This window comes from Bacillus sp. PK3_68, from assembly GCF_003600835.1.
In the GTDB taxonomy this organism is placed as follows: domain Bacteria; phylum Bacillota; class Bacilli; order Bacillales; family Domibacillaceae; genus Pseudobacillus.
In genome coordinates this window covers 1-115,343 of sequence record NZ_NQYC01000002.1, presented here as the reverse complement: position 1 = coordinate 115,343, position 115,343 = coordinate 1, and the positions used below count along the sequence as shown (strand labels likewise).

General features: G+C 38.8%; 99 protein-coding genes, 1 tRNA gene and 11 pseudogenes. 27 read left to right on the top strand and 84 right to left on the bottom strand.

Translation table 11 applies throughout. From position 1 onward, the window contains the following. Positions 1–110 precede the first annotated feature (110 nt). The 6 genes from CJ483_RS22770 to CJ483_RS22745 all read left to right on the top strand — a co-directional run bounded on the left by CJ483_RS22770 (position 111) and on the right by CJ483_RS22745 (position 9,461). Positions 111–1,136 carry a ketopantoate reductase family protein gene (locus CJ483_RS22770; protein ID WP_120038409.1) on the top strand — a complete coding sequence of 342 codons (1,026 nt, stop codon included), beginning with the start codon at positions 111–113 and terminating at the stop codon, positions 1,134–1,136. A gap of 1,751 nt (positions 1,137–2,887) precedes the next feature. Beyond that, entirely contained in the window at positions 2,888–3,577 is a 690-nt protein-coding gene (locus CJ483_RS22765; protein WP_259455845.1) for a FadR/GntR family transcriptional regulator, read from the top strand. Positions 3,578–3,623: 46 nt separating this feature from the next. Then, positions 3,624–5,045 (top strand): APC family permease, encoded by a 1,422-nt coding sequence (locus CJ483_RS22760; RefSeq protein ID WP_120038407.1) that lies wholly within the window; start codon positions 3,624–3,626, stop codon positions 5,043–5,045. Continuing rightward, the gene (locus CJ483_RS22755) at positions 5,042–6,271 is read left to right on the top strand and encodes an amidohydrolase family protein (RefSeq protein WP_120038405.1); all 1,230 of its coding nucleotides are present in this window, start codon (positions 5,042–5,044) and stop codon (positions 6,269–6,271) included. Before CJ483_RS22760 ends, CJ483_RS22755 begins: the two co-directional genes overlap by 4 nt. Before the next feature lie 42 nt (positions 6,272–6,313). After that, positions 6,314–7,534, top strand: a complete 1,221-nt coding sequence (locus tag CJ483_RS22750) for an amidohydrolase (protein ID WP_120038403.1) — start codon at positions 6,314–6,316, stop codon at positions 7,532–7,534. A gap of 637 nt (positions 7,535–8,171) precedes the next feature. Then, a complete protein-coding gene (locus CJ483_RS22745) occupies positions 8,172–9,461 on the top strand; it encodes a purine/pyrimidine permease (protein ID WP_120038401.1) in 1,290 nt (429 codons plus the stop codon). Positions 9,462–9,522: 61 nt separating this feature from the next. Here the strand turns inward: CJ483_RS22745 and CJ483_RS22740 are convergent. Next, positions 9,523–9,681: pseudogene (locus CJ483_RS22740) on the bottom strand (IS3 family transposase); the annotation flags it as partial. Between the two features lie 156 nt (positions 9,682–9,837). Between CJ483_RS22740 and CJ483_RS25315 the strand changes: the two are divergent. Continuing rightward, positions 9,838–10,011 (top strand): GrpB family protein, encoded by a 174-nt coding sequence (locus CJ483_RS25315; RefSeq protein ID WP_259455844.1) that lies wholly within the window; start codon positions 9,838–9,840, stop codon positions 10,009–10,011. A gap of 420 nt (positions 10,012–10,431) precedes the next feature. On the opposite strand, the gene xerS is transcribed toward CJ483_RS25315, so the two are convergent. The 5 genes from xerS to CJ483_RS22710 form a co-directional block, all read right to left on the bottom strand. Continuing rightward, entirely contained in the window at positions 10,432–11,547 is a 1,116-nt protein-coding gene (gene xerS, locus CJ483_RS22730; RefSeq protein ID WP_120038397.1) for a tyrosine recombinase XerS, read from the bottom strand. Between the two features lie 97 nt (positions 11,548–11,644). Then, positions 11,645–12,049, bottom strand: coding sequence for a type VII toxin-antitoxin system HepT family RNase toxin (gene hepT, locus CJ483_RS22725; protein WP_120038395.1), 405 nt, complete (start codon positions 12,047–12,049; stop codon positions 11,645–11,647). After that, positions 12,039–12,449, bottom strand: a complete 411-nt coding sequence (mntA, locus tag CJ483_RS22720; RefSeq protein WP_220702355.1) for a type VII toxin-antitoxin system MntA family adenylyltransferase antitoxin — start codon at positions 12,447–12,449, stop codon at positions 12,039–12,041. Before mntA ends, hepT begins: the two co-directional genes overlap by 11 nt. Positions 12,450–12,645: 196 nt before the next feature. Further along, entirely contained in the window at positions 12,646–12,882 is a 237-nt protein-coding gene (locus CJ483_RS22715; protein ID WP_120038391.1) for a hypothetical protein, read from the bottom strand. A 664-nt stretch (positions 12,883–13,546) separates the two neighbouring features. Next, entirely contained in the window at positions 13,547–14,374 is an 828-nt protein-coding gene (locus CJ483_RS22710; protein WP_120038390.1) for a TrmB family transcriptional regulator, read from the bottom strand. A 141-nt stretch (positions 14,375–14,515) separates the two neighbouring features. Between CJ483_RS22710 and CJ483_RS22705 the strand changes: the two genes are divergently transcribed. Continuing rightward, positions 14,516–15,145: a homoserine/threonine efflux transporter gene (locus CJ483_RS22705; RefSeq protein WP_120038388.1), complete on the top strand. Its 630-nt coding sequence runs from the start codon at positions 14,516–14,518 to the stop codon at positions 15,143–15,145. Between the two features lie 328 nt (positions 15,146–15,473). Here the strand turns inward: CJ483_RS22705 and CJ483_RS22700 are convergent, their stop codons facing one another. From CJ483_RS22700 to CJ483_RS22685, 3 genes are all read right to left on the bottom strand, one after another. Beyond that, positions 15,474–16,229: a TerC family protein gene (locus CJ483_RS22700; RefSeq protein ID WP_120038385.1), complete on the bottom strand. Its 756-nt coding sequence runs from the start codon at positions 16,227–16,229 to the stop codon at positions 15,474–15,476. Between the two features lie 1,083 nt (positions 16,230–17,312). Further along, the gene (locus tag CJ483_RS22690) at positions 17,313–18,167 is read right to left on the bottom strand and encodes an endonuclease (protein ID WP_259455864.1); all 855 of its coding nucleotides are present in this window, start codon (positions 18,165–18,167) and stop codon (positions 17,313–17,315) included. Positions 18,168–18,805: 638 nt separating this feature from the next. Further along, complete coding sequence (locus CJ483_RS22685; protein ID WP_120038381.1) at positions 18,806–19,783, bottom strand: S8 family peptidase; 978 nt, start codon at positions 19,781–19,783, stop codon at positions 18,806–18,808. Positions 19,784–20,037: 254 nt separating this feature from the next. On the opposite strand from CJ483_RS22685, the gene CJ483_RS25310 reads away from it, so the two are divergent. Further along, the gene (locus CJ483_RS25310; RefSeq protein ID WP_259455843.1) at positions 20,038–20,172 is read left to right on the top strand and encodes a hypothetical protein; all 135 of its coding nucleotides are present in this window, start codon (positions 20,038–20,040) and stop codon (positions 20,170–20,172) included. Between the two features lie 306 nt (positions 20,173–20,478). On the opposite strand, the gene CJ483_RS25565 is transcribed toward CJ483_RS25310, so the two are convergent. After that, positions 20,479–20,601 carry a hypothetical protein gene (locus CJ483_RS25565; RefSeq protein WP_340856551.1) on the bottom strand — a complete coding sequence of 41 codons (123 nt, stop codon included), beginning with the start codon at positions 20,599–20,601 and terminating at the stop codon, positions 20,479–20,481. A gap of 371 nt (positions 20,602–20,972) precedes the next feature. Between CJ483_RS25565 and CJ483_RS22670 the strand changes: the two genes are divergently transcribed. After that, positions 20,973–23,033 carry a methyl-accepting chemotaxis protein gene (locus tag CJ483_RS22670; protein ID WP_120038377.1) on the top strand — a complete coding sequence of 687 codons (2,061 nt, stop codon included), beginning with the start codon at positions 20,973–20,975 and terminating at the stop codon, positions 23,031–23,033. A gap of 171 nt (positions 23,034–23,204) precedes the next feature. On the opposite strand, the pseudogene CJ483_RS22665 reads toward CJ483_RS22670, so the two are convergent. Next, a pseudogene (locus CJ483_RS22665) lies at positions 23,205–23,345 on the bottom strand (transposase); the annotation flags it as partial. An 840-nt stretch (positions 23,346–24,185) separates the two neighbouring features. Between CJ483_RS22665 and CJ483_RS22660 the strand changes: the two are divergent. Together CJ483_RS22660 and CJ483_RS22655 are read left to right on the top strand one after the other, a co-directional pair. After that, the gene (locus CJ483_RS22660) at positions 24,186–24,398 is read left to right on the top strand and encodes a hypothetical protein (protein ID WP_142927253.1); all 213 of its coding nucleotides are present in this window, start codon (positions 24,186–24,188) and stop codon (positions 24,396–24,398) included. A 28-nt stretch (positions 24,399–24,426) separates the two neighbouring features. Beyond that, entirely contained in the window at positions 24,427–24,996 is a 570-nt protein-coding gene (locus tag CJ483_RS22655; RefSeq protein WP_120038372.1) for a DUF6036 family nucleotidyltransferase, read from the top strand. A gap of 851 nt (positions 24,997–25,847) precedes the next feature. On the opposite strand, the gene CJ483_RS22640 is transcribed toward CJ483_RS22655, so the two are convergent. The 3 genes from CJ483_RS22640 to CJ483_RS24705 all read right to left on the bottom strand — a co-directional run bounded on the left by CJ483_RS22640 (position 25,848) and on the right by CJ483_RS24705 (position 26,986). Next, positions 25,848–26,042: a hypothetical protein gene (locus CJ483_RS22640; RefSeq protein ID WP_142927252.1), complete on the bottom strand. Its 195-nt coding sequence runs from the start codon at positions 26,040–26,042 to the stop codon at positions 25,848–25,850. Positions 26,043–26,599: 557 nt separating this feature from the next. Beyond that, positions 26,600–26,743: a hypothetical protein gene (locus CJ483_RS24710; protein ID WP_182917189.1), complete on the bottom strand. Its 144-nt coding sequence runs from the start codon at positions 26,741–26,743 to the stop codon at positions 26,600–26,602. A 96-nt stretch (positions 26,744–26,839) separates the two neighbouring features. Then, positions 26,840–26,986 carry a hypothetical protein gene (locus CJ483_RS24705; RefSeq protein ID WP_176713647.1) on the bottom strand — a complete coding sequence of 49 codons (147 nt, stop codon included), beginning with the start codon at positions 26,984–26,986 and terminating at the stop codon, positions 26,840–26,842. A gap of 1,476 nt (positions 26,987–28,462) precedes the next feature. Here CJ483_RS24705 and CJ483_RS22635 point away from each other — a divergent pair. Next, positions 28,463–29,956: an amino acid permease gene (locus tag CJ483_RS22635; protein WP_120038366.1), complete on the top strand. Its 1,494-nt coding sequence runs from the start codon at positions 28,463–28,465 to the stop codon at positions 29,954–29,956. Positions 29,957–30,043: 87 nt separating this feature from the next. Here CJ483_RS22635 and CJ483_RS25300 read toward each other — a convergent pair whose 3' ends face one another. The 12 genes and pseudogenes from CJ483_RS25300 to CJ483_RS22590 all read right to left on the bottom strand — a co-directional run bounded on the left by CJ483_RS25300 (position 30,044) and on the right by CJ483_RS22590 (position 38,087). Beyond that, the gene (locus tag CJ483_RS25300) at positions 30,044–30,178 is read right to left on the bottom strand and encodes a hypothetical protein (protein WP_259455842.1); all 135 of its coding nucleotides are present in this window, start codon (positions 30,176–30,178) and stop codon (positions 30,044–30,046) included. Between the two features lie 140 nt (positions 30,179–30,318). After that, the gene (locus CJ483_RS22630) at positions 30,319–31,518 is read right to left on the bottom strand and encodes a hypothetical protein (RefSeq protein WP_142927251.1); all 1,200 of its coding nucleotides are present in this window, start codon (positions 31,516–31,518) and stop codon (positions 30,319–30,321) included. Continuing rightward, positions 31,505–32,212: an ATP-binding cassette domain-containing protein gene (locus CJ483_RS22625; protein WP_120038362.1), complete on the bottom strand. Its 708-nt coding sequence runs from the start codon at positions 32,210–32,212 to the stop codon at positions 31,505–31,507. The genes CJ483_RS22630 and CJ483_RS22625 overlap by 14 nt, the downstream gene beginning before the upstream one ends. Before the next feature lie 177 nt (positions 32,213–32,389). Further along, entirely contained in the window at positions 32,390–32,599 is a 210-nt protein-coding gene (locus CJ483_RS22620) for a helix-turn-helix transcriptional regulator (RefSeq protein WP_120038360.1), read from the bottom strand. Positions 32,600–32,601: 2 nt separating this feature from the next. Then, a complete protein-coding gene (locus CJ483_RS22615) occupies positions 32,602–32,967 on the bottom strand; it encodes a DUF3796 domain-containing protein (protein ID WP_120038358.1) in 366 nt (121 codons plus the stop codon). A gap of 474 nt (positions 32,968–33,441) precedes the next feature. Further along, the gene (locus CJ483_RS25890; protein ID WP_481747756.1) at positions 33,442–34,389 is read right to left on the bottom strand and encodes a methyl-accepting chemotaxis protein; all 948 of its coding nucleotides are present in this window, start codon (positions 34,387–34,389) and stop codon (positions 33,442–33,444) included. Continuing rightward, positions 34,381–35,280, bottom strand: a pseudogene (locus CJ483_RS25885) (HAMP domain-containing protein); the annotation flags it as partial. The pseudogene CJ483_RS25885 and the gene CJ483_RS25890, both read right to left, overlap by 9 nt. A gap of 185 nt (positions 35,281–35,465) precedes the next feature. Beyond that, positions 35,466–36,047 carry a helix-turn-helix domain-containing protein gene (locus CJ483_RS22605; RefSeq protein WP_120038355.1) on the bottom strand — a complete coding sequence of 194 codons (582 nt, stop codon included), beginning with the start codon at positions 36,045–36,047 and terminating at the stop codon, positions 35,466–35,468. Between the two features lie 300 nt (positions 36,048–36,347). Next, on the bottom strand, positions 36,348–36,968 hold the full coding sequence (locus CJ483_RS22600) for an alpha/beta fold hydrolase (RefSeq protein WP_259455841.1): 621 nt from the start codon (positions 36,966–36,968) through the stop codon (positions 36,348–36,350). Then, a complete protein-coding gene (locus CJ483_RS25295; protein WP_259455840.1) occupies positions 36,953–37,168 on the bottom strand; it encodes an alpha/beta fold hydrolase in 216 nt (71 codons plus the stop codon). Before CJ483_RS25295 ends, CJ483_RS22600 begins: the two co-directional genes overlap by 16 nt. After that, entirely contained in the window at positions 37,165–37,674 is a 510-nt protein-coding gene (locus tag CJ483_RS22595; protein ID WP_120038353.1) for an SRPBCC family protein, read from the bottom strand. The genes CJ483_RS25295 and CJ483_RS22595 overlap by 4 nt, the downstream gene beginning before the upstream one ends. Before the next feature lie 71 nt (positions 37,675–37,745). Further along, positions 37,746–38,087, bottom strand: a complete 342-nt coding sequence (locus CJ483_RS22590; protein WP_120038351.1) for an ArsR/SmtB family transcription factor — start codon at positions 38,085–38,087, stop codon at positions 37,746–37,748. Between the two features lie 160 nt (positions 38,088–38,247). Here CJ483_RS22590 and CJ483_RS22585 point away from each other — a divergent pair, with 160 nt between their 5' ends. After that, positions 38,248–38,484 carry a hypothetical protein gene (locus tag CJ483_RS22585; protein ID WP_120038350.1) on the top strand — a complete coding sequence of 79 codons (237 nt, stop codon included), beginning with the start codon at positions 38,248–38,250 and terminating at the stop codon, positions 38,482–38,484. Positions 38,485–38,722: 238 nt separating this feature from the next. On the opposite strand, the gene CJ483_RS22580 is transcribed toward CJ483_RS22585, so the two are convergent. Next, the gene (locus CJ483_RS22580; protein ID WP_120038348.1) at positions 38,723–39,715 is read right to left on the bottom strand and encodes a helix-turn-helix domain-containing protein; all 993 of its coding nucleotides are present in this window, start codon (positions 39,713–39,715) and stop codon (positions 38,723–38,725) included. A 405-nt stretch (positions 39,716–40,120) separates the two neighbouring features. Here CJ483_RS22580 and CJ483_RS22575 point away from each other — a divergent pair, with 405 nt between their 5' ends. Beyond that, complete coding sequence (locus CJ483_RS22575) at positions 40,121–41,257, top strand: tyrosine-type recombinase/integrase (protein WP_120038346.1); 1,137 nt, start codon at positions 40,121–40,123, stop codon at positions 41,255–41,257. Positions 41,258–41,889: 632 nt separating this feature from the next. On the opposite strand, the gene CJ483_RS22570 is transcribed toward CJ483_RS22575, so the two are convergent. The 8 genes from CJ483_RS22570 to CJ483_RS22535 all read right to left on the bottom strand — a co-directional run bounded on the left by CJ483_RS22570 (position 41,890) and on the right by CJ483_RS22535 (position 49,067). Then, complete coding sequence (locus tag CJ483_RS22570) at positions 41,890–43,074, bottom strand: CaiB/BaiF CoA transferase family protein (RefSeq protein WP_120038344.1); 1,185 nt, start codon at positions 43,072–43,074, stop codon at positions 41,890–41,892. Positions 43,075–43,094: 20 nt separating this feature from the next. After that, positions 43,095–43,916, bottom strand: a complete 822-nt coding sequence (locus tag CJ483_RS22565) for an enoyl-CoA hydratase/isomerase family protein (protein WP_120038343.1) — start codon at positions 43,914–43,916, stop codon at positions 43,095–43,097. Continuing rightward, positions 43,897–44,958 carry an acyl-CoA dehydrogenase family protein gene (locus CJ483_RS22560; RefSeq protein ID WP_120038340.1) on the bottom strand — a complete coding sequence of 354 codons (1,062 nt, stop codon included), beginning with the start codon at positions 44,956–44,958 and terminating at the stop codon, positions 43,897–43,899. The genes CJ483_RS22565 and CJ483_RS22560 overlap by 20 nt, the downstream gene beginning before the upstream one ends. After that, a complete protein-coding gene (locus CJ483_RS22555; protein ID WP_120038338.1) occupies positions 44,955–46,109 on the bottom strand; it encodes an acyl-CoA dehydrogenase family protein in 1,155 nt (384 codons plus the stop codon). The genes CJ483_RS22560 and CJ483_RS22555 overlap by 4 nt, the downstream gene beginning before the upstream one ends. Before the next feature lie 138 nt (positions 46,110–46,247). Continuing rightward, positions 46,248–46,478 (bottom strand): heterodisulfide reductase-related iron-sulfur binding cluster, encoded by a 231-nt coding sequence (locus CJ483_RS22550; protein WP_182917188.1) that lies wholly within the window; start codon positions 46,476–46,478, stop codon positions 46,248–46,250. A gap of 49 nt (positions 46,479–46,527) precedes the next feature. Next, positions 46,528–47,019, bottom strand: coding sequence for a hypothetical protein (locus CJ483_RS25290; RefSeq protein WP_259455839.1), 492 nt, complete (start codon positions 47,017–47,019; stop codon positions 46,528–46,530). Between the two features lie 404 nt (positions 47,020–47,423). Continuing rightward, positions 47,424–48,443: a 2,3-butanediol dehydrogenase gene (locus tag CJ483_RS22540; protein ID WP_120038334.1), complete on the bottom strand. Its 1,020-nt coding sequence runs from the start codon at positions 48,441–48,443 to the stop codon at positions 47,424–47,426. 18 nt (positions 48,444–48,461) lie between these two features. Beyond that, positions 48,462–49,067: a TetR/AcrR family transcriptional regulator gene (locus CJ483_RS22535; protein WP_120038333.1), complete on the bottom strand. Its 606-nt coding sequence runs from the start codon at positions 49,065–49,067 to the stop codon at positions 48,462–48,464. A gap of 38 nt (positions 49,068–49,105) precedes the next feature. Here CJ483_RS22535 and CJ483_RS24700 point away from each other — a divergent pair, with 38 nt between their 5' ends. The 3 genes and pseudogenes from CJ483_RS24700 (at position 49,106) to rsgA (ending at position 51,109) form a co-directional block, all read left to right on the top strand. Then, positions 49,106–49,261 carry a hypothetical protein gene (locus CJ483_RS24700; protein WP_182917187.1) on the top strand — a complete coding sequence of 52 codons (156 nt, stop codon included), beginning with the start codon at positions 49,106–49,108 and terminating at the stop codon, positions 49,259–49,261. 232 nt (positions 49,262–49,493) lie between these two features. Further along, positions 49,494–49,727: pseudogene (locus tag CJ483_RS22530) on the top strand (EamA family transporter); the annotation flags it as partial. A 407-nt stretch (positions 49,728–50,134) separates the two neighbouring features. After that, entirely contained in the window at positions 50,135–51,109 is a 975-nt protein-coding gene (rsgA, locus tag CJ483_RS22525; RefSeq protein ID WP_259455838.1) for a ribosome small subunit-dependent GTPase A, read from the top strand. Between the two features lie 846 nt (positions 51,110–51,955). Here rsgA and CJ483_RS22520 read toward each other — a convergent pair. From CJ483_RS22520 to cudC, 13 genes are all read right to left on the bottom strand, one after another. Further along, on the bottom strand, positions 51,956–53,662 hold the full coding sequence (locus CJ483_RS22520; RefSeq protein WP_182917186.1) for a methyl-accepting chemotaxis protein: 1,707 nt from the start codon (positions 53,660–53,662) through the stop codon (positions 51,956–51,958). 440 nt (positions 53,663–54,102) lie between these two features. Further along, positions 54,103–54,330, bottom strand: coding sequence for a sulfurtransferase-like selenium metabolism protein YedF (gene yedF, locus CJ483_RS22515; RefSeq protein ID WP_120038329.1), 228 nt, complete (start codon positions 54,328–54,330; stop codon positions 54,103–54,105). Next, a complete protein-coding gene (yedE, locus tag CJ483_RS22510) occupies positions 54,308–55,531 on the bottom strand; it encodes a selenium metabolism membrane protein YedE/FdhT (protein WP_120038327.1) in 1,224 nt (407 codons plus the stop codon). The genes yedF and yedE overlap by 23 nt, the downstream gene beginning before the upstream one ends. A 13-nt stretch (positions 55,532–55,544) precedes the next feature. Next, entirely contained in the window at positions 55,545–56,471 is a 927-nt protein-coding gene (locus tag CJ483_RS22505; RefSeq protein ID WP_120038325.1) for a selenium metabolism-associated LysR family transcriptional regulator, read from the bottom strand. Positions 56,472–56,481: 10 nt separating this feature from the next. Next, on the bottom strand, positions 56,482–57,660 hold the full coding sequence (locus CJ483_RS22500) for a cobalamin-independent methionine synthase II family protein (RefSeq protein WP_120038323.1): 1,179 nt from the start codon (positions 57,658–57,660) through the stop codon (positions 56,482–56,484). A gap of 12 nt (positions 57,661–57,672) precedes the next feature. Beyond that, entirely contained in the window at positions 57,673–58,386 is a 714-nt protein-coding gene (locus CJ483_RS22495) for a sulfurtransferase TusA family protein (RefSeq protein WP_120038321.1), read from the bottom strand. Positions 58,387–58,399: 13 nt separating this feature from the next. After that, a complete protein-coding gene (locus CJ483_RS22490) occupies positions 58,400–58,762 on the bottom strand; it encodes a DsrE family protein (protein WP_120038319.1) in 363 nt (120 codons plus the stop codon). Between the two features lie 394 nt (positions 58,763–59,156). Then, a complete protein-coding gene (locus CJ483_RS22485; RefSeq protein ID WP_120038317.1) occupies positions 59,157–59,402 on the bottom strand; it encodes a sulfurtransferase TusA family protein in 246 nt (81 codons plus the stop codon). Positions 59,403–59,553: 151 nt separating this feature from the next. After that, on the bottom strand, positions 59,554–60,411 hold the full coding sequence (locus CJ483_RS22480; protein ID WP_120038315.1) for a phosphate/phosphite/phosphonate ABC transporter substrate-binding protein: 858 nt from the start codon (positions 60,409–60,411) through the stop codon (positions 59,554–59,556). Between the two features lie 30 nt (positions 60,412–60,441). Further along, the gene (locus CJ483_RS22475) at positions 60,442–61,581 is read right to left on the bottom strand and encodes an acyl-CoA dehydrogenase family protein (RefSeq protein ID WP_120038313.1); all 1,140 of its coding nucleotides are present in this window, start codon (positions 61,579–61,581) and stop codon (positions 60,442–60,444) included. 47 nt (positions 61,582–61,628) lie between these two features. Next, the gene (locus CJ483_RS22470) at positions 61,629–62,912 is read right to left on the bottom strand and encodes a DUF455 domain-containing protein (protein WP_120038311.1); all 1,284 of its coding nucleotides are present in this window, start codon (positions 62,910–62,912) and stop codon (positions 61,629–61,631) included. A gap of 240 nt (positions 62,913–63,152) precedes the next feature. Further along, a complete protein-coding gene (locus tag CJ483_RS22465; protein ID WP_120038309.1) occupies positions 63,153–64,850 on the bottom strand; it encodes a high affinity choline transporter 1 in 1,698 nt (565 codons plus the stop codon). Positions 64,851–65,319: 469 nt separating this feature from the next. After that, positions 65,320–65,901 (bottom strand): choline uptake/conversion transcriptional regulator CudC, encoded by a 582-nt coding sequence (gene cudC / locus CJ483_RS22460; protein WP_120038307.1) that lies wholly within the window; start codon positions 65,899–65,901, stop codon positions 65,320–65,322. Between the two features lie 211 nt (positions 65,902–66,112). Between cudC and betB the strand changes: the two genes are divergently transcribed. Together betB and CJ483_RS22450 are read left to right on the top strand one after the other, a co-directional pair. Next, positions 66,113–67,606: a betaine-aldehyde dehydrogenase gene (gene betB / locus CJ483_RS22455; RefSeq protein ID WP_120038758.1), complete on the top strand. Its 1,494-nt coding sequence runs from the start codon at positions 66,113–66,115 to the stop codon at positions 67,604–67,606. Between the two features lie 88 nt (positions 67,607–67,694). Then, the gene (locus tag CJ483_RS22450) at positions 67,695–68,951 is read left to right on the top strand and encodes an iron-containing alcohol dehydrogenase (RefSeq protein ID WP_120038305.1); all 1,257 of its coding nucleotides are present in this window, start codon (positions 67,695–67,697) and stop codon (positions 68,949–68,951) included. Between the two features lie 255 nt (positions 68,952–69,206). On the opposite strand, the gene CJ483_RS24695 is transcribed toward CJ483_RS22450, so the two are convergent. Further along, positions 69,207–69,303: transfer RNA gene (locus CJ483_RS24695), tRNA-Sec, on the bottom strand. A 199-nt stretch (positions 69,304–69,502) separates the two neighbouring features. Between CJ483_RS24695 and selB the strand changes: the two genes are divergently transcribed. After that, entirely contained in the window at positions 69,503–71,416 is a 1,914-nt protein-coding gene (gene selB, locus CJ483_RS22445; protein ID WP_182917185.1) for a selenocysteine-specific translation elongation factor, read from the top strand. A 17-nt stretch (positions 71,417–71,433) separates the two neighbouring features. Here selB and selD read toward each other — a convergent pair whose 3' ends face one another. From selD to CJ483_RS22395, 10 genes and pseudogenes are all read right to left on the bottom strand, one after another. Beyond that, a complete protein-coding gene (gene selD / locus CJ483_RS22440; protein ID WP_120038301.1) occupies positions 71,434–72,483 on the bottom strand; it encodes a selenide, water dikinase SelD in 1,050 nt (349 codons plus the stop codon). 244 nt (positions 72,484–72,727) lie between these two features. Then, a complete protein-coding gene (locus CJ483_RS22435; protein WP_120038299.1) occupies positions 72,728–73,285 on the bottom strand; it encodes a DUF2179 domain-containing protein in 558 nt (185 codons plus the stop codon). 344 nt (positions 73,286–73,629) lie between these two features. Continuing rightward, positions 73,630–73,800 carry an ATP-binding cassette domain-containing protein gene (locus CJ483_RS22430; RefSeq protein ID WP_120038297.1) on the bottom strand — a complete coding sequence of 57 codons (171 nt, stop codon included), beginning with the start codon at positions 73,798–73,800 and terminating at the stop codon, positions 73,630–73,632. Between the two features lie 703 nt (positions 73,801–74,503). Continuing rightward, the gene (grdA, locus tag CJ483_RS22425) at positions 74,504–74,971 is read right to left on the bottom strand and encodes a glycine/sarcosine/betaine reductase complex selenoprotein A (protein ID WP_120038295.1); all 468 of its coding nucleotides are present in this window, start codon (positions 74,969–74,971) and stop codon (positions 74,504–74,506) included. A 27-nt stretch (positions 74,972–74,998) separates the two neighbouring features. Beyond that, positions 74,999–75,316, bottom strand: coding sequence for a thioredoxin family protein (locus tag CJ483_RS22420; protein WP_120038293.1), 318 nt, complete (start codon positions 75,314–75,316; stop codon positions 74,999–75,001). Next, complete coding sequence (grdC, locus tag CJ483_RS22415; RefSeq protein ID WP_120038291.1) at positions 75,313–76,767, bottom strand: glycine/sarcosine/betaine reductase complex component C subunit beta; 1,455 nt, start codon at positions 76,765–76,767, stop codon at positions 75,313–75,315. The genes CJ483_RS22420 and grdC overlap by 4 nt, the downstream gene beginning before the upstream one ends. Continuing rightward, positions 76,748–77,721, bottom strand: a pseudogene (trxB, locus tag CJ483_RS22410) (thioredoxin-disulfide reductase). The gene grdC and the pseudogene trxB overlap by 20 nt, the downstream one beginning before the upstream one ends. Before the next feature lie 11 nt (positions 77,722–77,732). Then, positions 77,733–78,191, bottom strand: coding sequence for a glycine/sarcosine/betaine reductase complex selenoprotein A (grdA, locus tag CJ483_RS22405; RefSeq protein ID WP_120038289.1), 459 nt, complete (start codon positions 78,189–78,191; stop codon positions 77,733–77,735). Positions 78,192–78,211: 20 nt separating this feature from the next. Further along, complete coding sequence (locus CJ483_RS22400; protein WP_120038287.1) at positions 78,212–79,528, bottom strand: glycine/betaine/sarcosine/D-proline family reductase selenoprotein B; 1,317 nt, start codon at positions 79,526–79,528, stop codon at positions 78,212–78,214. 17 nt (positions 79,529–79,545) lie between these two features. Continuing rightward, positions 79,546–80,840, bottom strand: a pseudogene (locus tag CJ483_RS22395) (glycine/sarcosine/betaine reductase component B subunit). Positions 80,841–81,106: 266 nt separating this feature from the next. Between CJ483_RS22395 and CJ483_RS22390 the strand changes: the two are divergent. After that, positions 81,107–82,647: pseudogene (locus CJ483_RS22390) on the top strand (glycine betaine uptake BCCT transporter). A gap of 2 nt (positions 82,648–82,649) precedes the next feature. On the opposite strand, the gene CJ483_RS22385 reads toward CJ483_RS22390, so the two are convergent. The 3 genes from CJ483_RS22385 to CJ483_RS22375 form a co-directional block, all read right to left on the bottom strand. Further along, positions 82,650–83,330 (bottom strand): TetR/AcrR family transcriptional regulator, encoded by a 681-nt coding sequence (locus tag CJ483_RS22385; protein ID WP_259455836.1) that lies wholly within the window; start codon positions 83,328–83,330, stop codon positions 82,650–82,652. A 454-nt stretch (positions 83,331–83,784) separates the two neighbouring features. Further along, on the bottom strand, positions 83,785–85,176 hold the full coding sequence (selA, locus tag CJ483_RS22380) for an L-seryl-tRNA(Sec) selenium transferase (RefSeq protein ID WP_120038285.1): 1,392 nt from the start codon (positions 85,174–85,176) through the stop codon (positions 83,785–83,787). A 976-nt stretch (positions 85,177–86,152) separates the two neighbouring features. Next, entirely contained in the window at positions 86,153–86,863 is a 711-nt protein-coding gene (locus CJ483_RS22375; protein ID WP_120038283.1) for a MerR family DNA-binding transcriptional regulator, read from the bottom strand. Between the two features lie 150 nt (positions 86,864–87,013). Here CJ483_RS22375 and CJ483_RS22370 point away from each other — a divergent pair, with 150 nt between their 5' ends. Both CJ483_RS22370 and CJ483_RS25560 read left to right on the top strand, forming a co-directional pair. Further along, positions 87,014–87,892, top strand: coding sequence for an alpha/beta fold hydrolase (locus CJ483_RS22370; protein WP_120038281.1), 879 nt, complete (start codon positions 87,014–87,016; stop codon positions 87,890–87,892). Between the two features lie 50 nt (positions 87,893–87,942). After that, positions 87,943–88,512 (top strand): annotated as a pseudogene (locus tag CJ483_RS25560) (transposase); the annotation flags it as partial. 353 nt (positions 88,513–88,865) lie between these two features. Here the strand turns inward: CJ483_RS25560 and CJ483_RS22360 are convergent. The 20 genes and pseudogenes from CJ483_RS22360 to CJ483_RS22270 form a co-directional block, all read right to left on the bottom strand. Further along, a complete protein-coding gene (locus tag CJ483_RS22360) occupies positions 88,866–89,234 on the bottom strand; it encodes a hypothetical protein (RefSeq protein ID WP_120038279.1) in 369 nt (122 codons plus the stop codon). A gap of 784 nt (positions 89,235–90,018) precedes the next feature. Continuing rightward, entirely contained in the window at positions 90,019–90,807 is a 789-nt protein-coding gene (locus CJ483_RS22355) for an enoyl-CoA hydratase/isomerase family protein (RefSeq protein ID WP_120038277.1), read from the bottom strand. A gap of 634 nt (positions 90,808–91,441) precedes the next feature. Further along, on the bottom strand, positions 91,442–92,440 hold the full coding sequence (locus CJ483_RS22350; RefSeq protein WP_120038275.1) for an NAD(P)H-dependent flavin oxidoreductase: 999 nt from the start codon (positions 92,438–92,440) through the stop codon (positions 91,442–91,444). A gap of 433 nt (positions 92,441–92,873) precedes the next feature. Next, positions 92,874–93,146: a hypothetical protein gene (locus CJ483_RS22345; protein WP_259455861.1), complete on the bottom strand. Its 273-nt coding sequence runs from the start codon at positions 93,144–93,146 to the stop codon at positions 92,874–92,876. An 89-nt stretch (positions 93,147–93,235) separates the two neighbouring features. Then, a complete protein-coding gene (locus CJ483_RS22340) occupies positions 93,236–94,408 on the bottom strand; it encodes a thiolase family protein (RefSeq protein WP_120038271.1) in 1,173 nt (390 codons plus the stop codon). 214 nt (positions 94,409–94,622) lie between these two features. Next, the gene (locus CJ483_RS22335) at positions 94,623–95,078 is read right to left on the bottom strand and encodes a PaaI family thioesterase (protein ID WP_120038269.1); all 456 of its coding nucleotides are present in this window, start codon (positions 95,076–95,078) and stop codon (positions 94,623–94,625) included. A 13-nt stretch (positions 95,079–95,091) separates the two neighbouring features. Then, positions 95,092–95,873, bottom strand: a pseudogene (locus CJ483_RS22330) (enoyl-CoA hydratase/isomerase family protein). An 18-nt stretch (positions 95,874–95,891) separates the two neighbouring features. Then, positions 95,892–96,293 (bottom strand): PaaI family thioesterase, encoded by a 402-nt coding sequence (locus CJ483_RS22325; protein WP_120038267.1) that lies wholly within the window; start codon positions 96,291–96,293, stop codon positions 95,892–95,894. Then, entirely contained in the window at positions 96,271–97,497 is a 1,227-nt protein-coding gene (locus tag CJ483_RS22320; RefSeq protein ID WP_120038264.1) for a thiolase family protein, read from the bottom strand. Before CJ483_RS22320 ends, CJ483_RS22325 begins: the two co-directional genes overlap by 23 nt. A 14-nt stretch (positions 97,498–97,511) precedes the next feature. Further along, entirely contained in the window at positions 97,512–98,660 is a 1,149-nt protein-coding gene (locus tag CJ483_RS22315) for an acyl-CoA dehydrogenase family protein (protein ID WP_120038262.1), read from the bottom strand. A 95-nt stretch (positions 98,661–98,755) separates the two neighbouring features. Further along, positions 98,756–99,733 (bottom strand): electron transfer flavoprotein subunit alpha/FixB family protein, encoded by a 978-nt coding sequence (locus CJ483_RS22310; RefSeq protein ID WP_120038260.1) that lies wholly within the window; start codon positions 99,731–99,733, stop codon positions 98,756–98,758. 28 nt (positions 99,734–99,761) lie between these two features. After that, positions 99,762–100,535 carry an electron transfer flavoprotein subunit beta/FixA family protein gene (locus tag CJ483_RS22305; protein ID WP_120038258.1) on the bottom strand — a complete coding sequence of 258 codons (774 nt, stop codon included), beginning with the start codon at positions 100,533–100,535 and terminating at the stop codon, positions 99,762–99,764. Next, the gene (locus tag CJ483_RS22300; RefSeq protein WP_120038256.1) at positions 100,532–101,425 is read right to left on the bottom strand and encodes a 3-hydroxyacyl-CoA dehydrogenase family protein; all 894 of its coding nucleotides are present in this window, start codon (positions 101,423–101,425) and stop codon (positions 100,532–100,534) included. The genes CJ483_RS22305 and CJ483_RS22300 overlap by 4 nt, the downstream gene beginning before the upstream one ends. Then, positions 101,406–103,040 carry a long-chain-fatty-acid--CoA ligase gene (locus tag CJ483_RS22295; protein ID WP_120038253.1) on the bottom strand — a complete coding sequence of 545 codons (1,635 nt, stop codon included), beginning with the start codon at positions 103,038–103,040 and terminating at the stop codon, positions 101,406–101,408. Before CJ483_RS22295 ends, CJ483_RS22300 begins: the two co-directional genes overlap by 20 nt. A gap of 43 nt (positions 103,041–103,083) precedes the next feature. Then, positions 103,084–104,358 (bottom strand): MFS transporter, encoded by a 1,275-nt coding sequence (locus CJ483_RS22290; protein ID WP_120038251.1) that lies wholly within the window; start codon positions 104,356–104,358, stop codon positions 103,084–103,086. A 38-nt stretch (positions 104,359–104,396) separates the two neighbouring features. Then, positions 104,397–105,545, bottom strand: coding sequence for an acyl-CoA dehydrogenase family protein (locus CJ483_RS22285; protein ID WP_120038249.1), 1,149 nt, complete (start codon positions 105,543–105,545; stop codon positions 104,397–104,399). Positions 105,546–105,793: 248 nt separating this feature from the next. After that, entirely contained in the window at positions 105,794–105,910 is a 117-nt protein-coding gene (locus tag CJ483_RS25880; protein ID WP_481747755.1) for a hypothetical protein, read from the bottom strand. Between the two features lie 114 nt (positions 105,911–106,024). Beyond that, positions 106,025–107,253, bottom strand: a pseudogene (locus CJ483_RS25265) (sigma-54 interaction domain-containing protein); the annotation flags it as partial. Positions 107,254–107,521: 268 nt separating this feature from the next. Then, positions 107,522–109,627, bottom strand: coding sequence for a (Fe-S)-binding protein (locus tag CJ483_RS22275; RefSeq protein WP_259455833.1), 2,106 nt, complete (start codon positions 109,625–109,627; stop codon positions 107,522–107,524). Between the two features lie 748 nt (positions 109,628–110,375). Then, on the bottom strand, positions 110,376–111,248 hold the full coding sequence (locus tag CJ483_RS22270) for a LysR family transcriptional regulator (RefSeq protein WP_120038245.1): 873 nt from the start codon (positions 111,246–111,248) through the stop codon (positions 110,376–110,378). 123 nt (positions 111,249–111,371) lie between these two features. On the opposite strand from CJ483_RS22270, the gene CJ483_RS22265 reads away from it, so the two are divergent. After that, a complete protein-coding gene (locus CJ483_RS22265; RefSeq protein WP_120038243.1) occupies positions 111,372–112,658 on the top strand; it encodes an NCS2 family permease in 1,287 nt (428 codons plus the stop codon). A gap of 47 nt (positions 112,659–112,705) precedes the next feature. Next, positions 112,706–113,227, top strand: a complete 522-nt coding sequence (gene hpt / locus CJ483_RS22260; protein WP_120038241.1) for a hypoxanthine phosphoribosyltransferase — start codon at positions 112,706–112,708, stop codon at positions 113,225–113,227. Between the two features lie 513 nt (positions 113,228–113,740). On the opposite strand, the pseudogene paiA reads toward hpt, so the two are convergent. Together paiA and CJ483_RS22250 are read right to left on the bottom strand one after the other, a co-directional pair. Then, positions 113,741–114,258: pseudogene (gene paiA / locus CJ483_RS22255) on the bottom strand (spermidine/spermine N(1)-acetyltransferase). Between the two features lie 25 nt (positions 114,259–114,283). Continuing rightward, on the bottom strand, positions 114,284–114,736 hold the full coding sequence (locus CJ483_RS22250) for a MarR family winged helix-turn-helix transcriptional regulator (protein ID WP_120038239.1): 453 nt from the start codon (positions 114,734–114,736) through the stop codon (positions 114,284–114,286). A gap of 115 nt (positions 114,737–114,851) precedes the next feature. Here CJ483_RS22250 and CJ483_RS22245 point away from each other — a divergent pair. Then, on the top strand, positions 114,852–115,343 hold a 492-nt coding region (locus CJ483_RS22245; protein ID WP_120038238.1), incomplete at its 3' end, for a YczE/YyaS/YitT family protein.

Sequence of the window (115,343 nt, the reverse complement as noted above, 5' to 3'; positions counted from 1 at the left end):
AAAGATAGGAATATTTCATGAGACTGATCAAACAGTAACAAAAGCAAATCAAAAAAGCTGATGATGAATCGATGTTTATAATGAGTATGAAAAGGTAGGGGGAAATTCGAATGAGAATTGCCGTATTAGGAGCAGGTTCTTTAGGAACCATCGCTGGTGCATATATTGCTGCCGGCGGACAAGATGTAGAGTTGATTGATGTCTATCAAGCACATGTTGACGCCTTAAATCAGACAGGGGCAAAAATAATCGGCACAACAGATTTTCAAGCAAAGGTGAAAGCTATTACCCCTGATGACATGTCAGGAACCTATGATTTAGTCTTGCTTTTAACAAAGCAATTATTTAACGATTCTGTACTAAAAAACTTGCTGCCATTTTTAGGTGAACAAAGTGTAGTCCTCTCCTTACAAAACGGCATACCTGAAGAAAAGGTGGCTTCCATTGTTGGCCGAGAACGAGTAATTGCTGGGTCTGTTGAATTCGGTGCGACGTTTATGGAGCCGGGGGTATCAAAACTTACAACAGAATTTACTCATTTTAAAGAGTATGCTTTCCAAATTGGAGAACTAAACGGTGAAACAACGGAAAGAATTCAGCAGATTAAATCCATTTTGGATCTTGTGGGGGGTACCCATATTTCTAATAACCTGGTTGGGACAAAATGGTCAAAATTATTGATTAACAATGCATTTAGCGGTTTATCAGCTGCACTAAACAAGGAGTTTGGAGGGGTACTTGATCATGAAGTCAGTATTGTAAGTGCTGCGCATATTGCTGATGAAACGATCAAAGTAGGACATGTAAACGGTGTGAAATTTGCTAAAATGAATACCTTTGATATTGCATCATTAGAAATAAAAAGCGAAAAAGATATTCCTGAGCGTGTCCAAACACTTCGAAAATTCATGGAATCTTCCAGACTGTTAAAAGCAAGCATGCTGCAGGATCTGGAAAAGAAACGTAAGACTGAAATTGATTATATAAATGGGGTCGTTCCGCGGCTGGCAGCAGACAAAGGAATTTTAACACCTTATAATGATATGGTTGTAAAATTAGTAAAACAAGCGGAAGAAACCCAATCAGTTTCGAATTTTGAAACAAACATTAAGTTTTTTGAAGAACTAAATAAATAGAAAATGTTTTTTATTAAGAGGGGTGTTGACCATCATAGGGCAACACCCCTTTTCCTTATTCTAACTTAGCTAATTGCTGTTGATAAGTGAAGACTATTAACAAACTGGGCGCTTTAATGGCCTAACGATCACAAAAATCATCAAACTTTTTCTAAAGATTACTAAGCGTGAGGGTATAGAGGTTATATGGAAGAGGGGCTAAAAATGAAGGGGTGTAGAAGTTTTTTCTGTTATTGAAATAATTATCCATCCCTATTCGATGTTAGGGTTGAGATCTTTTTGTACAGTTGAAGCTATTATTTTAGGAATAGAAGTGATGCATCTTATTAAAATTGAAACAGCCTGAAAAACAAAGGGAAGAAATTTAAATAAAAAAATCAACATTTTAATAATACAAATTATGTATAATTCAAATAGAAACAACATAAAAACCAAGCAGTTAGAACTAATTATTGTTTATGAATAATTAGCTCTACTATTAAACTGAAAAATACGTTTTTTGAAAAAACGTATTTCTCTTTTAAATTACCTGAAACAGTGATTCATCATCAATTCATTTTACTAACCCCTTTTTAAATGATCGGGAGAAAACTTATTAATCCCTACCTCCATTTTTTTTCATCTCGTTCATAAACTACTGGCTCTCTATCCGAAAGGTTCGTATAGAGGGAAATGACCTTAATAGAGCTATGGCCAAGTTGATCACGAAGCAGGACGAGATTCCCTCCATTGCGAGGTCATTCACTTGCGAAAGAATGGCGCAGCTTGTGGGGGGTAATACTTTTCCATAGGTGAAAGCCTCTGTATATTTCTTAAGATTCTTCTGTATTGCCCTCACGGTAATAGGCTGCGCTTTTCACTATTACTGATCATAAAGAGGATATTTGCCGCTTAGCGTTTAGTTATGTAAAAAAACAAGAAGATAGTTCAAGAATCGATAAAAAAGGCGCTGACGTCTCTGGAAGCCGTTCAAGAAATGAGTTCAATAAAAAGTTGGTTTGATAAAATTGTCGTTTGTACAGCGGTCAATTTTATAAGAAAGCAAAACAAATTAACACTTGCTGATTTGTAACACTTCTCTTTAAAAATTAGATATAAATTATGCTTCTTTGAATTTTTTATTCTTAAATGCATATCAATCCTAACCATTTTATTAATAACTAGAGCCTGTTGAGTTGAATAAAGAAAAAACTTGAGAAAAATTTTTGGAAATTATTTTATTGCAAGAAATATAGACTGTTTCAAGAAACTGTGCATATAGGGGCACAGGAACAATTAATTTTTACTGTTTAGTTTTAAATAGCACTCAGCGTTCATAGCAGATTTAATAACAACGCCTGTGGAATGGCCTTTGGTGTGTTGACTAGATCTTTAGCAATTTTTAACCAATATCAGCTTTCTTGATAACGCTCCCTGGGCTAACTCATAAGTAGGAAAAAGATTTTCTGTCGATGTCTGTCAATTCTTCAATGAAAGGGCGTGCTCATTATGTTCCTAGCATACTCAATATGGGTACATGTTCGCCGTTTGGTTTCTTTTTATAACGCTTTTTCCTAGTTGACGGAAACTAATCAATAAAAATTGGCATGACATTTGCAAATAAGAAACCGAAAAATCAAAAAATATTACCGATTTAGAAGAAAGAGGGGGGTGAAAAGTTAGAGTTTTTATATAGTTAGTATAATTTTTGAGGAAACTGGTCTGACTGGTCTGACCGGTCTGGACTCTATGATGAATTAAGGAGGATTTTTGTGGCAATTGTAAGTGAGACTGTACAAAAATTTATATGTGATTTTATCCATAAGAAAAACCTTCAGCCTGGAGAACAACTTCATTCCGAACGAGAGCTTGCCAAATTGTTAGAAGTAAGTAGGGCTTCTGTCAGAGAAGCCTTGCAGGCGTTATCTGAGAAAGGAATTATTGAAAAAAGAATAGGGAAGGGGGCTTTTGTAAAGAAGAATCCATTCATAGAAGATATAGAGATTCCAAAATCCTTCATGATGCCAATGGATATTAGCAACTCACTTGATTTACTGGAATTCCGTAAAGTAATAGAGGTTGAAATCGCCTATTTGGCTGCAAAAAGAATTCAGACGCATGAGATACACATTCTTGAAAAATCACTTGTTGACTTAGAAGTATGTATTAAAATGCAATCGTCTATTATTGTGCCTGACCTTGTATTTCACGGGACGTTAGCTCGCTCAATAAACAATGATGTAATTATCCAAGTCTATAACTCAATCTCTGAATTTTTCAAAAAAATCCGGATTGAAATGGCTGTCTATGATGATGTAGAAAATGCTCTTTATTATCACCAGCAAATTCTAAGAGCCATTAAAAAAGGAGAGGCGGAAAAGTGCTCTAAACTGATGAGGGAACATATTGAAGATGTTCAAAGAAGCTATCAAGAAATGTTAAAAGAGCTTGATCATAGATAGATTCTATTATTGAGTTAGGTAAATTATTAAGGGGGATAGATGGGATATGAACGGTGAACATACAGTTAATCATGGAAAGCTACAATCCAAAGAGGAATTTAAACGAGTTCTTGGACTTCCTTCGCTTATCTTTTACGGATTAGCTTTCTTAATTCCTACTACTATTTTTGATATGTATGGAATTGTTTCTAATATGACTCATGGGATGTTTTCTTTAACTCATGCTTTAACTGCATTAGCTATGATATTTACAGCATATAGTTATGGCCGCATGTCTTCTGCTTTTCCTACTTCTGGTTCTGCTTATACTTATGTTCAACGAGCAATGAATCCGTATATGGGATTTTTAACAGGATGGACTGTGATGATGGATTATCTTCTTGTTCCAATGTTATCTTATTCGTTTGCAGCAAACTACCTGGAGGCACTTTTTCCTAACATACCAAAATGGGTATGGATTGTTGGTCTTACCGTTTTGGTAACATCAGTTAGTTATATTGGGATTAATGTAACTGCATGGGTAAACAATACGATTGTTATTATTCAGCTTTCCATCGTGGTGATTGTTGTACTTTTTATATGTAAATATATTGCAAGCGGTGGAGGAGCGGGAACGTTTTTAAATTTAGATGCGTTTTTAAACCTTAACGAAATCTCTAAACCTGAAGCAGGTTGGAATGTAATTTTTACAGGGGCATCTATTCTTGTATTGTCCTATTTTGGTTTTGATGCCGTAACTACTGTTGCTGAAGAAGCAATTAATCCAAAAGTTAATGTTGCAAGAGCAGCTTTAATTATTTGTGCCGGGGTAGGAATCATGTTCGTTTCTGTTTCCTACTTAATGATGTTAGCCTGGCCAACGGGTTGGAGTGAATTCAAAGATGTTGAAACAGGGTCGCTTGAACTCTTTAAGAAAATAGGGTTAGGGGTACTGGCCGTGATTTATCCTTTCTTTACAGTAATAGGGGCTATAGCTGGACCATTAGCAGGGCAGACAGCTTGTTCGCGGATGCTATATAAAATGGGGAGAGACGGCGTGCTGCCAAAGAAGTTTTTTGGCTATATTAATCCAAAAACATTAACTCCGACTAATAACATTCTATTTATTGGAATTATCAGTTTAAGTGCATTGTTTCTCAATTTAACAACAGCTATTTCTCTAGTAAATTTTGGAGCACTTTTCGGATGTTTGTTTGTAAATCTCTCAGTTATCTTTTACTACTATTTTAAACAGAAAGAACGTAGGGGTGTAAACTTTATTCGACATCTCATATTTCCCTTTATTGGGGCATTAACGATATTTTTCTTTTTGTACAAATTAGATATCCATGCAAAGACTGCGGGCCTAATTTGGTTAGGCATTGGTTTAACTTATCTTATATTAAGCACTAACTTTTTTAAGAAGCTTCCCTCGGGATTAGACTATTACTCAAATCAACCTATTGAAAAGAGAGGAAAAGAAATATGAGCACAACTTATTGGTTAACAAATGTTCTGCTTGAAAGCAGCCTTCTCTACAAAAACAATGTTGTAGCAGAAACTAATACAGAGTCATGTCATATCCGCATTGACCAGGGGACAATAAAGGAAATTATTATAGCTACTAAACCATTAACTGGAGATTTACCAAAGCAGGATGCAAAGGGTTTGCTTATGCTTCCTTCATTTCAAGACATGCATATTCATTTAGATAAAACATATTATGGTGGTCCCTGGAAAGCTCCTACTCCATTTGTTAATATCTTTGGGCGAATAGAAGAGGAGAAGGAAATGCTTCCTCATTTGCTTCCTGTTACTAAGGAGAGAGCGGAAAAAATAATGGACCTTCTTTTACAAAACGGGACAACACATATACGTGCTCAATGCAATGTAGACCCCACTATTGGGCTGGAGAATTTTGAGGCTATCTCGCAAGCATTAGAATCTTATCGTGACAAGCTTACATATGAACTTGTTGCGTTTCCTCAGCACGGCTTGTTGCGCAGTAAATCAATCAACTTAGTAAGAGAAGCATTGCAAAGAGGAGCAACGCATGTTGGAGGAGTAGACCCTGCAACTGTGGATGAAGATATTGAGACATCCTTGAGAGCAATGTTTGAGCTTGCAATTGAAGCTGATGCCGGCATTGACCTTCATCTACATGACAAAGGACACTTGGGAACTTTTACAATGAAACGGCTAGCTGCGCTTACAGAGAAAACAGGCTGGCAAGGAAGAGTATCAATCGGCCATGCTTTCGGTCTTGGAGATGTCTCTTTAGAAGAGGCTGGGGAAACGGCTGAATTATTAGCCAAAGCGGGAATATCTATCGCTTCTACTGTTCCCATTGAGTACGATTTCTCTACACCTCCTATTCCTTTTCTTCACCAAAAAGGGGTAACCGTCTCGCTGGCAACGGATAGTATTACTGATCACTGGGACCCATTTGGTACAGGAGATATGCTTTACAAGGCAAGTTTAATGGCAGAACGCTTTTCCTGGATTGACGAGCAATCGTTGGCTAAGGCGCTTTCGTTTATTACTGGTGGAAAAACACCGCTTGATTCAAATGGAAAGCGTATATGGCCGCTAGTAGGTGATCAGGCCGATGCTGTTTTTGTCGAGGCAAGTTGTTCAGCTGAAGCGGTCGCAAGAAGAGTGAAGCGCCAAGCAACCATGTTTAAAGGAAAAATTGTTGCAGGAAGCTTATCTTAGTTCACACTAAATAGATATAAGAAAATGTGAGGGATGGGAATAATGAATAAAGCGTATTGGATACAGAATGTTTGTTTACAAGAAGGATATGAGTATGAAGGCGACAGGGCGATTGGAACTAAGAGTGCTTCTTATCATTTATTTATTGAAGAGGGGAAGATTGCGAAGATAATTTCTGCTGATATTCTGTTAGAATCTAGTTTGCCCATATATAATGCCAATCACTTACTAGCACTCCCTTCCTTTGTAGAGAAGCACTGCCATTTGGATAAAACATTTTTGGGAGAAACATGGAGGGCATGCACTCCGTCGGAAAATATAGTTGAGCGATTGGCCATTGAAAAAAAGATGCTGGCTAACATGTCTCTCACGACAGAAGAGCGTGCTGAAAATATGTTACAGCGCTTACTGGATGGAGGAGCCACCCACATACGCACACATGTAGACGTAGATCCAGAAGTGGGTTTAAAGAACTTGGAATCCGTTTTAAATGCACTTAATAGTTATTCTGACAAACTGTCGTATGAAATTGTTGCATTTCCTCAGCAAGGGCTGTTGCGTTCTAATTCTACGGCTATCATGAGAGAGGCATTGAAATTTGGGGCCAATCTGGTTGGTGGTGTAGATCCCGGAGGAATTGATAGAGATATTGAAGCCTCATTATATTCAATGGTAGAGCTTGCAGTTGAGTCGAATAGCGATATTGATTTACATTTACATGATTCAGATCACCTAGGAGCATTTACAATAAAACGCCTAATCTCACTTACGCAAGAAGCTGGATGGCAAGGGAGAGTAGCTATTAGTCATGCCTATTGCCTCGGAGAAATATCAAAAGAGGAAACCAATGAAATAGCAGATATGCTGGCGGAGGCTGGAATAACAATTATTACAAGTGTGCCAATAGACAGCAAGATGCCCCCAGTTGATCTATTGCTGACAAAAGGAGTGAATGTAGCTGCAGGATCAGATAATATTTATGATGCGTGGGCCCCATTTGGCAATGGAGACATTTTAGAACGAGCTAGCAGAATGGCGGAGCGTTTCGGTTGGATTGATGAGAAATCCCTTGCACAGACGCTGCATGTTATTACGGGCGGGAAGGCAGTGTTAAATAAACAGGAACAACGAGTATGGCCTTTAGAGGGGGAAGATGCCAATCTGGTACTTGTCGAAGCGAGTTGTTCAGCGGAAACGGTCGCAAGAAGGGCTAAACGTCACGCTGTGATATATAAAGGGAAGATTGTATCGGGTTCAATTTAATTCTTAAGTAGCAAATGAGAAAACTGGATTATGCAAGCATGAAGTTTCCAATAAAGACTCGTGATGGAGTCCTAAAACAAGTGATTGTTTCAGGACTCCATCTTTCCAGTTATAGGCTGTCTAAGCTTCGCTTTATTTGTTGTGGTTGCCTATCGTTCAATATTATGCCCATACTCTTTAACCTTCAAATACGATTCCCCACAGCCTGCCTAGCCATATGTAATTTATTGGCCAATATCCTTCCGTTACATTCTTGAATTCTCTTTTAGTAACTTTAGTAGCTTTAAACCTATAGTATCAACCATAATTATTAATTTCTGTAATCACGAAACTAGAAAGCAGAAAACCGTTACGGCAACTTCTTTTGCCTGTCATTATTATCTTTTATACTTGGATATATCCTCTTTCGCGGATATATTAGTTATGGCATAGAGAAGCAGAGAAAAAAATAATATACATATCAATGTTTAAAAGAAGGTTATAAGAATGGTATTACAGGGAACCTTTAAGCACAATGAATAGTTTGTAGAAAGTAAAGAATACATACCATACAAGGCAGCAAAATATCGAATTTATAATTATTTATAAAAAGGTTTTTTGTCTATAATGAATCGCTCAAAGTGAAGGGGAAAATAATATGAAGAAACAACGTTTTTATGGCAGCTTAAGTACATTTCAATGGTTCATTTTTCTATTAGCTAATTCTGTCGCGTTACCGATTGTCATTGGTGGCGTATTTCATTTATCTATTGAGGAAATTTCCTCCCTAATGCAACGAACCTTTTTCGTTGTAGGCATTAGTTCTTTTATACAAGGATGGCTCGGCCATCGGTATCCAATTGCTGACGGACCCGCAGGCTCATGGGTTAGTGTATTTGTCATTTTAGCAAGTGTTGCTACCGAGCAAGGACAAAACATGAGAGAAACCTTACAACTTTTAGAAGGAGGGCTAATTGTTGCAGGCCTTCTTCTCTTCATTCTCGGTGTAACCGGTTTAGTGAATCGGCTGCTATTTTTGTTTACTCCTTTAGTTACAGGTTCTTTTCTTTTGATATTAGCTCTTCAGCTAAGTGGTGTTTTTTTAAAAGGAATGATGGCTTTGCAAGGCGTGGCTCCCCACCCGAACTATGGAATAGCAGTAGTCTCATTCGGAGTATTCGCGCTTGTCATTTTGTTGTCCATTAAAGGAAAAGGGTGGATTAAGAGCTATGCTATGTTAATCGGGATATTACTGGGGTGGCTTTTAGCTGTCTTGCTTGGTGAGACAACTACTACTTTTTCCAAGTCAGCTTCCTTCATTAAAGTGCCAGAAATTTTTGCGTGGGGGAGTCCAAAACTAGATGCTGGAATGGTGACAACGTCTGTTTTGTTTACCTTTATTCTAGTGTCTAATACGGTTGCGGCTATTGCGGCTGCCAAACAAGTTCTTCCTGAATCAAAAGAGGCTGAAAAACAACTGATTAACCGTGGGAGTTGGGCAGGGGGACTTTCACATTTTATGTCTGCTCTTGTCTCTACAATTGGAGTAGTTCCATTACCTGTATCTGCAGGTTTTATTCAATTGACAGGACAACAAAGAATAAAGCCCTTCCTTATAGCAAGTTTATCTTTATCAGGCATAGCTCTCATACCGGCGGTCGTCAATTTTTTAGCTCTGCTTCCGAGTCCTGTTGCCAGTGCAGCGCTGTTAGCATCGTTTGTCCAAATGATAGGAATTGCCTTTCAGTCGATTCTGAAAGAAGAACTAGACCAGCGGCGGTTAACGATATTAGGAATCACTTTATTAATAAGCATTGGTTTAATGTTTCTTCCTGCTGGTATATTTGAAGATCTTCCCTCGGTTCTGCAATATATCGTTAGCAATGGCCTTCTTGTTGGCACTATAATTGTTATCCTTCTTGAACAACTATGGAAAACACCAGAATAATAAAGACAATGTATCGGAATAGGGACTGACCCCCATTTTTGAGACAGGGATCAAAACACCTTTAAGCAGCTAGTTGGTGATATTGTGTCGGGGATTGGTTGTTTAGTTTGGGTTGAATGCGGATATCCTGATAATAATGAATATACTCTTTGACGATGTGCTCTACGATGGCCGTCATAGTGTGGCTAAGATCGTCATGGTAGAATGTTTGTGACTTTATTTAGTAAGGCGTGAAACGATTCACTAAGTAATCGGGGATTGTATTGTGGGTAAAAGTTTATCAAAAACATCAATTGAAGAATTGTGAGAACTATTTCCGATTATACTAAAAGAACATAATCCAATATAAAAAGATTGGTATTTACAAAAAGAAAAATTGCTTAACAACATAATCGGTAATCAAAATATTGAACGAATAAATCACATAGGAAGTACTTCTGTTAACTGGTTATTAGCAAAGCCAACGATAGATATATTGCTTGAAATAACAGAAGACTGCGATTTGAAGTTTTTAGTAAGTGTGTTAGAGAAAAATGGAGTATATTGTTAAAAAGCAACCACAAAAGCCAGCACCTCATATGATGTTTATGAAAGGCTATACAATGAACATGACGGAGATGGATATACGGAAGCAAAACAGAGCTTGTTAACAAATACACTAAAATGGCAAAAACTGAATTTGAAAACAAGTATACTCCAATCTAATGAGCATTTTATTTCTAATCAAACTTTTTTATAAATATTGATTATGTTAAACATATTAAGAATCTGTTTTGATCAATCTTTTTATAAACCACCAACAACCATGTGTAAAATATAAATTTTACACATGGTTGTTTTTAAGTGTACGGAACTAGATAAGGCACTTTACAAAAAAATTAACGATAGTACTTTTCTTTCAATTAACAAAAACATCTCGCACACTAGAAAACATTTTTATTAAAATCTGTTTAGGTTGTAGGCAGAAAACTCATTGCTCATTTCCTCGATTTTTTTCTATTTCGTTCATAAACTGCTGGCTGTCTCTATCCGAAAGGTTTGTATAAAGGGAAGTGGTCTCAATAGAGTTATGCCCAAGCTGATCTCGAAGCAGGACGAGATTCCCTCCATTGCGAAGCCATTCGCTTGCGAAAGAATGGCGCAGCTTGTGGGGGCTTAATGCTTTTCCATAGGTGAAAGCCTCTGTATATTTTTTAAGATTCTTCTGTATTGCCCTCACCGTAATAGGCTGCGCTTTTCCCTTATACTTAGAGAGAAAAACATATATATCACTGTCCGTCGCTCCATACCGCTGTTTTCGTATGCTTAGATACGCTTGCAGGTCTGACATAGAAGAAGGGAGGACGTTCACTGAGTCGGCTTTTCCTCCTTTTCGGATCACATCTATCTGGTTTTTTGGTATATCGATATCCGAAAGGGTGAGACTCGCGATCTCGCTGACTCGGGCACCGCTGCCCAGCATTAAGGAGATCATCGCCACCTCCCGTTCCTTGTCTCTGATAAAAAGGGACTTTTGCCGTTTGGAAAGGGTATGTTCATATTCATTTTTCATAAAAAAGAGGAAGTTCTGTATTTCTTCGGTATTTAGGATTACGCTGTTGATACGCCGTGCTCTGTGATTGGCTGTTTCTTTATCTTTTGCCGTCGTAATTTTTGCCATCACATTCCGGTAAAAATAGCATTCTCCATCATCGTCTTCCGTTTCTTTTGTCAAATAGTTAAACAAAGATTTAAGGGCTTGTATATACCGCGTCACGCGAGCAGCAGAACGGGTCTTCCATACGCCTTGTCGTTCCTCTATTTTTTCTTCACTTAAATAATCAATGAAAAATTCTACCTCTTTTTTTCGAAGTTTTTCCAAAACCGTGTAGGGAATAGAGGCATTATCAGGCTCACTAGCAATGCCTTCTAATCGGAGCCATTCAAAAAACTTTTTATAATCGTAAAGATACTCCAGCAAAGTGGTAGAGGAGAGCCCAGCACGTTTTTTGGCCCGGACATATTCTTTTACATAATCAGGCATTTGTTTTAATTGTTCTTCTATCCGGATTTCGGCTTGCTGATATTCTCTTGATGAAGAAGGCATGATGATCACCGCCATAGTTTATTATTCAAAAACAATCAAGTGTACGCCAAACACAATTTTGGCGAACAGTTTACATAATTTTATTATTCGAAACTGATTAATATAAGAGAATGGTTTTCGTAAATTGCATGAAATCAACTAAATGGTTTTCAAGAATTTTTTGCAAGGTGTCCAGATTGATATCCCGATAACCATGAATCGCTATATTCCTAAATCCCACCATCGCTTTCATTTTGGAGGAGAGAGAGGAGGGAATAATCCCGTGATCTTCCAAGAGCGTGAAAGCATCCCGACTATTTTGCGGCAAGCCGAGCTTTTTATCGGCCACTATGTGCATGGCGAGATCGATACTGGCCTCGCACGCCCGCTGGAGGTTTAAAATAATCGAGTCCTGCTTGGTGCAGTTCTCTAGATTTTTAGGCGTATTGTTGTACTCTTCATGTATCCGCTTAATATAGCGTTCAATCATACTGGCTTTGTTCAAAACCACATCACTTTTCATAAACAGACCCACTTTCGCCTATATTTTTCAGGATGGGAGAACGTTCTTCGTTTAACTTGGCATACATTTTCAAGGTGTGTAGCTCCCAATAAGCTTTCTTCTGTTCGTCTGCGCAATAAATCGCCTTGCCCGTGGAAACTATTTGTGCTTTAAAAACTGTGCTCGCTTGGCCTAAATCAATCAAATCTACATCCCGATTAAGCTTTGCTGCCAGCTTTTGAGCAAGCAAAAAGAGTTCATATTGGTCGATTTTCTCTTCACTGCTGAGAAAGGCGACATCAATGTCGCTGTCCTGATGTGTAATGCCTTTGGCCGTTGAACCGAATAAATAGATTAAAACTGGAGATACGTCTTCATTTAGCGTTTCTACGATCATGCTCTCCATATTTTTATCCAATATTAAAAGACCTCCGTCAATTTTGTCCTAACAAATACTTGCTGCTATTTTATATGATTACCAAAGTAAGCTCTGGAATGGAATCTGGTCGGTTTGCTCTTAGTTATGGAGTCCGTAGAGATTCTATCACTGTTCATGATGCTCAACAAAACGAGTTAAGGGTTACCATCATCTTAGGAATTTTCATCAACATCCATGTTTAAAAGACAACTTTATGTGACGTGGCAGCTATCGATTCCTTTTTCTTTCGTTTACTCAAATATGTACGCGCCAACCAAACCCATCCATACATAAATACAGAGACGCTCAACCAATATAAAGGATTTGATGCTGTTAATACTCTGTCGTTTAATAGAAAAATAAAAAAAGCAGCACCGCCAACGAGATAAACACTTACCAACATTAATTTCATTAAGAACTTGCTGGACATTCTCATGAACCAAACCTCCTAAAATTGAAATGATAGCAGCTAATCATTCACGTTGTGATTGGTGATCAAGTTTAGTTTATCTACGTTTCACCATGGAATAAGTTTCATTATAATGGGAGGTTTGGTTCGTATTTTGCATTTTGATTTCATCAGGGATAGTTTACCACACCCTCGTCCCATTTTCTATTTAATTGTTCGTCAAATAAGAATTTGGCGAACAGTTTATAAAAGAGTGCCACCCCCTTTTCTCTTATTTGTATATAAAAAACAATTATAACGGTTGACACAAAAGTCTAATACAAAGATCATTTTATTTTCCTCAATCATAAGTTCAATAAGTCCAATGAAATGCTAATCACTTACTGTTACTTTGAAATAAAGTGTGATTCAAAATACCTCACAAGCCGGCACCTTGCAATAAATAAAAAGAATTTATTTTGAAAGATATGGATAAAAGTGGATTATTATCCAGCGGGCTTATTTCCATTTTTATTAAAATTTTGCTCATTTTCTACCTGTCTTGTATAACAAGTGTAATCGATTGTTGAAGATTAACGGTTGTTGGAACTGCTCGCTCCTATGAACTCTATCTAATACCTGTCAGTTTGAGAAAAAGCATTAATTGCTATGAAGCCTTATGTTGTATAAAGCAAATGATAATAGCGTAAATCTAGTCTACATAATGTTTTTTAAAATCCGGATGGATAGAAAATTTGCGGCGTAAATTGACGAGGTTTTTCCCAAAACTTTCTTCTAAAAGATCTTTATGTTTCTCCATAATTTCCATGAGATACAAATCGTGAATCATGAATTCTGTAATGGGCATGACTAAGCCTACATGCATCGTCCAGGCTGCCCGGCTATCTTTCTCCAGTGAGACAATACCTGCTACTACTTCTGAATCATCTCCACTAATAACTAGCCATCGTCCACCGTACTCTTCTGTAATTTCATGACCCATATAATGGTGGTAAACATTAGCAAAATCAGAGACGATTTCCCCATAAGCAATAACCGTTACATTAACTCCTCTTTTTGCTGCCTGTCTTAGTTCAGACTCCAATTCTTCAAATTCTTCTTTCCAAATTTCTAAGAGAATTCTTTTTTTGGCAGATACTATACAGGCTTTGACCTTATCGAGTATTTCATTGCGTCCCGTGATATTCCAGATGTTTTCACGGTCATTTGCAGAACGTTCAAACTCCGCTAGTGACTTTTCTGCCATTTCAAAATTCTCTTCTGCCTTCATTCGACGACTTTTAATTAGCTCCTTTGCAGGAACAGGTGTATATTGTGGTGTGTTTCCAGGACTAACCAGAATGTCTCCGCGCATGGTAAGACTGTCCAGAACTTCATAAATTCTTGAGCGTGGTACGCCAGAATTTTTTGCTACTGCATAGCCAGTTAATGGTGATTCTTCCAACAAAGTAAGATATGCTTTCCCTTCATACTCGGTAAAATTTAAATTTTTTAATATTTCTAAAATATTTTCTTTCATACGCCCTCCAACACAACCTTAGTCGCTACCTTTGTAACTGGTATTTTAGCAAAATCTGTTGATTTTTTCCATGAGTAGTTGATATACTTTCAGAAGTAGTTACTTAAGTAGTCACTATTAAGAGTGGGAGGGAGAAATAGTATGGATAGCTTACTAACGTACATATCAATTGCTGCAATGATGGTTATCATACCAGGAGCAGATACTATGCTCCTCGTGAAAAACACGCTTCGCTATGGACCAAAAGCTGGGCGTTATACGGTTCTCGGGATGGCAACAGGACTTTCTTTTTGGACGCTAATTGCTATTCTTGGATTATCTGTCGTCATTGCAAAATCTGTGATTCTCTTTAATACCATCAAATATTTAGGAGCTGCTTACTTAATTTATTTAGGTATTAAAAGTTTTTTTGCTAAGAGTGCATTCTCTTTAGAAGAAATTCAAGCTCAAGCCAATGCACCTATGGAGTTTTCAAATCGGCATAATAAAGAGTCCTTTATGCAAGCGTTACTTAGTAATATTCTTAATCCAAAGACTGTTTTAGTGTATATAACAATTATGCCGCAATTTATTAATTTGAACGAAAATGTAAACCAACAACTGATTGTATTAGCCTTAATCCTAACCCTACTCGCTGTATTATGGTTTTTGTTTCTTGTTTATCTAATTGATTACGCAAAAAAATGGTTAAACAACTCCAAATTCCAGAAAGCATTCCAAAAATCAACCGGCTTAATTTTAGTAGGTTTTGGCATAAAAACAGGAATTTAAATCAATTGACTAACACATAACTTGATTCTCTCTATTCAGAAAGTAAATAACTCAGGCATGGATTCAAGTAAATCCATGCCTGAGTTATTTAACAGTCATTTAAATGTGTATTGTACACCGGTTTATTAACTTATGATTCAACTCTGGAAGATTTTTTGATACCTTCATATTGATGATGTGTTTTTGCTCGATTATGTGAAGAAATATACAAGAGCTTTTACGAAAAATAAGTCGCTGGCTTCCGATGAACAGCTCCCCTCTACATCCCACCCAGATTACTATCGGAAGATCATGCCTAATAAATATCTTGTCTAAATAACTTTGAGATTTATCTTTTATTACTTGGTGCGAACCAACCGATCAGAGCGATACCGATTAATACTCCATAAAATATTAGAGTCCAAATGGTACTGTGAGGAAAATGGGGATCTAAGATACCAATATCCTCGTGGGCAAGTGTAATAACAGCAAGTTTCACACCGACCCAGGCAACAATTGCATAGGCTGTTGTTTCCAAGGCTGGACGTTTGGCAAGAAGTTTTACAAACCAGGTTGCTGCATACTTAATTAAGATAAGACCAGCAATACCTCCAAGAAGAACAACAATAAACTGTCCTCCATCCATGCCACCGAAATCACCAAGCGGTGAATCTGGAAGGCCAAGGGCAAGAGCAACTGCAGCTAGAATTGAATCAATGGCAAAAGCGAGGTCGGCCAAAGCAAGTTTTCCTACTGTGGGCCAGAAGCCTTTCCCAGAGGCTTCCTTTTTATCGTTCTTATGGATGTTCTCATTTTGTTTTCCGAACCGGGCTTGAATGATATGCTTTAAGCCTAGATAAAGAAGATAGGCTGCTCCTATTGCCTGTATCTGCCAGATGTTTGCGATAAAAGAAATCGCAAAAAGAGCAGCAAATCGGAAAGCGAAAGCCATAATGATTCCGTAATTTATCGCCTTTCTCTTCTGATTCTCGGGTAAATGCTTGGCTATAACGGCGAGTACAAGGGCATTGTCAGCCGATAACAATCCTTCTAACCCAATTAAAATTAACAACGCCCAAGCATATTCTAGCCAGAGGGACTCCATTCACCTCCCTCCTTTCTAAAATGGAAATTTTCTATAAAGGTCGTTAACAATAGAATTACCTAATTAGCCGCAAGTAATCCTAAAAAACAGGGCCTTAATTTTGGAGACAGCGGCTCGGTGGTGGACCAAACAAAAGCATGGATCTGCTAATCCATGCTTTTGTTTGGTATTTTTGCTCTTTAATGTGATGTTTACTTTTTAATAAACTCCTCAGACTTACGATATAGCAAATTTTTCAAGAGCCCAAACGTTAATAGGGTGAGTTGCTGGATGACTAAAGGATACCTGAGTTTGAATATTAGCCTATTAGTCGTTATCAATAACCGTGAGAAGATAACCTAGTGGACAATCTTATGTTGAGTGAGTTGTTTGTTTCTCTCCTTTTGTTTACTCAAGTAGGTACGGGCCAACCAAACCCATCCGTATACAAACAAAAAGATGCCTAATAAATAGAAAGGACTCGTTAATGTTATAATTTCTTTGCTTAGTAAAAGAATAAAAAAAGCAGAACCACCTACGAGATAAGAGCTCAACAGCATTAACTTGATCAGGAACTTGCCGGGAAATTTCACGAACCAAACCTCCTGTACTCTAGAATAATGATGCATTGGTTAATATATTCATGATGAAAGAACTTAGTTTTTATACGTTCTATAATCAAATAGGTTTCATCAATAAGAATGGATCGCTACTTCTGCTGAATATACACCCCTCTTCACATGAGCATTAGGGGGTACTAAGCCGGCTCCTCTGTAATCAGGAACCGGCTGTCGGTTGGTTTGTCAAATCCTCTTAAAATGTATCATTAAACGCTGGAAAAGGACCGTCTGCTATGGGTTTATTATTAGGAAAGAAATTCGAGAGCTCCTTTCTGGATTTTAGTTAAACTGGCTGTTCCCTGATGAAAATCTAGAAAGAAGGTACCTCTTCGTTTACGCGCATCCTTAAACTTGTTCATACACCTGCCTACAAGTTTTTCATTTCATATATTTGACCACACAGTTGCTGGTATTCCAATTTCAACCAATTAATTTGATAAACCTAGCATAAAATCTATTTTGTCAGCATATTGCGGGAAATCTATTAGGGGATTCCGGTTTTTTTGAATATCAAAAATCGCCTTGTTACGGTGTTTTCATAAATAGATACTTTATAATCACTGTGCCACTTCAGTAACAGTTCAACGTCTTTATTGCTGTATTGGCTGATTTCTCCAGGATATCTTAATAAAAAATACAACGTTGCTCTGGCAACTTCACCTTTGCCACTTTCAGGTTCAAATTTAGCCTTTTCGTATTTTCCGCATTGTGTTTTAATTACTTCGGTCTCCATTTTAGGAGAATAATCGACGAAATCATAATAAGGATGATTAGATCTTAAGGAATTGCATTCTTTTTCACAAGTAAAAAGATGGTGTAAATCTCCTTTCATTGGGTTACGCTTATCAAACCATGATTGCGGAACAACATGTTCGCAATTGTACATGTTTTCACTTTGAAGGGATGTCATTATTTCTTGTATATGATCATGATTAACCGAGTCACTTTTCAGCAGTTCATCATAAGCTTGTTCTCTTTTCCGATCTGATTCGTAATCTTCTTTCATGACTTGTTCAGGGTCCTTTTCTCTTCCTGAATATATGCTCTTCAAGTTCCCGTCAGCCTGAAGATCGACCAATGAATAAAGATAATTTCGGGTTTTGGAGTTATAAGGAAGCCGATTAGTATGTGTGGTGGCAACTAAATGATTCAATTGTTTAAATAATTCTTCTCTGTTCGCTTCATTAAAATGAATTTGATCGTAATAGTTTGAGATTATATGCTGATCCTTTTCCCAGTCATAATACTCTTTTTTACTTTCAAATCTCTTTTTATTATGCTCCAATTCTAGTAATGCAGCTGTTAAACCTATTTTTTTGTTTGAAGATACTTTTTTCATGCTATCCAATGTGCTTCCCCTTTCTTATTTCGTTTTATAATCACCAACATAACAACGCATTTAAAGAAGTAGAGGAAAATTAGATAATTTACAGATTTGTTACTTATGATGCAATTTTGTTACAAACAAAAGAACTTTATCCGGATTCGACATTTTTTATTGGTCTCCTTGCTGGATTTCAGGTATGATATAATCATAAAGTAGCATATAATAAAAAACCGCCGGTGCTGGAACACCAAGCGGTCCATACAATAGACGGTTCCCTGCTAGGGTGATCGCTATAAACTATTCACAACAAACTTAACTCACCCTTTATGCTGGCAGGCTCAAGGGTGGGTTATTTTTTATGGTCAAATGACAGCATTCCTATGATTAAGCCTGCAAAAGTACATGCAAACATTAACGCTTCAAAGACCGTCACGAGCACTCCCCCTCCTTTCTTCTGAGGACGTGCTAACCACCCTTGAGAATCCCTATTCTATTGTGTTTTATATTATATCATGTGCTAAGAAAATCTGGGTTTATATTCCACAAAAAATGCTCGGTCTTAATCCCGGTCTGTTATTTGTTCTCTTTAACTTAAGGGTTTATTCAAAAGAAACCCTCTGCCAACGTACTCCCCATTAAATGGAGTTGTTTTAGCTGGTAATGCCTTGATTATTTAAGAACATGGTTTTAACTTCTTGATCAAATACTTTTGCCAAATGGTCAAGGACTGTTAAATAGATCAGCCCATTTCCTTCAAGCCTTGGAGAGTTACCCAGTGGAACGGTTCTTTTAATTAATTGAGCATAGAGCTCAGGTTCTGAGAGCTTCCGTTCAAAGCTGTTGTTCGCCAGAGTTTTTATGAGAGCAAGAGCTCCAGAAACATGGGGTGCAGCCATGGAAGTCCCGCTTAAAGTGGCATATCTTCCATTTAAATACGTAGAAAGAATTTCTTCACCTGGGGCAACTAAATCGATTTCATTATGGGAATTGGTAAAATGGGAAGAGCGCCGCTCAAGATTAACCGCCCCTACACTAATCACTTCATTATAACAGCCTGGAAAAGCGAATTCATCAGTTGAGTCATCGCCGTCACCCTCATTCCCTGCTGCGCAAACCACGAGGACATCATTGGCAACAGCCCTTTTGATCGCTTCATAAAGTTCAGGAGTATCACTTGGGCCTCCTAGTGACATGGAGATAATATCCGCTTTTTGTTCTATAGCATAATTGATGCCCTTGATAATCCAATCATATTGTCCAGAGCCGTTTTTATTCAATACTTTTACAATGAGTAAACTTGCTTCAGGAGCGACTCCAACCACGCCACTCTCATTTTTCTGGGCGGCAATCGTTCCGGCAACATGAGTTCCATGCCCATTATAATCCTCGAATATATCAGGGTTGCTTCCGTCGTCATCCGTAAAGTTTCGCCCGCCTATAATCCGTTCCTGTAAATCGGGATGTGAAGTATCGCAGCCTGTATCCAAGACAGCCACCGTCATGCCTTTGCCCTTTGTTTCGCTCCAAATTTGAGGAGCTTGTATTAATTCCACGCCTTTTGGGACTTCTTTTACCTCTTCTGCCTGTTCAACCACCTGGTATGGAATTACCCGAACATAATGCTTCATTTTTTTCCCTCCTTAAGAGATTAAATTGAAGCTAATTCTAGGTGTTAACCACATTTTAACAGTTTTTTGTATTTTCTGATAGTTTCATTTGTAGGATCATTTAATAGGTTCTGAGTATAAAAGTGATCCCAAAGTTCGATTTTAGCTACTTAAAATCCGTTTTTTTATTTGCTCTTTTGGAGGAAAGCATCGGAAGTATTGAAGAGAATGAATTTGATCTCGCCCTTAATTTTAATAGTAAAGGTGGGTTTTTCATGAGAAAGTATATTCTTTCTTTTATGGAGAAGAACGAAGGATTTATTATTTTGACTTCTTCTATTTTAAGATTAGTTGGCTCTTATTCCAGCCCTGTGTACTTAGCCGTGTCCCTCTTGGCCGATTATAGCTAACGCTGCCCTCTTCCTTATTGGTGTAAATCTACCTCTTGATGGTGGATGTACAGCTTAAAATGATGAACCTGCCTGTTTCATAGCAGCAGACGTTCTCGCTTATGATCTGAGACAACTAAGGGTTCTATAGATTATGTAATCCCAGATAACTCCTCCACTGCCTGCCTGTTCCTTAATATTTGCTAGTCTCATTATTTATATATCGCTTTCCCTTAATCAATTCAACATTAAATTCGAAGTCTGGGTTTAGCTGAATTACTTTTTTGTTTTTATGGATTAAGTTCAGCGCACAATTGATCGTAATTTTCATAAGCCACGTCTCGAAATACTTTGGTTTTTCAATGTACCGATTTTCTTAAATAACTGATAGGCTGCCTCTTGAGCAATATCTAGTGCATCCTTTTTATTTTTTACATAGACATAAGCCATCCGGTAAATATCATCTTCGTACTGCTGAAAAGCATTAAGTAGGCTTTGTCATTCCCTTTTGCGCTTTCTTTACTAAACGTTCAAACTTCATCGCGATTCCTCCTTTCGTTTTGTCTTTACATTAATTAGACAAACGAGAAGATGATTTGGCTTAAATTTTTTTATGAATATGATGTAGTGCGTTTTGATTCGAGTATACGAGACAATTCTCGGTGACTGTTAAATTTATTTTGAATTTTTCGTCTTTCAAACCGCGGATAGATAGAGCTTAACAATTCATTTGATTACCCGATATACAAATAGTAATAAAGTCTGATTAATCATTAAAAAGCTTCCTAGATAGTAGGAGGAAAGTAAGGTGGTAAAGAGAAATGAAGAGAGATCAAAAGAGACTTCACCGAAGGAGTACAAGCATCTCAACCAAGCTGTCGCTTGTGCTGCTTGTTGCCATTGTCATCGTTTTTTCGATAACAGGGGCGATGAATTATTCTTATACGAAATCGCTGCTTGTAGGCAACATAGAAGAAAACCTATCCACAAAAAGCAATGCTCTTGCGGATCAAGTGGACAGCATGTTTGCAGAAAAACAGGCGATGGCCAGACAAATTGCAGCCAATCAAGAGATAACTGATTACTTAAAAACGGCTCATTCACGGAATGAGGCCAGAACAGATCCTCATTATGAAAGTGTCATGCAATCACTTAACAAAATAGTTAAAACGGATGATTCTATTGCTATGGTTTGGGTTGCCAGCAATCAAGGAAACTTTTTGATTGGCAACGATAATTTATTGCAGGATGAGAGCTTTGATATAAAAAGCCGTCCATGGTATGAACCCGCTTTAGCAGAAGACGATGTCTATTTTACCGAACCATATATGGATCAAGTGTTTGGTAAAGTAATTTTAAGTGTGATGACCCAAATTAAAGATGGTGATCAAACGCTTGGATTTGTCGCAATGGATCTGTTTTTAGACGATTTGCCACAGCTTATGCAATCATACAAACTTGGTAAGAACGGTTATTCATTTTTAATTTCTAGTGACGGAACTATTTTATATCATCCAGATGATAAATTAATCCTTGACCAAAAGCTTCCAGATCTGTCAGGAGATATCGGCAACATCGGCAAAAAAATGACTGTCGGTGAAAAAGGGCTTGAACTGGCAAAAGTGAATGACCAAACGGAATATATTGGCTATTCTCCGGTTCCAGCAACAGGTTGGTCAGTAGGAACATCACTTCCGCAAAAAGAAGCTTTGGCTGGTCTTAATAATTATATAAAAAACATCATTTTATTTTTTGGTATAGGCGGCCTGCTTCTTATTGTGATTGTGTACTTGCTTTCCAAGTACATGTTAAAATCAATCCCGCATATGACGAAGGTGATCAAACAGCTGGCTACTGGTAATTTGACACCAAGGCTGCGGCCGAGATCACAGGATGAACTTGGACAAGTGGCAACAGATATAAATACTATGATTGATTCATTCACAGAGACGATTAACCAGGTGAACGATTCTGTAGAACAATTGGCCGCCTCGTCGCAACAGTTAACCGCTATTTCTGATGAATCAGCAAAGTTCTCTAATGAAGTAGCCACGTCGACTCAAGAGATTGTTCGCGGCACCGAGCAGCAGATGGAAGGAGCCGAGCAGACATCTTCTTCGATGGAAGAAATGGCGAGCGGCGTACAAAAGGTGGCTGAATCGGCGACCAATGTTTCTGAACAAACGTCCACTTCAGCTAAAGAGGCAGTAGAAGGATACAATAACATTCAGCGCGCTATCGATCAAATGGAGCGGATTAAAAGCTCGGTCGGTGTTGTTTCCAGGGAAATCAAAAAACTAGAGGAACACTCAAAAGCAATCAATGAAATGGTATCCGGCATAACAAACATAGCTGAACAAACACAACTACTATCATTGAATGCGTCTATTGAGGCAGCAAGAGCTGGTGAACATGGCAAAGGATTTGCGGTTGTGGCAACGGAAGTTAAACAGCTTTCAGAAGAGTCACAGGAATTTTCATCACGTATTGCCGGGATTATCCGGGAAGTTCAAACTGTTACCATGAGTGCATCCAAATTGATGAACCAGGGAGTGTTGGACGTTGATAAAGGTTCTGCTATTCTTGACACGGCAGGAAGTGCATTTAAACAAATGACTAATTCCTTCCACTCCATCGCTGACCAGGTATCAGAGGTATCCGCTGCAACCGAAGAGATTTCTGCGGGTACAGAGGAAGTAACAGCAGCGATGAGTGATATATCAGAAGTAACCAAAGGTTCCTTTGAACACACAAAAGGAATCGCATCGGCTGCAGAAAAACAATTAACGTTTATGGACGAAATTTCCTCTTCAGCCAAAACATTAAGTGAAATGGCTGAAGAATTAAAAACCGCCTTAACAACGTTCAAAACAAACAAATAAATAAATGATTCGCTAAAGCAAAAGTGCGCAGAGAATAATATCTCTACATATTTCGGTTTGTCGACAAAAGGGGTTCGGAGTGGTCTCATTCCGAACCCTTTTTGATTTTTTATTGGTTTTACAGCCGTTTGAGAGAAGGATAGACCTCTCTGATTCTATTATTTAGACCATTTAGGGACCTTGCCAGGTCCAATTGGCCATTTTCTTGAGATTCATGGCAGCAAAATTATGCATCGCCTGCATCGACAATTTTTTAAGTCCCCTTAACATTGTCCAACGCATGCCATGCTTTTCTTTTGCATGTGAGAAAACACACTGGAATAAATTTAAAAATCGAAAAGTTAATTATGAACAATTTAGTGATAAAACTAAGCAATCATTAAATTTCATCTCTGAATATGCTTTAGGTAATGCTAACACCAACATAATTTTCTCTTTTAATATATTAATAACTAAGTAAATTCCATTGACTTCTAAACTATTTACTCCTGTAAATTTTAGTCCCTAATGAAAAAGTTGTATTAAGTTCCCCTTGGAGCCGATGAGCAAGTTTATAAAAGTCCTTTCCCTTTTCCGATGAGAGATTCCTTTACACACAGCTGTTCACTATGGTAGCATCGCAACCATAATTATATCTATCAGAAGCTCCCATCTTTCCCCATTAATATAGTTTCATTCGTCTCGTGCAGCTATATGATTTTCGAGACAACTATTTTGTTTTGAATCCTCTCCTCCCCTGAGTTGAACTATTGAAGTGCTTGATCGGAATTGGAAATTCATCTGTCCCTGAGAATCAAGGCAATAGTTCCTAATGCGAGAGTCAAGCAAAACGAACAGGTAAAGCCTGTAAAGAGTTACGGTTATTTTTTTCTTACTCTAAAACTAAAATCAAGGTAATACTAAAAAAGCTGAATCCCCTCCATCCATATTTACAAAAAGAAAGAAAGGGTAAAAGACTTATATAAGATAAATTGAAGATTACCTGTTTAGATAGTTGCTTAGAATCCCCTCGTTAAACAGGATCAGGATCGTAATGAATGACAGTGTTATTGTATAAAAGGAGGATATTTTCAAATTACTCATTACTAGGATCGTATGGTATGATAAATAAAGAGAATGCATATACTGTCTATAAAAAAGGGCGTATATGCATTGAAAAAATGGAAAAAAAACAAGGGTGATGCCAATATGATTACTGCAAATTTAAAGGATATCGAACAACAAGTCATTAGCAATTCTTTAAAGTTTCAGAAACAAATCGAGGCTTTTGAAAAGCGCATTGATAATAGTGGCTGGAATAAGGGCCGGCTTCGTCCAAAACATCCTACAGAGGCGAGAATATTGAGTAGATTTAAACAAAAGTAAACCTGTACTTTTGACGGAGGGTTAGTAGTTGAATATCAGACAAGCTCAAATAGAGATCAATAAGCTGAAAAGTGCCGGAAAGTATGAGGCCATGCTTAAAACTGCAGCTATATTAACTAAGCTTCTTGCTGAAAGAAATGTAAAACCCATTATTGTTGGAGGTCTTTCAGTTACGATCTATACTCAAAATGATTACACCACTAGGGATATTGATATGGTATCAGAAGGGTACGAAACGATAGCAAATATTCTTGGACAGCTGGATTTCAAAAAAGACGGTAGGCATTTTTATAATGATAATATAGAGATTGCTATAGAAATACCGGGCAGTTATTTAGAGGGTGATTACTCTAAGGTTAAAAAGATTTTCATTGATGATGAAAATTATGTTTACCTTATTTCCATTGAAGACATTATTTTGGATAGACTTCGGGCAGCCGTTCATTGGAAGTCTCTCGAAGATCGTGAGTGGGGCTTTAAGTTGTTAGCAAGCAACTTCGATTCTTTAGACAAACAATATCTTTTCGAACACTGTCAAACACAGAAAGAAGTAAATGAGTTAGATGATTGGTTCACATTTATTGCTGAACAGTCTTAATATATCCATTGAAAGGAAGAAAAACAGTCTGTAATCCCTGTTTTCTTCTTTTTCATTTCGGTATTATCTTCCATTTCAAGCATAAGAGTGTCATCATCCCTACGGAAAAAAGGGTTATGATGGCGGAAATCCGGACTAATGTACCTGCTTTATGCTTCACGTACTTCCCCCCATGCAACTAATTGCAAAAACGACACCGCCTTCACTTTTAGAGCACTTGAAATTAAAAGCCGCTCAGAGTTTTTAAATATATTCAACGCCGTAATTAATGATTACAGGAAACTTTTCTATTGTTGAGTGTATATAAAACGACTTAGTGAATAATCTCATGTTGAGGAAATTGTTTGTGCGAACTTTTTTGTTTACTCAAGTAAGTGCGAGCCAACCCAATCCATCCGTATACAAACAAAAGGATACCTAATAAATAGAAAGGGCTTGTTAACGTTATAATTCCTTTATTTAATATAAGAATAAAAAAAGTAGAACCGCTTACAAGATAAAAACCCAGTAACGTTAATTTAATTAAGAACTTGCTGTAAAACTTCACGAACCAAACCTCCTATAAAATGAAATAATAATTGATGATTTTTAAATTCATGATTATAGAACTTAGCTTTTATACGTTCCATAATTGAACAGGTTTCATTATAGTATAGGATTCGATTAACTTTTTTATAAGTGAATTTCTTGAATGGCCCACCATAGTTTATAACATCTCATAGTTAAAAATTCGTTAAATAAGAACTTGATGCAAAGTTAAACGAAGGAGAAAATCCTCTTCATCTTTCAGTTAGGGTTAAAAAAGATTTTCACCTTGTGAGTATCTAAAACATTATGAAGCTTCATTAGGATTATTGTTTGTTCATGCCTGCACGATAATCGTCTATGATTGCTTGTATCTCCGGATCTGCCGGAACATTTGTGGCATCGTAGAGAAATCCATGGGAGTCAACCAACGTCATTTTTCCGTCAACGACTTCAAAAGTCGAATCCAGGCGGCCCAAATAATGTTCTTGTTCTCCATCATTCTGAGTAATGGGCACCATCAATTCTCCGTTGAATTCGTATTCTGGCGTTTCGATTACCTTGTGTGTGTCTGCACCGATTGCCGCCGAAACTCCGGAAATCTGAGCCAACTTGTGGTCTTCTGGGTTTCCAGCATGCGAAAGGAGAACTCAATTAATTGTAAAACGAGAATGTGAATTTATGATTACTCTCTTATTAAAATCACCAAAAGATGGAGCATCCCCCTTCCTCAATCCACTTATTCATTCACTAGTCTGTCCCTTTAATGGAGTATATATTGAAGTTTGATAGTATCGAAAAGACCACCAAAAATAAAATTCTGTTCAAATGAATACAGGATTTTATTGCAAATCATCAATCTTTTATAAATTATCGGGCCCTGTTATAATGCAAATTAGGTAAATGGTTCTCATTATTAGCAAAGATTAAAATAGACAAACTCTAACTTATTGGTAAATAAAATAAAGACATAGATTAGGTAAATCCATGCCTGAGCTATTTAACAGTCATTTAAATGTGTATTGTATATAGTTTATTGACTCATAATTCAACTTTGGAAGCTTTTTCAATAGGAGTGCTAACGGATGATACTTACCAATTCATCAAACGTAATTTTGCCAGTTGCAAAATCGACGGTTATAGCGGCTGCTTTTTCGAAAATGTCTTTATACAGCGTCTCTCCAAACATCGTTTGAAATGGTTGTTGGATAGCACTGTCCAATAGCGCAGGCTCTTTGACCCCCTATCATTTCGCCGGGACTATATGTCTCGATCATATCCCGATTAATGCTAGCAGCAATGTCGTAAGTTAAATAGTTCACCGGTCTACCAAGTCCCTGAACGTCTTGTCATACAACCGTTTGATGACATTAAGTGCTTCCGGATCAATTTCCTTGACAAACTGAACTTCCTCTTCCTTATTTGCACTATTTCCGTGTTTAATTTGATCCTTCTCTTCTTTCATGATTTACCACTCCTTATCGTTAATATAGCAGAGGAACGTTAGAGGTTCAATTTCCTCCTAGTGTTTGGTGTATAAGATTAAGAAACATTTTATCGTAACGATTCGTAAATATTGTATTTTACACAACATTGAAATGTATCATCTCGATAGATTGACATCTAGATCAATTTCTTTAATCATAAGAGAGTTTTTTTGATGGAACCATTTTTTATTTGAATGCACCGATTGAATGAGCCAATCGCAAGTAAACTATTCGTAAGAAGTATCCGACAAGCGTCGCCCGACAAATCAATTCCATCATAGTGATTGGCAAAAATAACAGGGCCTCTAACCTTTTCCTCTTGCAACGGAGTAATCAAGCTTTTGCTGCTTTATCTGATAAAACATGAACAACTGATTCCGCTTCTTTTGATCCCCTATCCAACTAATAATTCTTTTGCCGTGTTCCTTTTTATGCTCAAATGACATTAATATTAAATGCCCTTTTCCAAATAAGCATTCATATTTTGAGAATAACTTCTTGAGGTTTGAGTGAATGTTCGAGGATACACTTTTTTATATTTATAGCTATTTAAGTGTATCGTTCCCTGATAAAATCAATAATTTCTCTTGTTTCCTTTTTTACAAATTCCCAGTCTGTTTCTCTATTTTTTACTGAAAAAGCATGAAAACAAATATCCATACACTAAAGTGAGAATATATGCAAGAAGCAAAAAACATTTGCTATGCATAGAAACTTTGCATTTTCAAATGCAACGCTACATATTATTATAGTTTTTGTGTTGAAACTTGTTGGAAAATTTTAATAAGTGAAATGAATGAGTTGAAAGTAGCAGAGTATCATAACGCTATTCCTGTTTCTCGCTTCTGCTTATAAAATTTGTGCGTTGTTATAGGGAGTTCTTGGCCAACGGTAGGGCCATCGGAGTTGTCGGTATGAGAGATCAGTTTGAATATTCCTGCCTCCATGGTAGTAGATGCCCTTATTTTTGAATCCGATTTCTTAGATGAAATGTCATCGTTTTCAGATAGAACTAGTTTGGCAATCTGTATTGCGTGGGCTAATTTAATTATAATTAAGCATATTTTTCACACTAGGATTCCTGTATTGGCTATCACCTTCATCCTTTATTTCTTTAGAAAAAGGATTCCCTTCTTCCTCTTCTGACTCCCGTATTATAGCGGTATTCAATTGAAGCCGGAAATGACATGGTGATCGCGGCAGAATTGGCCATCTGACCTGCAACGTACATTCACAATTATGGCCACACGTTGGACGAAGTAATAGAACCAATAGGAATGCTGAAATCAATTATAGTCTAAATTCTTAAGTTAGCCCATATAAAAAATGATTGATTATGTGCTGTTGGCGGCTTCTCTATTCATTTAATTCATCCTATCCCTTTTTTGAACGTGAAATAGTTTGAAATTGTTTTAACTAAAATCAATATTATCCAAAGAAAGGATCGATATGGTATGGGAGCACAAGAAAACAATATCTCCAATCATTATCCTCCTGAACAACAAGGAGAACAAAATTTAAAAAAAGGCTTGAAAGCTAGGCACTTAACAATGATTTCGATTGGAGGAGCAATTGGAACAGGATTGTTCCTTAGCAGTGGGGCAGCGATTAGTACAGCTGGTCCAGGTGGTGCGTTGCTTGCTTATATTTTAGTTGGTGCTATGATCTACTTTGTGATGACAAGTTTAGGAGAACTAGCGGCCTTTATGCCAACAAGTGGTGCGTTTAGTACCTATGGCACAAGGTTTGTTGACCCAGCTTTCGGATTTGCAATCGGTTGGACATACTGGTTTAACTGGGCGATGACGATTGCTGCTGAGTTATCTGCTTCTACGATGATTATGAAATTTTGGTTTCCGGACAGCCCATCATTGCTATGGAGCGGATCATTTTTAGCTCTTATTTTTCTATTAAACTATTTATCTGTTAAAGGGTATGGAGAAGGAGAATACTGGCTTTCCTTGATTAAAGTAAGTGCGATTGTTATTTTTATTGTTGTCGGTGTACTGATGATTTTCGGGATTATGGGAGGAGAAACAATAGGGTTCAAAAACTTTACTGTCGAGGATGCACCTTTCTCAGGTGGTCTTTTAGGGGTTTTTATTGTCTTTATTGCAGCAGGGTTTTCATTCCAAGGTACGGAAATTGTTGGTGTAGCTGCTGGTGAAAGTGAAGACCCAGCAAAAAATGTACCAAAAGCAATCAAAAGTGTATTCTGGAGAATCCTTCTTTTCTACATATTTGCGATTTTTGTTATCGGACTTATTATTCCATATACAAATCCAAATTTACAAAATGAAAGCGTTATGGTCAGCCCGTTTACTATGGTATTTGAAAAAGCTGGACTTGCCTTTGCCGCTTCATTGATGAATGCCGTTATTTTAGCAGCAGTGTTATCTGCAGGAAATTCAAGTCTGTATGCATCAACACGTATGTTATACTCTATGGCTAAAGAAGGGCAAGCTCCACAAATTTTTGCCAAGCTGAACAACCGCGGTGTGCCTGTTGCAGGGATGATTTTAACATGTGCGGTCGGAATGCTTGCCTTTTTAGCTTCTTTCTTCGGGGACGGGATCGTCTATATTTGGTTAATGAATGCAATTGGGATTACAGGATTTATCTTCTGGCTTGGTATTTCGATCAGCCACTATCGTTTTCGTAAAGCTTATATTGCCCAAGGTTATTCATTGGATGATTTGCCGTATCGAGCAAAATGGTATCCGATTGGACCGATTTTTGCGATTGCATGCGGGTTAATTGTGATTATCGCACAAAACTTCCAAGCTTTTATGGCGGATAAAATAGATTGGGGCAGTGTCGTGGCTGCTTACTTAGGTATCCCATTTTTCCTCTGCTTATGGTTTGGCTATAAATTCATTAAGAAAACAAAATTCGTTAAACTTGAAGAGGTTAAGATTGAATCTAATTATGAGAAAAAACATGATTAGACTATTTTTCTGAACTATCAATCGAACTGACAACATCCTATGTTGTCAGTTTTTTCATTTTCTTAGTTTGAGAGATATCCCCTTTTTTTACGATCCTTTCAATTTACTATACTTACTGGCATAGCCTTGGTACTTTTCACAAAAAGTACGATAGAAATATGGGATTTGATTGTTTATTCCCGCTTGATAGTCATATTTCTTATGCAGTAATGTCAACGTCACGTTTTTTCTCCTCCATTCTTTGTGGACGTACTCCCAATCCGGCAAAAAATATCCCTTTTCAATGTTTGACGGATTTGGAACATAGCGTTGTTCTCCTATCGAATTTTTTGATTTGTTTTTAGCCAAGACGTTTAGAACAATTAGTTTACTATAATCAGTAACAGTCCTATGCTACACAGTGCTAATAGGCCAACCCCCACTAAAAGCCCCTGATTTATCAGCGCCAACATGGTAAGCACTATTAATATACTTGGCATAATATATTTTCGAGGATGATGCCAGAGATCGCTTTCCACGTGCCAATCTTTTAAAGGAAAATACCATTCTAAAAGTACAACACCAATGCTGTTTATCACAATCAGACTCAAAGCTAAGAGACAATCTTCTGTTCCGAATGGTTGATTCAACATTTTTGAGATTAATAAGTAAATCATACTCGGAGTGCCATTCCATACCAGTAAAAGAAGGAAGTATGGCACAATAATTTTCCTTTTTTGATTTGGAAACGATCTTACTTTATCAAGTAACGTTCGGTTGCTTGAAAATAAAATCGACAGCGGTGTATTGATACTCAAAATTCCTAAACCTAGAAGATAGAAAGTGCCCATTTCCATATTCAAAAACATAAACGGCAAGAAAACAGCCAAGGCGATTATAAATACACTATTAATCAGATAATTCTTATGAAAAATGAAATATCTAAAAAGGTAGTTGATGAAATTTCCTCGTGCGAAGAAAGCCTGATGTTTACGAGAAACTGGTGATTGTAAGAAATCATAGGGATTACTTCTAAAATAAAAGATTCCAGCTATAGACAATGAAATGAATGAGGTAAGTAAGACCAAATCATTCCTGCTCAACCAAGCAAATGCACCACAAGCTATTAGGCTGAGCACCGCGAGTATTTGCGGTAATTTATACGGAAGTGCAAAAAATATCCCATAGATACAACAAAAGATACTGATGAGAAAGCTACAAAAGAGTACACGGGGCTTTGGTTCCATCACACTGGAAAAAAGAGAGAACAAAAGCAATGTTTTAGTGCCTAAAACATAAAGATAAGTAGAACATATCAAAGAACAAAGAAAATGATTCTTTATAAAGGGAAGCTGGAGTAAGCCGTTTAACTTCTCGTCATTTATGATTGATTTCATTGTTTGTCTTGCGATACCTATAGTAAACAAACCAATGCAAGCATAGAAGAAAAAGGGTTTAACAACGATATGAACATCTAAAACTGACATTAGTAAAAAAACGAAAAGGCTGGCTAAAAGGCTTTTAATTATAGAATGATAAGATTTCCCCATCAATTGTCGATTGAAAAGTTTAATAGTTTTCATCAATCTGCAACGCCTCTCGTATCAAATCGCTATTCACCTCAGCGCCTTCAAACGTTTGACTGATTTTCCCGTTTTCTAAGACCAAAACTTGATTGGCGGTCATTGTGATACTCTCCATGACGTGCGAAGAAAATAAAATTGAACCGTATTTTTGATAATCCTTAATGAGTTGATACAAAAATTCTGTACTATCAAAGTCCAGACCATTCACTGGTTCATCTAAAACTAGTAATGGGAGTCTCAAAGCGAATCCTGTAATCAGAAAAGCTTTTTTACGATTCCCGGTAGAAAGATCTTTTATCAAAGTATCTTGGTGGTTAGTGAAGCCGAATCCTCTTACTAATTCTGTTACATCAGGTACAGGCTTTTGATAGGAGTCAAATACATAATCAAAATATTCTCGAAAGGTAAAATACTCAAAAGAGTGGTCCTCATCAAAAACAATTGAACGATTCAATTTGAATTTCTTTGATTGAACATCTGCTTTTTCCCTGAGCCACAGAAAACTTTTCAAATGATAAGTGCCGAGAATGGAGGCAATCATTTTGATCAAAGTTGTTTTCCCAGCACCATTTCGCCCAATCAAACCAACGACTTGATTTTTATTTATTGTCAAATTCAAATTTCTGATGATGGGTTTACCGGTTTCATACCAAACCTCTAAATCTTTGATGGAGAGCAGTTCATCTGTCATAGTCTTCCCCTTATTTCTTATTTACTTTTTTAGCTGCGATGACAAATACTACACCAACCAACAAGTACAAAGCAGCCATCAAAAAATTAACTTTAACTAAACATACGATTGCACCGATGATCCAAATCAAACCAATCAATAATCTGAGTGTTGTCCTGTTCCCTCTTTTCATCTCCATTATTTTTCAAAGTCAAAATGGAACAAGTCGTCAATTGAAGCGTCCAATTCTCTTGCGATTCGAACGGCTAACTCCAAGGAGGGATTATATTTTGCATTCTCCAAACGCATAATTGTTTCTCTACGGACACCCACACGCTGCGCAAGTTCTTCTTGGGTTAAATCTTTTAAAAGACGATATTTTTTTATCTGTGTTGTAAAAGCTGTCATAATTACTCACCTGCATCATATTTGTAAGTCAAATATGCCCACAAATTCGTTCCCAAAGCAAAAGTCAAAGCTAAGATGATCAATTCAGCTCGATATAAAAGCGCATAATCAAGAGAGAGAAAACTTAATACCAAGCTGCTTAGAAATCCAAAACAGAAAGCAATGCGAAAAGCCTTCGTTCCCGCAATATTGCGATTTTCGATTAAACGTTCATCTTCCTCGGTGCCTAATTTATACCACCAGTAATATTGTAATCCTCCAAAAAATGCAAAGAATAGATACATGGCTGGGGGTCCGCTGGTCCCGAGAAATCCCAAAAACCCTAACAGCCCGATGAGCCAACTCTTGTTAGTTAATGTTCGCTTCATTAGTTACACCTCTTTTTAGTGATATATTTATCTCTTTATGAGATAAATATATCACTTCGATTAATAGTTGTAAATGAAAAAAACAGCCCCAGCGGACTGTCTTAATAAAAAACATATTTAGGCCTGTAATGGTAATCTTGTTGCAGTGATTAGCCTTAATAAGCGTTCTAATTGGGTCTCTATTCCGCAAAAGCGGCCGCCATATCCAATCAAACCTAAATCAAGTTACGTGCTGCTTGAAAATAATGTTTGATCAAGAATACCTAACTATCTAATATTTTATAGAATGTTGTCAGTTGTTTCATTTTCTTAGTTTACTTCCACTGCATAACTGACTCTCGTACTCGTAGAAAAAACACCTTCAAGTTCTTTTCAGGTATTCCATACCCATTTTCAACTCAAAGGTGTTTTTATTTGTCTCACTCTATGGAGTAAGTCCCATGAATCTTAAAGCTGTCTTTTCCGATTAATAGTTTAAACTTTAAATTGGGATATCACTTTCTGTAATTCTTCTGCCATGGAAGAGAGTGCTTTAGCGGATGAAGAGATCTCTTCCATCGATGCTAACTCTTCCTCTGTTGAGGCGGCTACCTCTTCGGATGTGGCCGCGTTCTCGCTGGCGATCGTTGCCAGATCTTGAGCCACAGTTGTTATATCCTGAACAGCGGCTTTGATTTGTTGTGAAACGGAAAACATTTCTCTCATTTCTGGTGTAATCTCTCTTGTGCTTTGTAGAATCTGCTTAAACTTCGTAATGGCTTCGTCTGATATCTCCACACCGGTCTGTACATTATTTGCGACCTCTTCCATTACCTTAACGGATTTCTCAGTATCTTTTTGAACACCTTTAAGAATATCTAAAATTTCACTCGCTGACTGTTGCGATTGCTCTGCCAGCTTCCGCACCTCATCTGCTACAACAGCGAATCCTTTGCCTTGCTCGCCAGCTCGGGCAGCTTCAATGGCTGCATTTAAAGCTAGAAGATTTGTTTGATCAGCAATACCTGTAATTACATCTAAAATGGAGCTAACTTCTTTAGAACGTTCATGCAAAGACTGGATAGTTCTATTGGATTCTGCGACAGACTGCTGAATGGAATACATCTGCTTGACCGTATCAGTGACGGCTCTTTCGCCATCTTCCGCTTGCTGGGTAGTATGAGTGGCGAGTCCTAATACTTTTTCGGATCGATCGGCAATTTCTCCCACTCCTAATGAAATCTTATCGATGGCTTCCACACTCTGATCAATTTGAGCCGTTTGCTTCTCTGCGCTGCCTGCTACTTCTTGAACAGATGCAGCCACCTGCTGTGAAGCCGCACTTGTCTGTTCAGAACTGGCTGTCAACTGCTCAGAGGAAGCAGCAACTTGCTCCGCATTATACTCTATTTTTTGAACCAGCTCTCTTAGCTTCTCTTGCATGGCATTGAATGCTTGAGCTAATTGGCCAATCTCATCATTGGATTGAATATCGACGCGAGTAGTTAAGTCTCCCTGGCTGACAGTGAGGGCTTGCTCTTTTAATTTAGACAACGGTTTTGTCAGGGAGCGTATAATCAAGAACACTACCACTGCTCCTATAAGCATGGCAAGAACAATCACAATCAGTGTTTTATAAAAGACTGGCATGGCTGACTCATCAATGACAGACTGCTCCACACTTCCCCCTAACTTCCATCCGGTTAATTCATTTGTCGTAAAGTTCATTAATTTTTCCTTGCCTTGAAACTCGTACTTAAACTGACCGCTTTCTTTGCTATAAACGGTTTTTAAAAAATCCTCAGTAGCCTCTTCCCCAGGATTGAGTACGGGGTGAGACAGAACTAGCTGATCTTTATCCATAAGGTAAGCATATCCGTTATTGCCTAATTTTACTTTTTGAACTAAATTCTGAAGGAACTTTATATTAATATCGACTGCTACAACACCTGATCCATCTTTTGTTGTTTGGGAGACGGTAACGATCATATCACCTGTTCCAGCATCTGGATAAGGTTTAGATATGACTGCCTTTCCCTGTTGCTCTTTTGCTTCTTTATACCACTCTCGTTGTCTTGGATCATAGGTAGAGGTATCATTAATAACCGGTTCTTGAATATATAAGCCTGTGTCTGTTCCAACATAAATACTTAAGGTTTCAGGGTGCAGTTTAGTATACTGCGTTAACAGCCGGCGAAGCTCAGGGCTACTTTCCCCTTTGTATAAAGAGGCATTTGCAAGCTCGGAAAATGTCTGTATGTCGTGTACTTTTGATTGAATGGCTTCGGTAATAGACGAGTTTAAAAGTTCCACACTTTGAGAGAAACCGTTCATCATTTCATCTTTAATGGCTTCTTTGGCTGTGGAGTAAGAGAGAGCTCCAATGATTAAGGCTGGAATAATTAATATCAAAGCAAATGAGAGCATTAACTTTTTTTGCATGTTGTTAAAGTATAAAAAAATTCGTTTCATCGTAATCATCCTGTTCATTAGTGTTCTTTGGACGAAATCTTATCTACTCAGTCATCTGTGCGGATTCTCTCATACCTGCGTGCAACACTGACTGAACTTCGGTTCAATATCTGGCCAATATCTTTATAGGTCATTCCTTTTTTGCGCATTTCCAAGAGCTGTTCATCTTCTGTAGTCGTCCATATTTGATACGAGCGTTTTTTAGTAAGTTTATATGTATGTTCTTTCATTCGCTCTTTCCCCACCCACTCTGGTTCAGAAGGTAAAGCATGAGGAGCTATATTACTGAACTGCACTTTGTCTTTATTTTGTTCGGCCCACTCCCAAAACGCTACAGGGTCGATAAAATAAAAAGTTCTAATTGATCTTGTTACTTTTTTGATATGCGACAGCTGATGGTTCTTTATCCAACATTTCACGGTGCGCCGGTTTACATGTAAGATTCTGGCCAACTCTCCCGTTGTGATAAATCCTGTCTGTAATTTGGTTGAAGATATACCAAGTCTTTTCATTTTTACTTCAAGAGCTGTAACAGAACGGTCCATATTTTTAGCAATTGTGGCTAATGTATAAGTGCCGATATGTTCTTTTAACTCTGTAACGTCTTCGGCAGTCCACCCTCTACTCAAGATTCCTCCTCCTCAATAAAACAGATTTTAATTTTTACCCTTTTCTTCTTATGTGACTATTTATCTATGCAAACCTTTACGAGTATAGGTCTTATTTAGCTAATTTGCAATAGTTCCTTCTTAATGCAGAATATTCCGGTATTAATCCAGCAATTATATTGTTAGATGATAATAAAGTTATTTAATTTTGATATAAAAATATAAGAGCCTTTCTACATTTTATTGTAGAAAGGCTCTTTAAAGTTGTTTAAGTCTTATTTAGCTAAAGCATCCTTTAGTTAAAATGAACACAAACCATATTTATGTCGATACTTCATTTGTATTTTGATCGTTATATTCCACTACTGCATTCGCCAGTACATCTGGAGCCATCATAACTGCCGAGTGGTCTTGCCCTGAAAGCACTTTATATTTAGCTAGAGGTAACAGTTCTGCAAGTGACTTGGCAGCTTCATGGAAGTACGGTTCACTATTTTCTCCAACTATGATTGTTGTTGGAACATTTACATCCCATCGGTTGGTTGGTAGAGGTTTTCCTGATTGAGTTTCTTCCATAATCATACCGTCATAGGCTAGGGTATGAGCCAGATTATCCATTTCCTTCCAAGAGGGATCAGCTTTCATATGGTCTAGATATTCCGCAGGTATTCCGAGAGCTTTACTCATGAAATATTCTATCGCATCACTGCGTCTGCCTTCCTCAATCAATTCATTCAGATTTTGAACATACTCTGCAGGTACACGTGGACGACTGTTATCAATAATAAAAGGTGGCTCATACAAAAATAGATTTGTGATTTTATCTCCTAGTTTTGTTGCAGCTTCAAGTGCTAATACTCCACCAGAAGAACTACCAAACAATAAGCTTTTACCTCCCGCTTCAACTATTAAAGCCTCAATGTCTTCTATCTCTCGTTCCACCGCATACTCAAAGGCATCGGTACTTTCCCCCTACCACGACGATCATAGTTATAAACAGTAAAATGTTTGGAAAGCTGTTCTGCTAGTTGGTCAGCATCTTTGTGATCAGCTGCGGCAGATGATACCAGAATTATCGCCTGACCATTTCCTAGTTTTTCATAAGCGATTTTTGTTCCATCTTTTGAAATTATTGTGTTCATAATTTCCCTCCGTATTTGGATTTCAAATGTTCTTCAAGACGTTCAAAGGCATCAGAAAAGCCTTTAATCATTCCCATTTCTTCAGCGTTATAAAGGTCTTCTATACTTCTGAAACGAGTAATAATTTTAAGTTTACAGCCTTCCTTTATCTCATCAAAAGTTACAGTCGTATACATATCACTTTTTTCTACCATACTCCAATTTTCGTCAGTAAATGAGTCGATGTAGACTAATCTAGTTGGTTCCAGCACCTCTTGATATACAGCTCTACAATATACCTCTTCTCCATTCCCATTATTAGGCCTTAGACTATAGCGCCAGACACCATTAGGTCTAACATCCATCTCGTATACGGTTGAGGTCCAGTTTTTAGGTCCCCACCAACGAGAGATATGTTCCGGTTTAGTCCACCCTTCCCACGCAAGCTCGAGAGGGATAGCTACGGTACGTTCAACTGTAAGTTCTCTGTTGACCTTATCTTTGTAGATTTTTGTTTTCCTTCTCATCTTAAATTCATCCTTGTTATTCAAATTCTTTCATTTCAAGCTCATAAATTAGCTTTCATATGCAACAGCTATTAAGGCGATTTATCCTCCTTTCTTTTAATGTCGAGCATATAGTCCTCAAAGTTATCTAGACGCTGTTCCCATAAGATACTAAATGAATCGAACCAAGCATCTAAATCCTGAAATGGTTGTGCTTCAAGGCTATATATTCGCAACTGTCCCTTCGTTCGAGAACGTACCAATCCAGCCTCCCCTAAGATACGTAAATGGCGAGATACCTGAGGTTGGCCAATATTTAGAGCCTGAACTATTTCACTTACAGAGTGCGGACTTTTTTTCAAAAGTTCTACAATGTTAAATCGATTCGGCTCTGATATTATCTGTAATGTTAATTGCATCGTTGTTGTATTCATATTATTAATATACACCTTAACATATATACATGTAAACATATATAATGTGTTTTTTACAAATTTATAATCATCTAATATTCCTCTTATTCCATCCAATGGGATACTGTCAGGTACATCCGATGTTGGCGATGTCAGCTGGATTGTCCCAACCGTTCAATGCTTGGTAGCATGTGAGCCAGTAGGCACCCCGCTTCACACCTGGCAGGTGGTTTCAACTGGAAAAACCTCCATTGCGCATAAAGGTATGCTTCATGCTGGTAAAGTCATGGCAGCAACAGCCATCGAAGTCCTTCATAACCCTGACATTCTTGAAAAAGCGAAGATAGAATTAATTGAGCAGCGAAATGGTGAAGAGTATGTATCACCCATCCCGCCTGAAGAGCAAAGAAACTACTAAACTTTGTTGACTCGATGCTCTTCTTCACTGCGCCCCTCCATTTGGAAGGGCGTTTTTTTATTAGTCTTGCTCTTATTTACATGATAAAATATTAGTAAAGATAAGTAGGTATTATTTTTACTATACATAAAATTATTATTGTTATTTTAAAAGGGAGTGCCAACTAAGCACTCCCTTTATTACTTGGATAACAGAGAAACATGACAAGACCACTTAAGACTTTCTTCTCCACCAAACATTACTCTTCCCAATTCCTTTCTGCAAGGATTCGCAATACAACCTCCTGCATGCTGATTCCTTCTTTTTCTCCTTCCTTTTTGATCTTTTCTTTCAAATTTTTCGGGAGCGAAATCGTGAGTGTCTCTATATCCGTCTCAATAAAAAGGTAACCCTCCTTATCGTAGAGAAGAGAACCTTTTGTGACATACCTGTCTAGGAAACGGAAAAGGTGCTCGGGCACTTCTTTCAGAACGGTCTTCTTTAAATGGATTTCCACATCATTCAATGTATCGTAATCAGCTGGGTCAAAATGAAGCAGCAGATTCGAAATTTCATACTGTTGGTAGACCATATCAAAAAACTCCATGGTTAACGGATGCTTAGCGGGCAAAATCATTTTTAAAAATCCCGGGCTCGTGTTCTGTTTTCCGTAATTCAGTTCATAGGAAGGTGCCAGCTCTTCTTTAAAAATTCCTTCCTCGTAAGATTTGACCTCATGAGTGTCTGGAAATAAAAATGCCCATCTGCCGCCTGTATCGAATACCAGCCGGGCTTCTCTTCCCGCTTTCGTCGAGAACTTCTGGAAGAAAGCGATGTTTCTCTCCTTATCATAATAGTGCCGTCTTTTTAAACGCTCGGATTGAAGATAAGCAGCATTTTCGCCTGCGAACTGCTCGAGATCTATCTGGTTAATATAAAAAATCTGCCGGCCACGGTATGTTCCTTGTACAGCTGGAATGGTTCCCTCCTTCACGAGCTTATGCAGCGTAGAGCGTGAAACGCCCAGGAATTTCGCAGCCTCTGTTGTGGTGAGACCTAATTTTTTCTCCTGTTTTCTTGCCAGTTCCTCTACTTGCTCTTTTGGGAATACTCGTGTGTTCAGCATTCTCCATTTATGGTCTGGAAGCGGGACTAATAGGCCTTTCTGGATATAGTTATAGATGGTAGCTTTCGACTTGTTGAGCATCTTTGCTGCTTCCTCGGTCGTATAATACTTTTTTTCTTCTGTCATTTTCTTCCCTCTTTCTTTGATGGATTGCTGTGCCTATCTCGTAAACTTACTCTTCTATGTATAGTTAGGTATCTCTATTTGAAGTTACTACTAATCTTTTTTAAAAACCATTCTTTTCAATTAGTTATTTTTCTTCCATTATTTTAATTATAATTTCTAATTTTGTTCATTTCAATTTATATAATTAAAAACAATAAAATAATTTGTCTTTTATAAAAATGATAATTATAAAAATATCAAAAGAACATAGATAACTGATATATAAACAAAGAGAATATTTTTTATATGTATCAGAATATGGCTTTCTTTTGAATCATTTATAAAACAGGATTATAATTATAGATAGATAAAAAACTTATATTTTAAAATAAAATAAATAAAAACGAAAAGAGGAAAAAGTACATAATGAAACCATTATCTATGCCTGAAAATAAATTGACTCTTTTCAAGAACTCTGAAGATATGGACTACTCTTTATTGCTTCAGATAAAGGAACAGTCTGAAAAACAGGGAGAAGCGCCTTTTTCCCAATTTGATGATAGGGATATGCTGGCTTACTTCCTGTATCAGCAAACAAACATCGACCAAAAGAAAAACAAGTCTGAGAGAACGATCAAGGAGTATCAGCGGGAACTTACTATGATGGTCGAACACATGCTTCGGTATGCAGATGAAATGGATCTTGATATTGAAAGAATCATTGAAGGGTCCTTGTTCAAAAGTTTAAGCAAGCGGCATTTAAGGAGGTATCAAGCGTGGGTAGTGGAGCGGAGCCCTCATGTTGTAGAAAAGGGTCCTTATTCCCCAGCAACCGTTGCCCGGAAAACCGTGATTTGGAAAAGCTTCTTCTCTTTCCTTCACCGGTCGGGATATATTAAAGAAGCCGTCCATGAGGGATTGCTCAGCGCCACAGTCCGAAAAGAAGACCGACCTAATCGAGACTTAGGGCCAAACGAGGTCGTCCAGCTGCTGGATTATTTTAAACGTGAAAATCACCCGGTTCTTTTTGGCCTTATGCATATTCTGGTCGCAACAGGTTTACGAAATGAGGAGTTATGTAAACTAAAAGTTTCTGATATAAAATATGACAGCTTATTCGGTGGTTATTATCTATCCGTGTGGGGGAAAGGCAACAAACACCGTTCTATTCCCCTGAAACCAAAAGTGGTGGAAAGCATTCGTCGTTACAGAGAAGCTAGACTCTTGGATACTCATTTTTCAGAGAACGATAATTCGCCTCTCTTCCCCACCAGTACCGGAAAGGCTTTCTCTCCCTCTTATCTCGCTCAATATTTAGGAAAGGCGATTGAACGGACGGATCTGCCCTTCCTGCAGAATCGGAGCTGTAGGATCACCGCTCATACATTCCGGCACAGTTTTGCCATTATATCGAGAAGAGCCGGTGCAGATATTTATAAAATTATGCGAAGCCTGGGTCATGAAAAAATCGAAACGACCATGATCTATCTGGAGAAAATATTCGAACGTGAGCAGCATGCTGTTCATGACTGGAAAGATGGAATTTTAGGAGACTATATATAATAGGAAGAAACTCGTCATAAAAAAAAGCAATTAAGGTATACGCGTTTTATAAGATCGTGGAAGAAGCAGTGGATTTAACCGGAAAGGATTCAAAAAAACAGCGCTATTTGGTCCGTCATACCTTTGTGATATTGATGTTAGAGAAGCTATGTCACTGATAGGTGTTAAAGATGACCTTATCAAACTTAGACAAAGTAAAGTTATTTTTTGCTTTTAGGATGCTGAGAGAAGGCTAATTTTGCATCGAAATTTAATTTCTCATAGAGAGAGATGCTATTCGATGCAAAATTGACCATTATATGAATGAGTGATCTTTTTGATTTTTAATGAGAATTATTGCTCCTGTTTGCTAGTTTTACTTAAATTTAATTTGAATTTTGCACAGTTTGATTTTTATATTTATTCTTCTAGCTAACCATTGTATAAAGAGCTAATAAAGGTTATTTAATTATGATATAAAAATATGAGAGCCTTGCTACATTTTATTATAGAAAGGCTCTTTAAAGTGGTTTATTTTATATCGGTTTAAATGCGTTTGCACTCAAAAAACAATAGTGAACCAAAGACGTCGAATAATTACTTTTAAAACTTTCATTTTCCATTGAGAGCACCTCTTTTCATACTAACTCTCTTCATATTACATTGTTTTTTGACAAAACTGAAAGTTCTTCTTTCCCTATTCGAAGAAGTTCTTCAAATACCTCCCGATTGTGTTGACCTAGCGTCGGCGGGCCAAGTTTTGTTTGAATATTTAACCCGCTATGCCGTAGCGGACTGGCCAGCAGCTTTACCTCTCCCGTAGCATGAGGAACTGTTTCAATTCCTCCTCTAGCGATTACTTGATCTTGCTCCAATGCCTGTTGAATATTATTAACACGTCCAACAGGAACTTTAGCTTTTGAAATAATTTCAACCCATTCACTTGATATCCTAGTCGCTAATGCTTCCTCAATAAGCTGAACTAATTCATCTTCATGTTGTTTTCGATCATTATTTGTTAAAAAGCGTTCATCACTGCCCCACTCTGGATGCTCCAAGGCGTGAGATAACTTTCGAAATAAGTGATCGTTCCCTGCACATATCATGATGGGAAAGTCAGCTGTTTGGAATAATTGATAGGGTGCTACATTATTATGCTGATTGCCTTTCCGCACAGAAATCATTCCAGTATTTAAATAAGCAGTCGCCACATTGGCCATACTCGATACTTGAACATCCAGCAAAGACATGTCGATATATTGGCCTTCTCCCGTTAGATCTCTTTGCCTTATTGCAGCTACTATGCCTAATGCCACATAAACCGAAGTAATAATATCCGCGATCGGAATCCCTACTTTTGTCGCTTCACCATTTGGGTCGCCCGTGACATCCATCAACCCACTCATCGCTTGTATGACTGGATCAAATCCGGGCAATAAACCTAGAGGGCCATTCTGCCCAAATCCTGTAACCGAACAAACAATGATACCCTTATTTCTTTCCTTTAAAACTTCATAATTCAGCCCGAGTTTTTCCATCGTTCCAGACTTAAAATTTTCAATGACGACGTCTGACTTTTCTAATAAATTTAGGAATAGTTTCTTTCCTTCTTCAGTTTTTAAATTAAGAGTAATAGACCTTTTATTACGATTGGCACTTAAGTAGTAAGTACTCTCTCCATTTTTAAAAGGTCCCCACTCTCTCAAACTGTCCGATCCGCCTGGCGGCTCCACACGTATGACGTCTGCCCCCATGTCTCCAAGTGTCATCGCTCCAACTGGGCCCGCATAAACTCTAGATAAATCAAGCACACGTATATCATGCAGGGGTTGTAACAATTTAACTCACCTCTTTTACTTTATTGACGTTTTATTTTTCCCGAAATTCGGTTTTCTTTTTCCATGACAGCCCGCACACCTTCTTTATGATCTTCCTCTTCCATGACAAGCGCCATTTTCGATGAAATATAATCAAGTGAAGAGCGTAATGACATTTCGCTATTTTGATAGACTGCACGCTTGATGAGCTGCGTTGCCAGTTGAGGGCCGCAGGCTAAACCTTTTGCGTAGTCTGCAACTGCTTGGTCAAGTTTCTCATCTGGTACAACAAATGTAACAAGTCCGCGTTCTTTTGCTGCTTCTGCTGTCAACACTTCCCCCGTCCACAACATATGCAATGCCATATCCCGGCCGACAAGTCGCGGCAAGAAATACGCTCCACCATCTCCAGGTACGATTCCTACTTTGATATAGCTTTCAGACAATCGGGCTGATTCCGAAGCAAAACGAATATCACACATTAGAGCCATGTCAAGTCCTGCTCCAAAGGCCGCTCCATGTACTTTCGCAATCACTGGTTTATCGATTTCTTCTAACAAAAGAGGAATTCGCTGTACTTTTTTCCATAGCGAGTTCTTACGATTGATTCCTTTTGAAATATTATCTTGATCCGACTTGTAGAATCCATTACCAGCGATCAACTCCTTAATATCTCCACCAGAGCAGAAACCATTTCCTGCTCCTTGGACAATTAAAACAGAAATCTCATCTGAATCCCTCACTTTTTCAAGCGAATCAATCCATAAATCAAGCATTTCGCCACTAAACGCATTCAGTGCTTCAGGACGATTTAATGTGATTGTTGCAATTTTATTATTTATTTCAAACAGTAGATCCGGCATGTGTTTCCTCTCCTTTTACATGAGTAATCGATTCCCAAATCGTTTCTTCTCGAGCCTGATACAAACTAGCTAACTGATCAGCCCAATATGTCTCATTTCCTGCTTCTTCACGCCACGACCACAAACGACGGGTAAAATGATGAAGTTCATGTTCATATGTCATTCCAATTCCAGCATGAAGCTGGTGTGCAGCTTTTGCGACCACATTCGCGTTAGCGGATAACTCGATTTTAGCCATTGCAATTTGCTCTTTCCCTAATTCTGATGGATAAGATGAACTCGCCACAGAAAGTGTTGAATAGGCAGCAGCCACCTCGCCAGCCATTGCAGTCAGGTGATGCTGGACGGCTTGGAACTTGTGCAGAGGACGACCAAACTGATGGCGCTCTTTTGCATAAAGAGTAGATAAAGCAAGTACACTTTCCATCGCTCCTGTCATCATTGCCACACGGCTAAGCGCTAAGAATTTTGTGTAATTTTCTAAAGCCTCTTTAAAACTTAGATCTAATTTCTTTGTTTCTCCTAGATTTAAAAAGGTTAAGTTATCACGAGGCTCTGCAGCTAAATTGGCATTCTTCTCAATTTCACCTGTTGATACATTGACAATTGAATAATAAGCTTGTTGACCCTCCTGCCGGATTACAACCACTTCGTCAACATATCTTCCGTATGGAACATGTATCAACTTATACGGAGATTGAATCATAGAACTCTCTTCAGCGAAATGAACGACTCTTAATTTATCCTCCACCTCACCGTCATGTGTGGCAAGAAATTGATTGGCGTATATAACCTCAGCTAAAGGAATTGGAGCAGCGTACTTTCCAACGACGCGCAAGATAGCAAAAACGTCCTCATGATCCCCGCCGACTCCGCCTTTCTCTTCTTCAATTCCAAGTAATGTTAGCCCGGATTCTTGAATCGTTTTCCAAAGTGAACTCGCCCACTCACCTTCTTCAAAACGTTCCCGTTGTTCTTTAGTCGATAAGTCTTTTAAAATTTTTCCAGCAGTGTCTTCAATTAATGATTTCATCTCACTCATGCAGATATCACTCCTTTTCCTACTATTCCTCTGAGGATTTCAGTTGTCCCCCCACGAATAGTAAACCCTGGGCCATGTAAAATGGATTCTGCTAACAGCCTGGCATACTCATCTTCTGCATTCTTGCTTGGCACCGCTGGTAAAAGAAGCCGAATGACTTCAGCTACATGTTGCTCAAAGCTGTTGCCAAGATCTTTCACTAGCGCAGCTGCTAAGTTCACATCTTTTTTCTCTTCAAGCAGAGCTGCAATCCCTATCGACATATTACGCAGTGACCACATTCGGCTTACTAGTTTCGAAGCATCCATCAAACCTTTATGATCCTTTTTTTCTTTCAATAAACGAATCGCCTCTTCAAGCAGTGGAAATGTGCTTAAAATTCGTTCCGGACCACTTCGTTCGAATGCCAATTCAGTTAACCCTTGTGCCCAGCCATTTCCAACTTCTCCAACTACTCTGTTATCTGGAACAAACACGTTTTCAAGAAAGATTTCATTAAAATGATGTTCACCCGTTAAGAACTGAATTGGCCGAATAGTTACACCATCAGATTTAAGATCAATAATTAGCTGACTCATACCCCCATGACGATTTTTTGGATCCTGGGGAGAAGTTCGGCAAAGGGTGATCATGTAGTGCGAATGATGAGCACCAGAGGTCCATGTCTTCATTCCATTAACGACCCAGCCGCCATCCACTCTTTCAGCAGTTGTTTTTAGTGATGCTAAATCAGATCCTGAGTTTGGTTCAGAAAGACCAATGGAAAAATAACATTCACCTTTCACGATTTTTGGAATGAAAAATTCCTTCTGTTCTTCTGTTCCAAACTTTAAAAGTAACGGCCCAGATTGACGATCCGCAAACCAGTGTGATGCAACAGGAGCTCCAAAAGCCAAAAGCTCTTCTGTAACGATGTAACGGTCAATCGAGGAGCGTGCTTGCCCTCCGTATTTTTTTGGAAATGTAATCCCAATCCAGCCTTGGGCCCCAATCTTTTTCGAAAATTCCTCACTATATGCGCTCAGCCAAGAATCAGCATGTGTGTCAAATGTTCCTTTTTGTTTCTCAGCTTGTAAGAAAGAACGGACTTCTTTCCGAAACTCTTTTTGTTCTTCCGTAAATTTAAATGCCGGAAGTTGTAATTGTCTCACCACTCCTCACTCCTTTTACCGTTATAGCGTAGCCATTACGCAAACGGTGTATATTAATTCAAATTAATCTGCCTTCATTTTATTTTTTAATTTAGAATTGACAGAAAATTTCACATTAATTTATTCGTTGATTAAGAATTAGTGTATCCCATAGGCTTCGGCTAGCAGTTTAACAATATGAACAACTTTGATTTTTTCTGCCTTCCCTACGCGCCTGGCCCCTAATTTCATCTGTAAATAGCAGCGCGGATTACTTATGACGATGATATCTAGCTCCACTTTTTTAATATGATTCATCTTTTGATTCAACACTTCCATCGCTTCATTGTAGTGGACAACATTGTAGATTCCTGCCGATCCGCAGCACACATGTCCTATTTTTCAAAAAAGCGATAATCAATCCCTCATATCTGCTTTATTAATTGCTCAGGCTTATTAATGACTTTTTGAACATGCCGTAAATAATAAAATAAAAATCATATTTTTCAAACAATCCAGTATTCTTTTGAGCTAGTGAATAGTCTTTCTTTTTTCCGCTATGATGCAAAAGAGCTTCACAGACTGCTAGTTGCAGCAGTTTCACACTGTCATCATTGATTTTTAAGAACATCATATCCATAATACAGCCAACAAAAAATACAACCGTATAAGTCTTCTTCCCAATTGAAGGTAATACTTTGTATTCTCTTTCTTTTTCGGCATCTTGATCTCGGGGGCGGTGGATTCCGTTGCCTCCGCTTAACCCTGTTAGTACTATGAAATAACATACGGGATACAAATGATCGTGTGGGCAATTAAAAAACTTGTTGGTGTATCCGCAAACATCATCGGTGAAATAAATAAGCAAGGTAATCCCCAATACTAAAATTAAACAACCTGAGTCTATATCAATATAGAGCCCAGGCTGCATAATTATGCTTTTTTTATTGACTATTTGACAGGGATCAATTCACTATAAGAGTGCTTATGATTCAGTCTATATTGGGCAGCGTCAGCAGAAAACGTAAAAAATATGTTAAGAGTTATGTTTATATATCACAATGTTTTTACAATGAACAGTTGCTCTTTGAATTATTTGTTTTAATATCCATGGAAATATATTTTTCCTCTAAGTATTCGTCCAGTCCTTGATGTCCACCTTCACGGCCCTTTTATTCCTCCAAATGGTGCTTGAGCAACAGTAAGAACGGCCATATCCGGTAATCATAAAAGCCTCCTGTACAGTAATATGAATTTACTGTACAGGAGGCCTATTTCTTGTAAAGCAATAGCTGATAACATAACAAAAGATAAGTTTAATCACTCGTTTGTAAACTAAAGGCTCATATTCACTAAAATTTTACACTGACTGCGGTCTTTCGTTAATGTTTCGAAGCCTTTTTCAACAATGTCATCTAATGCAATCTCACTTGTAATAACGGCATTCCCGTCAATTATGCCACTTGCAAGCAAACGAATGACTTCTGGGAATAAACGAATATATGCATATGATCCACTGATTTTCGCTTCCGTTCTAACGATCATATTAGGATCAAAATTGACCGGTTTTTCCCACACACTTACAACTTTGAATTCACCGCCTGGGCGTACAGACCCTACGCCACTTGTAAATGTTGCTTGAACGCCTGCAGCATCATAGGCAACGTTTACTCCCCCATTTGTTTTTTCACGAATAAACGCTACAGCATCTGTATCAATTGGGTTAAGCACATATGTAGCTCCAAGTTCTAACGCCTTTTGATGACGTTCATCCGATACTTCCACTATAAAAATTTCACTTGCTCCTGCTGCTTTAACAGCTTGTAACAACAATAATCCTATTGGGCCAGCACCAAATATGGCTGCAGAATCCCCGAGCTTTAATTGACTTTGGCGGACAGCGTGAACCGCAACAGCTGTTGGCTCAACGAGTGCACCAAGCTCTAAACTCATATTTTCAGGTAAATGGAAAGTATTTTCTTGCTTCACCACTGCAAATTGGGCAAATCCACCTGAAACCGTATACCCATAGCCTTGACGTTCCGTACACAAATTTACAAATCCTCTTTGGCAATTATCACATTTTCCACAAGGAATAAGAGGTTCAACGGCTACCCGATCTCCCACTTTTGTCTTTGTTACTCCTTCTCCTACTTCTACAACTACACCCGAAAACTCATGACCTAGAACAGGCTGGGTACGCATTGGATAAATACCAGCTAAATACTCATGCATATCACTTCCACAGATACCAGCGTATTCAACTTTTACCTTTACCATTCCCTCTTCAAGGGTGGGTAATTCTGCTTCTTCTACTCGAATATCTCTTGCTCCATATATTTTTGCCGCTTTCATCTTTCCTTACCTCTTTCCTTATTCTAAAGTTGCTTGTAGTCCATTCATGATAAAGCTTACAGCCAGATCTGCTACCTGTTCAGGAGACAATTCAGATTGAGTTCGGTTCAAAAATGCGTTGTTGAGAGAATACATTAATGTTCCCATTATAAAATTAACTGCTGCATCAACCGATGGAAAATCGATCGTTTTTTTATCCTGACACTCTTGTAAAATTAAGCGAAGCTGCTCCCAGGAAGGAAGAAATACATCTGTGAGCATCTCTAATCTCGGACTATTCATTACTAACTCTTGCTGCAATATACTAACTAATTCACTTTCTTCATTTCTAAAAATAACAAACTGTCTACAAAAACTCTTAAGTGCACCTAATGAATCAGATAAATCATATTTCATATTCTCAAACAGTTGTCTAATCGGTTCAAACATCTCAAAGAAAACGTTCTCCTTCCCTCCGAAATGATAAGAAACAAGAGCCAACGAAACATTCGCCTCATTACAAATCTGTCTAACAGTTGTCCCTTCATAGCCTTTTTTCGCAAATAGCAGTTTTGCTGCTCGAAGGATTTGATCTCTTACATCTTTATTTCTGTCATTACTTCTGCTCTGTTTTAATTGACTCATCCCCTTTCACAATTTTTAATAGAGGTGTTGAGTATTTTTTGAACAACTGTTTTGAACAATTGTTCAAAATCTATTATACTCTTGTTATTTTTTATGTCAAAAATAGCATTCACCAGTTATTTGCTCAAATTGAACATGTCCCCGTAATCAATCAACTTACATCGATTACAACCAAAGTAGTAGAAGCTGCATGAAATAGCTCAGTAATTGGACGTATATCACAAAGAAACCAAATTAATCTTCTCGTGTAGAGATACCCGGGTTTTTAAAATTGTATAAGCAAATTATCTCTTAAAGTACCACTTGAATGATAATCAACATTCTTTTTGGGTGCTTCTACGGAAGTCCATTTGGAATAAGAAATCTCGTACTAAGCCCGATCTGTACAATAATCCAGTTCCACTCCTCTCGACTATAAGAAAATGTTTGTTAAATACAATGATTGCATTCTGGTTTTATATCGAAAGTTTGCAAAGCCTTTCACCTGCCGAAACAAGCCTTTTAGGTAGTTTAGAACCACTAGCAGCTGTTCTCACAACGGTCTTTTGGCTAAAAGAACCTTTTGGTTTTTTTCAATGGGCTGGTACTGCCTGTATTCTTGGGATGATATTGTTACTGGCTTTGAATAAAAATCTCCTTCCAAGACTAAGCAATCTCTAAAAAATAAAGAGCCTTTCAGAGTTAGCTAATTTCAGCAATTCTGAGGGGCTTTTTAATATAAGACTGCTTCGTAAAGTTTAGGATCATTCTTTTCAATCTCTTCTAAATTTCATCTATAAAGAGATGTGGCAATTTTCAAAAGTAAGCCACGGGTGCCTTTCCAGAAACAAGGATAATTGCTCTTTTTCCATTTTAGCCCTAAATTAAGAAAGCCTATGCTCATATAATTAATTAATAATGATTGAGCATTGTGATATAGTAAAGCTTATAAATAATGGAAAGGAGATGTTGCTTTTATGTTTAGCAACCAGAGCTTTGAGATTGTAGCAAATGGGGAGGTATGTGCAAAATAAATTATGCATAAAACCTCCCAAAAGTTATGATCTAAACTTTAGGAGGAAATGAAATTGAATAATACTGATATGAAAAATTTAGGACTTACTGAAGAATATATACAGGAGTCTAAACTATATAAAGATCTTTTTGTAGGTCGAGTTTCTTCGCAATCTAAAAATCTGTATAAGGTAATTACGGAAGATGGCGATATTGCAGCTGAAATATCTGGGAAATTTCATTATAGTGTAAAAGAACTTTCTGAATACCCTGCTGTTGGAGATTTTGTAATGGTTGACAGAACGGATAATTCACAGGGAAACGGAATTATTCATCATACACTTACACGGAAAAGTGTTTTTGCACGTAAAGTGGCAGGTTCTAGGGAAGATATTCAAATTGTTGCCACAAATATTGATACAGTTTTTATATGTATGTCGTTGAATAATGATTTTAATCTTCGCAGACTCGAACGTTACCTCTCTATTGCTTGGGACAGTGGTGCCATACCGGTTATTGTACTTACAAAATCAGATTTATGTAAAGAAATAGAGGCAAGACTTAATGAAATATCTTCTATTGCCATAGGTGTAGATGTGCTTGTTACAACAAGTGCTTTTTATGAAGGATATCAGTCCTTAAAGAAATACCTTGCCAATGGTAAGACCGTTGCGTTTATAGGATCATCTGGAGTTGGAAAATCGACCTTAATCAATTGCCTGCTTGGTCAAATTGTATTAGATACAAATGGGATAAGAACTGATGATAAGGGTAGACACACAACTACAAGACGCGAACTGATTATGCTGCCAAATTCAGGTGTTGTTATAGACACTCCAGGGATGAGAGAACTTGGGATTATTAGTGCGGATTTAATGAAATCCTTTTCTGATATTGATGAACTTGCTTATGATTGTAAATTTAATGACTGTACACATAAAAACGAGCCAAACTGTGCAGTGCAAAAAGCCATTAAAGATGGCGTCTTATCGATTGAAAGGCTAGAAAGTTATTGGAAACTAAAAAAGAAACTAAGTATGAAGGTTTAAATTCTAAAATGATTGAAAAAGAAAAGATAAATGACATGTTTCATGGTATGGGTGGCATGAAAAACGCTAGGAAATTCATCAAAGAACAAAATAGAAAAAAAAGAAGATAAAGTCTGAGAAATGTTAGATATGAAGATCGGGGTAACGGCTCATCATTGAGCTGTTACCCTATTTTATCGGATAAAATAGGGTGTATAGTGAAATGAAACCTTGTTCATTTTTAATTCGAGTAATTTACTAGAAGCTTCATGATAAAAGATTTTATTCCATTCAACAAAAACAGCTAATGAAACTAGATCGATTGGGTCGGGATGGTGATGGGATCATACTAATTAACTTTAATCTTTTTTGAATAAAAATTATAGCTAAAAAAAATCGACTTCCAAGGAGCAAAATTATATATAAAGTCGGTGTGATTTTTCGAAATTGATGTGCACAGAAACCCTTGTGTCATCAGCCTTAACCACACATTTGACTTTGCAGGTCGGGTAAGTGTAAAAGGCAAATTAACAGATGAGATTAAATAGAAAAAAGATGAATAAAAAATGAATATTCGTTCTGACAACTAGTTAAGAAAATAATAAGAAACCCAGCTAACCTTCTCATGTGAAGGCAGCTGGGTTTTAAAAGTGAAGGGGCAAAATAGAACGATTGAGAGTTTTGTGTAATAAAGTATAGCTAAGGTAAAAAAATCCTGGTTAACAAGATTTCTTATCAACCGTGATCTTAAAGCCATATTTAACGATGATATTGAAGCAGTTAAATACTTCAATCCATTTATACGTTATACCTTTAAAAGTGAATTAAATCTAAGAATTTTTAAAGGTTATTTTTTATTCAGCTACTTCACACTTTAAATTTCATAATCAATTGCTGGAGTTCTTCTGATATTTCTGCTAAAGTCGTAGACGCTTTAGAAATTTCCTCCATTGAAATTAACTGTTCTTTTGTTGCTGTTGACACGCTTTCATTACCTGCTGCTGACTCTTCGGCTACATCTTTGACTAGATTCATTGAATTAGCAACTTGTACTGTACCCGCAGACAATTCGTTAATCGCGCCAGCAACATCTTTAATTTGGGAAACGACTTCATGAATAGAGTTCTCAATCTTTTCAAACGACTCCCCGGCTTCCTGTACTACACCCAAGCCTGCTTCTACTTCTGTTGCGGCAGATTTCATGGATTGCAATGTTTGGCCTGTATTGTCTTGAATAACTTGTATTAAGTTGGTTATTTGCTCGGCCGATGCTGCTGATTGTTCGGCAAGCTTTCGCACTTCATCTGCAACTACAGCAAATCCTTTCCCTGCTTCCCCTGCTCTGGCTGCCTCGATGGCAGCATTTAAGGCAAGAAGATTCGTTTGACCGGCAATAGCTGTAATCACTTCATTAATTCTCCCAATTTCACTTGAGCTTTCACTCAGCCCTTTTATAGAAACGTCTAATCCCATCACATTTTCATTGATTGAATTCATCTGTTGGACAACCTTTTCAATCGATTGCTTTCCTTCAGAAGACATTTCAGAAGTTTGGGCAACCTTTTGTGACACTTGCTTAGCATTTACAGTGATTTTTTCCGCATGTTCCGCCATCTCATTAATAATTCGTGTGCTCTCTTCCACACTTCGCAGTTGGCGGTTTGAGCCTTTCGCCAGTTCTTCAATATTTGTAGATACACTTTCTCCTGCCTGGCTGTTTTGCTCAGCACTTGCACTCAACTCTTCAGAGGAAGCTGCAACCAATTCGGATGTCACACTTACGGTTTTAATAATTTGTTTTAATCCATTAATCATATTATTAAAAGATCGTACTAGCTGACCTATTTCATCTTTAGAACGATAGTTCCCCTCGATTGTAAAATCGCCATCCTCCGCTTTGGACATTAAAGTTTGAATTTGTTTGATTGGATTTACAATGATTCGAGTAATTATCCATCCGATTAAGATTAAAACAGCAACCCCTAGTAATCCAACTGTAGCTGAAACGACTGTGGCTGTTTTCATCCTCTCATTATTTTTCTCTTTCACGTTATTGGCTAACTGTTCATTGAAATTTTGCAGATCATTAATTGCTTGATTAATTTCCTGACGTTGAGTCAGATTTTTATAAAGTCCGTAGGCTTCCGCATCTTTGCCCTGAGCAGCTAAATCGAGCACTTTCTGCCTCGATTTTTGAAGATCAGCTACACTTGTTTGAAAGGACTTCAATCCTTGTCTTTCCTCAGGATATAAATCCAATTTTTCATACTGCTGTATCCATTCATCGTTTTCATTTGCCGCCTTGCCAATATTCTCCATAAGTTCATCGTATTTAGCAGGATCTTTGGTCATAATTGCTTCCAGTGTAAAAGAATCGATAGCATGGTTATTTGCATTTACCTGCCCTAACCAATCAATTGGTTGCAAATAATCTGTATACATCTTTGTTGATCCCTCTGCCATATCTTTCATATTTTTATAGCCGACTATGCCGACTATGCTCGTAATTAGAGCTGAAATGACAATCAATAGCAACAGCTTTTTTGATATCTTTAAATTTCGCAGAAACCTCATCATCTTTCTCCTTTTAAAGCTTTTTATTACGTTATATCGGATACTTTATTAATAAAGTGAAGAAGAAATTTTATCTTTTCAATACTTTTGTAGCTCTCTTCAACTCAATACGGGGCTGTCAGGAAATTTAAGAAGCATGCATACTCGCTTTAAGTATAGGTGATTTATATTTGAATTATGCACAATTTGAATACAACGTATTAATTCTTAATAGAATGTTTTCTTTGCGCTCACTTCAAACAACCAGTGAACAAGCTTTACTCGTTTTTTCAAACTTATCCTGCAAATTAGTGGTCCTTTTATAGAATGCTCTGACACCATTGTCAGCAGAAGAAAAATAAAACGGCCGCAGTTTAGACAGCGGCCGTGACTTACTATATGACTCATTGGAACATGAAAATTCCAGATTATTAGTATAGAGAATAATCAACAAAGATATTTCAAGCTCTAATAAAGAAATACAAATCCTGGTTATCCTTATAGGGTTCTTTTGCCATGCTATAGCCATGCTTCACCACTTCTTCAGGCACGTTCCGAAAAGAAGCAGGGCAATCAGCAATGACTTGAAGTATCTCTCCCTTTTCCATGTCTTTTAAGGTTTCCAAAGAATAAATAACCGGGAAAGGGCAAGGTTCGCCCCTAAGATCAAGAGTGTAATCGATATTCATTATGCTTATTTCCTCCTTTTTTCAGTCCAGTTCCAAAGCGATAGTTTTTCTCCCAAAATACGGCTGTTCCATACCATACAGTGAGCATAAGGAGCGTAATGACAAATGCCGGAATTGCACCCATTTCTGCAATTAAGTTAATTGGTGTGCCCATCTTCACTACAGCATTATAAATACCTAAATGATCCCATCCATAGGAAAGGACTGTAGCTCCAATAATGTTTCCAGCAAAAACAAATAGATATAATACTTGGCCTTCCATGACTCGGTACATCATCCCTGTTTCGCATCCACCTGCTAAGACAATGCCTAGACCAAATAATACACCGCCAATAAAAGTGCTTGGCGCTGCGATTTTCGTTATGGGCTCAAGTCCATAAAGGAATATGATGATAAAGGTAAGTAATGTGCTAACGCCAATTCCAACAGCAATCGCTTTTGTCATCGTTGCTCTTCCACTCACCCATAAATCACGGAAAGCAGAAGTAAAGCAGATCTGTCCTCTTTCTATTAAAACACCAAAAGCTGCGCCGAATATAGCCGCGATTCCTAGTGACGGCTTACCTGAAACAAAAAAGTATCCGATAAGGCCTATATATATAAGTGCTACCGTCGTGCCAATAAAGGGCTGAATGTTTCTTTTCCTATTTGTATAGGTTGCGGTATTGCCCTTATTTAGAGTTGGCTTGCCTTTCCACCAACGGGTGTTCACAATTTTAAATCCAATATAGGTGCCAATAATAGTTGCAGCCATGAATATCCAAGAATGAAAAGAGAACTGCGGCACACCCGTAAAAAAGGCAGCCAGATTACAGCCAAGTGCCAAACGTGCTCCAAATCCAGCAATTATCCCTCCAATCAGGCCTTGTACTAATCGTCTTTTCTGCTTAGGGATGCGAATTTTAAAATTGCTGCTTAAGAGGATGGTAATGAATGCACCGATAAACATCCCCCACACGATCCATCCGTCTGTTCTTTCAAGCGTAGAACCATTCATACCGATAAGATTAAAATAGGCCCAACTGGATATATCCACTCCGAAAAGTTCCAAAATATGGCCACCCAATCGTGTAAATTCTCCTGTCACTGCCCAGACCGTGTTAGTAAGTCCAAAGTAGAGGGCACTTAAAATTCCCGCAATCCCTATTGCCCAATAAGGATTCCAGTAAGAGTCAAATGCTTTTTCAACCAAACTTTTCACAATGCTTCTCCCCCTACACTTTTATTTCAACGTGTGCCTTTTTTGCTGAAAAAATGCTAGAAAACTCTTTAATGATAGGCTCATTTGTTTTGTTAGTTAGGGTTGCTAAATAAAAGTTTCGCTTGAAAGGTTCCAATTTCTCCGCAATTTGAATACGTCCACTCTTAGCTGCGGGAAGTGCTGCTAATTCGGACACACAGCTAATACCCACTCCCGCTTCAACAGAGGCTATTAATGCCTCTGTACTTCCAACATTCACAACAGAATGGAGATCAAGCATTTGGATTCCATATTTATTTAGATACTCTTCCATCACTTTGCGAGTTCCAGATCCCTCTTCCCTTAACACGAAATTACAATTTTTCAGAATATCGCTGCTTAAATTATCATAATTAGATAAAGGATGTTTGTTTGGTGTGATAAATACAAGGGAGTCGGAAGCAATTACTGTGGACGTAATTTTATTCGAGTCAGGTTTAATCCCGACTATACCAATATCTACTTGATTATTTATCACTTTTGCAATAGTCTTCTCCGAATCACTAATATCCACAGTAACTTTAACGTTTGGAAACAATCGGTTGAATTCATGAATGCATTGTGGGATAAGATAAGTTCCAGGAATTGTGCTTGCACCAATTACTAAATTTCCTGTCAATGTTTGATAAAACTTTTTGACTCCATCTTCCAATTCTCGCCACTGTTTCAAGATGTTTTTTGCTTTTTGATATACAAAATGTCCAGCCGGAGTCGTGCGAATAACGGATGAATACCGATCATAAAGAGGAAGGTTGAAATCGCTTTCTAAACTTTTAATTTGTTGACTAACCGCAGGTTGTGTGCATCCAAGTTGAGCCGCTACTTCGGAAAAGCTTTTCTTTTCGATCAGTAATACAAATACTTCAAGTTTTCTAAGATTCATTGAATATCTCGAATGCATCGGAATTCTCCTATTCTACTAGGCTACTAAAACTTGTCCGTAAATATTTAGCTGCTGCTACCATCGTACTCAGCTTTTCTTTTGCCTTTTCTGCTGTATTCATTGGTCGTTGAGCAAATGTACCAAAGCCACAATCTGGATTAAGAAAAATATTCATAGGATTCGTAAAGCGATTTAGCTCTTGAATCTTTTTAACAATCTCTTCGACATTCTCAATATCTGTAGTTCGCGGATTTACGACACCTAAGCCGATCTCTTTATCCTTTATCTCCTTTAAAATAGCTAATTCACCTGCGCGGGGAGTTGCATATTCTAGTATTAATTGATCTACGTCCATTTGATTTAGATAGGGAATCAATGGAGAATAAGGGCCTTTTAGCAAAACCGATTCTTGTGTACTCCAGTTCCCCCTACAAATGTGAATACCAATACGCGTTTTTTTCCTATCTAATCCTTTTGTTAATTGGTTTATCAAATTTGTAGCAAATTGTAGTTCCTCTTCTGTATCCGCCTTTGCTGTTAATGCACCACACATAAATGTACGGTTTGCATTCTTCTTTGTAAACACAAGCTCTGTTAAAACAGGCTCGTCTAACTGAATAAAGTCAACGCCAGCATCTATTAGTTCTATTACTTCCTCTCGTAGAACGTTTATAACATCTTTCGCTAAGTCTTCCTTCGTTGGATAAGTATCTCTAGATAGGTCCTCTACCCACATGGATCGAGTTAATAAATAAGGCCCAGGTAATGCGATTTTAATTTGTTTATCCGTGTGCTTTCTTAAAAAAAGATATTCATCTAGAGCAATAGGCTGACGCCTTCTAATCTTTCCAACTGCTGCGGGATTGGATAAAGAGAAGGCAGGCACATCCAGTGTACCGAGAATCTCTTCAAAACTTGCTTTATCTTCTACATAATTTAATAACTCTGCAACCGTCATCATTTTTACATTTTCTAATTTCTCGGCAACAAAAGAAATAAAATTATCACGGCGCTGCTCACCATCTGAAACAATCTCAATACCTGCTTGTTCTTGATAAGCCAAACAGTTTAATACTGCTTCATCAGCGACCTTATTAAATTCATCCCGTCCAATTCGTCCAGCTCGTTTTGCATTAAGAGCCCTCAACAACTCTTTTGATCTGGGCCAACTGCCGACGACTGTTGTGGGGAATAAAGGTGTGTTCATCAAGATTCTCCTTTATAAAATAATGGATAATTTTATATTGATATTAATACTCTCTTTAAGTGTTCGATAAATAGGTGAGCGATCCAGTGTTTTTTCAAAAATCCTATGAAGCTTTTCCTCATCATCTGGTGAAGATACATATAAGATCCCTGATATCTTCGAAAAACCCGGATGTCCTTTATCCTCTACACCTAAACTGTATAATACATTATCTAATTTTCCGTTCATCGTACACTCCGTATTATCTAGGATGATATTATTTTGAGAGGCAAGGCTTTTAAATCCGACTGTTATACAGGAAGCAAGGGAAGCGAGGAGATAATCAGTGGCACTTGGTGCTGTTACCTTCGAACTAAACTCCGCAGGCTGTCCAACTTGAAATGAGTGATTTCTTGCGAAGACCTTCACCTGCATACCTTTTTCGCCTTGCACACGAACCGTCCACCGATATCCCTTTGCTGCTTCCTGATCTTTATCAAGTGTTGAAGCAGACTCTCCTTTCCTGACAAAATAGGAGGCACCTAATTCATTTTCTTTTTTTCCTAAAAACTCATGCCTGACCATACGGCACCAGGCTGGAAGATCCTCTTCAACCGTAGATTCCCTGCTGCGAATTTCTAAGATGTCCCCTTTCTTCAAAGGATCCATATGTTTTTTTATGATTAGGAGAAGACCTGAACCGCAGTCCAAATCTCCCCCATCACACGTAGCAATAGGCTTTTCCAAAAGAGTCTTCCTCCTAATATGTAATCGAAGCGGCACCTTGGGAGATAAATTCAACGAGTTTCGCTCCTCCTACAATTTTTGCTCCTTCTAAAGTATTCGATTCTGTATATCCCCGCTTTTTGAAGCAAGGGCTACAAATCCAAATATCGCCGCCAGCCTCTTGAAATAATTGCATTAGCTCCTTTAATGGCGCAAACCCTTCCTCATGAATTTCCTCAGCATATCCTTTAGCACCAAGGTGAGCCCCTTCTACATTTAAAAATACAACCGTTTCTTTTCCTGAGGCTATGGCGGCGTTTGCGATAACAAACCCTACGGTAGCCCGGTCTGGATCATCCTTTGCATGTGTCACACTCACAACAAATTTTTCAGCCATATAAAATCCTCCTCAAATAGACCTGTGCTTACCAAGTAAACATAACTTGTTTTTATACGATAGATAACTTTTCCTTATAATGAAGGCGTATATTTGGTAATCAAGGTTATAATTTAACTATACTTAATTATAGTTTTTAAATTTACAATTGTAAACATTATTTTGAAAATTTAGTTATTTTAGGGATTATTTCCTTTAATTATTCTTTATTTATATGTGTGGTCTATCTGTTAAACATCTGAGAAGAATAAACTCAGCTGCTTATCAAAGATTCGTATCAATCGAAACCTGTTCGGTACTTATGTCTATTGTTTTTCACACAGACATTTTATAGACTTCAAAGCTCTATCTCATCAAAAGCTTGATTCTCTTATAAATCATTTTCAGATGGAATTTAATTACATTTAATTTTTTGTATAAAATAATGGGTTTCACGTTTATAATCTTTTTGTTCCAGTAAACGATGCTCTTGTAAACGACACCAAGCTGGAATATCTTCCTTGGCTCCCGGATCATAAGAAATGACTTTGATAATCTCCCCCTTTTTCATTTTTTTTATAGTTAAAAACAACTTCATTATTAGTTCTCCGCACCCCGTAGGCCCAGCATCATAAAGAATATCTTCTTTAAAATTGCTCATATTTCATCCCTCTACTTTAAATTTAAATACTGCCATAGAAATAAACCATGTGTCGTTCCTATTTTTAAATAGAAGAATATGAGGAAAACATCGCCCCAATTACTAGACGTTGTCACATACTTCCATGTGCTTGTCATTCTCTCTATCTAAATTAATATAGTTTAACAACTGGCTCTTTATTAGCTAATAATGACTGATCTTCCATTGCTTCATAAATGACATTATAACCTTCTATTCCTTCACCTTCTGCAGTAACCCATTCGTTTAACCCTTCCAATTCCATCAGTTTACGAATGTCTGCTTGATTAGGGTCCATAGCTAATAAAAGATTAGTAAATTTCTGCGCTAAGTCATTCTGAAAATCAGGTAATACCGTGAAGTTGCAATGGGAATAGCCCGGCGATGTCCAAATCCCTTTAATTTCATTTGTATTAACCAGACCTTGCTCTATCATTCTAATCCAGGTTGATTCACCAACAGCTCCTGCATCGACTTCACCTTCTTTTAACGCACGCAAAACTTCATATTCACTTGTACCAGTGTCGCCGTGTTTGCCTACATCTAAATCAAACCTAGTAAGTTGAATGTCTTTCTCTGGATCTAGCCCATTTTTTTTGAGAAAATGGTAAGGAAGAATCGCTGCCTGTCCAGAGTCTGCACTTCCAAAAGCAACTTTCTTGCCATATAGGTCGCTAAGTGATTGAATACCTCTATCTGTCCTTGCAATAATCTTCGTTGTAAAGTTAATATCAGTATCCCTCATAGCCAAAACCTTCGCTTTTCCGTCCAAAGCATTTTGAACTCTCACATATGCGATATTCGTATTCCAGGCAATATCGATAAAACCATTTAATAGAGAATCAACTTGAGCCTCGTAATTGGAAAACAACACGTAATCAACCGGAAAATTATTCTCTTGAAAGTAGCTTCTCATCATATCCCATATTGTTACTACTTTAGGATCATAAGCCACTGCACCTATAGTTAATGTCTGCTGGTTTTTACTCATATAAACTCTCCCACCTTAATAATTTGTTTTTTAGAACAAAGGAATGCCCGCAACCGATTTACCAACCCATTCTTTTAATGTCTCCGAAGTTGGAGCCATCACTGAACCGGCTCTTGCATCCCTTAAAAACCTTTCTACTGGAAGAGCAGCTGTGTAACCTTGCCCTCCACAAACTTGCATAGCCTGATTTGTCACTTTTTGAGCAATTTCGCAAGCTAAAATTTTTGATTGCATGACATTAAGAACGGCACCTTCCTCTTTGTCAACTGCAGCTTGGGCAGCACTTTTAATAAATAAGGAAGCAGATTCAACTGCACCATACATCTCGGATAGGTAAAATTGAATAGCTTGAATTTCCGCTAAAGATCGTCCATCTGCGTACCTTCTTTTTTTCGCATGATCGAGGGCAGCACGGTACGCACCCCTGGCTAGGCCGACATTAGCTCCAGCAACACCGATAATAAAAGTAGGGGCAACAACCTCGAATACTAAATCCATTCCATCGCCCTCAGAACCTATTAAATTTGCTTGAGGAACTAAAACATTTTTCATCTCAACAGTGATGCTATTGTTTCCACTAAAACCGATGCCTTCCCATTTCCCTTTAAACTCTATTCCTGGTTGATCGGTGTCAACGATAATCATATCCAATTTATTTTCTGAAACAGAATTAGTTAAAATGATTAAAAAGTCTGCTTGCTCTCCGTTAGTAACGAAGCTCTTCTTTCCATTTAGAATGTAGTGACCATCTCTATATTGTGCTTTTATTGTTGGATTGTAAAAATGTGCCCCGGTACCACTTTCACTAAAGGCTAAAGTACCGATTTTGTTCCCTTTAGCTATTTCTCTAAGATAGTATTCCTTTTGAGAATCATTTGCCCTAGAAACGATTGCCATAGTGCCGCATGAATGCATCTGGAAGCACATAGCTGTTGAACCGCAGCTTTCAGCAAGAATTTCGGTAATCGCAGCAAGATCAGCAAGTGATCCCCCTAGCCCACCCAGGTTCTTTGGTACTAGTAAACCTAGAAGTCCTGTCTTCGCAAAGACTTCGAATGCTTCAGTAGGGAACCTTCTTTGCTGATCAATTTCGCTTGCCAATGGCAGAACCACTTCTTTGGCAATCTGTTTAGTCATTTCAATTACATTTTCTCTTGTAATTACTGTCACTTTTCATACCCCTCTCTTTATTTAGCAGTTTTATATTATTGATGCATTTACATAAAGTTTTCAGTATGGCTTTTAGATATTGTCTGAGCTGTTTCAAGGTCTAGTCCTATTTGGAGCATTCGTTGAATTCGATGCTCATACATGATTTCATGTAATCGCTCTACCTTTTTAAATCCTTTTTTTAATTGTTCCGGAGAACGGCCCCCTCCAGCTAAAATTGCTAATGCTTCCATTAAAAATGAATTTTCATTAGTACCTGAACCATTTAAATATTTATTTCGTTCTTCTGCTGCTTCAATAAGAGATTGAATAGCTTTCGGGTTCTTCTCTATAATATGTCGTACGTGTCCTATCCCATAAGAAACATGACGTCCTTCATCGATTTTCGCCAGATGAACAATTTTACGTGTTACAGGATCCGGGGCATAATCCTCGATAAAATTAAGCAGATCTAGAAAAGTACCTTCCCCCAGGACATGTAGAAGAAAAGATGATTGAAAATAATTTTCTTGTATAAACAGGCTGTGCAATGATCTCTCAGTAAGTGACGAAGAGTATTGAAGCCCTCCGCCATTGGCCAATGCTCTTTTCACAAATGCTTCAATATGCCTTGCTTCATCTTGTACTAAGGTTGATAAATACATCATTACCTCAATATAATGCGGGTTAATTTGAGCCATGTACTTCGCTGGAATGTACAATGCAGAATATTCGTTTTCAGCCAAAAAAGTCATAATCTGACACACAGCCCACTCTAATTCATCTGGCAGTTCAGTCAACTCTTGCCATGGAACATCCGTTGTTGCGTTCCATTGGTTTTCTTTAGCTTGTTCATAGAGAGCTGTTATATTGTCTGCCCAGACCTCATCCTTACTGTTAAGTTTGTAACCGAAATCGGGAATTCCCGATTCAGCAGCTGCTCCCCTAGGTACAAAACCAATATAAGAAGGGGCGTGATCAAGAACATCCCCAAACCGCCCTTGAAACCAATCACGAATATCTATTCTCTCTCCTTTTCTTAATGGAATTTTGATCCCCCAGTCGGGTGTTCCATTCATCGAAGAATTTCCTTTTCGAATCAGATGTCGATAATGATTTCCTGCATCTAATGCCATTAAAAATTCATATTTATGTATGCGACACCAGCTTTGTAAATCGTCTTTTATATTTGGCAAGTAGGTTGTAACCTCTAGGATTCTATTTTCCTGCAATCGTTCTAAAGCATTTCTTATAAGAAGAAAAAAGTTTGAACTGACAGGCAAATCTCCCAAATTAAGTTCTTCATTCGGTGTAACTCCAACTATCTCATAATCCTTGTCTAGATCATTCACTCACATGCCCCTCCTTAAATTAAAGTAAGAATAGACTGAACTAATTAAATATTCAGTTAATTATATTTTGTTATACGAATCATAACATCTTATTATCTTGATTACAATATAAACTTGTTTTTGAATTAGCATTATGAATAATAGTTTCTGTTTGATAAACACAAGAAAAAAGCGAAACTTTGCAGGTTTGAGAACACCGCCCGAGTTTCACTTTTTACGTAAGAAAATTCATGCTAATTATTAAGCAATATCTTCTTTTCCATTGTTTAAATTGCGCAATGGCATTGGTGGACACTTATGCCTAGTTAAGTAAGAGACAATTAAAATTGCGGCCAGTCCTGAAAGCATCGCAAATGTACGGAATGGGAAAAGCACTGCATCATCTTCTATCATTGGATATGGAAGAATAGGCGACAATCCGAGTAATGGCTCTCCCCCTCCAACTCTTAATATAAAAGCTATTACAAAGCCAGATAACGCCCCGTACCAGTTCGCCCATTTGTAGTATAAGGCACACGTTAACTGAGGAAATAAAATACAATAAACCATATCACTTGATAAATACCATAGTGCATACACGCTTTTGGAGTTTAAAGCAATCAAAGTTGCCCCTACTCCTACAATTATAATAGTACGTTTAATCACCTTTTGTAATTGTTGTGGACTTGCCGATGGTTTAACTAACGGGCGGTAAACATTCCATGACGCCATCCCTGATGCAGATAAAAGAGAGGCTGCAACCGCTGCCAGCACTGCCGCAGCTAGTCCGCCAAGTGCTATTGCACCAACGAGTTCAGGTGTCATAAACTTGAAAACATAAGTTAAAATCATAGATGAGTTTTCAGGCGCTGTTGTACCTAAAGCAGCCCAATCAGCATTGAATCCAGCTATACCTATCAGTACCGGTGGAATAGCACATAAGATACAGAATAGGCCTGCCGAAATGGATAACCACATTGCAACACTTTCATTCTTCGCAGAAAGAACGCGCTGAAAATAGATCTGCCAAGGAATTCCTCCGAATACCAGCAATAAAGCATAGTCCCACCAATGCCAATATAAATTTCCCCATGCCGGATCCTTCCAGCCTGCTAACGGAGGGAAAAGGCTCATAGTTCCTTGCATTCCAGAAGCATAATTGTCAAATGCAGTCTGAAATCCGCCAACATGCGAAAAAGCAAATGGTAATACTAAAAGTAAACCGAAGAACATAATAGAAATCTGTAAAACATCCGTGTGGGCAATTGCCCAAAGACCTCCTGCAACTGTATAAGCAACAGCAACAATAGCTGATATGATAATTGAAACAGTAAAACTTAAACCAAGAATTACACTAAATGTTGTACCCAAAGCAGTTAGCATTGCTGCACTCCAAAATAATTCGCCTAAAAGTGAAGGGAAATATAGAAGTCCAGCTACTTTTCTTCCAAAACGGGACTCTAATGGGTCTAACATAGTCATAAACTCCACACGCCGCATCTTACGGGCATAAAACAATCCTCCAATAATTAAGCTAAGTCCATAGGCCCATGGTGCTTGTGTCCATACAAATCCAGAGGCGTGTATCGTTTCAGCTGTACCCGCTATATAACCACCGCCGACCCAAGTTGCTGTCATAGTAAACATAGAGAGCCAAAGAGGCATCGATCTGCCTGCAACAAGCATATCATCTGTTTTTCCTCGCTTATTTTCTACTGCCCGTGCTCCTATATAATAGAATAAACAGTAGAGTGATAACATGATCAGCAGTCCAGGCCAATAAACTTCTTTTTTTGTTAAAAGCGAGTAGCTAACTATAAAACTAGTGAATACAATGAAGCCGGCAACCGTTATTTTTAGTGGAGTCCAAAATACTTTTTTGGAGACTACTATGTCCCCCGCCTCTATACTGAGGTCATTCTGTACCTCTTGATCTGCCGTTTTCCTAGCCTCACTCATTACAATACCACTCCCTCTGTATTTTGAATAAAAACCCGTATTTTTAAATAGTTAAAAATGTTTGGCGTTTCATAAGTTTTATGTTATGATGAAAATAACTTTATCTTATGCATTCTTTTAGTGTTGGGAAGTTTGAAAGTAGATCTAGGTGGCTAGTTTTTTAATTGTCTTTAGATGAACTATCTCAATAAAAATGTGATCAATTTTTATTTGTGTTAATAAAAACAAATAATGCTCGTCTTATTAGGAATTTTTTGAAGTGAGAGAATAGTTTGTTAAAGTGTTTTTGAATGCGCTTACAAACAATTAACATCTACTTGGCCTTATTTGGCAAATTAAGTTTAATATCTTCTGCTCTGCTATTAATATATATGAAGGTAAATTTGCTGGCTCTTCCCTGTTTTTAATGGAGGAACCAGCCTTACCTTCTTTTTTATTGCCTGAAAAAGAGCCGACTGGTAAATGATTACTAGTCAGACTTTTTCTCTTGAATACTATTTTTTTCGATTAAATCAATCAATTTTTCAGATCTAAATCCTTGTACTAACTTTTTTAACCATAGGTAATATTGTGTTGCATCTTCAAGTTGCTGAAGATTTTTTTTAGCTTTTTCCTGTACGCTTTGAGGAACCTGATCATCCAGCAAAGTGATGAATTGCTCATTTGCCTTTTTAATTGCCTCTAAATTAACCGAGATTTCTCTATCCCACTTTTTACAAAAAAAGTTGATAAACGACTTGAAAAAGTCTTTTTCTGCTACATATAAATCCTTTCTTTCTCCCCTCTTCCAAACTTTTTGAACCATATCAATATCCATCAAAGAATGGATGCCTGTACTCATACTGGGTTTGCTCATTCCCAAACTGTTGCTCATTTCATTTAAATTCATAGGGCCTTCACTAAAGTATAAAACTCCGTATAATCGACCTACTGAAGGAGTCACTCCATATAAATCCATAGTTTCAGCTATAGCATCGATAACATATGACTCAGCTTCTTCAAGTGTTTTCCAATATTCATCTTCTTGGCTGTCTACTTGCCTGTTTAGCACGTCATAATCCCTCCCTTCTTTCAGCTCCTTAAAAACATTTAAAATGTTAAGTATAAATTTAATTAAACACAGTTAAAAAGTCAATATAAAGTTTTCTGAAAATTTAGTATTGACTGTTAATAATAATTATGATTATACTTTAAATATGTTTTGAATGTTAAGAATTTTTTTAACAAATGACAATTATTTGGAGGTGTGACGCTTGAAACTCATGTTCATCAATGGTCAATGGACAGAATCCATCAGTGGTAATTCAAAACAGATAATTAATCCATTCAATCAACAAGTAATTGAAACAGTAACACGCGGTAACCGGGAGGATACCAAAACAGCCATCCTAGCGGCTAGAACAGCTTTTGATGAAGGAGAGTGGAAAAATTACAGCGCAGTTGAAAGGGGTGAATTGCTTTACCAAGTAGCTTTAAAAATAAGAGAGTATAAACAAGAATTAGCGGAACTAGAATCCCTTAATACTGGAAAGACAGTAACAGAAAGTCTGGCAGACATGGATGGAATTGCTGGTGTTTTCCAATACTATGCTGGTCTTGCAGATAAAGATGGCGGCATGATGATTGAATCACCGAATCCAAATTCAATAAGCCGGGTTGTACGCGAGCCAGTTGGCGTTTGTGGCTTAATTGCTCCATGGAATTATCCTTTACTTCAGGCCTCTTGGAAATTAGCTCCCGCTCTGGCAGCAGGAAATACGGTTATATTAAAACCAGCGGAGATCACGCCCCTTACTTCTATTAAAATGTGTGAGATATTTGAAGAAATTGGATTTCCAAAAGGTGTCATAAATCTCGTGTTAGGTCCTGGCTCCAGTGTGGGTGCGGAATTAGCAGAAAGCCCACTCGTTGATTTAATTTCATTTACAGGTGGAGGAGATGCTGGAAGAAGCATCATGCAAGCGGCCTCCAGTAACTTTAAAAAGATTTCTATGGAACTTGGAGGCAAAAATCCTAATATAGTGTTTGCTGATGCCAATTTTGATACGGCTGTGGACTACGCTCTTAATGCCGTGTTTTTCCATGCTGGACAAGTTTGTTCCGCTGGAGCAAGGTTGATTGTACAAAGAGATATCCATGACCGATTTGTAGAAGCTGTTGTAGAGCGTACAAAACAGATTAAAATTGGAAGCGGTTTCGATGGGGATACAGAAATGGGACCAGTCATCTCAGCAGAACATTTGAAAACAATTGAAAACTATATTCAAGCTGGTATAAAGGAAGGCGCTACACTTGCTGTGGGTGGAAAAAGACCGAGCGATCCTGAACTGCAAAAAGGATTTTTTATTGAACCTACTATTTTTACAAATTGCCATACAGGTATGCAAATAGTTCAGGAAGAATCATTTGGCCCAGTTATGACGGTAGAAGTTTTTGATACGGAAAAGCAAGCCATCGATCTTGCGAATGACAGCGATTATGGATTGGCAGGAGCTGTTTGGACAAATGATATGAATCGTGCCGAGCGGGTTGTAAGCAGCCTTCGGATGGGAACAACATGGATCAATGACTATCATCCCTATTTCCCTCAAGCACCTTGGGGTGGATATAAACAGTCTGGTATTGGTAGAGAATTAAGCCACATTGGAATAGAAGAATACACAGAAATCAAACACATCTATCAAAATACAAATCCAGAGCCACAAAACTGGTTTAAAGTGAAAGAACGTCAAAATAGTAAATTAGCCAAAGCTTGATTGCTAATGCTTTCAGCTGGTCAACTTTACTAAAAGTAATACTAGTTTGCTAATAATTATTCTATTTAAGATAAAGGAGGCACTTATTATGAGTTTAAATATGAAAGTAGAACAAATGTATAGATTTCATAGTTTCGAAACACCGACAGTGATTAAACATGGGATTGGCTCCATCAAGCATGTAGGGAACGAAGTGAGAAATTTAGGGGTTAATAAGATTTTGCTCGTTACGGACCCTGGCATTTTCAAAGCTGGCGTTGTAAATCCTATTATTAACTACTTAAAAGAAGCGGATGTTGAAGTTGTATTGTTTGATAAAGTAGAGCCGAATCCGCCTGTCCGACTCGTCAACGAAGGGTCTACACTATATAAAGCAGAAAAATGTGATGGACTCATAGCAGTAGGCGGCGGAAGTTCTATGGATACTGCAAAAGCAATTGGTGTTGAAGCCACACACGAAGGATCTGTTTTAGACTACGAAGCCGCAGATGGCAAAAAGCCGCTGGAAAACCGGATTCCTCCGCTCGTCACTATTCCAACCACAGCTGGAACTGGTTCAGAAGTGACACAATGGGCCGTAATCACAGATGAAGAGCGACAATTTAAATTTAATACTGGCGGGCCATTAATTGCAGCCCATTTAACAATTATTGACCCTGAGTTACACTTGTCAATGCCCCCTCACGTTACTGCGATGACAGGTGTCGATGCCTTGGCACATGCCATTGAATGTTATACGATGAAATATGCCCAGCCAATCACAGATGCTGTTGCTTTATTGGCTATGGAGTATGTGTCAAAATATATCCGCCGCGCTTACTCAGACGGCGAAGATTTAGAAGCGCGCTACGGCATGGCACAGGCCGCAATGTTAGCGGGCCTCTCCTACGGCAGTGAATCCGCTGGAGCCGCTCATGCAATGAGTCAAACACTTGGAGGAATTATTCCAGTGGCTCACGGACAATGCGTAGCAGCAATGATGGGACCAGTTATGGAGTATAACTGGAAAGGCAACCCTGAGAAATTCGCACGGATCGCCCAGGCTGTAGGAATCAACACACACGGATTGTCTACAGAGGAAGCGGCCAAGGCAGCAGTTAATTGGGTATATGAATTAGTAGAAGATTTAGACATCCCGACACTCGAAGAGCAAGGCGTGTCTCCTGATATGGTTGATAGACTGGCAGAGGAAGCACTAAATGATCCGCAAACCATCGGCAACCCTCGAGATCTCAATTTAAACGCGTATAAATGGATATACAAACGGTGCTTCAATCTTGTTCCCAAAACTATTTCTACTCAAAAGGCTGACTCTGTTGCTCCAGAAAAAGTAGCTGCTTATTAAGTCAACCTTATATCATAGTGTGAAAAAAACCGGCTTTTAAATAAGCCTGACTTCTTTAAAAGCCGGTGCAATGGGACTCATACAGTGTTTCTAACAATTAAGCCACTTATTTCTCAATAACATGAAGTTTAACAAAAGGCTGTCCATTTTTATTGTGTTAAATTCAACTTTATTAACAAAGGCGCTAAAAAACTCAGCCGTTGGAAATTCCAACGGCTGAGTTTTAGTATTATTTATCTACGAATATATGTATTTTGGCGGGAGAGGATGGGAATCGAACCCACCGAACGCCTCACGGACGTCCCACTCGGTTTTGAAGACCGGGAAGAGCACCAGCACCTCAACCACCCCCATAAGTCTATTTTAAATAACCTTTTAATGATTTGCAATAGATTATTTTAGAATATTTAAAATAAAATGATTATTTAGAATGATATATATTGATTATGTTATAATCGTGATAGAAATAACCGAACTAATTTTCTTCTTCTGAGAAAATAAATTGAGATCATTACATACAAAACAAATTTTTGGTAATAGGAGGTTTTAAGGTGAGCTATTACACTATTGGAATTGCAGGGCATATTGATCACGGCAAAACAACGCTAACAAAAGCTTTAACCGATGTAGATACAGATCGATTAAAAGAAGAGAAAGAGAGAAATATTTCAATTGAATTGGGCTACGCCCCTATCCACTTAAAAAAGGATTATCAGGTTTCTATTATCGATGTACCGGGACATGAGAAATTTATCAAGCAAATGATAGCCGGTGTTACGGGAATCGACCTGGTCATTGTGGCTATAGCGGCTGATGAAGGGATAATGCCTCAGACAAAAGAGCATTTTGAAATTCTCTCTTTACTAGGTATTGAAAAAGCAATTATTGCTATCACTAAAGCTGAAACGGTAGATAACGAACAACTAGAACTAGCAAAAGAGGAAATAAAGGATTATCTTCACGAGACAGTGTTCAACACAGCTGAAGTGATATATGTAGATGGAATTTCAAAGCGTGGCATTACAGAGTTAAAATTAGAGATTGTGAAAAATCTTGAACAACTTCCACAAAAGGATATAGATGGGGCCTTTCGCTTGCCTATTGATCAGGTTTTCACTCTGCAAGGACACGGGACTATTATACGCGGAACCATCTATGATGGCATGATTACTACAGGACAGCCCATTCTTATTTTACCTGACGGCTACCAGGCGAAGATTAGACAGTTACAATCTCAAAATCAAGTGGTCTCTCAAGCCTATGCTGGCCAAAGGGTTGCAATAAATATCTCTGGGGTCGCTCGTGATAAATTGCAGAGAGGCCATGTTCTTGTTGACTCAAACCACTATGCTACTACGAATTGTATAGATATTGTAATGCGTACTACGGTTTTAATGCGTCACTCTTTGAAACAGCGGGAACTCGTTAAATTACACATTGGAACTTCAGAGGTTATGGGAAAACTTGTTTTCTTCGATCGAAATGTTCTAGAGGCTCACGCCAATGAAGCGGTTTATTGTCAAATTAGACTCGAAGAGCCCATTGTTGGAAAAAAAGGAGATCGGTTTATTCTTCGCCGACCCTCTCCAATGGAAACTTTTGCAGGCGGAAAAATCATTAATGTTTCTGGAGAGAAGTACCCGTTCGGGAAAGAAACAGTGGAAAAATTGAAACAGATGGAAAAAGACTCCCCTCTAGAACAGCTCATGACACTTCTCAGACGCCATAAACAGCTAACCCCAGAGGAGATGATTAAGCAATTAGGGGTAACAGAAGAAGGGTTGCATAGGTTATTGGAGGAAGGGGAACTAACCAATAAAATCACCCGGCTGGAGGGGCATTTTATTTCAAGAGACGTTGTTGCACAATTAGAAAATGATATTTTCACTCAAGCTGCCCAGTATCATGAACAACATCCATTGAGAACGGGAATTCCTAAAGCTGAAGTTGTTCAAACACTAAAACATTTATATCCTGAAAAACTGATCAATGCTGTTTTAGAACAAATGAAATCACAAGGACTAGTTTGTTTAAGTGGTCCAAGTGTCTTTTTAAAGACTTTTCAGCCGTCTATGCCAAAGCAGTGGGAAAAAAAGATGCTTTCAGTCATTAATCAGATAGAAAGCCAAGGGTTGGAGCCGATGCCTTTCAAAGAGATTATCACTCAAACAAATATGCCCGATGCACTTGCTAAAGACTTTTTGGACTTTATAATCAGAGAGAAAATAGTTGAGAGGCTAGACGAGAAACATCTTATTCATCATACTATTGTAAATGAATTAATATCGCTTTTGAAAAGGAAGCACAAGGAATCGTTTACGTTGCAGGAGGCGAAGAGTACACTGAATACCAGCCGAAAATTCCTTGTTTTGTTTTTAGAACTCCTTGACCTGAAAAAAGTAACAGTCCGTGATGATAATAAACGCAGGTGGGTTCATTCACCAGTAAAATCCCTTTCTCAATAAGAAAAAGGGATTTTCTTTTACTTCATTACGGTAATACTCTTCTCTTCATTTTCCGATACTTCTCCTATAACAGCGGCAAGCTCCCCAATTGATTGCATACGCATAACGTACTCAGCAGCATCCTTCTTAGGCATAGAGACAAGGAGTCCTCCCGAGGTAATGGCATCGCATAGTATCAGCTCCTCGGTGCCATCCAATCCGTCATAATTAATAGAAGGCTTTGTCCACTCATGATTTCCTTTCGATCCTCCTGGAATAATGCCAGCCTTCGATAATTCAATCGTTCCTTCAAGAATAGGCACAGCGTTGTAATCAATTGTAAAATGAACGTTGCTGCCTTTGGCCATTTCAAGAGCATGTCCAAGAAGACCAAATCCCGTTATGTCAGTTACAGCATGTACATTTAAGCCAGTTAAGCTTTCTGCGGCTACCTTGTTTAACCTCGACATCACTTGAGTTACTGAAAAAATTTCACTCTCGGAAAGTAATTCTCGCTTTATAGCTGTAGTCAGTATTCCTACACCAATAGGTTTTGTTAAAATCAATAAATCACCTGGCTGTGCCCCCACATTTCGATAAATGTGGTCTGGGTGAGCTATTCCGGTAACTGAAAGTCCAAATTTCGGTTCCTGATCATCGATTGAGTGACCTCCTACAATAACCGCCCCAGCTTCCTCTACCTTCTTCGCAGCTCCACTCATAATTTCACTTAGAACAAGAGGGTCTAATTTTTTTATAGGAAAACCAACTATATTCAATACCGTGGTCGGCTTTCCTCCCATGGCGTAAACGTCGCTTAATGAATTGGCCGCTGCGATTTGTCCAAAATCATAAGGATCGTCTACAATTGGTGTGAAAAAATCTACTGTTTGAATGATAGCTAGATCATCAGTAAGCTTATAAACACCTGCATCATCTGATGTATTGAAGCCGACTAATAAATTAGCATCTGGTTTTCTTGGCGGTAAAAAGCGCAGGACCTGCGCCAAGTCCTTTGGACCAATTTTGCATCCTCAGCCCCCTTTTGTTGACCAGGATGTTAACCGAATTTTCTCTTGATTTTGCATAGATATCGCCCCTATTCTATTTATTAATGAAAGATTGGGTTTTGCTTAAATCATGCTATCAACCTGATTGTATCTTATTTTTTATTTTTTGCTAATTAATTATCATAAAAATCATCTATTTCAAAAGAAATATAGATAGATGATTATTGTAAAAGGTGGGGCTGTTACCTTTTCAATTAGCCCCTTACACTTATCTTGGAAGAAAACACAACATGACCTTAACTTGTATTTTAAGTACACTATTTTATAAGATATTTTTCATTTTTTTATCATTATTATTCAAGTTTCTAGTTTTTTTCTTAATTGCTTTGGCTAGGTATCCTCCTTTAAACTTTCTAGCTTCATATGAAATTAGAAAGGCTGAAGGTTCATACTCCTGAATGAGAGAAAAAAGTTCTTCTTCCCGACTTCTAAGAGTCAATACTTCAAGCTGATACCTCTTGCTGTCTTTTCCTTCCCCGACGAATAAGGTAACGCCAAATCCTTTTTCACGTAACAAAGAGATAAGGGTTTCATTTCTGTTGATTAAATTCACAACAATTGTCGTATACCCGATGGCCAATTTCCCTTCTATATATCCTCCTATAGCAATTCCTAAAGCAAAACCCACTGCATAAATAATCAAAGCTAAGATACTCTGGTCACCGGTGAAGATAATTGCCAATCCAAATACATATACCAGAGCTTCCACGAATCCTAAAATGGAAGCGATAAGTTGCTTCTCCTTTACTAAAAAGATTGTGCGGAGGCTGTATATTGGAACATAAATTAATTGAAGCAATAGGATTAACAGAATATCCATTTGGCCGCCCTTCCCTTTCATAAGATAATCACAACAAATGATTCTTTATATACAATGGATGAAATATACCCACGTAATATCCCTCTGCTTTATTTCTGATCTGTAAAATATAACCAGCGATAGGAATATCCTAACACTTTTAAAGAGTGATTTTTTTGCAGTTGAATAATAGTTCGTTCCATAAATTTGATGATATATATCTTTAATGAATTATGTAGGCAAGCTATCGAAAACAATTTTCCCTTCTTTTAAAGCAATAATTCTAGTAGCATACTTCCTCGCAAATGTGACATTGTGAATATTTATAATCGTCCTCAGCCTATTTTTTGTATTTATTCAATTAATTACATGGTTTTTCGAGCTATTCCCGGATTAAGACTCGCTACAGGTTCATCACCAAGCAATGCTTTTGGCTTCTGCAACATCGATCTTGCAATTCCTACACGTTGCTTTTGTCCCCCACTCAGCTCCTCAATATGGTGATTAATATACTCAGAAAGCTCCAATTCATCGATTGCCTTTTGTGACTACTCTCTTTCCTCTCCAGAAAAGATTCCTAATGTATTTCTAATAGGGCTTCTTCTACTAAATGATTCTGTTAGTACGTTCTGAAGGACACTCATACGGGGAAGTAAATTAAAATATTGAAAAATCAGTACCATATCACTCCGTACACTGCGGATTTGGGACTCATTAAGAGTATGCAAATCCTTCGCTTACAGTTTTATTCCTGGAGCTGCTCTCATTCGCATTACTGCATCCAATCAGCAGCATACTAATCACAATAATTCCGAACCAAAACCTTTTCATCAACTCCACCTCATTTTTACATTATAAATAAACATAATAATGAAGATAAAATCAGCTTATATAAACAATATCATTTTATAATCACGATTACAATTAAAATCTGAATATTAAAATAATTTTCATCATTTTTTAGGAGTTTAATTTTTTATTTAAACAACGAAAATATCTGCTAAATAAATAGTAGTAATTAATTTCTCTTTCCTATTATTTATTCCATATAGAAAATGTATTATCCTCGAGCTTTTCCATTGCTCCCAATAAAACTGATTCAACAAAAGGCAGCTGCTGAATCATTAAATACATAAAGAAAACGCCGATTGCTATGGGGGAACAAAATCGGCGTTTTCCTAAAAGCGCAATATTTATCAAAGACTTTTAAAACGACTTAATAAGAAACTGTTTTATAGATTAAACTTCAAGAAATTTTTCCCTTGCTTGTTGAATCGCCTGGCAAATGCTTTCTTTATCCAGAGAGAGTTCCATTAGTCCCACTTGATCTTGATAGACTTCTTCCGGAATCTCAGCTTTAATTTCATCCTCAAGGATGTGATACACAGAAAGGCCCAAAGCCACGCCTGCCAGCGGACCGGCATATGTGGGATCACCAACCGTTACAGTTTCAGCAAAAATGTCTGCACTGTCTTCGTCTGGCGAACCAAGTATAACCACTACATTTTCGTTTCCATATTTCTCAGCTGCTTTTTTCAATTCTTCTTGGACCACCTGGTCCATTGCGCCAGCAGCCGTTCAAACGAAGCACTGGGTGTCTTTATAAATAACTTCCGCTTTCGCTGCTTTCATGCATTCTTCAATCGCCGGTGCAGGAACACCATCCCGTTCTCCAAGAACAAAAATCTTTTTACTTTTTAAGTCCATAGCGAACAATCCTTTCTATTTATAATTTTAAATGCTTTGAACGATAAGATTTTCAATATCACCTTTTGTCAAATCTCCACCTGCAATTCTCTTCACTTCTTTTCCATCCTTAAAAACTAAAAAAGCAGGCAATCCCATCACGCGGTGATTAATACAAACCCTTCGATTTTCTGCACTATTAAGCTTAACAATTTTAACTTGATCGCCATATGCCTCTGACAATGCCTCTACCTCTGGCATCAATTTAAGGCACGGCTGGCAACTTGGCCCCCAAAAATCAACGATAACTGGCTGGTCAGCTTGGAGAACCTCAGATTCAAAATTTTCTTTATTGACTTCAATCATCCTACATTCCTCCCATCATTTTTTTCTATAATAAATGACATTCCATCTGAAAGGTCTGTCATTTTCCCTAAAAACAAGCTTCCTTTTCCAACGAACATAGAGTTTTCTATTTCACCTTTCATGATCATATCTCTGGCATGACCTAAAAATGGTATAGCCGATGCAATATGACCTTGTGTTGGGGAAAAACCTAACATTCCATGCTTGCTTTCAAAACTATCAATCTCAGATCGGTCCATTTCTTTTTTCATTACTGCCATGGCAGCAAGTGTTCGATAGTTTGCACGAGGTACATTACCGTTTCCGTTTGGCTCAGTGACATCAGGATTATGAAGCTCCACCGCAAATTTATCGATGTCTATAATCTTTTTTCCTATTCTTTCAAGGGGCTTTACTACAAGTGACTGATAAATCGCTTGGTTGGATGAACCTGCAGAAATTTCATGTTTTCCGATTGCATCTGTTCTGATCTTTGGACTCTTTCCATCGTCCCTTCCAATTAGAATCGCAATGGCACCCATTTGATCTTCAGTTATTGGCATATTTTTAGAGAGGTTTCCAGCATATTTCATCCCTAGTTTTGCTAAGCATCCCCCGCCAATAACTAAAACCTCATTATAAATGCCTGACTGCACAAAGGCAGCTGCTGCACTTACCGCGTGAGCTGGTGCACAACAGAATGATTTAATATCGGATCCAGAAGCATTGATGCATCCAGCATGCTCAGCAATAGATTTTGCCATATTCCCACCGCCTCGCTGATAGCGGTCACCCACTGCTTCTTCATCGCAACCTATCACATAATCAATTTGCTCAGGTTTAACGTCAAAAGCATGAAGTGCGTGCCTCATAGCTACGATGCCGGATGCCTTATTGCTCAAATTTTCCAAAAGCACATGAGCTGATAAATTTTTGTCCTCATTATGCCCTGATAGAAAAACCCCAATTAATTGATCTTTATTTACATAAAGAGGAATAGCATCTCCTTGATTTAGCCGCTCTTTGATTTCTTCTAATGAAACCCCTTCCCCTATTTCCTCCAAATCTTTTTTGGTAATAAGCGGATGCTTTTTTAATCTTTTCTTTACTTGCTGTTCTAAAAAATTTTCTTCCAAAACTACTAACTTGTACCGATCAGCAATCTTCAACCATCCGTAAAACTCTTCTTCAGGAAGAATTTCTCCCCATGGGCTAAAACGTTCTGCCTTTTCTACCTTTACGTTTGTCCACGGTCTTTCATAGTCTTTTAATTGTTCTGGTCTTATATTGCCAATAAATACTTGATTTGCTGGATAAGCAACTGCATCGTCAAAACTTCTTAAGTTACTTAAAATATCATTAAGTACTTCTTTATTTTTCTCAATTTCTCGAATTGGTTTTGACCCGTGTCTTACAAAACTCGGTGTATGCGTTATTACAAAAGAAGCTCCCTTAATAACTGGTGCTGCCATGTTCAACCCCCACTTTCTCCCTCAGTTCCTCTTCTAACTCCTCTACATATTGCTGTGCGGATAGAGCAGCAATACTGCCGTCTCCGGTTGCCGTGATGATCTGGCGCAACATTTTTCATTAACATCTCCGGCTGAAAAAATACCTTTTACAGCAGTATTCATATCTTTATCAACAACTACATACCCGTTTTCATTTGTAATGCCTAAACCTTTTACACAATCAGTTATAGGATCCATCCCTATATAAATAAAAACACCGTTACAAGGAAACTCCTTAGTCTCCCCTGTAAATTTATCTTTGATTAACACCCCTGAGACCATGCCGTCGCCAAGAATTTCTTCTACTGTATGATTCCAAATGAATTCTATTTTTTCATTTTCTTGCGCTCTTTTCTGAATAATTTTTTGAGCCCGCAATTGATCCCGACGATGTATAATCGTTACTTTTGTAGCAAAGCGAGTTAAAAAAAGCGCTTCCTCTACGGCCGAATCTCCACCACCTACTACTACAATTTCTTGATCAGCAAAAAATGCCCCATCACAAACCGCACAATAGGATACTCCAAAACCAGCTAACTCAATTTCTCCCGGAACACCGAGATGACGATGCTGGGCTCCTGTTGCAAGTATGACGGATTTCGATTTATATTCTTTGCCTTCCACAATCACCGTTTTAAAAGGATAACCATCTCTGATTTCCCCAATTGCCCCACGCAGATATTCCGCCCCGAATTTTTTAGAATGTTCAAACATTTTATCGGACAATTCAGGACCTAAAATCTTGTCGAAGCCTGGATAATTCTCTATATCTTCTGTTTTTGTCATCTGTCCACCAGGAAGGCCTTTTTCAATCATAAGGGTGTCCATCTTTGCACGAGAAGTATATACCGCTGCTGTCATACCGGCCGGCCCAGCACCTGCAATGATCACATCATAGATTTTTTCGGAATTCATCGTCGTTCCCCCTATAGATACTTTTCCCTTGCTTGTTGAATCGCCTGGCAAATGCTTTCTTTATCCAGAGAGAGTTCCATTAGTCCCACTTGATCTTGATAGACTTCTTCCGGAATCTCAGCTTTAATTTCATCCTCAAGGATGTGATACACAGAAAGGCCCAAAGCCACGCCTGCCAGCGGACCGGCATATGTGGGGTCGCCAACCGTTACAGTTTCAGCAAAAATATCTGCACTGTCTTCGTCTGGCGAACCAAGTATAACCACTACATTTTCGTTTCCATATTTCTCAGCTGCTTTTTTCAATTCTTCTTGGACCACCTGGTCCATTGCACCAGCAGCCGTTCAAACGAAGCACTGGGTGTCTTTATAAATGACTTCCGCCTTCGCTGCTTTCATGCATTCTTCAATCGCCGGTGCAGGAACACCATCCCGTTCTCCAAGAACAAAGACTTTCTTTTCACTTAACATTAATACCGCCTCCTAAAAAATTATCTTTGCACTTCAAAAACAGTTGCTTGCTCAGTTTGTTGTGTTAATGCTTCTAAAGCGACTTCTACTCTATGCCTGCGCAATTTCCATTGCTCTTCTTTTGATGTGTTTGGATCCCCTAGTGGATAAGGAATTGAAATTGTAGGCACAATGCGGTTTGAACCTACAGTCTTAGCAATCGATACTAGGTTAGCCATTTGCACAATAGGAATACCTGCACGTTCGATTTCTTTGGTCATCGTTGCACCGCAACGAGTACAAGTACCTCAGGTGGAAGTGAGTATAACCGCAGAAACATTCGCAGCTAACAACTGCTGGGCAATTTCAGCCCCCATTCGGCTAGCTTCCGCCTGTGTTGTTCCGGTGCCAACAGTAGAGTATACATAGTTGTGAACTTTTCCAATACGCCCTTCTCTTTCAAGGGTTCTTAAAGCATCTAATGGAACAATACGATTTGGATCAGAGTTTGCTGCTGAAGGATCAAAACCAGCATGAATAGTTTCCCATTCTCCCGGTTGTAAGGTATCGAGATTCGAGATATCATACCTCCCCCACTTAGTTGCAGAAGCTGACTGAATACGATCTGGGTTTCCTAAAGGCACAATCCCTCCAGAATTGACAAGTGCAATAGTTGCTTGCCGTAAATTTTCAACAGGAGCAGCTATCGGTACCCGGTCAATTATAGGCATTGGCATTTCAGTTTGATAATCTCTATTGTTTAATTTATCCAGCAGCATATTTACTGCACGGTCCGCACCAATCATAGATGGTTCTTTAAATGACTCCAGACGAATACCTCTCGACATGTATCCTTCTTGATCTGCGGAAGAAATCTCTTCATTTAAAAGGACTTTTTTGGCAAATGCAGCCATCCTTGGTACATCTTTTCTCATAGCAACAGCACTGTTTCCGCCCGGAAAGATATAAATTTCTTTTCGAAACATTTCTACACCAGGATTTTCTACATACATGCTAGTGATCACAGGAACATCAAATCTATCCTTAACTGCTTTACAAATTTCCCCGCATGCAACACCGTAACGCCCTGCCATAAAAGCCGGTCCGGCAATAAAGACATCAAACTCTTTATCCTCTAAAAAGCCTAAAATCCTTGAAATTGCTTCTTCTTTTTTCGATCCAAAAAAATTGTCTCCACAAATAACAGTATGGGTTACTTCAGCAACTGGAGAAAGTAAATTATTTAACAACAAACCCGGTCCCACTATGCCTTCTCGCAGTTCCGGTTCAAAATCTGCTTTATCTTCTCCCCCAATCTGTCCAAAAAATTGGTTGATATAATGTACTGCCTTTTTCATCTTTGTCCCCCCTTTATTTAATACTCGACGACTGTTTTGTAATGGTGCCCTGTACTTGAGTCCGCACAAAACATTCCGTTATTTTCCATCCGAATGGATCCATCTGGCCTTACGGATCCTTCCCATCCCCTGAATTACCGTCTCTAGCTAATGCATCAAGTTCCCCAATTACAATTTCCATTGGTCCGAGCTCAAGATATTCGGATACATTTCCAGTGGAAACAATAGCATTCGCCTTTTCCGATAAATCAACAAGTGACTGAGACATCCCGTCACGTCCAGTGCACTCATTTGTAATCCCCACAACTTTAATTCCCGCTTCTTCTAATTCGTTTATTACTAAAATAAAATCAGAATCTGGATTACCATATCCTTCTTCGGCCACAATTGCTCCTTGAGCGCCCAATGAAGCTGCAATCTGTCTAACAAAAAATGCTGAACGCTCTTTTTCCTCTAATTGAACATTTAAATTTGAAACAATAACACCTATAAAGTTGATAGTTTTTCCATGTTCCTCCATTAACCGTATAATGGTCGGATTATTCGCATGCTGATAAGTTGATATTTTTGAGGATGAAGGCATAAAACTGCCCGAAACGATCGCACCATCTAGTAATTCATTTGGAGTAATTAATGTTGGCAGCATTCGATTCGCATCCCAGCCATAAACCATCGCATTGTAACCGCTCTCAAGCATTTGCGATTGAAGCTGAAGGACATATACAACGCCAGGAAGCTGCTTAGCTTCTTCGGCTCTTTGATTCAATGGCAGATGTTCATAAACTTTTACTTCTTCTGGTTCCATGTTTTTCACACAAGAACCTAAGTATTCAGCCAAGCGCATAGCTGCCCATCGAAGCGCTTTATTTTTCTTCTGCTGCTCACGCCTCTCAAATTCTTCGTTTGTATCTGCTACTAAACAAACATTGAGAAGTTGTGAAAAAATTGTTTGCTTCGCTCCAGGCCCACTCATGTCAATTAAGCCATCCTGAAACCCTCCCCAGTGTTTTCCTACAGCTAATACACAGCTACCTTTTAGAACATGTGTCCTTCCTTGTCCAACAGGGACTAATTTATTTGTAACCCCTGGAAACATCACTCCTCCAGAAACCTTACAGCGTGGCTCAACTGCTTCCTTTACCGGTGTAATGCGAATGGGATCACCGCTTTTTGCAATAAGAATATCTGCTTCCGTAATATTTTCATCCTCATACACAACCCTTAAAGCTTCTTCTTTATTAATTGTTAAAAGACCATTTTCAAAGAAGGTTTTGTCTCCAAACACTATATCACGCACAAAAAAATACCCCATCTCCAGTCTCATTTAGGACCTCCTTTAATCATGATTATTCAATAACTATGACTAGATTATATTAGCAATTTTCCCAAAAGTAAATCTTTTTCCTTCAACTTACACAAAAATTCAGAAATTACAAAAAAATAAAATAATTCCTTCATATAAAATCTAGGTTGTGTTATCATCATGATTAGCAATATGTTCTTTTTTGAAAGCGTTTGCTTAAAGAGAAAAGAAGGCTTTATTCAGAAGTAAAATAATTTTAAGAGGGGGTTAAGTAGATGAATTTAAAGAACAACGGTGTTTTGACAGTTTCTTTACTAGTAACCAGCATTTTTGTCATACTGGGCATATTTTTTAATAATCTGCTGACAAAGTTATCGACAAACTTTTTGAAAATGGTAACTGAATACTTTGGCTGGTTGTATTTAACAGCCACTCTAATGTTTCTATTATTTATTGTCTATTTAATGTTCTCAAAGTTTGGGAAAATGAAATTAGGTGAGGATACAGACAAGCCCGTATATAGTAATATTTCCTGGTTTGCCATGTTATTCAGTGCCGGTATGGGAATTGGATTAGTATTTTGGGGGGTGGCTGAGCCATTAACTCATTACATATCTCCCCCAATGGGAAAAGGGAATACAGAAGAAGCAGCAAATTTGGCCATGACCTATACATTTTTTCATTGGGGCTTGCATCCTTGGGCAGTTTATGCCTTTATCGGCTTAAGCTTAGCTTTCTTTCAGTATCGAAAAAAACTACCTGGTTTAATCAGCTCAGCTTTTTATCCTATTTTAGGGGATAAAATTCATGGCCCCATTGGCAAAACAATTGACGTCCTAGCTATTATAGCTACCGTTTTTGGTATCGCCACCTCCTTAGGATTAGGTGCTTTGCAAATTACTACCGGCTTAGATTTTCTCTTCCACTATCCCAATAATCTGGTGAGTCAAATTATTGTCATCTGCTTTTTGACAGCTTTATTTACCGGCTCAGCTTTTATTGGTATCGATCGTGGAATGAAAGTTTTGTCCAATATTAACATTTTATTAGCCATCTTTATTATGGCTGTACTCATTGTTTTAGGACCAACAGGACAAATTCTTAAAACGTTTGCGAATACTACAGGAATGTATATCGATCAATTAGTGCCTCTAAGTTTAAGAATCAACCCATTTAGTGAAAATACTTGGACTTCAGAATGGACATTGTTCTATTGGGGTTGGTGGATTGCATGGGCTCCTTTTGTAGGAAGCTTTATCGCTAAGGTATCAAAGGGACGAACGATCAAAGAGTTTATTTTAGGTGTATTGATTATTCCCACATTAGGAACTTTTGTATGGTTTTCAGCTTTTGGTGGATCAAGTCTTAACCTCGTTCACAAATTAGGAAATCAAGCTTTGGCGGATGCAGTTAACTCGGATGTCTCACTAGCACTATTCGTCTTTTTCGAGAACTTTCCATTTGCCTTGTTCTTGAGTATAATCGCCTTAATTTTAATTGTCACTTTTTTTATAACATCTGCGGATTCTGCTACGTTTGTATTATCTATTTTCAGTTCTGGGGGAACTTGAATCCTGCCCGGTCAATTAAGGTGTACTGGGGAGTTTTATTGTCTCTAATCTCTATTGTGCTGCTAATGAGTGGAAGTCTAAATACGATACAAACTGCCTCTATTGCCGCCGCGTTTCCGTTCATTATAATAATGATTATCATGTGTTACACCCTGTTCAAAGCATTAAAAGGAGATGATGGTCACATTGATTCTCAACATAAAAACAAGATTAGCGAGCATTCCGAGAAAAAAGAAGTGATGTAATTTTATACTGATTCTTCTAAAGTAATAGTATTTTGAATATGCTTGACGGTCATTTCTGTTGCTTCCTTTACCGAGTAGTTAGATCTATTATTGATAAACATTGTAAGCATGCCCTGCCATATTAAATAATGGCTTTCCGCCAATTGGTCCGCTTCAGACTCTTTGATGTAATTCTCTGTCACACATTGCTGAAGCGCAATTCTTGTTCTTCTTGGTAAATTTGATTCTAGAAACATATCCTTTAAATTTTCTGGTAACCCCAGCAAATCAGTTGGAAAGAAGTCATAGTAGTCAGATAAATTAGATGGATGAACACCAAGATCAGAAGAAAACACAGCATAGTAAATTTGTGGAGATTCAAAAGAGTATTTGCAAAAGCATTCCCATATTAAAAAATATTTCTCCAAAGGGGTCTTAGCTTTTGATAAATATTCTGGTAAGGCATCCGTATACTTTTTTAAAAATTTCATGGAGGCAAATGAAATCAAATGAGACAAGTCACTAAAATAGTTATAGATAGTAGCACTGTTGTAACCAGCTAAATCAGCCACTTTTCTTATGGTTACTTTTTCAATTCCTTCTTTTTCAATGATTTGAGCTGTGGCATCAATAAAATAGGACATCATTCTGGTAGTTTGAACTTCTTTGTTTCGTATTTGTCGTTCAGTTAAATTATTTTTCAACGTTTTGCACCTCTAATTTTCTGACTATTAATCATGATTATAATTAATATAACATGAACTAATAATTAAGTTCAACCCACGCATAAGGCCAAGTAACTAACCTGTATAAAAGAAACTTTCCATATTTTTTCTATTGAGGCTTACTTTTCCTATTTTACTATGGCAACCGATCGTCAATTAATCAAGATTATAAAAAAACGTGATTACAAATCTAGTATAGTTCGATTTATATTATAAGTAAATATCTTATCTAAATATTCTATCGTACTTTTTGTTGTTCTCATGACTGTGAAAGTATCCTCATTGCTGAGAACATATTGTGAAAACTTTTAACTCTTTATTTGAAATGAAGCCTGAGCAAACCTCCACTTTGAGTGGAGGTTTGCTCCTTTTATTTTTCTTATTAAATCCATATAAATTAAAGAGACGAAAATAATAAGACAGGGAGCTTTTCTTAGCCAATTCTTTGGAGAGCATCAATGATAATTGGTATTTCGTCGTTGTTTATTGTTCGAAAGTCCATTAATACTTGATCATTTTTCAACCGAGTTACAATGGAGGGGCTTCCCAGACGCAAATGGTCATGAATATGTTGTGAATTTATCGCATCATGGCTAACTGCTACAACAAAAGTTGGGATTTCTACCCCCGGCATCGTTCCTCCTCCAATTTGGGAAGTATCTTCCTTAATAACAAAATCCCATTTGTTTTTAATTTGAGCTGTATTCTGCAAAAATAGCTCAATACGCTTTTTAATCTCGTTTAAAGGAAGTAAAATATCCCGAATAGTCGGAATTTCCTCAACCCTTCCTTGGATATAACTTTTAAGTGTTGCCTCTAATGCCGCAAGCGTCATTTTGTCGACTCTTAATACACGGGCTAATTGATGTGTTTTGAGTGTTTTGATCAGCTCTTTTTTACCCGCAATAATTCCCGCTTGCGGACCGCCCAATAATTTATCTCCACTGAATGAAACCAGATCGACACCTTTTTTGAGGACCTTTGCAACTACTGGCTCATCTCCAATTTTAAAATCATATAGTGCGCCGCTTCCCAAGTCTTCATAGACAAGGAGCTCACGGTGTTGTTGAACCAGTTCTACTAATTCTTCTGAAGTCACAGAATGGGTAAAACCCACAGTCTTAAAATTGCTCGTGTGAACTTTCATTAACATAACCGTATCTTCATCTATTGCCTGTTCATAGTCAAACCTATGTGTTTTGTTTGTTGTCCCTACTTCCTTTAAAATGGCACCGCTTTCTTCCATAATGGATGAAATTCTAAACGCTCCTCCAATTTCAACTAATTCCCCGCGAGATACAATTACTTTTTTGTCTTTGGCCAGTGCTCTCAAAATCAGATAGACAGCTGCTGCATTATTATTCACCACCATTGCAGCTTCCGCACCAGTAATTTCCGTTAAAATTGATTCAATAATTGCATGCCGTGATCCGCGCACTCCTTTTTTAAGATCATATTCCAGGTTCGAGTAATTTTCTGCTGTTACTGTGACTTGCCTAATAGCTTCTTTACTAAGTCTCGCTCTTCCTAAATTTGTATGTAGGATTGTTCCAGTCGCATTAATAACACTCTTAAGATTATATTGATGAATAGACTTGGATTTCTCTTTCAACCTCTTAAAAATGTAGTCTATGTAGGATTCTTTGGTGTTTATCCTTTCAAACCAGCAATCGTTTAAGACTTTCTGTCTTATAAAATTTATTTCTTCTTGAACCCATTCAGTTAGCTTTGAAGATGTAATGCAGGCATCTTTTGCCAAGATGTCGAATCTACTATCTTTTTGTATAATATGTATAGCCGGCAGCTCACGGAGAAGCTCTTTCATTAAATACCCTCCTTATACTTGAATTAAGATTTCTTCCCAACTCTTGAAGAGCCTTTCTATTAATTATAGAGGTCTTTAGGACCGCCTACAAACTTTCACTGATGAATTTCCGTTAAACTCTGACATCCGGTAAATAAAATTATTAAATACTAGTAAGATAAATTAAATGCTCAGTACGTACCGATATCAATGGAACAAAACTAATGAGCGAACTATAGGAAGATTAAAGAAATGAACTATCTCGCACCCGGTAGGCACACCGAACAAGTGGGGAAGCAGTTTCTCTACCGCTAACCATTTAGTCATACTGAGCGTAAGCGGGCTCCGCTTTTCCATTACTTAGGAAATCTTTATATAAACCAAGATGGCAAAACCCTATGGATTCCACTGATGAAAGAACAAAGCGATTGATGTCATGAAAACTAATAAGGTGCTTCTAATGGACAGGCTTCAAGAAAAACTTTATATCTCTTCATTTGTCTGTTCTTCACTGGTTGAATAAATCCGACATGCTCACTGTAGCGCTAGTGCATCATTCTTTTCCTCCCAAGCCTATTAAAGAAAGCTTTATTGAAACTTATGTAAATCGTAAAAATTTAAATTATGCGCATAGTTGAATATTAAATTCCTATGTGCCTCCCCTACTACCTATAAAACGTGCCCTTTAATAATTTCTGGAGAGAGTGTTTCATAAAGACAGATGCTCAGTTTTGCTAATCATCGTTATATAAATGAGAATTGTAGAACATAGATGTATATACACCGTCATGGTGGTAGGGGCTACCAAGCCTATCTTATGTCATGATTAAATTGACATTTTCTGATCTTACAAATGTACAACTATTTGATTAGGCGTCTGGACAAAACACAAAAACAGCCCTTTTGATTGGGCTGTTTTCAAATCTGATTAAATACCGCGTTAGTGATCCATTGTTCCGGTAAAACTATACAAGATTTGCTTGAGCTTATCTCTTTTTTAAGAATTTATTTCTTGGTAAAAGTGTATATATTTCATCAGTTCTGCGATTCCTTTCAATTGAAGTAATAGTTGGTTATTCAGATTTTCCAATGCTAACTGAAAGGAACGTTCAATTTTATCATAGTTTTGTGTGTCTAAATCGTTTAATAATTTTTTCATATTTTCTATATAATAAACGGTTTTTCTTAAACTGCTTATGATTAGTATTTTTCGAAGTTCAGGTATCGAAAACATTCTATAACCGTTTTCTTTATTTCTTTCTGAATGGACTAACCCTTCATTTTCCCAATGGCGGATAGCTGAAGTATTTACTCCCGCTATTTTTGCCGCCTCTCCAATACTCATACACTCATTTAATTCCACGTTTTTATATTGAATAAATTCAGCATTTTGAATCATAGTCAGGATTTCTTCCACTCGCTGTTTCTCCACCTGTATATGGAATTGCTGTTCATTCACTAGCCATAGGGTTTCTTCAAACCTTGAACTTTTAATCATTCTCATAACTTCGTAAACAACGGGTATGTCATATCCTTTTAACAAGGCTCTAATGGTAGTAAAAGCTTGGAAATGAATCGATTTATAAAGACGGTGATTACTATTCGTTCTTGGTACAGCAGGAATGAGATCTTGTTCTTCATATCTTCTCAAAGTTGTTGTGCTAACATTTAAGGCATTTGCAATTTGTTTAGGGGTATATGAATCCATTTATTGTCTCCTTTTTTAAAGTAAAACCTTCAAGTGCTACAATAATATATTTCAAATAAAATCCCAATATATAAAGGGAGAAAGACGAAAAACCGAAATATTGCATGAATGTTATACGATAATAGTATAAACATTTTAGGAGTGATAAATATGGAGAAGAACATAAAACTTATGGATGAATCAGAATTAAAAGTTGGTTTAGTTGGGAATCCCGACTCTCCAGCCATCATGCTTCCAGTTGCTAAAGAACCTGTATATGGACAAGCAGCTGAAAACCTAAAGTTGTGGGGAGTAGACCCAGAATTAGGGAAACATTTTATTGAGGGCCTCGCGGACAAGTTTCAGATTCTATATTTCGACTACGAAGGACACCGTTTGCAACATCCGACCCCTGAGAATCTCACACCTGAAAATATAGTAAAAGATTTGCTAACAATTGCTGATGAAATGAACGTTAAGAAATTTAGCTATTATGGATATTCTTGGTTAGCTTTAGTTGGATTACAATTAGCCATTCGGACAGATAGATTAGAAAGCTTAATCATGGGTGGCTTTCCGCCAATAGATGGTCCGTATAAAGAAATGATGATGGTAACAAATAAAACATACGAACAAGCTTTGTATAATCAAAACTCTCCTGTTAGTAATGAACAGGATCATGTTAATCCAGAAAATGTTGAGTGGGATAACATACAGGTAAAAATCGACACGAATCAAACTAAACAATTTGTTACAATGTACAAAAATTTGATGGAGTTTGATGATCGAGAAATTCAGTATAAATTAGTTATTCCAAGATTGGCGTTTGCTGGGGAAAAAGACACTATTGTTTATGGAGAAAACTTTGGCAGTGTAACAGTAGATATTATCGGTATACTTCAAAAAAATAAACAAGAGTTAGAGCATCTTGGATGGGATGTAGAAATCATAGAAGGAAATGATATGGATCATACCAAAGCTATGCAGCCTGTAACGGTACTGTCATTGATAAAGCACTGGTTGATTACAAATTTGAATATAACTCGTTAAATATAGTAATCCCCTACCCTAATCTCACAGAGTCGAACAGGGTGAACAACTTGACAGACCTATTATTCCTCCCAGACCTTAGAGCAATAAAACCGCCACAAGAAAATGAAACTGACATGATTCAAGAAAGCAACTAATTATGGACTTACCCATTCGTTTAAAACGAGTGGGTTCACAATTAAATCGAAGAAGGTATAAGTGTCGTAAATGTGATTCTACTATGGAAGTAGCTGAAAACATTGGTGTAAACGAAAAGGCCGTTAGAAATGCCTTTAAGGATCATGTGGCATTCAAAGAACGTGAATACCAATTTGAGACTCGTAAATGGCTAGGGATTGATGAAATACACATGATCCGTAAGCCCCGTCTTGCACTGACTAATGTTGAGCATAAAACTATCTTTGATATTAAGCTATAACCGTAATAAAGAAACAGTTATCCAGCGCCTAACTGAAATAGATGATAGATATGGCATTGAATATGTCACAATCGATATGTGGAAATCTTACAAAAATGCAGTTAATACGGTCTTGCCTCACGCTAAAGTTGTTGTAGATAAGCTTCATGTAGCCCGAATGGCTAACCAAGCCCTAGATAGCGTTAGAAAGGCTATGAAATCGAAACCTTTCGTGCAGTTTGTCTATCTAGGCAGCTGCGTTTGATGTTTAAATTCCCTCTGCTAATAGCAAGAGCGATTTTCCCGTCTGCTACGTGGTATGAACGAAGTCTCATCGCTACTCCATCGACCATTTCAATAACATAGGCATCCAGAGCGTGTATTTTACGCCTGACAGCTTCTACACTGGCAAAGAAAGAGTAAATCCAACTATGAACTAGTTGTTCAATAAAAAACTTTTCTTTAGAAAATCAATTTGATCAGCGATAATTCCCTCACGCACTCCCGATTCATAAAAAGCGAAGTGAGAAACCGGATACTGTTTCACCATTACTTTAGACAAGTTTCTGATGAGTTCTATCGTCTGTGGCCCTTGTGTTTTCTTATCATACTCACCATAACAATTCCCTTTATTTTATTCGCAACATTGCTTGGCTTATATTTCATCATTTCTATGAGCGCTCTTGGAGCAATCTCATTACGCCATGTTTTTGACTGCACACCTGCTATTGCTTTTATCGCTTCATCACCCACCATAACGGCCAATTCTCCAGTCTTGCCAATTGCAGGTATATATATAGGAGTGTCCTGTGTACCCCCAAATCCTGCGCCCATAGTGATACATGGTTTTGCTAAATCAGACTTTATCCTATATAGATATCCAACACTTGTTATTCCACCGCTTTTAAACTCCAACCTCTCCTTACTTACTTTCTTTTCAGCCATTTTTATTCCCTCCAGCTATTAATACTATCAGGGCTTTAATCGTTTCTTTTTATATGCTTTAGTTCGTATCCCATTATTTTAGGCTTCTTCTTTCACTACCTTGCTCCGTTCGTTCAATAAGAAAAACTGAAGTCTAGATGTCGCTGTAAAATTAAGTTTGATTAAAAGCACATCGCAATCCTATATTTCACAATAAATAAGAAGAATCCTTTTTAAAAAAGGCTGATCAAAATGGAGACACTCTTTTTAGAGACGTATGAAATTTTTATAAAAAGTTTAATCAAAATCACTTAGAATTCTTTGCTTGAAGGGATAACACATCGTATCTTTTTTGTAAGCACGCCACTTTCTTTAAAGCCTCGCGTCTTTTTTAACCATAATTACACATATTTATGCTCTTTGCATCAACGCACAATGAATTAATTTTCAATGAACCTATAAAAACTAGATGAATTGTGTTCTTACAAACCCAACAATCGCCTATCTGTAAATTTGATAGGCGATTGTTAAAGTCGTTTAACTTTAGAAGTAGAATAATGATTACAGCATTATATTAATACATGGTTTTTCCTAAAAAGCCCTGTACACTTAAATAAAATTACACTTATATACTTGGATATTTGTTCATTTGTGTTATTATTTATTTTTTCACCAGGGCTATCACGTGAGTCAATTCTTTACTACATGATAAACTTCCACCATAGTTTGTAAAGGTCCGAAACAAGGCTTCTGTAGTCACTGTCCTATTTATGATTTTCTTTAAGGTGATTATTTTAATATATAATTACTCACCCCGGAATACAGGTTTCCTTTTCTCGGTAAAGGCTCGAACTCCTTCCTGTACATCTTTGGTCTCAAAACAAATTTTGATAGAGGCGTACTCTTGTTTTAGAATGGTCGTAAGATCCGTGTCAGGGCTTACGGCAAGCATTCTTTTGGATAACGTCATCGCAACCGGTGGTCCTGCCGCTAGTTTCCTAGCAAAATTCATAACCCGATCCTGAAATTCTATATCAGGGAATATCCCATTAATCAAACCGATCTGCTCGGCTTCTTCAGGATAGATGTCTCGACCTGTATAGATCAATTCGGCTGCTTTGGCCTGTCCCACTAAACGCGGTAAAAAATAGGTCATTCCCGCATCGGGGCTTAGACCACGACGAATGTATCCGGTTGTTACACTTGCTCCAGCAGACATAAAGCGCATGTCGCAGGCCAGAGCCAGGGCGAGTCCTGCACCAGCAGCTATACCATTGATCGCGGCGATAACCGGTTTATCACAATGAACAATGCCTAATGCTTGATGACCAACCCAACCCAAGTCATCTAATTTTTTATGACGGGAATAAGTGGATGGATTTCTCTTTGAATAATCAGACAGGTCAAGGCCTGCACAAAAGCCTCGTCCACTCCCGGTTATTACAAGGACACGGACTTCATCATCAGCTGAAGCCTCCTCAATAGTCTCGATTATCTCCATACTAAGCTTATCATTTACGGCATTGAGACGCTCAGGTCTGTTTAAGGTCAGTGTGCGAACCCCATTTTGTGTATCCACGATAATATGCTCCATATATTTATTCCTCCTTAAACTATTGTTGAAATATACATATGTATTAAGGTCTTTTTTATTTTTTTACTTGTCATCGCTACTGTACATCGAGGAATACAATTACTTTCCACTTTCATCCGTAATGACAATGCCATCCCTTTTGCCGCCGATATGATTTCCATTAATCCCCGAGCTAATTGAATTCAATTTATTATGGCTAGTATATTAATAGCAGCTGTTATGGTCGCCGTGATTTTCTCTAAAACAATAGATGCCCCTCCATGCAATAGGCCAGTAGGCTATCAAGTTTGAGGTTCTACTGGCATCGTTATAATCATACGGTCAGGTATAAATTCTAAATAGTCTATATTAAGTTCTTTAATAAGCTCATGTTTATCCCAAAATCGAAGCTATTCTGAAAAGTCCGCCTCATATTCCGCATTATATAAGTCTAGTACTTATTTAGATACGAACATTCAGTTTATATTCTTCTGTTTTCATGCTAAAAGGATGGATTTATGTTGCCACAGCCCATCAGCAAAAAAATCCCCGCTTCAGGTATTAAGGACAGAACTCTCCAGTTTCTCTTTTATTCTTATTTCAGCTTTTTGAAAAGGGTATTTTATAGGTAATGCAGCCGTTTCTCCATCTTCCTTTAATAACTTTGCTCCCTCAACCTGCTTGCAGCATCAGAAGAATTCATTTGTTTCAGTAAACTTTGCTTTGTTTGAATATACTCTTGATAGAGCTTGTCTATAAATGCCGCTGTAGTTGTGATCTCATTAATGGTCCCAATGCCTTGACCAGCTCCCCAGATATCTTTCCACGGTTTTGTCTCTCTAGCAAAATTCATCTTAGAAGGATCACTTTCAGGAAGATTATTAACATCCAAACCGGCAGCACGAATGGACGGGGCCAGATAATTCCCATGTACACCTGTAAAGAGATTACTATACACAATGTCGTCAGACGTACTATCCAAAATGGCTTGCTTATATACATCAGAAGCATTGGCTTCGTAAGTGGCAATAAAAGGTGTTCCAATATAAGCAAAGTTCGCCCCCATTACTTGAGCAGCAAGTATCGCTCTTCCGCTTGCAATGGAACCTGCTAAAGCAAGTGGACCATCGAACCACTGTCTAATTTCCTGAATTAATGCAAAAGGACTTTTTACACCAGCATGCCCTCCTGCCCCTGCAGCAACAGCAATCAACCCATCCGCGCCCTTTTCTATTGCTTTATGTGCGAAAGTGTTATTAATCACATCATGTAAAACAACTCCCCCATAACTGTGTACCGCATCATTTACATCTTCCCGTGCGCCTAAAGATGTAATAATAATAGGAACTTTATACTTCTCACAAATTTCCATATCCTTTTCTAGGCGTTTATTAGTCTTGTGCACATTCTGATTAATTGCAAATGGCGCGGCAGGATGGTCTGGATTACGTGCGTTGTACGAGTCGAGTTCCTCTGTGATTTCTGCCAGCCATTCGTCGAGTTGCGAGACTGGCCGAGCATTGAGCGCAGGCATTGATCCGATAATGCCGGCCTTACATTGTTCGATTACTAATTTGGGATTACTAATAATGAAAAGTGGTGAACCAATTACAGGCATTCGTAACCCTTGAAATATTGACGGAACTTTACTCATAATTTTTATTCCTCCCTACGTAAGGTTATGTAAGTGGAACGTTCATCTGTCTTTCATTTGCAAATATTGTCTCTACTGAACTTTTTGTTTATCTTCGATCTCGTAAAACGGTCTGGCCATTTATCATTGCAGTTCCAGCGGTGTCCCTTTTAAAGCAACCTTTTGTAGGAAAAAATTTCTTTTGAAGGCAACACCAAGTTCATTCACTCTGTTTCTAATTTTTCAAAAGAAGATTACATGGCAGTTCCTATTTCTTAATGAAGGAACTTAAGCCGCCTGCTAATTAGCTGGAGCGGGCTTATATTTTTAAAATATTCAATTATTTATAACCGTTTATGTTGTTGATTTTGTTGAACAAACTCAATGCCTAGTTCCTAATAGGATTCTTCTTTTTTTAGTATTGTAAGTGATATCAAAGAAACCCTCTAAAATATTATAAATAGATTTCCAATAAACCCCTTTTCCTTTTTGTAGTCACTTCAATCATCCTAGCCATTCCTTGGCCGCCTCCGCCACAGAGGGTTGCGATCCCGTATCTTTCTTGCCAGCAAATCATTTCAGGAATTAAAGTGATGACCGTGCGGGCACCAGCCGACCCAACCGGATGTCCCTCCCCATTCACATTGGCCTTGTTAATATCAAGCCGCAATTCTCGAATAACAGCCACTGCCTGGGAAGCAAAAGCTTTATCATGATAATTAGCTATATTGTTAACGCAAGAAATATGCCTATACTAAAATTACTTTTATCCTTGTTTGTCAACCTTGAACAACATATTGTTCAAGAAAAGCAAGGTTACTCCTCCCTTTCAATAATCGCCGCAATCCCTTGGCCTCCGCCAATACAAGCTGTAATAAGACCATACCTTTTATCGGATCTCTTCAGTTCATAAACAGCTTTCGTAAAGAGAATGGCTCCTGTAGCACCAAGTGGATGACCATGTGAAATAGCGCCGCCGTTGACGTTCACTTTAGCAGGGTCCATTTTTAGTTCCCTGTTACAAGCAATCACTTGTGCAGCAAATGCCTCGTTAATTTCAATAATATCCATATCACCTATAGAGAGACCGTTTTTTTCCAGAACCTTTTGTGTAGCCGGAACAGGACCGATTCCCATTAGATTTGGGTCTACACCAGCAATAGCGTGTGCTTTAATGACCGCTAGTGGTTGAATGCCAAGCTGCTCTGCCTTTTCTCTTGACATTACAACTAGAGCGGACGCCGCATCATTCAATCCGGAACTATTTCCTGCGGTCACTGTCCCCCCTTCCAGGAATGCTGGTGAAAGTTTAGCCAAAGCTTCTTTTGTTGTTTGAGGTCTTGGATGTTCATCCTTCTTAAATACAATGGGGTCTCCTTTTCGGACAGGTATATGTATCGGCACAATCTGTTCTTCAAAACGCCCTTCTTCCATTGCTCTAGCCATTTTTTGCTGACTTTTTAAAGAGAATTCATCTTGTTCTTCCCGGCTTATTTGATATTTTTCTGCTAAGTTTTCAGCGGTTATTCCCATTGGAGGATTCCCAATTTCGATTGGGGATAACTGAGATTTCCTAAATTTTGGTGGGGTAGCGCTGTAAGGTACTTCTGGTCGATCCATCAAGTAGGGGGCTCTGCTCATACTTTCTACTCCACCAGCAATATACACATCACCCTCTCCAGCTCTTATTGCTTGAGCGGCTAGAATAATGGCATTTATACCGGATCCGCACTGGCGGTCTACAGTGAGCCCTGGAAGTTCCATGCCCATTCCAGTCTGTAAAGCGGTCAATCTCGCGATATTGCCGCCTCCGCTTAGGACATTTCCTAAAATGACATCTTCCACCCATTCTGCTTTCACATTCGCCCGCTTTAATGCTTCTTTTATAATTTCTGCCCCAAACAAATGGGCTGGTACTTTTGCAAGCGCTCCCCCTTGCTTTCCAATTGCCGTGCGCACCGCCGATACGATGACTGCGTCTCTCTTCACTTATTGATCCTCTCCTTGCTTCTATCTTAAAAATCATCTTATCTTTTACCTCTGCTTCACTATGTTGCTTCACGTTAATGAGGATCTTAAGAAGACAAGCTTCTTTCTAAATCGCCCTTATTGCTGACTCTATCTGTTTCGACCTATGAAGCCGGCCAATTTTGCATAAGCAGGGAACGATCTCCGGTCTGGCTCCAGTCTCCTTAATTACTAGTTATATAGGCTGCCCTTTCTCTAAATCCTCCTGACGCTTCTTCCCTTCCTCAGCTGTTTCAGCAGGTTGGATCAGTTTAAATGTCCCTGTTCCTTTTGCTAACAGCCTCCCTTCTTGATCTTTTAGAATTCCCTCAACAAACGCCGTTTTATATCCTTTAGAGATAATGGAGGCTTCAGCAAATACTTCTCCAGCTGATACAGGCGCTGTGTAGTGAATCGTTAAATTTGTTGTCACACAACGTGTTTTTGTCACCGAGCGCAGATACATGCTTTGAATAAAATCTAGAACAGACGCATATACACCACCGTGCAGAGTATAATTTGTGTTCAGCAAGTGCTCTTGTATAGTTAGCTTAATCCTTACATCGCCTTCTTCAAATTTCAGAATATCCAATCCAAGGTGCTGTAAGAAAGGACATTCCTCAAACTCCTTTATAATATCTTCAAGCAACAATCCTCATCCCTCCTTAGTTCGCCGTAAACTGTGGTTTTCTTTTCTCAAGAAATGCACTTGTCCCTTCGTTTTTATCTTCCGTTGCGAACAGAACCGCTTGAGCGAGCCTCTCTACGGTTAAGCCTGTCTTCATGTCCGCATCAAACCCAAGATGAATGGCTAGTTTGGCCATTTTGACCGCGAGCGGGCCCTTCGCTAAGATTTGCTCCGCCACCTCTAGTACTTTCTCCTTTAATTTAGCTGCCGGCACGGTTTCTGAGATTAGACCGATATGCTGGGCTTCTGATGCACTGAGCATTTTCCCGGTTAAAATCAGCTCAATCGCTTTGCCCTTTCCGACCAGACGGGCAAGACGCTGTGTGCCCCTGCACTTGGAATAATCGCAAGATTCAATTCGGGTAAACCAAATTTTGCATGTTCTGAAGCGATCCGGATGTCGCATGCCATCGCGAGTTCACAGCCTCCTCCAAGGGCATAACCATTGACCATCGCAATGGTCGGTTTGTCATACGCTTCAATATAGCTGTATACCTCTTGCATACTGCCTGGCTTAAATACATCAAGAGGCGTGCGTGTTTTTAATTGGCTGATATCAGCGCCCGCAGCAAAAGACTTTTCTCCGCTTCCAGTGAATACAATACAGCCAATCCTTTCATCATGCTTGAATTCCTCAAGCGCTGCTGTTATTTCCTCTAATACTTGCTTGCTGAGGGCGTTTCGCTGATCTGGACGGTTAATTATGATAAAAGCAATGTTTCCCTTTCTTTCTACTAAAATAGCCTCAAATTTCTCCATGATCCCACCTCATTCTTTTTAGGATTGCTTTGCTTCTGCTGTTAGCAGTTTGAAGGCAGCCATGCCTGAAGCGACAAGGCGCCCGCTCTCATCGAAGATTTCTCCCCGCCCGCTTGCGTTTTTTCCTTCTATTCCAGAACAATAGCCTTTGCAAACAAATAAGCGGCTTGCTTCATTGCGTAAAATCTGAACATGCAAATCTGTTGTCACACCAAATGCTCCGCCTGTCTCTGACACTGCCGTTCCCATCGCAGCATCGAGCATTGTGTAAAAGAGGCCTCCCGCTACTTTTCCTGTTTCCGACAAATGGCTGTCAACCAGCTTCACATTAAGAACAGCGGCCCCCGCTTCATCCTCCTGCCGCTCCAAGCCTAAATAGGAAAAAAAGAAAGAATGGTCAACCTTTTTGGCTGCTTCCATATTCCTTCTCCTGCCGTCTTATATTTTCAATCATGATCGCCATCCCCTGTCCGCCGCCAACACATAATGAGGCAATCCCATATCGGCCTCCTCTTCTGCCAAGCTCGTGCATCAATGTGACGACAAGCCGTGCACCAGTCGCTCCCACAGGGTGGCCAAGCGCAATGGCTCCTCCATTTACATTCAGTTTATCGAAGCTGATGCCTAACTCTCTTTGAACGGCTAGCGCCTGTGACGCAAATGCTTCATTGATTTCAAATAAATCAATGTCGTCTATTGACATTCCGGTACGGTCAAGCAATCTTTTAATGGCAGGGACAGGCCCGATTCCCATTATTTCCGGTGCTACTCCGACTGCCGTCCAGTCGACAATCGCTGCCTTTGGCTGTAACTGCCGATTTTCAGCCTCCTCCTCTGATAAAAGAAGGAGTGCAGCCGAGCCGTCATTTCGTCCGCATGCATTTCCAGCTGTAACCGATCCGCCTTCTTTAAAAACAGGCTTGAGAGTAGCAAGCTTTTCCATCGTTGTTTCGGGCCGCGGATGCTCATCTTGATTGAAGAGTATGGTTTTCTTCTTCGTAGTGACGTGGAATGGGACTATTTCCTCTTTAAAGATTCCTTGTTTCATCGCTGTAGCTGCTCGGCACTGGCTTTCAAAAGCAAAACGGTCCTGATCAGCTCGGGAAATATTGTATTTTTCCGCTACATTTTCTGCTGTTATGCCCATTCCCAGCTGATCTCCATACATTTCTTTCGGCTGCTGGCCCGCTTCTAGATTAGAATCAACGAGATAGGTCTTGTCTCCGTCAAAACGCGCTCCTCGCAAGTAGATTGGCGAACAGCTCATGCTCTCTGTTCCGCCAGCCACTACAATGTTCGCCTGTCCCGATTGGATTTGCTGCACCCCGGAGGCAATCGCCTGCATGCCAGATGCACACAAACGGTTGATGGTAAAAGCAGGAGCTTCCACCGGAATACCGGCTCGCAGCGCAGCCACACGGGCGACGTTAGAAGATTCGGTGGACTGCCTTACTTCACCTAATATTACTTCGCTTACCTGGTCTGCCGGCATGTTTGCTCTCTCGAGAACTTTTTTGATCACATGAGCGCCTAGAAAACCAGAGTTGACCTCTTTTAGGGAACCGCCGTACCGGCCGATTGGTGTGCGAACACCTTCTGCAATAACGATCCTCTTCGTCTCCATTGCTTCTCCTCCCGTCAGCTGTATTCTTTATTCAATTGCCCAGCAATAATGTTTTTCTGGATTTCTGAGGTCCCTTCATAAATGCGAGTAATGCGGGCATCCCGATAAAAACGCTCAATGGGATAATCGGAAATATAGCCAATGCCTCCGTGTACCTGTACGGCTTTATCCGCTACACGGTTATACACTTCAGAACCGAACAACTTCAGCATCGCTGCTTCCTTAATAATCTTCTTCCGCTCATCCACCATCCAAGCAACACGGTAGGTAAATGACCGCAGGGCTTCAATGTCTACTGCCATTTCAGACAGCATATGAGCTACTGCCTGGTGTTCGATAATTGGAACGCCGAATTGAAACCGCTCTTTCGCATAGCTGACGGACAAATCGAGCAGCTTCTGACTGGAACCGAGGTTTCTAGCGGCTAAACCAGCTCGCCCGTTTGCGAGAATCTTCAAAGCATTGACATAGCCTTGCCCTTCTTCGCTCAGCACATTTTCTGCCGGCACCTCGCAGTCTTCGAGAATAATTTCGGCAGAGTGAGAACCGCGCAGACCCATTTTTGGCTCCACAGCCCCCACGTGAAATCCTGGAAAGTCTTTTTCTACAATAAAAGAAATAATGCCTTTTGCCCCTTTGGATGGATCAGTCACCGCCATCACTGTAAAAATATCTGCTTCTGTGGCATTGGTTATGTAATGCTTCGTGCCGTTTAGTATATATTTATCCCCTTTTTTGACCGCAGTGGTTTTTAAATTTGTTGCATTCGATCCGGCAGCAGGCTCCGTCAGGGCAAAGGCTCCGATACGATGGCCTGCAGCCATATCCGGCAAATATTTTTTCTTTTGTTCTTCGCTGCCCATCTCCACGATTCCCACCGTGCCAATGCCGGTATGCGCTCCAATTAACGTTGTATAGCCGTTATGTGTCGCTCCGATCTCCTCATAAAGAGCACACTTGCCAACCATTCCGATGCCGAGGCCTCCATACTTCTCTGGAATGCTTAACCCGAACAAGCCAAGCGCTTTGGACATGTCCACAATGCGCTTTGGAATTTCATCCGTTTCTTCTATTTGCATAGCCACTGTTTCTACTTCATTTTGAATAAAATCGCGCACGTTTCTCTTTAGAAATTGAATATCTTCGTCAAATTCAAAGTTCATGACCGCCCCTCCTCCAGCTTTTCCCTGCCCATATTGATAAGGTTGATCATTCCGATCCATCTTTTATAGCGAACCGGAACGATAAAATATCCTATTTAAACCGTCGCCTTCAGCTTCTCAAATTCCTCTGTCAGCATCGGCACGACTTCAAACAAGTCGCCGACAATCCCATAATCCGCTACGCCGAAAATACTCGCTTCCGGATCTTTATTGATGGCCACAATAATTTTAGAGTTAGACATACCGGCTAAATGCTGAATCGCTCCCGAAATTCCACAGGCAATATATAAGTCTGGTGTGACGACTTTCCCTGTCTGGCCAATTTGCAGCGAGTAGTCGCAGTAGTCTGCATCACACGCTCCGCGGGAAGCGCCGACTGCGCCGCCAAGTGCGGCAGCGAGCTCTTGCAGCGGCTTAAAGCCATCTGCACTTTTCACACCACGGCCGCCTGCAACAATCACTTTCGCCTCTGATAAATCAACGCCTTCCGCTGTTTTGCGAACCACTTCCTGAATAATTGTCCGAATATCTTTAATATCCGTGTTTACAGAATAGACATCACCTCTGCGGGATTCATCTTTTTCAAGCGGCACAATGTTATTTGGACGTACCGATGCCAGCAGAAGCCCTTCGCTCACTTTTTTCTTTTCAAAGGCTTTTCCCGAATAAATCGGACGAGTGAAAATCACTTCGCCGTCCTCTTCTTCTAACGCTGTTGCATCCGAAATGAGCCCAGCTTGCAGTCTAGAGGCGATCTTTGGAGACAAATCCTTTCCGAGCGCTGTATGGCAGAAAATAATCGCATCTGGATTTTCGCGGTCTACAACAGCAAGCAATGCCTGTGAATAACCGTCAGATGTATATTGCGCTAACTTTTCATGCTCCACAACCGCCACACGATCGGCTCCGTAATGAATAAGCTGCTCGGCTAGGCCGCTGATAGATTCGCCAACCAGCACCCCTACTACTTCTCCGCCCTGGGCGACTTTTTTGCCAGCTGCCATCGCTTCAAACGAAACATTTCTTAGTGCCCCATCACGTGCTTCTCCCAATACTAATACTTTTTTTGACATATGAATCCCCTCCTATCCTGTTTGTCCTTTAGATAACCTTTGCTTCGTTATGCAGTAAGCTCACAAGCTCTTTTACCTGGTCGCTTACATCGCCTTCTAAAACGCGGCCCTCTTCCTTCTTTGGCGGCAGGAACACATCGATTGTTTCGGTCTTTGCTTCTACGTCGTCTTCATCAAGCTCTAAATCATCCAGCTCTAACTCTTCAAGCGGCTTCTTCTTCGCTTTCATGATGCCCGGCAAAGAAGGATAGCGCGAATCATTTAAACCTTGCTGAGCTGTGACAAGCAGCGGCAATGAAGTCTCGATTTTTTCCGAGTCCCCTTCTACATCTCGCACAATGTGAACGCTTTCACCTTCGATTTTAATATCCGTAATTGTTGTTACATACGGGATGCCGAGCTGATCGGCTACGCGCGGGCCAACCTGTCCGCTTCCGCCGTCAATGGCGACATTTCCAGCGATAATTAAGTCTGCTTCCTTGTCTTTTAAAAACTCAGCAAGAATCTTAGCCGTTGTGTATTGATCACCGTTTTCGACATCGTCTTCTGTATTGATGAGCACGGCTTTATCAGCTCCCATGGCGAGCGCCGTACGGAGCTGCTTCTCCGCTTCTTCGCTGCCAACGGAAACAGCCGTTACCTCACCGCCTTTCTCATCACGGATTTGAATCGCTTCCTCCACGGCATATTCATCGTATGGATTGATAATAAATTCAGCGCCTTCCTCCTGAATTCGGCCATTTGCCACGCTGATTTTTTCTTCTGTATCAAACGTTCTTTTTAGCAGTACATAAATGTTCATGTTGTCACCCCCACTTTTTGGCCTTGCTCATTGTATTCATAAAAACCTTTGCCTGCTTTTCTGCCGAGCTCTCCTTTTTCGACTTTTTCCTGGACAATTTTAGATGGTCTGTCTCTTTCATCACCGCTTTCTTGAAAGCGCTGCATGCGAACAAAATAATTTACATCCAAGCCTGTCAAATCCATGAGTGAAAACGGACCGATCGGATGATTTAACGCTTTTGTGCAGACCAAATCAATCTCTTCATGTGTGGCATAGCCGTTCTCTAACAGGAAAAGTGCTTCATCTACTAATTTTCCGAGCAGGCGGTTTGCAATGAAACCTGAAATCTCCTTTTTTAACAAAACCGGCGTTTTATGAATGGAACGGATGAACGCCATGCTGATTTCAGCTGTTTCCTCTGATGTATGAGGCCCTTTGACCACTTCCACGAGCTCCATTACAAGCGCCGGATTAAAAAAGTGAATATTGCAAACATTTTCTGGCCGGCTGACCGCCTCCGCTATTTTTGAACTGACGATGGTTGAACTATTCGTTGCTAAAATGGTGTGTGGCTGGACAATGTCTTCCAGTTTAGCAAACAGCTCTTTTTTGGCCTCTAGTTTCTCCACAATGGCTTCAATCACCATGTCCGCTTCCTTCAGCTGCTCCAGGGCCGTTGTAAACATAAGTCTGGCAAAGGCCTTCTTCGCTTCTTCTTCAGTGAAACGGCCCTTCTTCACCCGCTTCTCCATTTGTTCCTCTAAAGATCGCTTTGCTTTCTCCAGGCTTTCCTGCTGAATATCATGTAAAATAACGGGATAGCCGGCTAGTGCGCAAACCATCGCAATCTGCGAGCCCATTGCTCCGGAACCAATGACCGCTACTTGTTTAATTGACTGGCTTGTCATGTTTTTGCTCCCTTCTTTCCATTTCCTCTTTCACTAACAATCTCTTGAGCAGCTTTCCCACGCCGTTTCTCGGCAAACTTTCTCTCACTTCTATTTCTTTCGGCACCTTGTAAGGGGTCAGTTTTGTGTAACAATAGTTTCGTAGTTCCTCACTGTCTACCTCTTTGCCTTCTTTTGGAACAATGTAGGCTTTAATGATTTCACCGTGTATCTCATGAGGCAATCCCACGACCGCTGCTTCTTTCACAGCCTCGTGCTCAAATAACACCCCTTCAATTTCCTGTGGATAAATATTGAATCCCCCGAAAATAATCATTTCTTTTTTTCGGCCCACGATATAAAAGTAACCGTCTTCATCCATCGTGGCGAGATCGCCAGTGTATAGCCAACCGTTTTGCAGTGCTTGTTTCGTTTCTGCTTCATTGTTCCAGTACCCTTTCATCACCTGAGGTCCTTTAATGAGCAATTCACCCACATAGCTCGTTCCGAGGACATTATTGTTACGGTCGATAATCAGGCAATCTGTACCTGGTACCGGAATGCCGATACTTCCTGCTTTTCTCTCTCCATGGATTGGTGTGCGGTGTGTCGTTGGTGATGTTTCGGACATCCCAAAGCCCTCTAAAATTTTTGACTTTGAAATTTTCTCAAACCTTTTAATCACCTCTATCGGAAGAGGGGCCGAACCGGATGAACAAACCTTTAAGGAATCTAGCCCATACTCATGAGCTCGTGGATGATTAGCGAATGAAATATACATTTTCGGCACACCTGGGAACATCGTCGGCTTATACTGTTTAATTTTTTCCAGCACTTCCTCTGTATTAAATTTTTTAATCAGTAAAATATTAGCCCCAATGTACAGCCCAAGATTCATTGCACTCGTCATGCCGTATACGTGATATAAAGGCGTCGCAGCTAAGACGGTCTCTTGCCCTAGCTCAATTCTCTGCCGGTACATGGTGAAACTTTGATAAACATTTGTGGTTAAGTTATAATGCGTCAGCATCGCTCCTTTTATTTTTCCTGTCGTGCCGCCGGTATACTGAATCACCGCTACGTCTTCTTTTGGATCCACGATAACCGGAGTTTGAAGTGGGGAGCCCACGTTAATCAAGTCTTCTAGATGCCATAGAGAACCGTTTTTTATTTCACTCAGTTGTGAACCCATCACTTCTCTAATCTTATAAATCTCTTTTATCTCCTCTATCGTGCCAAAGGAACGGTTGTCCACTATCACGTAAGAGACATTGGCATCATCCAAAATTTGCAGCAACTCTCTGGTTGTATATGCCGGGTTAATCTGTACAACAATCAGTCCGAGTGCCTGGGCAGCATAATAAGAGATAATGTAATCGGGATGGTTGCTCATCATGAGCCCGATACGTTCTCCCTTTTGAAAATTCATGGCTTTCCAGCTGCCAGCGAGCCGGTCCACTCTATTTTTCAATTCACGATAATCGATTGTCTCGCCGTTATAGGTTATGGCTGTTTGTTCACTATATCTCTCAGCGGAGTCTGCCAGCAGGGAATAAAGAGAAACCTCGGGCAGTGATAACTGAAAGATGTCATCCTGATAATATTTGTGCCATGGCTGCTGTTGAACTTCCTGCAATGTCATCCCCCCATTTTTTAAAGAGATTTTCAGCCGCTATGAATCAATTCGACGTTTTAAGCAGGCTGTCTTCCTGTTCTTTTTCTACATTTTTTTGATTAGCAGGTCTCACTAACATGATGAATAAGATAGAAAATACCAATACAAGAACGGCCATAAATAGAATCGACAGGTTATAACCGAACAACTTATCCGATTTAGTCAGTCCCACAATAAAACCAGTCACAAGCGGCGCCACAATTCCCGCAATATTTCCTGATGAAGTTAAAATGCTTGTCATCAAGCTGCCTCTTTCAGGCAATTCGTTGATCATGATGGTCGGTCCAATCGGCAAAATCGCATAGGTTAAACCTTTTGCCAAACACATGGCAGCCACTACCCAAACCGGATGCTGAAAAATCGTAATGGAAGCCATACATAATGCACCGATAGCCATGGAAATGCCCACGACATACACTCTTGACAATCGCCAGTTCTGGTTCTTTTTAAATAAATAATCTGATAAAGCAGAAACACCGATATAAATAATAGTAGAAGCGATTCCAATAACCATGACACCGAATCCCATTTGGGCCGAGCTCATCTTGACGACTTCAACAAGATAGATCGGAAGCCATACGGCAATCCATACGACAAGAAAATACGTGGAGAAGTAAGCAAGTGTTGTAAATAAAGCGGAAGGAGAAGCCAGCAGCCTTAGAAAATCTTTGATATTCAGCTTTTCCAATGGTTTCTGCTTTTGGCTCTTCGCTTTCTTATACGCGTCCATAGGACTTTCCTTTGTCATGAATTGAAAGGCAATCGCCCAGATAATACTCGCTGCCCCTAGCCAGGCAAAAGCCATTTTCCAACCTAATATATTAATAAGCGCAACTAGCAAGGGAGCTACAATCATAGCTCCGACAGTCGCTCCTGAAACAACGACCGAGTTGGCAAATCCGCGGAGCTTCGGTGGAAACCATGAATGGGCATGACTATAGGCAACCGGGCTGAAAGGCCCTTCAAATGCCCCAAGCAAAACACGGTATACTACAAGAAGCGGCAATACTGTAATGGCCAACACGCCGAACTGCAGAACAGCCCAGGTCAGCATTAGCACCCCCAACACTTTTTTGGCCCCAATTCTGTCCGCAAGAGCTGCGCCGAACACGCCTGTCACTGGATAGAGCCAGTAATAACTACTTCCGACGATGCCCCATTCCGCATAAGAAAGGTTCAGATCTTTCATAATGGGAACAGCAGCAAGCCCGATAATAGATTTGTCTGCAAAATTAATAATCATGCCAAAGAACAGAAGAACGAGGACAACCCAACGCATAGCAAACCCTCATTTCATGATTAATAGGTAGATACTTCTTAATTTTCTTCCAGTACTCTTCTTGCAATAATCATCCGCTGAATTTCGTTCGTTCCCTCATAAATTTTTGTAATTCGAGCGTCCCGGTAAAACCGTTCTACAGGATAGTCTGACACATAGCCCATGCCACCGTGAATCTGCACTGCTTTATCAGCTACTCTATTAAATACATCAGAAGCAAATAATTTTGCCATCGAAGCCTCTTTAATGGCTTTTTTGCCTTCATCAATCATTTGAGCTGCACTTATGGCCAATGCACGGGCCGCTGCTGTTTCAGTTGCCATGTCTGCCAGCATCCATTGAATTCCTTGATTAGCAGCAATCGGCTGTCCAAATTGCACCCTTTCTTTCGCGTAAGAGGCCGATAATTCAATCAGCTTTTGACATGAACCGACTGCGCGGGCTGCTAGACCAACACGCCCTTCGCCCAAAATACGTAAAGCAGAGACATAGCCCATGCCGACCTCCCCAATCACATTTTCTTCCGGCACTTCACAATCTTCAAAAATGAGCTGGGCTGTATAAGAACCGCGAAGTCCCATTTTTTTATCCTTCTTTCCAACTGTAAAGCCTGGAAAGTCTTTTTCCACTAGAAAAGCTGTAATGCCTCCTTTTGCCCCTTTTTCTTTATCATTTAAAGCGAATACCGTAAAGACATCGGCTACCGGTGCGTTTGTAATAAAATGCTTCGTTCCGTTTAAAATCCATTTGTTGCCGCGCTTTTCCGCTCTCGTCGCTAAATTTGTTGCATCTGAACCGGCACCGGGCTCTGATAGGGCAAAAGCGGCAATTTTGTTTCCGGCAGCCATGTCTGGGAGATACTTTTCTTTTAAATAAGGGGAAGCGAGCTTTACTAAACCTGTACTGCCAATTCCCGTGTGAGCACTGATTAAGCTGACAAATCCATTATGCGTGCGTCCGAGCTGCTCTAAAACAGTCGCTTTTCCGACTTGATTTAACCCAATGCCTCCGTATTCTTCTGGAATGCTAATTCCAAAAAGGCCAAGTTCTTTCGCTTTTTCAACAAGGTGCTGCGGAATGGCATCTTCCTCTTCAATTTGCTGAGCAAACGGTTCTACCTCCTTATCTACGAAATTTTTGATCATCTGCTTCATTTGTTCCAATTCTGGTGTCATGGTTTCAATCATGCCAATTCCTCCTTTTATTCTGTTATTGCTCCTTTATAATGCAATCCTTATGCCAAGCGGAAAGCTAATTTATTCTAGAAAAAGGAAGGACAAAAAAGAGAAATAATTCATAATTGAATCCGACTAAAAAGATTATCGCTGTAAAGCTCAATTCAAAAATGTATCCTTAATACATTTTTGAATCTTCAATGAGGAAATGGAGGTGGTTGTCAAAAAGAAAAAGCTACCTTTTCGGATAGCTTTTTTCTTCATTCTTCAATCTTTATCTTATATTTTTTTAGTTTCCTAACAATCGTCGGCTGGCTCGTGTCTAAAGCCTCCGCGATTTCATAAGTCGTTTTGTATTTTTTGACGGCCCACAGCAAGACTTTCTTCTCCGCTGCTTCTGTGGCTTCTCTTAACGTGACTATGTGTCCATCTTGTGCGGCCGCTTCTGCGGTTTCTGCTTTATACTCTGCAGGTAAGTTTTCTAGGCCAATAATATGGTCTCTAGTCAACAGGACGAGACGCTCCAGTAAATTAGAAAGTTCTCTCACATTTCCAGGCCAATGATACTCATAAAAGAAGGATTTCAGCTCCTCATTCAATTGCTTCGTTGTCCCATACTTTTGATTGATTTTCTTCAGATACAGATTCATAAGGGGCAAAATCTCTTCTTTTCTTTCACGAAGAGGCGGAATGTGAATCGGCACGACATTTAGCCGGTAAAATAAATCTTCACGAAACTCTCCAGCCTGGACCATCTCTTTCAAGTTGCGGTTTGTTGCCGCAATCAGCCGAACGTCGACTTTCTTTGTTGCGATTCCGCCAACACGTTGAATTTCCCTTTCTTGTATAACGCGAAGCAGCTTTACTTGAAGATTCAGCGGCATTTCACCAATTTCATCTAGAAATAAAATGCCCTTATCAGCCAGTTCAAACATCCCTGGCTTCCCCTGTTTATTCGCTCCAGTAAAGGCCCCTCCTGAATAGCCAAATAACTCAGACTCTAATAAATCCGGCGGTATAGCCCGCAGTTCACTTTAATAAACTTGCCTTGCTTTCTTCTTTCGCTGTGATTATAGATATGCTTCGCAAGCACATCTTTCCCAACACCTGTTTCTCCTAGAATGAGAACCGTCGCCTCTACATTAACAATCCGGCTAGCAGTATCATAAATTAACTTCATTTGTTCACTTTGGATGATTGCATCCTCGCCCGTTGCAGCAAGATTTCCTTTTAATCGTTCAATCTCTTTCTGATAGGTCTTATTCATTTCCGTTGCTTTTCGCAAAGCTGTTTGTAAGTCGTTTAAATCCGATAAGTCGCGAATATTTGTGACAACGCTTTCAATTTCTCCTTCTTCGTTCAGTACTGGGCTGCCTGTCAGCAATGTCTCACGCCCTGAATAATTTAATTGAACGACCGATACGGTTTTCTTTTTCCGCATAACTTGCTCTGTGACAGAGTTTTCAAGGATGCCTCTTTCCATAAGGGCTGTCACACTTTTATGAATATAATACTCTTTCGGAATACCTGTTATTCTCTCAATAGCCGAGTTGGTCTTTAACGTGATACCGTCCCGGTCTGTAATATAAATTCCATCGTATGAGCTTTCAATAACGGCATCAAGATGACGATTTGCCTTTTTGAGTTTTTCTAATTCGTTCAAAAGGGAGGCCAGCTCCTCTGAGAATACCCCTACATATAAAATCTGTCCCTGTTCCATCACCTCTTTGAGGAACAGACAGTATTTGCGGCCTACCCTTGCGTGAACAAGACGATCATTTTGTATAACCTTCCATTCGTCAAATGCTTCTTCTACACGCTTGTATACTATATTCGATACAAGCTGCCTATTCATTTCCTCATTGACCGACAGAATCTCCCCTTGTGTTGAGGTAATAAAGTAAGGAAATGGAAGCGCCTCTGTTGATAGAATCACACTCATATCCTCCTCCCCCTTCCCTTACATGTTAACTGAGTTTTCTAAATATTCAAAGCGCTTTCTGTACAGGCTGTACGGCAATACAGGCTCTTTCCAAGAGTTCTGCGATATCGTGCGTTCGAATGGTGTCCTCCCTCTCCACCGCCTTCACTCCGTCCGACAGCATCGTCAAGCAGTACGGACAGCCCGAGCTAATGACAGATGGGCTGACTGCCAGCGCCTGCTCCGTCCGTGCTACGTTAATGCGGTGGCCGGTATTTTCCTCCATCCACATCAATCCGCCGCCGGCGCCGCAGCACATGCCGTCTTGCCGGTTCCGGGTCATTTCTACGATCCTCACACCCGGTATCGCTCTCAAGATCTCCCGCGGCGGATTGTAAACATCATTATAGCGGCCGAGATAACACGAATCGTGGAACGTGATCGTTTCATTGACCGCATGTTTGGGGTTCAGCCTGCCTTCTCTCAACAGCTGAGCGAGCAGCTCGGTATGATGATACACTTCCGCTTTGAAGCCCATGGCTGGATATTCGTTTTTAAAAATATTGTAGGCATGCGGATCGATCGTCACGATCTTCTTCACGCCGTTTTTCTCGAACTCTGCGATGTTCGCAGTTGCCAGCTCTTGAAATAAAAACTCATTGCCGAGACGACGCGGGGTATCACCGGAGTTTTTCTCTTTGTTGCCAAGGATCGCGAACTTTACTCCTCCTTCATTTAACAGCTTCGCAAAAGAAAGGGCAATTTTCTGGCTGCGGTTATCAAAGGCTCCCATCGAGCCAACCCACAACAGGTACTCAAATCCTTCTCCGGCTTTCTTCATTTCTTTTATTGTCGGTACGTAAACATCATCGCGCAGCTCACGCCAGTTTTCTTTTTCTTTACGGTTCAGTCCCCATGGATTGCCTTGGCGCTCAATGCCTTGCATCGCGCGCTGGGCTTCAGGATCCATTTTTCCTTCTGTTAAAACGAGATAGCGGCGCAGATCAATGATTTTATCCACATGCTCATTCATGACCGGGCACTGGTCCTCACAGTTGCGGCATGTTGTACACGCCCAGATCTCTTCTTCGGTGATCACATCCCCAATCAAGCTCGGATGATGCAGTTCAGCCGCTGCTTCCGCTCCACCGGCAAGAGCCAATTGATTCCCTGTTGTATTGGCAAATGCAAATGCCGGCACCCATGGCTGTTTGGATGTTACCGCTGCCCCGCTATTTGTTAAATGGTCGCGCAGTTTAACAATTAAATCCATGGGCGAGAGCATTTTCCCTGTGCCGGTTGCCGGACACATATTCGTGCAGCGGCCGCACTCCACACAAGCGTAGAAATCAATCATTTGCAGCTGGTTAAAATCTTGAATCTTCCCCACACCAAATGATTCCTGCGTCTCATCCTCAAAGTCAATCGGCTTCAACGTACCCTGTCGATCCAAGCGATAGAAATACGTGTTGACCGGCCCGAAAATCAAATGAGCGTGCTTGGATTGCGGCACATACACGAGGAATGTCAGCAAGACCAATAGATGCACCCACCAGGACACGTAAAAAAACGCAATAGCGGCTTTTGTGCCGATCCCTGAAAACACAACGGCTGCAGCAGAAGCCACCGGTTCCAAGCCAGTCCAGTGGACATCTGTCCCTTCATGCCAGATTAAATCCATCCCATTGCCGATTAAGACGGACAACATTAAAAGGCCAATAAAAATAAGAACAAGTCCGTTCTTCCAGCCGCGCTTTAAGCGAACCAACCTTTCAACATAACGACGATGAAACGCCCAGACGACGGCCATAAGGATCATGAGTGTGACGAGCTCCTGGAAGAATTTAAATCCTCCATATAGCGGACCGAGCGGCAAATGTGCTCCCGGTATGATGCCTTTAATAATAAAGTCGACAGCCCCTAGCTGCACGAGCAGAAAGCCATAGAAAAACATAACGTGGATGGCTCCGCTTTTTTTATCTTTGAGCAGCTTCTTCTGCCCAAAAACAAATACCCAGATTTTCTCCATCCGCTTCTTTACATCGTTGTCAAACTCTTGTTTCTTGCCCAGCTTAATGTATTCATAGCGGGTCTTTAATAGATACATAAACAAATAGATTCCATAAGCTGTGACACCGGCTGCAGCAAAAAGATTTAACCAAAGCAAATTCACAAGATCACTCCTTATTCAAGATTACCCTTTTATGGTTTTGTGTGGATAAAAAGAAAGAACGCCCATTTTCTTAAAGGTGAAACCATGAGAGATTTACCTTCATCTGCACACCTCCACGGCTTTTTATTTTATGTATAGAGAGGCTCCCTCATAAATGCAATTTTTATGCCATTACGCTCGCCCTCTCTTTCTAACTGCTATGAGAGAAGAGGTTTTGCACCAGACCAATGAAATATGAGCAATATAGAAAAAAATTTAGAAATCATATGATTGATCGCCTGTTCATTTCCAATATGGAATGATCAAGGGCTTTTTTGCTTAGCAAGGGATGAATTTTCTTATGGGCCATCAACCTTTTGACGGTTTTATACGCTGGGAATCATCGATTCATTAAAGGATAGTGTCAGAAAAATGCAGGTTTGCAACGTTAAGGAAACCCCGATATAAAAAGCCTAAACTCTCGGTGTTATAAGTGAGAATTTAGGCTTTAGCTGCTCCATTAAAGCGCCCGATTGTTAAGGTTTGGCTTCGGTATACAGTGTATTTTCAGGTCTTGCCCTCGAGGGTTTTTATGCAAAATTCGGCGGGTATCCAATCAACCAAGGTTATATTTAAAAGTTTCATTTCTCCTTGCTAATCCAGCCCTGGCTTCGTAGAAAAACCTTTTGTGTATCCTGGGTCTTTTGTTTAGGCAGATTTCTGGATGCATATTTGAAGGAAGGGATAATCAGTTAAGGTTTTATTATAGTTACGAAAGTCTATAGTATTCCTTTATTAGCTCCATAAAGTTTTTTGCAGGTGTAGAGACATAATGATTTTCAAGAAAAATAACTCCTAAAGAAGATGCCAAATTAGCATCATTGATCGGTATGGAATAGAGACATTTATCCCTATAGACATCCAAAACTGATTTTGGAACAATTGTTGCTCCCATGCCTCCTTTAACCATCTCCATTAAAGTGTGCATATCGGAGCACTCCGCCATTTTATTTAGTTGAAGATTTTGCCTTGAAAATGCTTCAAGAATCGTACTATAGATACCCAATCCCTCTGTACTTGGAACGATGAGAGGGATATCTGAAAGCTCTTCCAATGAAATAGTGTGTGTTTCTTTATTTGTTACGAAAAAAAAGGGCTCATTCATTAGATGATGATAGGCCAAACCCCGATGTTCAAGCGGAAGACGCACAAATGCCAATTCAATGGCCCTTGTTTTTATCATTTCTGCTAAATAAAAAGAATCATTTTGAACTATTTTTAATGAAACAAGGGGAAACTTCTTGTGGAAGGATCGGAGCATTTCTGAAAATCCTGATAGAGATAAAGTGTTGATCCCGATAGCAAGTACACCCTTTCTTCCTTCCTCTGTTTCCTGTATTTCATTTCTTATTTCTTCTGCACTATTCACAAGATGTAACGCCCTTTTGTAGAGTACATCGCCTTTATCAGTTAATTCCAGGGTCTTTCCGCTTCGTTCAAATAATTTAACCCCTAACTCCTGCTCCAATTGTTTCAACTGTATGCTTAGTGGCGGTTGAGACATATGTAGCCGAATCGCAGCAGCTGTTAAACTCTTTTCCTCAGCAATTGCAATAAAATACCGTAATTGTTTAAGGTCCATAAATGTCTCCTTGTATTTAAAAACTGTATAGTTATTATTCAAATTATATATTTTTCATATAATTGAGTCCATGTTAAGATTACTTTCATATTCATTTGACAGGAAATTAGAAAGGTGATTAATATGGAGCGCTTTTTCAAATTCAATCAATATGATACGACAATTGCAAAGGAAGTTTCTGCAGGGCTGATTTCATATATAACTGTGGCCTATATTATTATTGTCAATGCGACGATTTTGGTGGAGGCAGGAATCCCGATGGAGGCGGGAATTATTGCAACTATATTAACCAGTTTTTTTGGTTGTTTAGTCCTCGGCTTATGGAGTAATACTCCTCTTCTTATTATTCCAGGTATGGGGTTAAATGCGATGTTTACCTATACAATCGTTCAATCTGGGGGATTTACTTGGCAGGAAGCCTTAACCATGGTTTTCATTTCAGGACTGATTTTTATTGTTATTGCCTTTACACCAATGGCAAAAGTGATTACTTCCTCCATTCCTAACTCCCTGAAAGAAGCCATTACCATTGGAATTGGGATTTTACTGATTTTTATTGGCTTCGAAAATGCGGGAATTATTTCAAAATCTGAGCACACCTTGCTTGCAATTGGTGATTTAAGCAGTCCCACAGTAATCATAACGTTTATTGGTTTGATTATTACGATTATCTTATTTATTAAAAATGTACCTGGAAATCTCTTATTAAGTATTATCATTACTTCGATTTTATCAATTTGGTTAGAGGGAGATACATTTAAGGGAATGTCCCTTTCAATGCCCTCTTTTCACGAATATTTTGGAGTGTTTGGTCAAATATCGTGGGGACAAGCAGGAAATATCGTTTTCTGGCTAACTTCTATTTCCTTTGCCATGGTGATCGTATTTGAAAATATTGGGCTGATACATGGACATAGCAAAATGCTTAACCGTCCTGAAAGTAGCAAGAAATCGCTTCAGGCAACAGCCGTTTCAGTTTTATCTTCGGGTATCTTTGGCACAAGTCCCACTGTAGCATCCGTGGAGGCAGCCGCAGGAATTACAGCAGGCGGGAGAACAGGTTTAACGAGCATGGTGACAGGATTTATGTTTCTCATTTCTATTTTGTTTATACCTGTTATTAAAATTGTTCCGGCAAGTGCGGTTTCTCCAATTCTGATATTGATTGGACTTCTTATGTTGCAAAACGTAGTTCATATTCCAATGGATGACTTAACAGAGAGCATTCCAGCACTTTTAATTATCGTATTGATTCCTTTAACATATAGCATTGCAGATGGCATGGCCATTGGCTTTATTCTCTATCCGCTGATAAAGCTATTAATAGGAAAGGGCAAGGAAATTCACCCAGCTCTTTATATGATTGCCATTCTGTTTTTTAGTAATTTTGTTATTCAGTACGTATTTTAGGTGAAGGCTCAAAAACGATGAAATAATTACTAGAAGGGTGAAAAATAATGAAAGAAAATATATTATTTAGCAAAGAAGAAATTAATGAGAAGGTAAAAGAGTTAGGGGCACTTGTGTCAAATGACTATCAAAATGAAGATAAAAATCTCCTTATTATTTCATTATTAAGAGGAAGTTTTATTTTCACGGCAGACCTAGTTCGGCACATAACGGTTCCCGTTAGAATTGAATTTATGGAAACTTCAAGCTATGGCTTTGGAAAAACTAGCAATGGAAATGTAAAGGTCTCTGACTTTTCAGTGGATATTTCCGAATATGATGTCCTTATTGTAGATGATATATTGGATTCAGGACATACAATGAAAGCAGTATATAATGTTCTTAAAGAAAAAAACCCCAAAAGTTTAAAGACCTGTACATTCCTCGACAAACCATCACGTAGACAAGTTGATATTGAAGTAGATTATAAAGGATTTGTTATCGAAGACAAGTTTATAGTAGGGTATGGGCTGAACTATGGTCATCATTACCGCAATATACCTTACATTTTTGAAGTCATTGAAAAGTAATATTATGTAATTTGCTTACTTCCCTCCGTTAAAAAGTCGGTATCGAAACAGCAATGTAGCAGGGAAGGGTATCAGGCATACACTATGTATTCAATCTTTATTCATCCAATCGTTTTTTCATTGAATATCAATATTAATCCGGGGCAGCTCCTATAGAGTGTTGCCCCTTTTTCTGTTATCAAATATTCTCCTAATCCTTTGTCCAGTAACGGTTTAGCTGCTCCTTGAAATCCTATTCCAGTTATCAATCCCAGAAGAGCAGGTATAACGCAATTCCAGATAAGAAGGTCATAAGGACCTTTTTATAAGAAACATACATAGCGACCCCTATAAAGGTAGTTGCTATTGCTTAATCTATTACCACAAAATATCTCAAAGACCCTTTTAACTCTAAAGGCAAATGAGTGGCAATGGGGTTTCCTTTGTCCTGCCGCGCCCATTGTGCCAAAAGAGTGTTTTTGCCCCCCAAACTTCCTCTACGTTCGTGACCTTAAAATAATCTTCAAAAGAAGGTTATTTGAGTGTTTTAGTCATTATAAAGTCTATCTGTTCTTCATCACCCATATAAAAAGAGTGGGATCCAGTTTGGATAAATCCCATTTGCTTATAAAAAGCAATAGCATTTTCATTTTTTTCCCATACACCTAGCCAGATTTTCTTTTATTATATTCCATGGCAATTTCTATAGCTTTATTTAGCAGATATTTACCAATCCCTTGTTTCTGAAATTTTTTCTTTATATAAATCCTCTCGATTTCAAGTGATTCATCCCCCATTTCTTCAGACTGAGCATCATTCGTGTTGACCTTTAAATATCCAGCGATTTCATCATTAAAGTAAACAAAAAAGAATTGTGAAGAAATGTTGGATAATTCTTTTTCTAGTTGTTCTAACTTAAATGCCCTTTCCAAATAAGCGTTCATATTTTCGGGTGAATTCTGATGCTTAAATGTCTCATCAAATGTTTCATAACTAAGTTCTTGAAGTTTACGTGAGTCTTCTAGTTTACATTTTTTTATCTTTATAGTCATTTAAATATGTCTCTCCTTTAGATCATCAATAATTTCTCTTATTTCCCTTTTTTACAAATTCCCAGTCTTTTTCTATATTTTTTCTTACTCTTTGAAGCAGATTGAAAATGGTTTCTATTTCTGTTTCGGAAAACCCTTCTAATGCAACGATATCAGAATAATCATGCTCTCTTTTTATAAAAGGATAAACACTTTTCCCTTTCTCTGTCGGAAAGAGCTTTTTTATTTTTTTGTTATGTTGGTCTTCTTTCTTTTCAATAAAGCCCTTAATTTCCAGTTTTTTTATAGCGCGCGCTGCTGTTGTTCGATCTACTTTTATCATCTCAGCTAATTTTTCTTGAATGATTCCCGGGTTTTCACATACTCTCACAAGGTATAAATACTGCCCCTTTGTAAGGTCATATTCTTTAAATTCTATATTACTTATAGAATCTAATGCCCTTGCTATCATTCCAATCTCACGAAGAACTTCCTTCATAATTAACTCCTTAGTATATATTTTTGTTGCAAATGCAATAAAAGTGGCATATATTAAATTTAATCTAAATTTGTTGCATTTGCAACAAAAAATAATGATAAAGAGGTCGTATAAAGTGAAATATGTTTTTTATGTATTAGGAATTTTAATATTAACTCTTGGTATTTCTTTCACTATACAATCAGACCTGGGAACTTCCCCTTTTGATGCACTGTTAGTAGGTCTGTCTATAAATGTAGGGCTTACTGTGGGAAGTTGGGAAGTCATCCTAGCTTTAATATTGATATGTTGCAATTCACTTTTAAAAAGACAAAGACCAGAAGTTTTAGGATTGGGAACTGCCCTTATAACAGGTATTGGTATTGATATGTGGCTTTTTTTATTGCACAATTTGATAACCCCTGACCTTTGGTACAGCAAGGTTATTTGTTTTGGAACCGGTCTAGTTGTTATAGGGTTAGGAACCGCAATATATCTACACACAAATTTTGCACCGATTCCAATTGACCGATTAACCTTAATCATACAAGAATTAACTGGAATAAATATATTTTGGTCGAGAACATTCATTTACTTCATATTCCTGATCATGGCATTAATTTTAAAC

What these genes read in the sequence shown, in the direction of transcription:
- CJ483_RS22770 (WP_120038409.1), top strand. Translation starts at nt 111, where the DNA reads ATGAGAATTGCCGTATTAGGAGCAGGTTCTTTAGGAACCATCGCTGGT.
- CJ483_RS22760 (WP_120038407.1), top strand. Translation starts at nt 3,624, where the DNA reads ATGAACGGTGAACATACAGTTAATCATGGAAAGCTACAATCCAAAGAG.
- CJ483_RS22755 (WP_120038405.1), top strand. Translation starts at nt 5,042, where the DNA reads ATGAGCACAACTTATTGGTTAACAAATGTTCTGCTTGAAAGCAGCCTT.
- CJ483_RS22750 (WP_120038403.1), top strand. Translation starts at nt 6,314, where the DNA reads ATGAATAAAGCGTATTGGATACAGAATGTTTGTTTACAAGAAGGATAT.
- CJ483_RS22745 (WP_120038401.1), top strand. Translation starts at nt 8,172, where the DNA reads ATGAAGAAACAACGTTTTTATGGCAGCTTAAGTACATTTCAATGGTTC.
- xerS (WP_120038397.1), bottom strand. Translation starts at nt 11,547, where the DNA reads ATGCCTTCTTCATCAAGAGAATATCAGCAAGCCGAAATCCGGATAGAA.
- hepT (WP_120038395.1), bottom strand. Translation starts at nt 12,049, where the DNA reads ATGAAAAGTGATGTGGTTTTGAACAAAGCCAGTATGATTGAACGCTAT.
- CJ483_RS22715 (WP_120038391.1), bottom strand. Translation starts at nt 12,882, where the DNA reads ATGAGAATGTCCAGCAAGTTCTTAATGAAATTAATGTTGGTAAGTGTT.
- CJ483_RS22710 (WP_120038390.1), bottom strand. Translation starts at nt 14,374, where the DNA reads ATGAAAGAAAATATTTTAGAAATATTAAAAAATTTAAATTTTACCGAG.
- CJ483_RS22705 (WP_120038388.1), top strand. Translation starts at nt 14,516, where the DNA reads ATGGATAGCTTACTAACGTACATATCAATTGCTGCAATGATGGTTATC.
- CJ483_RS22700 (WP_120038385.1), bottom strand. Translation starts at nt 16,229, where the DNA reads ATGGAGTCCCTCTGGCTAGAATATGCTTGGGCGTTGTTAATTTTAATT.
- CJ483_RS22690 (WP_259455864.1), bottom strand. Translation starts at nt 18,167, where the DNA reads ATGAAAAAAGTATCTTCAAACAAAAAAATAGGTTTAACAGCTGCATTA.
- CJ483_RS22685 (WP_120038381.1), bottom strand. Translation starts at nt 19,783, where the DNA reads ATGAAGCATTATGTTCGGGTAATTCCATACCAGGTGGTTGAACAGGCA.
- CJ483_RS25310 (WP_259455843.1), top strand. Translation starts at nt 20,038, where the DNA reads ATGAGAAAGTATATTCTTTCTTTTATGGAGAAGAACGAAGGATTTATT.
- CJ483_RS25565 (WP_340856551.1), bottom strand. Translation starts at nt 20,601, where the DNA reads ATGGCTTATGTCTATGTAAAAAATAAAAAGGATGCACTAGATATTGCT.
- CJ483_RS22670 (WP_120038377.1), top strand. Translation starts at nt 20,973, where the DNA reads ATGAAGAGAGATCAAAAGAGACTTCACCGAAGGAGTACAAGCATCTCA.
- CJ483_RS22640 (WP_142927252.1), bottom strand. Translation starts at nt 26,042, where the DNA reads ATGGTGCCCATTACTCAGAATGATGGAGAACAAGAACATTATTTGGGC.
- CJ483_RS24705 (WP_176713647.1), bottom strand. Translation starts at nt 26,986, where the DNA reads ATGAAAGAAGAGAAGGATCAAATTAAACACGGAAATAGTGCAAATAAG.
- CJ483_RS22635 (WP_120038366.1), top strand. Translation starts at nt 28,463, where the DNA reads ATGGGAGCACAAGAAAACAATATCTCCAATCATTATCCTCCTGAACAA.
- CJ483_RS22630 (WP_142927251.1), bottom strand. Translation starts at nt 31,518, where the DNA reads ATGAAAACTATTAAACTTTTCAATCGACAATTGATGGGGAAATCTTAT.
- CJ483_RS22625 (WP_120038362.1), bottom strand. Translation starts at nt 32,212, where the DNA reads ATGACAGATGAACTGCTCTCCATCAAAGATTTAGAGGTTTGGTATGAA.
- CJ483_RS22620 (WP_120038360.1), bottom strand. Translation starts at nt 32,599, where the DNA reads ATGACAGCTTTTACAACACAGATAAAAAAATATCGTCTTTTAAAAGAT.
- CJ483_RS22615 (WP_120038358.1), bottom strand. Translation starts at nt 32,967, where the DNA reads ATGAAGCGAACATTAACTAACAAGAGTTGGCTCATCGGGCTGTTAGGG.
- CJ483_RS25890 (WP_481747756.1), bottom strand. Translation starts at nt 34,389, where the DNA reads ATGCAAGAGAAGCTAAGAGAGCTGGTTCAAAAAATAGAGTATAATGCG.
- CJ483_RS25295 (WP_259455840.1), bottom strand. Translation starts at nt 37,168, where the DNA reads ATGAACACAATAATTTCAAAAGATGGAACAAAAATCGCTTATGAAAAA.
- CJ483_RS22595 (WP_120038353.1), bottom strand. Translation starts at nt 37,674, where the DNA reads ATGAGAAGGAAAACAAAAATCTACAAAGATAAGGTCAACAGAGAACTT.
- CJ483_RS22590 (WP_120038351.1), bottom strand. Translation starts at nt 38,087, where the DNA reads ATGAATACAACAACGATGCAATTAACATTACAGATAATATCAGAGCCG.
- CJ483_RS22580 (WP_120038348.1), bottom strand. Translation starts at nt 39,715, where the DNA reads ATGACAGAAGAAAAAAAGTATTATACGACCGAGGAAGCAGCAAAGATG.
- CJ483_RS22575 (WP_120038346.1), top strand. Translation starts at nt 40,121, where the DNA reads ATGAAACCATTATCTATGCCTGAAAATAAATTGACTCTTTTCAAGAAC.
- CJ483_RS22565 (WP_120038343.1), bottom strand. Translation starts at nt 43,916, where the DNA reads ATGCCGGATCTACTGTTTGAAATAAATAATAAAATTGCAACAATCACA.
- CJ483_RS22560 (WP_120038340.1), bottom strand. Translation starts at nt 44,958, where the DNA reads ATGAGTGAGATGAAATCATTAATTGAAGACACTGCTGGAAAAATTTTA.
- CJ483_RS25290 (WP_259455839.1), bottom strand. Translation starts at nt 47,019, where the DNA reads ATGCAGCCTGGGCTCTATATTGATATAGACTCAGGTTGTTTAATTTTA.
- CJ483_RS22540 (WP_120038334.1), bottom strand. Translation starts at nt 48,443, where the DNA reads ATGAAAGCGGCAAAAATATATGGAGCAAGAGATATTCGAGTAGAAGAA.
- CJ483_RS22535 (WP_120038333.1), bottom strand. Translation starts at nt 49,067, where the DNA reads ATGAGTCAATTAAAACAGAGCAGAAGTAATGACAGAAATAAAGATGTA.
- CJ483_RS22520 (WP_182917186.1), bottom strand. Translation starts at nt 53,662, where the DNA reads ATGAGGTTTCTGCGAAATTTAAAGATATCAAAAAAGCTGTTGCTATTG.
- yedF (WP_120038329.1), bottom strand. Translation starts at nt 54,330, where the DNA reads ATGAATATCGATTACACTCTTGATCTTAGGGGCGAACCTTGCCCTTTC.
- CJ483_RS22505 (WP_120038325.1), bottom strand. Translation starts at nt 56,471, where the DNA reads ATGCATTCGAGATATTCAATGAATCTTAGAAAACTTGAAGTATTTGTA.
- CJ483_RS22500 (WP_120038323.1), bottom strand. Translation starts at nt 57,660, where the DNA reads ATGAACACACCTTTATTCCCCACAACAGTCGTCGGCAGTTGGCCCAGA.
- CJ483_RS22490 (WP_120038319.1), bottom strand. Translation starts at nt 58,762, where the DNA reads ATGGCTGAAAAATTTGTTGTGAGTGTGACACATGCAAAGGATGATCCA.
- CJ483_RS22485 (WP_120038317.1), bottom strand. Translation starts at nt 59,402, where the DNA reads ATGAGCAATTTTAAAGAAGATATTCTTTATGATGCTGGGCCTACGGGG.
- CJ483_RS22480 (WP_120038315.1), bottom strand. Translation starts at nt 60,411, where the DNA reads ATGAGTAAAAACCAGCAGACATTAACTATAGGTGCAGTGGCTTATGAT.
- CJ483_RS22465 (WP_120038309.1), bottom strand. Translation starts at nt 64,850, where the DNA reads ATGAGTGAGGCTAGGAAAACGGCAGATCAAGAGGTACAGAATGACCTC.
- betB (WP_120038758.1), top strand. Translation starts at nt 66,113, where the DNA reads ATGTTCATCAATGGTCAATGGACAGAATCCATCAGTGGTAATTCAAAA.
- CJ483_RS22450 (WP_120038305.1), top strand. Translation starts at nt 67,695, where the DNA reads ATGAGTTTAAATATGAAAGTAGAACAAATGTATAGATTTCATAGTTTC.
- CJ483_RS22435 (WP_120038299.1), bottom strand. Translation starts at nt 73,285, where the DNA reads ATGGATATTCTGTTAATCCTATTGCTTCAATTAATTTATGTTCCAATA.
- CJ483_RS22420 (WP_120038293.1), bottom strand. Translation starts at nt 75,316, where the DNA reads ATGATTGAAGTCAATAAAGAAAATTTTGAATCTGAGGTTCTCCAAGCT.
- grdC (WP_120038291.1), bottom strand. Translation starts at nt 76,767, where the DNA reads ATGGCAGCACCAGTTATTAAGGGAGCTTCTTTTGTAATAACGCATACA.
- selA (WP_120038285.1), bottom strand. Translation starts at nt 85,176, where the DNA reads ATGAAAGAGCTTCTCCGTGAGCTGCCGGCTATACATATTATACAAAAA.
- CJ483_RS22375 (WP_120038283.1), bottom strand. Translation starts at nt 86,863, where the DNA reads ATGGATTCATATACCCCTAAACAAATTGCAAATGCCTTAAATGTTAGC.
- CJ483_RS22370 (WP_120038281.1), top strand. Translation starts at nt 87,014, where the DNA reads ATGGAGAAGAACATAAAACTTATGGATGAATCAGAATTAAAAGTTGGT.
- CJ483_RS22360 (WP_120038279.1), bottom strand. Translation starts at nt 89,234, where the DNA reads ATGGCTGAAAAGAAAGTAAGTAAGGAGAGGTTGGAGTTTAAAAGCGGT.
- CJ483_RS22355 (WP_120038277.1), bottom strand. Translation starts at nt 90,807, where the DNA reads ATGGAGCATATTATCGTGGATACACAAAATGGGGTTCGCACACTGACC.
- CJ483_RS22350 (WP_120038275.1), bottom strand. Translation starts at nt 92,440, where the DNA reads ATGAGTAAAGTTCCGTCAATATTTCAAGGGTTACGAATGCCTGTAATT.
- CJ483_RS22325 (WP_120038267.1), bottom strand. Translation starts at nt 96,293, where the DNA reads ATGGAAGCAGCCAAAAAGGTTGACCATTCTTTCTTTTTTTCCTATTTA.
- CJ483_RS22320 (WP_120038264.1), bottom strand. Translation starts at nt 97,497, where the DNA reads ATGGAGACGAAGAGGATCGTTATTGCAGAAGGTGTTCGCACACCAATC.
- CJ483_RS22315 (WP_120038262.1), bottom strand. Translation starts at nt 98,660, where the DNA reads ATGAACTTTGAATTTGACGAAGATATTCAATTTCTAAAGAGAAACGTG.
- CJ483_RS22310 (WP_120038260.1), bottom strand. Translation starts at nt 99,733, where the DNA reads ATGTCAAAAAAAGTATTAGTATTGGGAGAAGCACGTGATGGGGCACTA.
- CJ483_RS22305 (WP_120038258.1), bottom strand. Translation starts at nt 100,535, where the DNA reads ATGAACATTTATGTACTGCTAAAAAGAACGTTTGATACAGAAGAAAAA.
- CJ483_RS22300 (WP_120038256.1), bottom strand. Translation starts at nt 101,425, where the DNA reads ATGACAAGCCAGTCAATTAAACAAGTAGCGGTCATTGGTTCCGGAGCA.
- CJ483_RS22290 (WP_120038251.1), bottom strand. Translation starts at nt 104,358, where the DNA reads ATGCGTTGGGTTGTCCTCGTTCTTCTGTTCTTTGGCATGATTATTAAT.
- CJ483_RS22285 (WP_120038249.1), bottom strand. Translation starts at nt 105,545, where the DNA reads ATGATTGAAACCATGACACCAGAATTGGAACAAATGAAGCAGATGATC.
- CJ483_RS22270 (WP_120038245.1), bottom strand. Translation starts at nt 111,248, where the DNA reads ATGGACCTTAAACAATTACGGTATTTTATTGCAATTGCTGAGGAAAAG.
- CJ483_RS22265 (WP_120038243.1), top strand. Translation starts at nt 111,372, where the DNA reads ATGGAGCGCTTTTTCAAATTCAATCAATATGATACGACAATTGCAAAG.
- hpt (WP_120038241.1), top strand. Translation starts at nt 112,706, where the DNA reads ATGAAAGAAAATATATTATTTAGCAAAGAAGAAATTAATGAGAAGGTA.
- CJ483_RS22250 (WP_120038239.1), bottom strand. Translation starts at nt 114,736, where the DNA reads ATGAAGGAAGTTCTTCGTGAGATTGGAATGATAGCAAGGGCATTAGAT.